99 protein-coding genes (2 of these 99 running past the window's edge) are annotated in these 115,343 nt (G+C 69.3%); 40 read left to right on the top strand and 59 right to left on the bottom strand.

The window, feature by feature from the left end; translation table 11 throughout:
* Positions 1 to 816, bottom strand: partial view of a DNA polymerase Y family protein gene (locus tag EL493_RS08560; protein WP_019045191.1) — the 5' portion only. Its footprint begins 756 nt before the window's first position; only the first 816 of its 1,572 coding nucleotides appear in the window; the start codon lies at positions 814 to 816; the stop codon falls past the left edge of the window.
* Positions 817 to 838: 22 nt separating this feature from the next.
* A complete protein-coding gene (locus EL493_RS08555) occupies positions 839 to 1,588 on the bottom strand; it encodes a hypothetical protein (RefSeq protein ID WP_022567289.1) in 750 nt (249 codons plus the stop codon).
* A 211-nt stretch (positions 1,589 to 1,799) separates the two neighbouring features.
* Between EL493_RS08555 and EL493_RS08550 the strand changes: the two genes are divergently transcribed.
* Positions 1,800 to 2,936, top strand: coding sequence for a serine/threonine-protein kinase (locus tag EL493_RS08550; protein WP_019045189.1), 1,137 nt, complete (start codon positions 1,800 to 1,802; stop codon positions 2,934 to 2,936).
* Positions 2,937 to 3,052: 116 nt separating this feature from the next.
* On the opposite strand, the gene EL493_RS08545 is transcribed toward EL493_RS08550, so the two are convergent.
* Both EL493_RS08545 and EL493_RS08540 read right to left on the bottom strand, forming a co-directional pair.
* On the bottom strand, positions 3,053 to 3,694 hold the full coding sequence (locus tag EL493_RS08545) for a response regulator (protein WP_022567290.1): 642 nt from the start codon (positions 3,692 to 3,694) through the stop codon (positions 3,053 to 3,055).
* Between the two features lie 88 nt (positions 3,695 to 3,782).
* Positions 3,783 to 5,300, bottom strand: coding sequence for an ATP-binding protein (locus EL493_RS08540; RefSeq protein ID WP_019045187.1), 1,518 nt, complete (start codon positions 5,298 to 5,300; stop codon positions 3,783 to 3,785).
* A gap of 727 nt (positions 5,301 to 6,027) precedes the next feature.
* Here EL493_RS08540 and EL493_RS08535 point away from each other — a divergent pair.
* The 5 genes from EL493_RS08535 to EL493_RS08520 all read left to right on the top strand — a co-directional run bounded on the left by EL493_RS08535 (position 6,028) and on the right by EL493_RS08520 (position 12,364).
* Positions 6,028 to 6,366 carry an MspA family porin gene (locus EL493_RS08535; protein WP_019045186.1) on the top strand — a complete coding sequence of 113 codons (339 nt, stop codon included), beginning with the start codon at positions 6,028 to 6,030 and terminating at the stop codon, positions 6,364 to 6,366.
* Between the two features lie 83 nt (positions 6,367 to 6,449).
* On the top strand, positions 6,450 to 9,986 hold the full coding sequence (locus EL493_RS08530; protein WP_022567292.1) for an AAA family ATPase: 3,537 nt from the start codon (positions 6,450 to 6,452) through the stop codon (positions 9,984 to 9,986).
* On the top strand, positions 9,934 to 10,284 hold the full coding sequence (locus EL493_RS32235) for a hypothetical protein (protein ID WP_019045185.1): 351 nt from the start codon (positions 9,934 to 9,936) through the stop codon (positions 10,282 to 10,284). Before EL493_RS08530 ends, EL493_RS32235 begins: the two co-directional genes overlap by 53 nt.
* Before the next feature lie 72 nt (positions 10,285 to 10,356).
* Positions 10,357 to 12,165 (top strand): PspC domain-containing protein, encoded by a 1,809-nt coding sequence (locus EL493_RS08525; protein WP_198040788.1) that lies wholly within the window; start codon positions 10,357 to 10,359, stop codon positions 12,163 to 12,165.
* Entirely contained in the window at positions 12,158 to 12,364 is a 207-nt protein-coding gene (locus EL493_RS08520; protein WP_019045183.1) for a hypothetical protein, read from the top strand. The genes EL493_RS08525 and EL493_RS08520 overlap by 8 nt, the downstream gene beginning before the upstream one ends.
* Before the next feature lie 76 nt (positions 12,365 to 12,440).
* On the opposite strand, the gene guaA is transcribed toward EL493_RS08520, so the two are convergent.
* Positions 12,441 to 14,018 carry a glutamine-hydrolyzing GMP synthase gene (guaA, locus tag EL493_RS08515; protein WP_019045182.1) on the bottom strand — a complete coding sequence of 526 codons (1,578 nt, stop codon included), beginning with the start codon at positions 14,016 to 14,018 and terminating at the stop codon, positions 12,441 to 12,443.
* Positions 14,019 to 14,122: 104 nt separating this feature from the next.
* Between guaA and EL493_RS08510 the strand changes: the two genes are divergently transcribed.
* The gene (locus tag EL493_RS08510; RefSeq protein ID WP_036834829.1) at positions 14,123 to 14,923 is read left to right on the top strand and encodes an alpha/beta fold hydrolase; all 801 of its coding nucleotides are present in this window, start codon (positions 14,123 to 14,125) and stop codon (positions 14,921 to 14,923) included.
* On the opposite strand, the gene EL493_RS08505 is transcribed toward EL493_RS08510, so the two are convergent.
* Both EL493_RS08505 and guaB read right to left on the bottom strand, forming a co-directional pair.
* Positions 14,920 to 16,074 carry a GuaB3 family IMP dehydrogenase-related protein gene (locus EL493_RS08505; RefSeq protein ID WP_022567294.1) on the bottom strand — a complete coding sequence of 385 codons (1,155 nt, stop codon included), beginning with the start codon at positions 16,072 to 16,074 and terminating at the stop codon, positions 14,920 to 14,922. The two genes, EL493_RS08510 and EL493_RS08505, sit on opposite strands and share 4 nt — an antisense overlap.
* 110 nt (positions 16,075 to 16,184) lie before the next feature.
* A complete protein-coding gene (guaB, locus tag EL493_RS08500) occupies positions 16,185 to 17,729 on the bottom strand; it encodes an IMP dehydrogenase (protein ID WP_022567295.1) in 1,545 nt (514 codons plus the stop codon).
* A 217-nt stretch (positions 17,730 to 17,946) separates the two neighbouring features.
* On the opposite strand from guaB, the gene EL493_RS08495 reads away from it, so the two are divergent.
* Positions 17,947 to 18,360 carry a DUF5319 domain-containing protein gene (locus EL493_RS08495; RefSeq protein ID WP_022567296.1) on the top strand — a complete coding sequence of 138 codons (414 nt, stop codon included), beginning with the start codon at positions 17,947 to 17,949 and terminating at the stop codon, positions 18,358 to 18,360.
* A 120-nt stretch (positions 18,361 to 18,480) separates the two neighbouring features.
* Here the strand turns inward: EL493_RS08495 and EL493_RS08490 are convergent, their stop codons facing one another.
* The 3 genes from EL493_RS08490 to EL493_RS08480 form a co-directional block, all read right to left on the bottom strand.
* Entirely contained in the window at positions 18,481 to 19,476 is a 996-nt protein-coding gene (locus EL493_RS08490; protein ID WP_019045176.1) for an anti-sigma-D factor RsdA, read from the bottom strand.
* Between the two features lie 109 nt (positions 19,477 to 19,585).
* On the bottom strand, positions 19,586 to 20,164 hold the full coding sequence (locus EL493_RS08485) for a sigma-70 family RNA polymerase sigma factor (protein ID WP_019045175.1): 579 nt from the start codon (positions 20,162 to 20,164) through the stop codon (positions 19,586 to 19,588).
* A 157-nt stretch (positions 20,165 to 20,321) separates the two neighbouring features.
* Positions 20,322 to 21,065 carry a hypothetical protein gene (locus EL493_RS08480; RefSeq protein WP_019045174.1) on the bottom strand — a complete coding sequence of 248 codons (744 nt, stop codon included), beginning with the start codon at positions 21,063 to 21,065 and terminating at the stop codon, positions 20,322 to 20,324.
* A gap of 713 nt (positions 21,066 to 21,778) precedes the next feature.
* Between EL493_RS08480 and EL493_RS08475 the strand changes: the two genes are divergently transcribed.
* The 3 genes from EL493_RS08475 to EL493_RS08465 all read left to right on the top strand — a co-directional run bounded on the left by EL493_RS08475 (position 21,779) and on the right by EL493_RS08465 (position 23,068).
* On the top strand, positions 21,779 to 22,072 hold the full coding sequence (locus EL493_RS08475) for a WhiB family transcriptional regulator (protein WP_022567299.1): 294 nt from the start codon (positions 21,779 to 21,781) through the stop codon (positions 22,070 to 22,072).
* A gap of 125 nt (positions 22,073 to 22,197) precedes the next feature.
* Positions 22,198 to 22,815: a sigma-70 family RNA polymerase sigma factor gene (locus tag EL493_RS08470; protein ID WP_232017280.1), complete on the top strand. Its 618-nt coding sequence runs from the start codon at positions 22,198 to 22,200 to the stop codon at positions 22,813 to 22,815.
* 1 nt (position 22,816) lies between these two features.
* Positions 22,817 to 23,068, top strand: a complete 252-nt coding sequence (locus EL493_RS08465; RefSeq protein ID WP_019045171.1) for an RskA family anti-sigma factor — start codon at positions 22,817 to 22,819, stop codon at positions 23,066 to 23,068.
* A 60-nt stretch (positions 23,069 to 23,128) separates the two neighbouring features.
* On the opposite strand, the gene groL is transcribed toward EL493_RS08465, so the two are convergent.
* Together groL and groES are read right to left on the bottom strand one after the other, a co-directional pair.
* Positions 23,129 to 24,739, bottom strand: a complete 1,611-nt coding sequence (gene groL, locus EL493_RS08460; RefSeq protein ID WP_019045170.1) for a chaperonin GroEL — start codon at positions 24,737 to 24,739, stop codon at positions 23,129 to 23,131.
* 83 nt (positions 24,740 to 24,822) lie between these two features.
* Positions 24,823 to 25,122, bottom strand: coding sequence for a co-chaperone GroES (gene groES / locus EL493_RS08455; RefSeq protein WP_019045169.1), 300 nt, complete (start codon positions 25,120 to 25,122; stop codon positions 24,823 to 24,825).
* A gap of 362 nt (positions 25,123 to 25,484) precedes the next feature.
* Between groES and EL493_RS08450 the strand changes: the two genes are divergently transcribed.
* Positions 25,485 to 26,987 carry an Hsp70 family protein gene (locus tag EL493_RS08450; RefSeq protein ID WP_019045168.1) on the top strand — a complete coding sequence of 501 codons (1,503 nt, stop codon included), beginning with the start codon at positions 25,485 to 25,487 and terminating at the stop codon, positions 26,985 to 26,987.
* 134 nt (positions 26,988 to 27,121) lie between these two features.
* On the opposite strand, the gene tsaD is transcribed toward EL493_RS08450, so the two are convergent.
* The 7 genes from tsaD to EL493_RS08415 all read right to left on the bottom strand — a co-directional run bounded on the left by tsaD (position 27,122) and on the right by EL493_RS08415 (position 33,594).
* Entirely contained in the window at positions 27,122 to 28,168 is a 1,047-nt protein-coding gene (tsaD, locus tag EL493_RS08445; RefSeq protein WP_022567300.1) for a tRNA (adenosine(37)-N6)-threonylcarbamoyltransferase complex transferase subunit TsaD, read from the bottom strand.
* Positions 28,165 to 28,659 (bottom strand): ribosomal protein S18-alanine N-acetyltransferase, encoded by a 495-nt coding sequence (gene rimI / locus EL493_RS08440; RefSeq protein WP_030200400.1) that lies wholly within the window; start codon positions 28,657 to 28,659, stop codon positions 28,165 to 28,167. The genes tsaD and rimI overlap by 4 nt, the downstream gene beginning before the upstream one ends.
* Positions 28,660 to 28,688: 29 nt before the next feature.
* On the bottom strand, positions 28,689 to 29,381 hold the full coding sequence (gene tsaB / locus EL493_RS08435; protein WP_030200403.1) for a tRNA (adenosine(37)-N6)-threonylcarbamoyltransferase complex dimerization subunit type 1 TsaB: 693 nt from the start codon (positions 29,379 to 29,381) through the stop codon (positions 28,689 to 28,691).
* 65 nt (positions 29,382 to 29,446) lie between these two features.
* Positions 29,447 to 29,902 carry a tRNA (adenosine(37)-N6)-threonylcarbamoyltransferase complex ATPase subunit type 1 TsaE gene (gene tsaE, locus EL493_RS08430; protein WP_019045164.1) on the bottom strand — a complete coding sequence of 152 codons (456 nt, stop codon included), beginning with the start codon at positions 29,900 to 29,902 and terminating at the stop codon, positions 29,447 to 29,449.
* Positions 29,895 to 30,971 carry an alpha/beta fold hydrolase gene (locus EL493_RS08425; protein WP_022567302.1) on the bottom strand — a complete coding sequence of 359 codons (1,077 nt, stop codon included), beginning with the start codon at positions 30,969 to 30,971 and terminating at the stop codon, positions 29,895 to 29,897. Before EL493_RS08425 ends, tsaE begins: the two co-directional genes overlap by 8 nt.
* A complete protein-coding gene (gene alr / locus EL493_RS08420) occupies positions 30,968 to 32,146 on the bottom strand; it encodes an alanine racemase (protein WP_030200405.1) in 1,179 nt (392 codons plus the stop codon). Before alr ends, EL493_RS08425 begins: the two co-directional genes overlap by 4 nt.
* Positions 32,147 to 32,154: 8 nt before the next feature.
* Entirely contained in the window at positions 32,155 to 33,594 is a 1,440-nt protein-coding gene (locus tag EL493_RS08415; RefSeq protein WP_022567303.1) for an NAD(P)H-hydrate dehydratase, read from the bottom strand.
* A gap of 69 nt (positions 33,595 to 33,663) precedes the next feature.
* Between EL493_RS08415 and EL493_RS08410 the strand changes: the two genes are divergently transcribed.
* Positions 33,664 to 34,089 carry a plastocyanin/azurin family copper-binding protein gene (locus EL493_RS08410; protein ID WP_019045160.1) on the top strand — a complete coding sequence of 142 codons (426 nt, stop codon included), beginning with the start codon at positions 33,664 to 33,666 and terminating at the stop codon, positions 34,087 to 34,089.
* 36 nt (positions 34,090 to 34,125) lie between these two features.
* Here the strand turns inward: EL493_RS08410 and glmS are convergent, their stop codons facing one another.
* Positions 34,126 to 36,006, bottom strand: coding sequence for a glutamine--fructose-6-phosphate transaminase (isomerizing) (gene glmS / locus EL493_RS08405; protein ID WP_019045159.1), 1,881 nt, complete (start codon positions 36,004 to 36,006; stop codon positions 34,126 to 34,128).
* A gap of 120 nt (positions 36,007 to 36,126) precedes the next feature.
* On the opposite strand from glmS, the gene EL493_RS08400 reads away from it, so the two are divergent.
* Together EL493_RS08400 and EL493_RS08395 are read left to right on the top strand one after the other, a co-directional pair.
* Positions 36,127 to 36,984: an alpha/beta hydrolase gene (locus EL493_RS08400; protein ID WP_019045158.1), complete on the top strand. Its 858-nt coding sequence runs from the start codon at positions 36,127 to 36,129 to the stop codon at positions 36,982 to 36,984.
* A gap of 78 nt (positions 36,985 to 37,062) precedes the next feature.
* Positions 37,063 to 38,676, top strand: a complete 1,614-nt coding sequence (locus EL493_RS08395; protein WP_022567305.1) for a serine/threonine-protein kinase — start codon at positions 37,063 to 37,065, stop codon at positions 38,674 to 38,676.
* A gap of 39 nt (positions 38,677 to 38,715) precedes the next feature.
* Here the strand turns inward: EL493_RS08395 and EL493_RS08390 are convergent, their stop codons facing one another.
* The 6 genes from EL493_RS08390 to EL493_RS08365 form a co-directional block, all read right to left on the bottom strand.
* Positions 38,716 to 40,350 (bottom strand): serine/threonine-protein kinase, encoded by a 1,635-nt coding sequence (locus tag EL493_RS08390; protein ID WP_019045157.1) that lies wholly within the window; start codon positions 40,348 to 40,350, stop codon positions 38,716 to 38,718.
* Positions 40,351 to 40,425: 75 nt separating this feature from the next.
* A complete protein-coding gene (locus tag EL493_RS08385) occupies positions 40,426 to 40,848 on the bottom strand; it encodes a hypothetical protein (RefSeq protein ID WP_019045156.1) in 423 nt (140 codons plus the stop codon).
* 41 nt (positions 40,849 to 40,889) lie between these two features.
* Complete coding sequence (locus EL493_RS08380; protein WP_022567306.1) at positions 40,890 to 42,695, bottom strand: hypothetical protein; 1,806 nt, start codon at positions 42,693 to 42,695, stop codon at positions 40,890 to 40,892.
* A gap of 9 nt (positions 42,696 to 42,704) precedes the next feature.
* Positions 42,705 to 43,037 carry a hypothetical protein gene (locus EL493_RS08375; protein WP_019045154.1) on the bottom strand — a complete coding sequence of 111 codons (333 nt, stop codon included), beginning with the start codon at positions 43,035 to 43,037 and terminating at the stop codon, positions 42,705 to 42,707.
* Positions 43,038 to 43,130: 93 nt separating this feature from the next.
* Complete coding sequence (locus EL493_RS08370) at positions 43,131 to 43,439, bottom strand: DUF6802 family protein (protein ID WP_019045153.1); 309 nt, start codon at positions 43,437 to 43,439, stop codon at positions 43,131 to 43,133.
* 93 nt (positions 43,440 to 43,532) lie between these two features.
* Positions 43,533 to 43,724 (bottom strand): PspC domain-containing protein, encoded by a 192-nt coding sequence (locus tag EL493_RS08365; RefSeq protein WP_019045152.1) that lies wholly within the window; start codon positions 43,722 to 43,724, stop codon positions 43,533 to 43,535.
* 146 nt (positions 43,725 to 43,870) lie between these two features.
* Between EL493_RS08365 and EL493_RS08360 the strand changes: the two genes are divergently transcribed.
* Positions 43,871 to 45,511, top strand: coding sequence for an ABC-F family ATP-binding cassette domain-containing protein (locus tag EL493_RS08360; RefSeq protein WP_030200412.1), 1,641 nt, complete (start codon positions 43,871 to 43,873; stop codon positions 45,509 to 45,511).
* Positions 45,512 to 45,514: 3 nt separating this feature from the next.
* Positions 45,515 to 45,940, top strand: coding sequence for a hypothetical protein (locus EL493_RS08355; protein ID WP_019045150.1), 426 nt, complete (start codon positions 45,515 to 45,517; stop codon positions 45,938 to 45,940).
* Here EL493_RS08355 and EL493_RS08350 read toward each other — a convergent pair whose 3' ends face one another.
* The 6 genes from EL493_RS08350 to EL493_RS08325 all read right to left on the bottom strand — a co-directional run bounded on the left by EL493_RS08350 (position 45,941) and on the right by EL493_RS08325 (position 53,098).
* Complete coding sequence (locus tag EL493_RS08350) at positions 45,941 to 46,312, bottom strand: hypothetical protein (RefSeq protein WP_019045149.1); 372 nt, start codon at positions 46,310 to 46,312, stop codon at positions 45,941 to 45,943.
* A gap of 133 nt (positions 46,313 to 46,445) precedes the next feature.
* On the bottom strand, positions 46,446 to 47,783 hold the full coding sequence (glmM, locus tag EL493_RS08345) for a phosphoglucosamine mutase (protein ID WP_019045148.1): 1,338 nt from the start codon (positions 47,781 to 47,783) through the stop codon (positions 46,446 to 46,448).
* A 165-nt stretch (positions 47,784 to 47,948) separates the two neighbouring features.
* Positions 47,949 to 48,461, bottom strand: a complete 513-nt coding sequence (gene rpsI / locus EL493_RS08340; RefSeq protein WP_019045147.1) for a 30S ribosomal protein S9 — start codon at positions 48,459 to 48,461, stop codon at positions 47,949 to 47,951.
* On the bottom strand, positions 48,458 to 48,901 hold the full coding sequence (gene rplM, locus EL493_RS08335; protein WP_022567307.1) for a 50S ribosomal protein L13: 444 nt from the start codon (positions 48,899 to 48,901) through the stop codon (positions 48,458 to 48,460). Before rplM ends, rpsI begins: the two co-directional genes overlap by 4 nt.
* 179 nt (positions 48,902 to 49,080) lie before the next feature.
* A complete protein-coding gene (locus EL493_RS08330; protein WP_022567308.1) occupies positions 49,081 to 50,409 on the bottom strand; it encodes a hypothetical protein in 1,329 nt (442 codons plus the stop codon).
* 148 nt (positions 50,410 to 50,557) lie between these two features.
* Positions 50,558 to 53,098, bottom strand: coding sequence for an FHA domain-containing protein (locus EL493_RS08325; RefSeq protein WP_030200418.1), 2,541 nt, complete (start codon positions 53,096 to 53,098; stop codon positions 50,558 to 50,560).
* Between the two features lie 107 nt (positions 53,099 to 53,205).
* On the opposite strand from EL493_RS08325, the gene EL493_RS08320 reads away from it, so the two are divergent.
* Positions 53,206 to 54,651 (top strand): neutral zinc metallopeptidase, encoded by a 1,446-nt coding sequence (locus EL493_RS08320; RefSeq protein WP_030200420.1) that lies wholly within the window; start codon positions 53,206 to 53,208, stop codon positions 54,649 to 54,651.
* On the opposite strand, the gene EL493_RS08315 is transcribed toward EL493_RS08320, so the two are convergent.
* The gene (locus EL493_RS08315; protein WP_022567309.1) at positions 54,648 to 55,955 is read right to left on the bottom strand and encodes an FHA domain-containing protein; all 1,308 of its coding nucleotides are present in this window, start codon (positions 55,953 to 55,955) and stop codon (positions 54,648 to 54,650) included. The two genes, EL493_RS08320 and EL493_RS08315, sit on opposite strands and share 4 nt — an antisense overlap.
* A 168-nt stretch (positions 55,956 to 56,123) precedes the next feature.
* Between EL493_RS08315 and EL493_RS08310 the strand changes: the two genes are divergently transcribed.
* The 12 genes from EL493_RS08310 (at position 56,124) to EL493_RS08255 (ending at position 71,968) form a co-directional block, all read left to right on the top strand.
* On the top strand, positions 56,124 to 57,329 hold the full coding sequence (locus EL493_RS08310) for a DUF7373 family lipoprotein (RefSeq protein WP_019045140.1): 1,206 nt from the start codon (positions 56,124 to 56,126) through the stop codon (positions 57,327 to 57,329).
* A 90-nt stretch (positions 57,330 to 57,419) separates the two neighbouring features.
* Positions 57,420 to 58,610 carry a DUF7373 family lipoprotein gene (locus EL493_RS08305; RefSeq protein ID WP_019045139.1) on the top strand — a complete coding sequence of 397 codons (1,191 nt, stop codon included), beginning with the start codon at positions 57,420 to 57,422 and terminating at the stop codon, positions 58,608 to 58,610.
* Complete coding sequence (locus EL493_RS08300; RefSeq protein WP_019045138.1) at positions 58,607 to 59,848, top strand: DUF7373 family lipoprotein; 1,242 nt, start codon at positions 58,607 to 58,609, stop codon at positions 59,846 to 59,848. Before EL493_RS08305 ends, EL493_RS08300 begins: the two co-directional genes overlap by 4 nt.
* A 72-nt stretch (positions 59,849 to 59,920) precedes the next feature.
* A complete protein-coding gene (locus tag EL493_RS08295) occupies positions 59,921 to 61,441 on the top strand; it encodes a serine/threonine-protein kinase (protein WP_019045137.1) in 1,521 nt (506 codons plus the stop codon).
* Positions 61,442 to 61,634: 193 nt separating this feature from the next.
* Positions 61,635 to 62,816, top strand: a complete 1,182-nt coding sequence (locus EL493_RS08290) for a DUF7373 family lipoprotein (protein WP_019045136.1) — start codon at positions 61,635 to 61,637, stop codon at positions 62,814 to 62,816.
* A gap of 11 nt (positions 62,817 to 62,827) precedes the next feature.
* Positions 62,828 to 64,051, top strand: a complete 1,224-nt coding sequence (locus EL493_RS08285; RefSeq protein WP_019045135.1) for a DUF7373 family lipoprotein — start codon at positions 62,828 to 62,830, stop codon at positions 64,049 to 64,051.
* Positions 64,052 to 64,057: 6 nt separating this feature from the next.
* The gene (locus EL493_RS08280) at positions 64,058 to 65,272 is read left to right on the top strand and encodes a DUF7373 family lipoprotein (protein WP_019045134.1); all 1,215 of its coding nucleotides are present in this window, start codon (positions 64,058 to 64,060) and stop codon (positions 65,270 to 65,272) included.
* Between the two features lie 91 nt (positions 65,273 to 65,363).
* On the top strand, positions 65,364 to 66,989 hold the full coding sequence (locus EL493_RS08275) for a serine/threonine protein kinase (protein WP_022567313.1): 1,626 nt from the start codon (positions 65,364 to 65,366) through the stop codon (positions 66,987 to 66,989).
* 79 nt (positions 66,990 to 67,068) lie between these two features.
* On the top strand, positions 67,069 to 68,283 hold the full coding sequence (locus EL493_RS08270; RefSeq protein ID WP_022567314.1) for a DUF7373 family lipoprotein: 1,215 nt from the start codon (positions 67,069 to 67,071) through the stop codon (positions 68,281 to 68,283).
* 29 nt (positions 68,284 to 68,312) lie between these two features.
* Positions 68,313 to 69,467, top strand: a complete 1,155-nt coding sequence (locus EL493_RS08265; protein WP_126405627.1) for a DUF7373 family lipoprotein — start codon at positions 68,313 to 68,315, stop codon at positions 69,465 to 69,467.
* Between the two features lie 187 nt (positions 69,468 to 69,654).
* Entirely contained in the window at positions 69,655 to 70,770 is a 1,116-nt protein-coding gene (locus EL493_RS08260; protein WP_126405625.1) for a DUF7373 family lipoprotein, read from the top strand.
* Positions 70,771 to 70,777: 7 nt separating this feature from the next.
* Entirely contained in the window at positions 70,778 to 71,968 is a 1,191-nt protein-coding gene (locus EL493_RS08255) for a DUF7373 family lipoprotein (protein WP_022567317.1), read from the top strand.
* A gap of 67 nt (positions 71,969 to 72,035) precedes the next feature.
* On the opposite strand, the gene EL493_RS08250 is transcribed toward EL493_RS08255, so the two are convergent.
* From EL493_RS08250 to EL493_RS08235, 4 genes are all read right to left on the bottom strand, one after another.
* Complete coding sequence (locus EL493_RS08250) at positions 72,036 to 72,350, bottom strand: WXG100 family type VII secretion target (protein ID WP_019045132.1); 315 nt, start codon at positions 72,348 to 72,350, stop codon at positions 72,036 to 72,038.
* A 39-nt stretch (positions 72,351 to 72,389) separates the two neighbouring features.
* Entirely contained in the window at positions 72,390 to 72,707 is a 318-nt protein-coding gene (locus EL493_RS08245; RefSeq protein ID WP_022567318.1) for a WXG100 family type VII secretion target, read from the bottom strand.
* Positions 72,708 to 72,814: 107 nt separating this feature from the next.
* Positions 72,815 to 74,293: a type VII secretion-associated protein gene (locus EL493_RS08240; protein ID WP_019045130.1), complete on the bottom strand. Its 1,479-nt coding sequence runs from the start codon at positions 74,291 to 74,293 to the stop codon at positions 72,815 to 72,817.
* Positions 74,275 to 78,309 (bottom strand): type VII secretion protein EccC, encoded by a 4,035-nt coding sequence (locus tag EL493_RS08235; RefSeq protein ID WP_019045129.1) that lies wholly within the window; start codon positions 78,307 to 78,309, stop codon positions 74,275 to 74,277. Before EL493_RS08235 ends, EL493_RS08240 begins: the two co-directional genes overlap by 19 nt.
* Before the next feature lie 185 nt (positions 78,310 to 78,494).
* On the opposite strand from EL493_RS08235, the gene eccD (EL493_RS08230) reads away from it, so the two are divergent.
* The 3 genes from eccD (EL493_RS08230) to EL493_RS08220 are packed head-to-tail and all read left to right on the top strand — an operon-like array spanning position 78,495 to position 82,177.
* The gene (gene eccD / locus EL493_RS08230; protein WP_022567319.1) at positions 78,495 to 79,961 is read left to right on the top strand and encodes a type VII secretion integral membrane protein EccD; all 1,467 of its coding nucleotides are present in this window, start codon (positions 78,495 to 78,497) and stop codon (positions 79,959 to 79,961) included.
* A 29-nt stretch (positions 79,962 to 79,990) separates the two neighbouring features.
* Positions 79,991 to 81,370, top strand: coding sequence for a type VII secretion-associated serine protease mycosin (mycP, locus tag EL493_RS08225; RefSeq protein ID WP_019045127.1), 1,380 nt, complete (start codon positions 79,991 to 79,993; stop codon positions 81,368 to 81,370).
* A 33-nt stretch (positions 81,371 to 81,403) separates the two neighbouring features.
* Complete coding sequence (locus tag EL493_RS08220; protein ID WP_019045126.1) at positions 81,404 to 82,177, top strand: potassium channel family protein; 774 nt, start codon at positions 81,404 to 81,406, stop codon at positions 82,175 to 82,177.
* On the opposite strand, the gene eccB (EL493_RS08215) is transcribed toward EL493_RS08220, so the two are convergent.
* The gene (gene eccB / locus EL493_RS08215; protein WP_022567320.1) at positions 82,174 to 83,664 is read right to left on the bottom strand and encodes a type VII secretion protein EccB; all 1,491 of its coding nucleotides are present in this window, start codon (positions 83,662 to 83,664) and stop codon (positions 82,174 to 82,176) included. The two genes, EL493_RS08220 and eccB (EL493_RS08215), sit on opposite strands and share 4 nt — an antisense overlap.
* Before the next feature lie 83 nt (positions 83,665 to 83,747).
* On the opposite strand from eccB (EL493_RS08215), the gene eccE reads away from it, so the two are divergent.
* Positions 83,748 to 85,391, top strand: a complete 1,644-nt coding sequence (gene eccE, locus EL493_RS08210) for a type VII secretion protein EccE (protein ID WP_019045124.1) — start codon at positions 83,748 to 83,750, stop codon at positions 85,389 to 85,391.
* A 4-nt stretch (positions 85,392 to 85,395) separates the two neighbouring features.
* Here the strand turns inward: eccE and EL493_RS08205 are convergent, their stop codons facing one another.
* A complete protein-coding gene (locus EL493_RS08205) occupies positions 85,396 to 85,956 on the bottom strand; it encodes an NADPH-dependent FMN reductase (RefSeq protein WP_019045123.1) in 561 nt (186 codons plus the stop codon).
* A gap of 120 nt (positions 85,957 to 86,076) precedes the next feature.
* Here EL493_RS08205 and EL493_RS08200 point away from each other — a divergent pair, with 120 nt between their 5' ends.
* Positions 86,077 to 87,063 carry a GAF domain-containing protein gene (locus EL493_RS08200; protein ID WP_019045122.1) on the top strand — a complete coding sequence of 329 codons (987 nt, stop codon included), beginning with the start codon at positions 86,077 to 86,079 and terminating at the stop codon, positions 87,061 to 87,063.
* On the opposite strand, the gene EL493_RS08195 is transcribed toward EL493_RS08200, so the two are convergent.
* Positions 87,064 to 87,873, bottom strand: coding sequence for an S-methyl-5'-thioadenosine phosphorylase (locus EL493_RS08195; RefSeq protein ID WP_019045121.1), 810 nt, complete (start codon positions 87,871 to 87,873; stop codon positions 87,064 to 87,066).
* A gap of 145 nt (positions 87,874 to 88,018) precedes the next feature.
* Between EL493_RS08195 and EL493_RS08190 the strand changes: the two genes are divergently transcribed.
* Positions 88,019 to 88,363, top strand: coding sequence for a metal-sensitive transcriptional regulator (locus tag EL493_RS08190; RefSeq protein ID WP_019045120.1), 345 nt, complete (start codon positions 88,019 to 88,021; stop codon positions 88,361 to 88,363).
* A 50-nt stretch (positions 88,364 to 88,413) separates the two neighbouring features.
* Here EL493_RS08190 and EL493_RS08185 read toward each other — a convergent pair whose 3' ends face one another.
* From EL493_RS08185 to infA, 14 genes are all read right to left on the bottom strand, one after another.
* Positions 88,414 to 89,295 carry a nitrilase-related carbon-nitrogen hydrolase gene (locus tag EL493_RS08185; RefSeq protein ID WP_170211471.1) on the bottom strand — a complete coding sequence of 294 codons (882 nt, stop codon included), beginning with the start codon at positions 89,293 to 89,295 and terminating at the stop codon, positions 88,414 to 88,416.
* Between the two features lie 407 nt (positions 89,296 to 89,702).
* Positions 89,703 to 90,668, bottom strand: a complete 966-nt coding sequence (locus tag EL493_RS08180) for a helix-turn-helix domain-containing protein (protein ID WP_019045119.1) — start codon at positions 90,666 to 90,668, stop codon at positions 89,703 to 89,705.
* An 88-nt stretch (positions 90,669 to 90,756) separates the two neighbouring features.
* Entirely contained in the window at positions 90,757 to 91,761 is a 1,005-nt protein-coding gene (locus EL493_RS08175; RefSeq protein ID WP_019045118.1) for an AraC-like ligand-binding domain-containing protein, read from the bottom strand.
* 251 nt (positions 91,762 to 92,012) lie between these two features.
* Positions 92,013 to 92,990: an AraC-like ligand-binding domain-containing protein gene (locus EL493_RS33500; RefSeq protein ID WP_019045117.1), complete on the bottom strand. Its 978-nt coding sequence runs from the start codon at positions 92,988 to 92,990 to the stop codon at positions 92,013 to 92,015.
* 91 nt (positions 92,991 to 93,081) lie between these two features.
* On the bottom strand, positions 93,082 to 93,849 hold the full coding sequence (locus EL493_RS08165) for a cupin domain-containing protein (RefSeq protein WP_019045116.1): 768 nt from the start codon (positions 93,847 to 93,849) through the stop codon (positions 93,082 to 93,084).
* A 113-nt stretch (positions 93,850 to 93,962) separates the two neighbouring features.
* The gene (locus tag EL493_RS08160) at positions 93,963 to 95,186 is read right to left on the bottom strand and encodes a hypothetical protein (protein ID WP_126405623.1); all 1,224 of its coding nucleotides are present in this window, start codon (positions 95,184 to 95,186) and stop codon (positions 93,963 to 93,965) included.
* A gap of 77 nt (positions 95,187 to 95,263) precedes the next feature.
* On the bottom strand, positions 95,264 to 96,109 hold the full coding sequence (truA, locus tag EL493_RS08155; RefSeq protein WP_019045114.1) for a tRNA pseudouridine(38-40) synthase TruA: 846 nt from the start codon (positions 96,107 to 96,109) through the stop codon (positions 95,264 to 95,266).
* Between the two features lie 79 nt (positions 96,110 to 96,188).
* A complete protein-coding gene (gene rplQ / locus EL493_RS08150) occupies positions 96,189 to 96,701 on the bottom strand; it encodes a 50S ribosomal protein L17 (RefSeq protein ID WP_019045113.1) in 513 nt (170 codons plus the stop codon).
* 44 nt (positions 96,702 to 96,745) lie between these two features.
* Positions 96,746 to 97,804, bottom strand: coding sequence for a DNA-directed RNA polymerase subunit alpha (locus EL493_RS08145; protein ID WP_022567324.1), 1,059 nt, complete (start codon positions 97,802 to 97,804; stop codon positions 96,746 to 96,748).
* Between the two features lie 91 nt (positions 97,805 to 97,895).
* Positions 97,896 to 98,501: a 30S ribosomal protein S4 gene (gene rpsD, locus EL493_RS08140; protein ID WP_019045111.1), complete on the bottom strand. Its 606-nt coding sequence runs from the start codon at positions 98,499 to 98,501 to the stop codon at positions 97,896 to 97,898.
* Between the two features lie 22 nt (positions 98,502 to 98,523).
* A complete protein-coding gene (rpsK, locus tag EL493_RS08135; RefSeq protein WP_019045110.1) occupies positions 98,524 to 98,937 on the bottom strand; it encodes a 30S ribosomal protein S11 in 414 nt (137 codons plus the stop codon).
* A gap of 9 nt (positions 98,938 to 98,946) precedes the next feature.
* Positions 98,947 to 99,318, bottom strand: coding sequence for a 30S ribosomal protein S13 (gene rpsM / locus EL493_RS08130; RefSeq protein WP_019045109.1), 372 nt, complete (start codon positions 99,316 to 99,318; stop codon positions 98,947 to 98,949).
* 179 nt (positions 99,319 to 99,497) lie between these two features.
* A complete protein-coding gene (gene rpmJ, locus EL493_RS08125) occupies positions 99,498 to 99,611 on the bottom strand; it encodes a 50S ribosomal protein L36 (RefSeq protein ID WP_011207363.1) in 114 nt (37 codons plus the stop codon).
* A gap of 148 nt (positions 99,612 to 99,759) precedes the next feature.
* Positions 99,760 to 99,981, bottom strand: a complete 222-nt coding sequence (infA, locus tag EL493_RS08120) for a translation initiation factor IF-1 (protein ID WP_003418601.1) — start codon at positions 99,979 to 99,981, stop codon at positions 99,760 to 99,762.
* Positions 99,982 to 100,249: 268 nt separating this feature from the next.
* Between infA and EL493_RS33850 the strand changes: the two genes are divergently transcribed.
* The gene (locus EL493_RS33850; RefSeq protein WP_019045108.1) at positions 100,250 to 104,002 is read left to right on the top strand and encodes a MinD/ParA family ATP-binding protein; all 3,753 of its coding nucleotides are present in this window, start codon (positions 100,250 to 100,252) and stop codon (positions 104,000 to 104,002) included.
* 9 nt (positions 104,003 to 104,011) lie between these two features.
* Here the strand turns inward: EL493_RS33850 and EL493_RS08110 are convergent, their stop codons facing one another.
* Entirely contained in the window at positions 104,012 to 104,401 is a 390-nt protein-coding gene (locus EL493_RS08110; protein WP_198040793.1) for a DUF4254 domain-containing protein, read from the bottom strand.
* A gap of 281 nt (positions 104,402 to 104,682) precedes the next feature.
* Between EL493_RS08110 and EL493_RS08105 the strand changes: the two genes are divergently transcribed.
* Complete coding sequence (locus tag EL493_RS08105) at positions 104,683 to 105,495, top strand: GntR family transcriptional regulator (protein ID WP_019045106.1); 813 nt, start codon at positions 104,683 to 104,685, stop codon at positions 105,493 to 105,495.
* Complete coding sequence (locus EL493_RS08100; RefSeq protein WP_019045105.1) at positions 105,492 to 106,094, top strand: GNAT family N-acetyltransferase; 603 nt, start codon at positions 105,492 to 105,494, stop codon at positions 106,092 to 106,094. Before EL493_RS08105 ends, EL493_RS08100 begins: the two co-directional genes overlap by 4 nt.
* A 4-nt stretch (positions 106,095 to 106,098) precedes the next feature.
* Here the strand turns inward: EL493_RS08100 and EL493_RS08095 are convergent, their stop codons facing one another.
* Genes EL493_RS08095 through eccD (EL493_RS08085) form a run of 3 tightly spaced genes read right to left on the bottom strand, consistent with a single transcriptional unit; the run spans position 106,099 to position 112,992 of the window.
* On the bottom strand, positions 106,099 to 110,163 hold the full coding sequence (locus EL493_RS08095; RefSeq protein ID WP_019045104.1) for a type VII secretion protein EccC: 4,065 nt from the start codon (positions 110,161 to 110,163) through the stop codon (positions 106,099 to 106,101).
* Between the two features lie 7 nt (positions 110,164 to 110,170).
* Positions 110,171 to 111,580 (bottom strand): type VII secretion-associated serine protease mycosin, encoded by a 1,410-nt coding sequence (mycP, locus tag EL493_RS08090; RefSeq protein WP_019045103.1) that lies wholly within the window; start codon positions 111,578 to 111,580, stop codon positions 110,171 to 110,173.
* Complete coding sequence (gene eccD / locus EL493_RS08085) at positions 111,577 to 112,992, bottom strand: type VII secretion integral membrane protein EccD (RefSeq protein WP_019045102.1); 1,416 nt, start codon at positions 112,990 to 112,992, stop codon at positions 111,577 to 111,579. Before eccD (EL493_RS08085) ends, mycP (EL493_RS08090) begins: the two co-directional genes overlap by 4 nt.
* Positions 112,993 to 113,194: 202 nt before the next feature.
* Here eccD (EL493_RS08085) and eccA point away from each other — a divergent pair, with 202 nt between their 5' ends.
* Positions 113,195 to 115,036: a type VII secretion AAA-ATPase EccA gene (gene eccA / locus EL493_RS08080; RefSeq protein WP_019045101.1), complete on the top strand. Its 1,842-nt coding sequence runs from the start codon at positions 113,195 to 113,197 to the stop codon at positions 115,034 to 115,036.
* Positions 115,037 to 115,091: 55 nt separating this feature from the next.
* Here the strand turns inward: eccA and eccB (EL493_RS08075) are convergent, their stop codons facing one another.
* A protein-coding gene (gene eccB / locus EL493_RS08075; protein WP_019045100.1) for a type VII secretion protein EccB crosses the window boundary here: on the bottom strand, positions 115,092 to 115,343 show its 3' end. Its footprint extends 1,254 nt past the window's final position; the window shows 252 of its 1,506 coding nt (coding positions 1,255-1,506); the start codon falls outside the window, past its right edge — the gene reads right to left on this strand; it ends in the stop codon at positions 115,092 to 115,094.

The following is a 115,343-nucleotide window of genomic DNA, read 5'->3' as shown; positions in this document are numbered from 1 at the left end:
GGTGTGCAGGCGGGTCGCGAGGGCGCGGCCGGCGAACGCGGCGGCGTCGACCCGGTCGATCGGTGGGTCGCAGTCGAGCTCCACGGTCAGGTCCGGCGGGAGCTGCCGCGCCGAGGGCGGGCGTTCGGGGAGCGCGCGGGCCAGGCGATGGGCCTCGATCGCGTCGGCGCCGAAGCGGGAACCGACCTCGGCGGGCGCGAGCCGGGCGAAGTCGCCGACCCGGCGTAAGCCCAAGCGGTGCAACAGGTCCACCAGGTCGGCACGTTCCGGCGGGGCGAGCGCGGGTTCGACGGCCAGCTCGGCCACCGGCAGCGGCGCGAGGAAGCGCGCGCCCTCGCCCACCGGCACGAACACCGAACGGCGCGCGGCGAGCACCGCGGTCGACATGGCGTCGGCGATGCCGATCTGCGCCTCGGCGCCCGCCACGGCGACGGCGTCGATGAGCTGCACGGCCGCGGCGTCCTCGGACCCGAAGAACCTGGTGGCACCCCGCGCACTCAGCACCAGCAGACCAGGGCGCAGCACCTCGACGCCGGGCACCGTCGCGTCGACGGCACCGGCGACCGGTTCGAACAGCCGGGCATCGCGCTCCGGATCAGCCTGGGCGACAACCAGTTCGGGGCACCTGGACTGCGCCTCCCGGCGCGTCACCCCGACCCGCACGCCCTCGATCCGCGCGATCGCCGAACACGACACCACCCGATTCCCGTGCAGCACCGCCACCGGACGATCCGCGGGCACCCCCGCCCCCGCGGCGGCGGCCACCGCGGGCCAGTCGGGACACAGCAGCGCCAGGACCCGCTCTGCCCGCGTCATCGTGGTTCCCGGGACCGACCGGTCACGACACGGCCTCCGCGAGGTCGGTCACCGCACGGGCCTCGGCTTCGCGCGCCCGCCATTCGGTGCGACCGGCCTTGGCGCACAGGTCTATCCGGCCCTGCCGTGTCGGGCCCGCCTTGGCACTGACACGCACGTCCAGGCAGACCGAGCGCAGGCGACCGCGACCGGCGTCGAGACCGCGATAGCCGGTGACCCGGGTGTCCAGGCGCAGCGACGGATTGGTCCAGGTCCCGCCCGCGACGACCAGGGTCGCGCCCCGATTGCGGGCGCGGGCGGCGAGCACCCGGCAGCGGGCGGGGGCGACGGCCACACCGTCGAGCCCGAGCACGACCAGATCGAGGCCGTCGAGCAGGACGGCGGCCACCTCGGCCGGATCAGGGCCGGGGTCGGCGATCACCGCCAGCCGGGACAGCTGGGCACCCATTTCGGCGGCCGCCAGCAAACCCAGCCGGGGCAGCCCGACGACCGCGGCGTGCCCGCCCTCGCCGGTCACCGCCGCGAGCAGACCCGACAGCAGCGAGTGCGCGCCGGTATAGGCCACCACCGCGCCCTTGGGCAGTCCGCCCTCGGGCAAAAGCTCGGCGAGCGGGGCGGGCACGGGCAGCAGATCGCGACGTAACCGCTGTTCACGCGGTGTGTGCGTGGTGGCGGACTCGCCGCGTCCCGGCACCGCGGCGATCCGCCTGCGCAGGTCGTCGACCACGCGCGCACGAGCCGCCACCTCGGGTGACAACGCATCCGAACCCATCAACACCACCTACTTCCACGATGGACTCGCGAGCGGGGGGCCGCCCAGCGCCGGAACGGCAGCACCGTTTCAGCTATCGATCGTATTCGAATATACGTTCGATCGCGACCAGGGTGACACCCACCCCCGTCTCGTGTCCACAGCGGGCCCCCTTATACCCGCGCGGCGTGATACCGGCCAGTCATCGGCATATTCGACTACCCTCGCACCCGTGACCGAACGTGCTCGCCCCCATATCGGCCCCGACTACCTCGTCGCGGGTCGTTACCGCCTGCAGTCGAAACTGGGCGGCGGTGGCATGGGCGCGGTCTGGCTCGCGACGGACCGGCTGCTGAACCGTGAGGTCGCCATCAAGCAGGTGCTCTCCACGGCCGGGCTGAGCGAGGCGGAGGCCGAGCGCATCCGCAGCAGCATCGTGCACGAGGGCCGGGTGGCGGCCAAGCTGTCGCACGAGCACGCGATCGCCGTCTACGACGTGGTGATCGAGGCGGGCGAACCCTGGCTCGTCATGGAGTACTTACCCTCGCGCAGCGTGGCCAAGGCGCTGACGCTGTTCGACACGCTGCCCGCGGTCGAGGTCGCCCAGATCGGCGCGCAGGTGGCCGACGCGCTCGCCGCCGCGCACGCCGCGGGCATCGTGCACCGCGACATCAAGCCGGGCAACATCCTCGTCGCCGATCGCGGTCCCGATCTCGGCAAGGCCAAGCTCAGCGACTTCGGCATCTCCCGCGGCGCGGGCGACACCCACGGCGACGATCCGGAAGGCACCATCACCGGCACCCCCGCCTACCTGCCGCCCGAGGTCGCCCGCGGCGCCAGGCCCACCGAGGCCAGCGACGTGTTCTCCCTCGGCGCCACCCTCTACACCGCGCTGGAGGGGCAGCCGCCGTTCGGTTTCGACGACGACGAGAACGACGTCGTCACCCGGGCCGCGATGGGCCGGATCATCCCGCCCAGCCGCAGCGGCATCCTCACCCAGCCGCTGCTGCACATGCTCGAGCCCGCCCCGCAGCGCCGCCCGACCATGGCCCAGGCGCGCGACGAGATCCTCACCGCCGCCTTCGGGCCCGGCACCGCCGCCTACATCCTCGGCGTGCCGCTGCGCACCGAGGACGGCACCATCCCGTCCTGGGCGGCCCGCAATTCCGCCAGCGGCCTGCGCAGCCCGCACTCGGCCCCGCTGCCCCGCCCGCAGCGCGCTCCCCTGGCCGCCCCGCCCGCGCAGCATCAGCAGCAGCGCACCGGCAGCTTCGTGGACAACCTGCCCAACGGCGCCCCGCTGGCCATCGGCGCTGGTGTGCTGATCGGCTTGGTCATCCTGATCGCGCTCATCATCGCGGTGATGTAGACCTATCCCAGCCCGCACGCCCCGACCTCGAGGAGGGTCCGCCACGCAGTGGCGGTTCGCGGCCGGGACACAAGGGGCCGCGAACTCGAGCGCGCCAGCGCTCCAACAAACACCGCTCACTCGATCCGGCGGCGGTGGGCCCAGCGGGTCAGCGCGTTGCGGTTGGACTGCTGGGTCTTGCGGAGCACGTTGGAGGCGTGGGTCTCCACGGTTTTCACCGAGATGAACAGGGTTTCGGCGATCTCGCGGTAGGTGTAGCCGCGGGCGAGCAGGCGCAGCACCTCGAGTTCGCGCGGGGTGAGCGAGTCCAGTTCCGGATCGAGCGGCGGTTCCGGCACCGGGGAGCGGCCGGTGAACGAGTCCAGCACGAAACCGGCCAGCCGGGGGCTGAACACCGCGTCACCACCGGCGACCCGGCGGATGCCGTCGGCCAGTTCGGCACCGGAGATGGTCTTGGTGACATACCCGCGCGCGCCCGCCCTGATCACCGCGATCACGTCCTCGGCGGCGTCGGACACGCTCAGCGCCAGGCACACCGGGCCCTCGGCGATGCCGGTGAGCACCGCGACCCCGCCGCCGTCGGGCATGTGCACGTCCAGCAGCACCACATCCGGCTTCGCCGCGTCGATCCCGGCCACCGCCTCGGCCACCCCGCCCGCCTCGCCGACGACCTCCATGTCGGCCTCGCGGCTCAGCTCGGCGCGCACGCCGGAGCGGAACACCGCATGATCGTCGACCAGGAACACCCGAACACTCACTGACAGCTCTCCTCGTTCAACCGGCGTGCACTCATCGGTACCACAGAGTCGCGCCCCACCGTCGAGTCCGGCGGGGGGCGGCGGTCGCTCAGTGGTCGTCCCGCGGCGGGGATTCCGGCACGTCGACGTGGTCGGGTTCCGCGGGCGCCTGCTCCTCGGCGGCCTCGGGCTCGACGCTGCCGGAGTCGGTCCGCGGCATCACGATGCGCACCTCGGTGCCGCGGCCGAGGGTCGAGTCGATCTCGGCGGTGCCGCCACGACGTTCCACCCTGGCACGGATCGACTTGGCGACACCGCGCCGGTCGGCGGGCACCGCGGACACGTCGAAACCGGCGCCGCGGTCGCGGACGAAGATGCTCACCTGATGCGGTTCGGTCTCGGCGAACAGGTCGATCTCGGGCACGCCCGCATGTTTGGCCGCGTTCACCAGCGCCTCCCGGCTGGCACCGAGCAGGGCGGTGAAGTGCTCCTTGGGCAGCCCCGAGCCGGTCTCACCGGGGTCCATCGCGACATCGCCGACGGTGACCGGGGTGACCTTCACCCCGTGCTGATCCTCCACCTCACCCGCGATGGTGCGCAGCGCGGCGGCCAGGCTGGCGTGCGCGGGGGTGGCGTCGTCGAACAGCCACTTGCGCAGTTCGCGTTCCTGGCTGCGGGCCAGGCGCAGCACCTCCTGCGGGTCCTCGGCCTGCCGCTGGATCAGCGCGAGGGTCTGCAGCACCGAATCGTGCAGGTGCGAGGCGATCTCCTCGCGTTCCTCGTTGCGGATGCGGGCGCCGCGTTCGGCATTGAGCGCGCGGACCATGCGCAGCCACAGCGGCACCGTCAGCAGGCCCGCGCCGATCAGCGTGACCGCGACCGCGATCAGGGCCGAGCCGAGCGAGCTCAGATCGATCCTGGCCAGCACGACCACGCCGAGGCCGACCACGATCAACGTCGCCCCGCCCACGATCCGCGACCAGGTGACCACCGACGGCCGCGCGGGCAGCCCGAACAGCGCCCGCGGACCCGGCGCGGCGACGTCGTACTCCCGCCACACCAGCGCGGCGCCGACCGCGACCACCACGATCGGCGCGATCACCCGCGCCGCGGTCCCCTCGAACAGCCACGACACCGTCACCGCGAGACCCAGGCCGAGCAGCGCCAGGCCGATCGCCTGCCTGCGCTCGTCCCCGGTGGGCTTGGCCGCGTCGCCGCCGCCGGGGGTGAAGATCCACAGCAGCCCGTAGGCCACCACGCCCGCGCCGACCAGCGCCGACAGCAGCACGAACGCCATCCGCACCTTGAACACGTCGACGCCGAGATGATCGGCCAGCCCGCCCGCGACACCACCGACCACCCGGCCACCGGTCCGCCGGACCAGTCGCGGAGTCTGCGGCGCCGGGCTGCCCGCCGGTTCGGGACCGGGCACCGGGAGCACGCCCGGCAGGTAGCCGCGCGGGACGCCGTAGCCCTGCGCGTAGTCGGCGTAGGGGCCCGGCGCGGAACGGTATTGCTGCTGCTGGAAGTAGGGCTGCGGAGTGCCGTATACGGCCTGGCCCGTGCCGAGCGCCCGTGCGACGAACCGGGGCTGACCCTTCGGCCGTCTCCGTCCACCCGGGTTCATCGCGGCGCCCGGTCCGCTGTTGTAGACGGGTCCGGTGTAGCGGGGCGCGCCGGCGGGGGGCGGAACGGAGTAGTACCCCGGGGTTCCACCGTGGACCGACGAGCCGCCGTTCGGCCGAGTGCCGGGAGGCAGATAGCCCGGCCCGGCCGGGCCTCGTCCGTTCTGCGGCGCAGCGCCCGAATGGCCCGGTGCGGCGACGGGTGCGCCTCGACCCGGTTCTGTCGCCCCGGATCCGGTCGCGACGGGCATCTGCCGGATCGGCGCGGCCCGGCCGTCGCCGGATGCGACCCGACCTTGCTCCGCCGGCACGGATCCGGTCGACATGATCGGCCTCGTGACGTCGTTTCCCGGGGCGACGCCGTGCCCGTGCGGGACCGGTCCCTGGGCGGCGCGGGCGGGAACAGACGGATCCATCCTTCGATACTGGCACGGGTGAGCGGGTGCCGACATCAGGAAAGTCCCTGATGTCACCCCTGATGTCCGCGATCCGCCGCCGACCTGTGCGAAGACCTGTCCGGTCCGGACGGAAATCACCTTCTACCAGGTCAGATGTCCCGTACCGCCGGAAGCAAGGCGCGCGGCCGGCGGCACCGGACCGGAAACCCCGTCACAGCATTCTCACCTGCGATCTTCAGCCGATTCGCAGCTCGGCGGCGGGCCGGGGCACAGTCCGGCTTCCTACCGTGATGTCGGGCCGGAACACCCGGCCGGAATTCGGGGAGGAACGTTGCACATCATCACCACCGTGCTGGGCGCCACCGCCCTCGCGCTGACCACCACCGGTATCGCCGCGGCGACCCCGATGGCCCCGCACGAGAGCACCTACCACGGCCCCGCCGGCTTCGAGCTGACCCTGGGCCACACCGACCAGTCCTACCGGCAGGTGCCCGCCCTCAACGCCATGCCGACCAACCGGGAGGTCTTCCTCGACAACACCGCGTACGTGACGGCCCCGGCCGGGGCGACCGGCGGGCCGCTCAACATCTACTCGTGGGCAACGGTCACCGCGACCACCCCGCAGGTGAGCGCGACCAACTCGGTCTTCGGCGACACCATGTTCCTCTGACCGTGTCGGGACCCGGCCCCGCGCCGGGTCCCGATGGACCAAATGTCATTCCCCACGGTCGTTTTCGTCGAACGGGGGGTTCCTTGACCAACAGTGATCCGGAGAGTTCTTCGCCACGCGCACTTTTCGCGCAGCGGTTCGCCGAACTCTATGCCGCGGCGGGAAATCCGACCCTGCGCCGGGTGGCCTCGGCCACCGAGCGGCGCATGCGCAACACCCAGGCGGGCACCCCGTCGGCACAGCGGATCAGCGACTGGAAAGCCGGACGCAACGTGCCAGCCCGTTTCGAATCGCTCCTGCCGGTGATTCTGACCCTCGTCGACCTGGCCAGGAAGGCCCAGCGCGAACTGCCGCGCGCCCTGGCCGACCCCCACGAATGGCGCCGCCTCTGGCAGGAGTCGGTGACCTGGACCGCCACCGCGGGCGAGGGCGACACCTGCCCGTTCCCCGGCCTGCGCGCCTTCCGCGCCGACGAGCGCGCGCTGTTCTTCGGCCGGGAGCGGGCCACCGCCGACTTCGTCGACCTGGTTCGCGGCAGCACCGGCATCGTGGTGCTGATCGGCGCGTCGGGCGCGGGGAAGTCGTCGCTGCTGGCCGCGGGCCTGCGACCGGCGCTGGACCTGCCCTCGGCCACCATGACACCCGGCGCGACACCGTCGGCCGCCCTCGCCGCCGTCGACACCGCCGACCTGCGGGTCCTGGTGGTCGACCAGTTCGAGGAACTGTTCACCCTCTGCCGCGACGAGACCGAACGCGCCGGCTTCCTCACCGCCCTTGCCGCCCTGACCACCCGCCCCGCAGACCCCATCACCGTCGTCCTGGCCCTGCGGGCCGACTTCTACGAACCCTGCCTGCACCACCCGGTCCTGCGGGAGAGCTTGCAGCACAACGGCTATCTGCTCGGCCCGATGACGATGGACGAGGTGTCGCGCGCCGTCACCGGCCCCGCGGCCGCCGCCGGGCTCACCCTCGAACAGGGCCTGGAAGAACTGGTCCGCACCGAACTGCACGGCCTCGGCGGCCACACCGGCGCCGACGGCTACGACCCCGGCGCGCTGCCACTGCTCTCGCACGTGATGGCCGCGACCTGGCAGCAGCGGGAAGGCCGCAAACTCACCGTCGCCGGGTATCGCAAGGCGGGCGGGGTGGCGGGCTCGGTCGCCGAGACCGCCGAACTGGCCTGGACCGAACTCACCCCCGCCCAGCAGCACGCCGCCCAGGAAATGCTCGGCGCGCTGGTCACCGTCGGCGAGGACGCCCGCGACACCCGCCGCACCGTCCCCCGCGCCGACCTGCTCACCCGCGGCGGTGACCCCGACGCCGCGGCCGAGGCGCTGGAGGTCCTCGCCGCCGCCCGGCTCATCGCCCTGGACGCGGACTCGGTCCAGTTCTCCCACGAAATCGTCCTCACCGCCTGGCCCCGCCTGCGCGGCTGGATCGACACCGACCGCGTCGGCCACCTGGTCCGCCAGCGCCTGGAATCCGACGCCGCCGAATGGGAGACGACCGCCCGCGACTCCGCCCTCCTCTACCGCGGCACCCGCCTCGACAGCGCCACCGCCCACACCCGCGACACCGCCAGCCCCCGCGCCCGCGCCTTCCTCGCCGCCTCCGGCCGATCGGCGCGCCGGGGCAGGAGATGGCGAATCGGCGCCGCCGCGATCGTCCTGGCCCTGCTGGCGACCGGTGTGGTGGCGTTCGATCGCGGCAGACTGGCCGATCAGCGGACCGCGGATCGCGACTACACCGAGCTGGTGGCCGCCGCGCAGCGCACCCGCGCGACCGACCCGACCCTGTCGGCGCAGATGCTCCTCGCCGCGTACCGGATGCGTCCCGACGACGCGACCCGCACCCAGCTGCTGAACAGCCAGGACCTGCCGCTCGCCGTCACCGTGCCGGCGCACACGCGCGGCATCCGCAGCCTCGCCGCTCGCCATTCGGACAACCTGCTCGCCGCGTCCGACTACGCGGGCGAGGCCGCCTTCTGGAACATCGACGATCCCACCCGGCCGCGACGCCTCGACGTGGATCCCGGATTCCGGGCCGACCAGCTGATCTTCGTTCCCGGCGGCTCCGACGCGGTCACGGAGGGCGCGGGCGGAATCCAGCTCTGGGACCTCGCCGACCCGCGATCCCCGCGCGTGCTGCACACCTTCGACACCCTTCGTGGACGCTCCATCGCGGTCGACCCGACCGGCAAGCTGCTGGCCGAGGCCGACGCCGGGCGCTTCACGCTCTGGGACATCAGCGATCGGACCCGGCCGACGCGCGCGTTCACCACGCCACTGCCCGGCGATCACCACCGCATCGAATTCGCGCCGGCGAGCCCGACTCTCGCGCTGAGCACGACGACCTTCGCCCCGGGCCAAGTCGACACCGTCCAGCTGTGGGACATCCGGGTGCCGTCCGCCGCACGCGAGATCGGGACGCCGATCACCTCCATCGGCAGCGAGCGCATCCAGGACTTCGCCTTCAGCCCGGACGGCACCCGGATGGCGGTGGCCACCTACGGTGTGCGAGAGAACGCCAACGCGGCCACCAGCCGGGTCACGCTGTGGCAGGTCACCGACCCGCTGCGCCTGCGCGCCTACGGGGCGCCGATCCGGATCGACAACGAGGTGACGAGCTCGCTCGCCTTCCGGGAGGACGGGAACCTGCTCGCCGTCGGCTCCGACGAGTCGGGCCAGCTGTGGAATGTCGCCGACCCCACGCAGCCGGTGCGGACCGGGCCCTCGCTGTCGGTCTCCCCGACCGCGTGCCCGCAGGCCACGCGCGCGATCTGCCGTGGCGGCCCGATATCGATGGTGTTCCTGCCGGGCGCGCCGATCCTGTTCGGCGCCGGTGACGACGGGCACGTCCGCAGCTGGTCGTTGCCGCCGTCGACGGCCGACGCGGTCTCCGGTGTCGCGTCGGTGCCGGTCTTCGACCGGGCCGGCGACCGCATGACCATGCTGACGGTGAGCGGCCACCTGGTCGTCTGGGATACCACCGATGCCCGCCGCCCGCGCCGGGTCGCCGATATCCCCGGCAGCCCGAAGTGGCGAGCGCCCGAGCTGAGTCCCGACGGCCGCACCCTGTCCGTCCACGACGCGAGCACGGCCCAGCGCCGGGTCTTCGACCTCACCGACCCGCGCTCGCCACGCCCGCTGACCAGCTGGCCGACCACCGGCGGCCAGGGTTCGCCGGTCGAAGGCGGCCGGATGCTGGACATCGGCGAGAAATCGGCCCAGCTGTGGGACGTCGCCGACCGCGCCGCGCCCGCTGGGACCGCCGATACCCGCGCGCATCGGCACCTTCATCGCCGGCGACCTCAGTCCCGACGGCACCCGAGCCCACGTGACGATGCTCGACCAACGCGACTGGATGCCGCTCTACGTTCGCCAGATCTGGGCGTTGGACGACCCACAGCACCCCCGGTTGGTCACCGAAACCGACATCGATGTCACCGCCGTCTACCAGCCGATGAGGTTTCTGTCCGACAACAAGACCCTCGTCGGTCCCCGGTTCGATCACTTCGGCCTGTGGGACACCTCGACTTCCGACACCGTCTCCCCGCTGGTCGACGCGGTGCGCACCGAGATCGGGCCGCTGCAGTCCGTATCGGCCACCACGGACCGTGACACCCTGGCGCTGTCCGGCGCCGACGGCACCACCGGTTTGTGGGACATCGGTTCCCCGCGCACCCCGCGCCGTCTCGGCGGCGCGATCGGTCCCGCCGACGGCGGCGGGCGGCAGGTGGCCCTGCACCCGCGCGGCCGGCATCTCGTCCTGGTCACCGACTACGGGCAGGTCGGGGTGTGGGATCTCGACGTCGAGGCGGTCGCCGCGCGCATCTGCGCTAGCACCGGCGGGGCGCTCACCCACGCCGTCTGGCGCGGTCAGCTGCCGCACGTCCCGTATCGCCCACCCTGCGCCTGACCGGGGAACCCGGGCAAACCTCAGGGTTCACCCCGATGTGCGAAACAGCTGGTCGGGCACACCATGGAGGACATGAGCAGAACGAGCTTCGGTGACCAGATCCAGCAGATGTGGCATACGCGGCCCGTCCGGCTGCCGCGGCAGGGGCCGATCGCCGGTGTCGCGGCCGGGTTCGGATTGCGGTACGGGGTCGACCCGGTGCTGTTGCGGGTGGCGTTCGTGGTGTCGACGATCTTCGGTGGCGCGGGCATCGTGCTGTATCTGCTGGCCTGGCTGATCCTGAGTTCCGCGGGGAACGAGGTGTCGGCGGCCGAGGCGCTGACCGAGCACGCGCGCGGCACGCACTCGCAGACCAAGACGATCGTGCTGATCGTGGCGCTGGCCATCGCGGTCTCGGCGATGGGGCCGATCGGGCTCGGGCTCGGCGGGTCCGGGGTGATCAGCATGGGTCTGATGCTCGCGGGCTGGTGGATGCTCTACATCCGGCATCCGGAGCTGCCCGCCGGGTTCGACACCTACCGCGCGGCGCCGCTCGGCGCCACCGGCTACCCGGCCGCCGGATATCCGACCGGCGTCCCGGTCCGCGGCTACCCGTACACCCCCGATGTGCCCCCGACCGGGATGTACACGCCCTACACCAAACTGCCCGACGCCTACGTCCCCGATCCGGCGACGACGGTGCTCCCGCGCGAGGAAACCCGCGTGGCCGGAGCGGAATCCACTCCCCTGCTGCGCGTCGACGCGACCGAAACGGTGGTCCTGCACAAGGATTCCACCGGTGCGGTCGCGGCCGCCGAGGTGACGGCGGAGATCGAGGCCGTGGAAACGGTCCCGGCGGAACACGATTCCCGCACCACGCTCGAATCCCCTTCCTCCGCAACAGCCGAGCCGACGTCGAATGTCGACAGCACGTCGACCGACCAGCCCACGCCGGCTGACGCCGATGCCTCCCCGACCGACCAGGCGGCCCCGGCCGAAACCGACGCCACCTCGAGCGAGGCCGCCCCGGCCGGCGTCGACTCCACCTCGACAGAGCCCGCCCCGGTGTCGATCGCGAAACCCGCCGTGATCACCGACGCCCGGGACGACGGCGAGCCGGCCGTCGCCCTCGACAAGCGCGACACCGACCCGCCGCACGCCACCACCGTCCTGCCCAGGGACTTCCCCGGCGCGCCCACCCCGGGCTACCCCCGGATCAGCGCCCAGATCCCGCCCGGCGTCGACCCGCTCAGCATCGCCCCGCTGGCCTGGGAACTCCCCGAGGCCGCGCCCCGCTACGCCGTCGCCGCGCCCCCGCCGCCGAAGCGGCCGCGCTCCCGGCTCACGCCCATCACCATCGGGCTCGCGATCCTCGCCGCCGCCGCGGCGGGCGCGGTCGCCGCGTCCGGGGCGGAGTGGATGACCCCGGCACGGATCGCCGCCTTCGCGCTGGCCGTGGTGGGCCTGGGGCTCATCGCCGGCGCGTTCCTGCGCCGGGGGTACGGGCTGCTCGTGCTCACCGCGCCGCTGGCCGGCTTCGTGCTGCTGGCCTCGCTGATCGGCCCGATCGACTTCGAGCACAACGGTGCCGTCGGCGAGCGGGTGTGGGCACCGGCGACCGTGCAGGATCTCCAGCCGCGGTACGCGCTCGACATCGGTTCGGGAACGCTGGATCTGCGCGGCCTGGACCTGACCGAATCGCGCAGCGTAGAACTGGCCGTGAACATCGGTGACGCGCGGGTGTTCGTGCCCGAGGACATGACCGTGCGCACGACCTGTGACGTCCGGGTCGCCGACGACACCTGCGTCGAAGGCGTGACCGGCCCGAATACCCCCGGTGCCCCGATCCTCGACCTGAAGATCAAGATGCACCTCGGCGATGTGAAGGTGACCCGTGGCTGATCAGACCGAAACCGAGACCCGGCGCCGACCGGCTTTTTCCCTGCTCTGCACGGGCCTGATCGCCCTGGCACTGAGCGTGTGGGCCCTGCTCGGCGCACCGACACCCGACAACGGCATCCTGCCGATCGGCTGGGGTGTGGTGATCGCGGCGATCGTCGTGGGCCTGCTGCTCACCTTCGCCCCCGGCCGCAAGCGCTGAACCCACCCATCGAGATACGACAATGGCCCGTCACCGTGACGGGCCATTGTCGTGGAAGGAGCGGTGTCGCGCTACCTCACTCCCATTCGATGGTGCCCGGCGGCTTGCTCGTCACATCGAGCACCACGCGGTTGACGTCTTTCACCTCGTTGGTGATCCGGGTGGAGATGCGCTCCAGCACGTCGTAGGGCAGGCGGGTCCAGTCCGCGGTCATCGCGTCCTCGCTGGACACCGGGCGCAGCACGATCGGGTGACCGTAGGTGCGGCCGTCGCCCTGCACACCGACCGAACGCACGTCGGCCAGCAGCACCACCGGGCACTGCCAGATCTGCTTGTCCAGGTCGGCGGCGGTGAGTTCCTCGCGGGCGATGGCGTCGGCCTGGCGCAGCAGCGCGAGCCGGTCGCCGGTCACCTCGCCGACGATGCGGATCGCCAGGCCGGGGCCGGGGAACGGCTGCCGGGCGACGATCTCCTCGGGCAGGCCGAGCTCGCGGCCGACCGCGCGGACCTCGTCCTTGAACAGCAGCCGCAGCGGCTCGACCAGATCGAACTCGAGGTCGTCGGGCAGGCCGCCGACATTGTGGTGGCTCTTGATGTTCGCGGTGCCGGTGCCGCCACCGGACTCGACGACATCGGGGTACAGGGTGCCCTGCACCAGGAACTCGACCTTCGGCGCCGTGCCGTCGCCACCCTGCTCGGCGACGATGCCCGCGACCGCGTCCTCGAAGGAACGGATGAACTCGCGGCCGATGATCTTGCGCTTCTCCTCCGGGTCGGACACGCCCTTCAGCTCGCCGAGGAACTTGTCCACCGCGTCGACGGTCACCAGCTTGGCGCCGGTCGCGGCGACGAAGTCCTGCTGGACCTGCTCGCGCTCGCCCGCCCGCAGCAGACCGTGGTCGACGAACACACAGGTGAGCCGGTCCCCGATCGCGCGCTGCACCAGCGCGGCGGCGACGGCGGAGTCGACACCGCCGGACAGACCGCAGATCGCGTGGCCGTCACCGATCTGCTCGCGCACGCTCTCGATCAGCGCCCCGGCGATATTGGCCGGGGTCCACTGCGGCGGAATGCCTGCCAGCTCGTGCAGGAAGCGGCTCAGCACCTGCTGGCCGTGCGGGGAGTGCAGCACCTCGGGGTGGTACTGGACGCCGGCCAGCTTGCGCGCCCGATCCTCGAACGCGGCGACGGGGGCGCCCGCGGTGGTGCCGGTGACCTCGAAGCCCTCGGGCGCGTCGGTCACGGCGTCGCCGTGGCTCATCCACACCGGCTGGATGGTCGGCAGGCCGCCGTGCAGCACACCGCCGTCGATGTTGAGCTCGGTGCGGCCGTACTCGCGGGTGCCGGTGTGGGCGACCGTGCCGCCCAGCGCCTGCGCCATCGCCTGGAAGCCGTAGCAGATACCGAAGACCGGCACGTTCAGGTCGAACAGCCGCGCGTCCAGCTGCGGCGCGCCCTCGGCGTACACGCTGGACGGGCCGCCGGACAGGATCACGGCCAGTGGCTGCTTCTCGGCGATCTCCTCCACCGTCATGGTGTGTGGAATCACCTCGGAGAACACCCGCGACTCGCGCACCCGACGGGCGATCAGCTGGGCGTATTGGGCGCCGAAGTCGACGACGAGGACGGGTCTCTGAGTTTCTGCCACCGCCACAGTTTAGTGAGGGCGCACGACGAGCAAGCACCGGGCATCGGTGCTCGCACACGCGTTGGGAGAACATTGCGCAATACCGGGCCGACCTGGCTATCCTCGTGCACGTGCCATTCGCCCGCGCGATCGATGCCGACATCTACTACGAGGACAGCGGTGGCACGGGGCCGGTGGTGTTGCTGGCCCACGAATTCTTCATGGACCGCACCATGTTCGCCGCGCAGCAGGCGGCGCTGGCACCCGAATTCCGGATCGTCGCGTGGGACGCGCGCGGGCACGGCCGCACCAAGGATCAGCGGCTGCCGTTCACCTTCTGGACCGCGGCCCGCGACGCGCTGACGGTGCTGGACACCATCGGCGCCGAACGCGCCGTCGTCGGCGGCACCGCGCAGGGCGGCTTCACCGCGTTGCGCACCGCGCTGGTGGCGCCGGAGCGGGTCGCCGCGCTCATCCTGATCAGCACCGAGGCGCACGGACCCACCCGCGAGCAGTCCACCGCGACCCAGCGCTTCCTCGACGAATGGCACGACCGTGGCTCCCGCGCGGAAGCCGCGGACCGGCTGGCGGACTGGCTGATCGGCGACGACGACTCACACCGTGACGTCTGGACCCGGCGCTGGGTCGACGACGCCCACCACGGCCTCGACGCGGCCGTCGGCTGCCTGCTCGGCCGCGACTCGGTGCTGGACCGGTTGCGCGAGATCACCTGTCCCGCGCTGATCATCCACGCCACCCACAGCGGCATCGCCGGCGATCGCGCCCGCACGCTGGCCGACGGGCTCACCGCCTCCAGCTACCTGGAGATCGATGGCGCCCGTCTGGCCGTCACGATGACCCACCCGGAACCGGTCAACGCGGCGATCGCGCGGTTCCTGCGCGAGCGGGTCTCCCTCGCGCACGTGCGTTAGCGGACGCTGAGCCCGACCTTCTGGAATTCCTTGAGGTCGGAGTAGCCGGCCTTGGCCATCGAGCGGCGCAGGCCGCCGACCAGGTTCAGCGAGCCGAACGGGTCGTCGGACGGGCCGTAGAGCACGCGCTCGAGGCTCGGGCGGGTGACGGTGCCGTCGGCGCCGTCCAGCCAGGACTCGTCGACCGGCAGGAACGAGCCGCGCGGCACCGAGGGGTGCGCGGTGGCCGAGGGCCAGTACCAGCCGCGACCGGGCGCCTCGGCCGAAACCGACAGCGGCACACCGAGCATCACGGCGTCGGCGCCGCAGGCGATGGCCTTGGCGAGCTGGCCGGAGGTGGCCACGTCACCGTCGGCGATGACATGCACGTAGCGGCCGCCGGTCTCGTCGAGGTAGTCGCGACGGGCCGCGGCCGCGTCGGCGATGGCGGTGGCCATCGGCACGCCGATGCCGAGCACCTCGCCGGTGGTGGTGGCGCCCGGGTAGGAGCCGTAGCCCACGATGACGCCCGCGGCGCCGGTGCGCATCAGGTGCAGCGCGGTGCGGTGGTCGCTCACGCCACCGGCCACGACCGGCACGTCCAGCTCGGCGATGAAGGTCTTGAGGTTCAGCGGCTCACCGTCACCGACGTGCTCGGCCGAGATGATGGTGCCCTGCACGACCAGCAGGTCGACACCGGCCTGCACCAGCGCCGGGGTGAGCGCCCGCGCGTTCTGCGGGCTGACCCGGACCGCGGTGGTCACGCCCGCCGCGCGCACCTGCGCGACGGCCGCGGCCAGCAGGTCGGGCTGCATCGGCGCGGCGTGTAACTCCTGCAGCAGGGAGATCGCGCGCTCGTAACCCCCCTTGTCGACGAGGTCGATCAGCTGGTCGATCTTGTCCTGCACATCGGCGTGCCGCGCCCACAGGCCCTCGCCGTTGATCACCCCGAGGCCGCCGAGGCGACCCAGCTCGATCGCGAACTCGGGCGAGACCAGCGCGTCGGTGGGGTGCGAGAGCACCGGGACCTCGAACCGGTAGGCATCGAGCTGCCAGGCCAGCGAGACCTGCTTCGACGAGCGCGTCCGCCGCGAGGGGACGATGTCGACGTCGTCGAGCTCATAGGTCCGCCGGGCGACCCGGCCCATCCCGATTTCCACCATGTCACGCACAGTTGCTCCCTGTGTCCGGGCGCGCGTGTGCGCGCGTTGTCGCGGCCGTAACGACCGCATGGCTGTGCGCCGGGAGCGTACCTCCCGGCGCACAAACGCATCTATTGTACTCAGCCGCGCCCGGTGTAGTTCGGGGCCTCGACGGTCATGGTGATGTCGTGCGGGTGGCTCTCCTTGAGGCCCGCCGCGGTGATCTGCACGAACTGAGCGCCCTGCAGATGCTCGATGTTCTGCGAACCGGTGTAGCCCATGGCCGCGCGCAGGCCGCCGACGAGCTGGTGGATCACCTGGTTGACCGGGCCGCGGAACGGCACCCGGCCCTCGATGCCCTCGGGGACCAGCTTGTCCTCGGCGAGCACGTCGTCCTGGAAGTAGCGGTCCTTGGAGTAGGACTTGGCCTGGCCGCGACCCTGCATGGCACCGAGCGAGCCCATGCCGCGGTAGGCCTTGAACTGCTTGCCGTTGACCAGCACCAGATCGCCGGGCGACTCGGCGGTGCCGGCGAGCAGCGAGCCGAGCATCACGGTCGAGGCGCCGGCGGCGATGGCTTTGGCGACGTCACCGGAGTACTGCACGCCACCGTCGGCGATCACCGGCACACCGGCCGGCTTGCACGCGGCCACGGCCTCGAGGATCGCGGTGATCTGCGGCGCGCCGACACCGGCGACCACGCGGGTGGTGCAGATCGAGCCGGGCCCGACACCCACCTTGACAGCGTCGACGCCCGCCTCGACGAGCGCGGCCGCGCCCGCCCGGGTGGCGACGTTGCCGCCGACGATCTGGATGCGGTCGCCCACCTCGGCCTTGACCTTGGACACCATCTGCAGCACCTGCGACTGGTGGCCGTGCGCGGTGTCGACGATCAGCACGTCGACCTGGGCGTCGGCCAGCGTCATCGCGCGCGACCAGGAATCCTGGCCGACACCGATCGCGGCGCCGACCAGCAGGCGGCCGTCGCGGTCCTTGGTGGCGTTGGGGTACTGATCGGTCTTGACGAAGTCCTTGACCGTGATCAGGCCGCGCAGCCTGCCGTTGCCGTCGACGATCGGCAGCTTCTCGATCTTGTGGCGGCGCAGCAGACCCAGCGCGGCCTCGGCGGTGACGCCCTCCTGCGCGGTGATCAGCGGCGCCCGGGTCATCACCTCGTCGACGCGGCGGTCCTGGTCGACCTCGAAGCGCATGTCGCGGTTGGTGATGATGCCGACCAGCGCACCGGTCTCGTCCACCACGGGCAGGCCGGAGATGCGGAAGCGGGCGCACATGGCGTCCACCTCGGCGAGGGTGTCGGTGGGACGACAGGTGACCGGGTCGGTCACCATGCCCGCCTCGGACCGCTTCACGGTCTCCACCTGGGCGGCCTGATCGGCGGCCGACAGATTGCGGTGCAGCACGCCCATGCCGCCCGCGCGCGCCATGGCGATCGCCATGCGGGCCTCGGTGACGGTGTCCATGGCCGAGCTCACCAGCGGCGTGCGCAGGGTGATCTCCCGGGTGAGCCTGCTCGAGGTCTCGACGGAACTGGGGATGAGATCCGAGGCGGCAGGCAGCAACAGCACGTCGTCGAACGTGAGGCCCAGCATGGCGATCTTGTTCGGATCGTCGCCACCCGTAGGAGGGCGCACCGCGATTCGTTCGCCCGACACGGGATTACTCATTCGGATCGACCCCTCCTGGTCGTCGGTAGCAACGTACGCCGAAAGCTGCGATGCGACGGTGCTGAGCGGAAATGATGGATGGTCGATGAGAACAAGCTCGCCGACGCCTGCATTCCATGGTATCCGGCGGGCGATCGCGGCTGTGAAGTGAGCCCTGTGGCAAACTTGCCCGGTCCATCGCTGGCGCAGACCCACCAGGACTGCGTACCGTGGGGATGTGCGTGACCATCTACCACCTGGCCTGCCGCCGGATCCCTTCGCCGGAGACCCCTCCGACCCGTCTGCCGCGCTCGATGCCATCGAGCCCGGTGAGCCGCTGGATCCTCATGAGCGCCTCGCGGTCGAGGAAGATCTCGCCGACCTCGCGGTGTACGAAGCCCTGCTGGCCCATCGCGGCATCCGCGGGCTCGTCGTCAGCTGCGAGGACTGTCGGCAAGATCACTACCACGACTGGGACATGCTGCGGGCGAATCTGCTCCAGCTACTCGTCGACGGCACCGTCCGTCCGCACGAGCCCGCCTACGACCCGACGCCGGAGGCGTACGTCACCTGGGACTACTGCCGCGGCTACGCGGACGCGTCGATGAACGAGGCGTTCCACGGCGACGGATTCGACGGCTTCGACAACTGAGCCGCGAGGCCCACGCGCTCTCCCACCTTGGTCACGCATGCGTGGGAGAGGGCACACCCCGGCCCGCAGACAACGAGAAAGGCCCCGAACCTCAGTGGTTCGGGGCCTTTTCCGTGCAGCTCAGGACGACGGGACCGCGGGCGGCGCGGGCAGGATCGTCATGGCGGGCGGGGTCTGCAGCGTCGGCGGCAGTGTCGGCGGTGCGGTCTGCTGCGACGTCGGGACCACCGTCGGCACGGTGACCGGCGGTGGTTCGGCGATGGTGGTCTGCGGCGTGGTCGGGTCGACCGTCACCGGCGGCGGAGTCGTCGGCACCGGGGTGACCGGCGGCTCGGCCGGATCGGTGGTCGGCGGCACCAGCGGCTTGGTCTCCGGACCCGGCGTCTGCATGATCACCGGCGGCTCGGACGGGTCGGTGGCTCCGGTGCCGGGACCGGCCGGGGACACCGGCGAGGTGCTGCCCGGGTTGGTGGCCGACGGCGAAGCGGGCGACGGCGAGTTCGGCTTGGTCTCGGCGGGCACGGACGGCGTCGGGGTCGGCAGCTGCGCGGCGATCTCCGGGGCCACCTTCACCAGCTGATCTCGCAGCAGGTTCCAGCGCGCGACCAGATCGTCGCGCTTGCCCTGGTCGTTGACCTGGCTGGCGGTGGCCGAAGCCTGTTCCAGCCGGGCACGCGCCTGCTCCGGGTTGCCCGACGCGATCAGGTTCTGCGCGGCGACCAGATCGTCGTCGGCACGTTGCACGACGGTCGACTGGGCCTGCTCACTGAACACGACTTCCTTGACCCGCCAGAGCGGATCGCCGGGAGCGGCGCTGTAGGAGAACGCCGTGATACCGCCGAAGACCACGGCCAGTGCCGCAGCCGCTCCGAGAATGGGGCGTACCAGCCGCAGACGTCCGCGCGAAGATGCTCCGACTCGAACCTGCCGCGCGCCGATCTCCTGATTGACCGCCGCGAACACGGTGTCCAGATCAGGCCCGGCCGGCATCGGCTCGGCCAGCAGGTCTGCTCGCCAATCCGCGAGCAGCGACGCCAGCTGGAACTCCTCGGGGCTGTCGGTACGAACCGGGCCGTCGCTCGCGATCGCGTCGATCAGCGCATCGTCGCTGCGCACCGCCGCAATGTCGACCGGGCCGGAGTCACCGGCATCCTCGGCGGCTGAGGGACCGCTGTCGTGCGACCCACGCCAAACCTTCCGGTCGCCCCGACCGCGCTCGCCATCCCTAGCCATACATTTCACCTGCCCTCGCCACTTGTGACTTCAGTTTTGCGAGTGCCCTGTGCTGGGCCACTCGAATCGCCCCCGCCGTGCTGCCCACAGCGGTCGCGGTTTCTTCTGCTGACAGACCCATGACCAAGCGCAGGATCAGGATTTCCCGATGTTTCTCGGGGAGCGTCGCCAGCAGAGTGTTCATCTGCCTGCTCGTCTCCGAGTCGAGAGCTCGCTGCTCCGGTCCCTGGTCGGTGGATATGACATCTGGTACTTCGGCCATCGCCTCCGCCTTGTTACGGGCGGCGTTGCGATGGGCGTCGGCGACCTTGTGCGAAGCGATTCCGTACACGAAGGCCATGAAGGGCCGACCCTGATCCTGATAGCGGGGCAGGGCGGTCATCACAGCCAAACAGACCTCTTGCGCAACGTCGTCCGCGGAGAGCTGCCCGCGCTCCGCGGCACCGATCCGGGCCCGGCAGTAGCGGACTACCAACGGACGGATCAGTTCCAGTACCTGAGCTAAAGCAGTCCTGTCGCCCTGCGCAGCCGCAGCGACGGCGAGGTCCAACTCTTCGCCCATATGCGTCATCGTCAGAGATTTTCCTGGCGTTACGAGTGGCGCGGTCGTATGTGACCGAGCTTCCACCGAAGCGGCGGAACGGAACTAACAATAGCGACCCGCAGTTCGCTCGCCAGCGGCCCTGGTCGCTTCTATGCGAGCTCTCAGGAAGATCATCCGCGGCGCGTCAGAACGCGGGCGGCGCGAAATCCCCGCCCCATGCCCGGATCTGGGCGGCATGATCTGCGGCTTCGGCCGCGGCGGCCCGCGCCGGACCCGGTTCGCAGACCCCGGAGCGCAACATCGCGGCCGCCCAGCGCAGGGGCAGCAGGCCGTGTTCGCGGCAGTCCGCGTCGACCGCGGCGGCCAGTTCCGCCGAGCGCGCGGCGTCGCCGGTGGCGGCCGTGGCGGCGGCGAGCAGCAGCGCCGATTTCACCCGGTGCCGCGCCGAGGGCAGCGCCCCGGCCAGCGCGACGGCCCGTTCGGCGTCGCGCAGCGCCGGCTCGGCCAAACCACCGGCCAGCGCGGTCTCGGCGCGCACCCAGTGCCACCGGACCGCGCATCGCGGTGGAGCCGCGCTCAGCAGCGGTTCCACCCGGCCGAGCAGCCTGCGCGCCAGGGCGAGCCTGCCGGTGCCGAGGGCGTCGGCGGCCAGCCCGGTATACGCGTCGGCCAGCGCCTCGGCCCTGGCGCCGCCGGTGGCGGCGAGCGCGAGGGTGGCCGCGCGGCCGTCGAACGACGCGGCGGCCGCGTGCCCACCGAGCTGGCGCAGCAGCGAGCCGGTCGTACTCTCCGTGCGGGAACGCAGCGCCGGATCGGTGCGGGTGCGGGCGAGCAGGCGCAGATCGGCGCGGGCGGCGGCGTAGCGGCCCTGCGCACCCAGCGCGACGGCCCGATACCAGCGGTCGAGGGGGGTCGCGGGTTCCGGCAACTCCGTAGCGGCTGTCCCCGGGGTGGGTCCGAAAGCTGTCGAAACGAGTATTTCGGAACCGATATCCGCGGGTGAAGCCGTTGTCTGCACGACGAGACTGTAGCCGCCGCCGGTCACCGCCCGTTCCCGTGATATGCCCCGGACCGCGCCGAACAGCTACCGATCAGCTTTTCCTCCGGCGGCCGATGTTGCCATCAGGTAAATCTCCGCCCGCCACCGCCACTACCGCAAAGTTTCGAATTCACATGCGTTTCGCGCAATTAACCTCTGCGCCCCGTTTCCGCCATCTCCACACAGTCGCCCGCGGGATGCCGTTGTGACCTGGAACACCCGGAGCTGGAGGGGGCCACCGGCCCGAACCCGCCTCCGAGCAGCGCGACCTGGGAAAACGTCGAGTGACACAGGCGCCGCGCAGCGACCGTTCCATAGCCAACCGAACAGTATGGACGGAGCGGGCGTGAATTGTAAACAGTGCGCAGGTTAAATTTCAGCGTTGCAGATTTGCGGTACCAATGCGCCGAACTATTGACGGAAATTCCCGCCTGCACCTAACGTAGCTCATCGCCGGGGTCGGCGCCGCGCGAAATTGCAGCGACCACCTACGGCACTGTCAGGCACCGTCGAGCCGGCCACCTCCGCGCGAGGTGGCGCGAAGACCTGCCGTACCACGTCGCTCGACAACGCTGACGAGCTCGCACCACAAGGAGTTCACCATGCCCATGCCCACTCACCTCCCCGGCCCGAACGCCGATGTCTGGGATTGGCAGATGCGCGGTTCGTGCCGCGGCCAGGACTCCGCCGTCTTCTTCCACCCCGACGGCGAGCGTGGCCGTGCCCGCACCGCGCGCGAGATGCGCGCCAAGGAGATCTGCCGGGCCTGCCCGGTGCTGATGCAGTGCCGCACCCACGCCCTGAAGGTCAGTGAGCCCTACGGCATCTGGGGCGGGATGTCGGAGACCGAACGCGAGATGCACGCGCGCCGCAACCGGCGCCGCATGGCCGTCTAGGTACCTCGGCAAATCAAATCCCATCCGCCCGGCGTGGCGTGCCGAATCTCTAGCAAACAGCTGGCACGCGAACAAGGCACCCCCGGGCGAAGGGAGGTCATAGCCGCGGGCTAGATTCGTGACCGATGACACAGAATGGGTTCCGAAGCGAAGCCTTCCCACCGAGCGTGGATTCTGCGGTTACCGCACGCGCGGCCGAAGGAGTCGAGCTAGCTGCACTGCTGGAACGATGCGGTTCGTCCGACCAGCAGGCCTTTGCCGAACTGTACGACCGGACGTCTGCGCGCGTCTTCGGCCTGATCCTGCGGGTCCTCCACGACCCGGGGTACGCGGAGGAGACCACACAAGAGGTCTATCTCCAGATTTGGCGCACCGCAACGAGTTTCGACCCCGCCAAGGGGTCGGCGGTGACCTGGCTGATGACGTTGGCGCACCGACGGGCGGTCGACCGGGTTCGTGCCGAGCAAGCCCATACCCAGCGCGAAGTCGCCTACGGGATACGGGTTCTCGGCAACGAATTCGACGAGGTCACGGAGGAGGTGGAACGCAGACTCGAACAGCAGGCCGTCCAGCGCGGGCTCTCGACATTGACCGAGACCCAACGCGAGGCGATCTCGCTCGCCTACTACGGCGGGCGAACCTACGCGGAGGTAGCTCAGCACCTCGGCATAGGGTTACCGACCGTTAAGTCCCGGATTCGGGACGGATTGACACGACTGAAGAAAAGTTTGGGGGTGACGTGAGATGAACGAAGCCCAGATCGATCTCGCGCACACCGTCGCGCTCGGATTGATCGACGACGAAGACCATCACGCGATCCAGACCATCATCGATACCGAAGACCCGGTGCTCTGTACCGAGTTCCTGCGAGAACTACGCGCCTCCCGCGAAGTCCTCGCCGCACTCGGTGCGAGTTCACCGACCCCACCTCCCCCCTCCCTGCGTGCGCGCCTGCTGGCCGCGATCGACGCCGAAGAGCCCCCGGTAGCCAGCTAGCGCGGAAACGAAAGGCCCCCGAACCGCAGTGCGGTCCAGGGGCCTTCGTCGACTTCAGCGTCAGTGCGCGTGACCGTGGTGCCCGTGGTCGTCGGTCTCCTCGACCGGCTTGTCCACGATGGCGCTCTCGGTGGTCAGGATCATCCGCGCGACCGAGGCGGCGTTCACCACGGCGGAGCGGGTCACCTTGACCGGGTCCACGACACCGTCGGTGAGCAGATCACCGTAGGTCAGGGTGGCGGCGTTGAAGCCCTCCTTGCCCTCGGCGACCTTGCTGACGACGACAGCGCCGTCGACACCGGCGTTGGTGGCGATCCAGAACAGCGGCGCCTCGAGGCCGCGACGGACCACCTCGACACCGATGGCCTGGTCACCGGACAGCGAGTCGCGCAGCTCGACCAGCGCGGTCGCGGCCTGCACGACCGCGGTGCCGCCGCCGGGCACGATGCCCTCCTCGACCGCGGCCTTGGCCGCCGCGACCGCGTCGTCGACGCGGTACTTGCGCTCCTTGAGCGCGGTCTCGGTGGCCGCGCCGACGCGGATCACCGCGACGCCACCGGCCAGCTTCGCCAGCCGCTCCTCGAGCTTCTCGCGATCCCAGTCCGAGTCGGTGGCCTCGATCTCGCGACGCAGCTGCGCGCTGCGGGCGGCCACGTCGTCGGCGGTGCCTGCACCGTCGATGATGACGGTCTCGTCCTTGGTGACGACGATGCGCCGGGCCTGGCCCAGCTGCTCGACGGTCGCGTCGCGCAGGGTGATGCCGAGATCGGGGTTGATCACGGTGCCACCGGTGACGACGGCCAGGTCGTCGAGGAACGCCTTGCGGCGGTCACCGAAGAACGGCGCCTTGACCGCGACGGCCTTGAGCGTCTTGCGGATCGAGTTGACCACCAGGGTGGAGAGGGCCTCGCCCTCGATGTCCTCGGCGATGATCAGCACGGCCTTGCCGGACTCGGCGATCTTCTCCAGCACCGGCAGCAGGTCGGGCAGCGAGCTGATCTTGTCGCGGTGCAGCAGGACGTAGGCGTCCTCCAGCACGGCCTGCTGGGTGTCGGCATCGGTCACGAAGTAGGGCGAGAGGTAGCCCTTGTCGAACTGCACGCCCTCGGTGACGACCAGTTCGGTCTGCGTGGTCGAGGACTCCTCGACGGTGACGACGCCGTCCTTGCCGACGGTGGTCAGCGCCTTGCCGACCATCTCGCCGATCTCCTCGTCCCGCGAGGACACGGTGGCGACCTGGGCGATGGCGGTCGCGCCGGAGACCGGGGTGGCCGCGGCGAGCAGCACCTCCGACACCTTGTCGGCGGCGAGCGCGATGCCCTGGCCGAGGGAGATCGGGTTGGCGCCCGCGGCGACGTTCTTCAGGCCGGCCCGCACGAAGGCCTGGGCCAGCACGGTCGCGGTGGTGGTGCCGTCGCCGGCGACGTCGTTGGTCTTGGTGGCGACGCTCTTGACGAGCTGCGCGCCGAGGTTCTCGAAGGGGTCGTCGAGATCGATGTCACGCGCGATGGTGACACCGTCGTTGGTCACGGTCGGGCCACCGAAGGCCTTCGCCAGCACGACGTGGCGGCCACGGGGACCGAGGGTCACCTTGACGGCGTCGGCGAGCTTGTCGACACCGCGTTCCAGAGCCCGGCGAGCCTTCTCGTCGAACTCGATCTGCTTTGCCATAGAGGTTTCAGCTCCTGTGTGAGAACGCAATCCGCCCCGGGTCGCGAGACGACGCCGGGGCGGAACGCGTATGCGGCGTTGGCCTACTTGGTGACGACGGCCAGGATGTCGCGCGCCGAGAGGATGAGGTACTCCCCACCCTGGTACTTGATCTCGGTGCCGCCGTACTTGCTGTAGATGACGACGTCGCCTTCCTTGACGTCGACGGGGATGCGGTCACCCTTCTCGGTGATCCGGCCCTCGCCGACGGCGATGACGGTGCCCTCCTGCGGCTTCTCCTTGGCCGTGTCCGGGATGACCAGGCCGGAGGCCGTCGTCGTCTCGGCCTCGTTGGCCTGGACGAGGATCTTGTCCTCGAGCGGCTTGATGTTCACGCTCGCCACGTTGAGCCCTCCACTTTCGGGGAAATTCGGTCGTCCGGAACTGTTGTCCCGGACCGGGTTTCGGTCAGCTTGCGACTCTGCGCGACAGCCCCGTCGTCGCGGGTGCCGGGACCCGAAGCCCAGTAGTCGACTGGCACAAGCACAGCTACACAGTGCCGACTAGCACTCTATACGCGAGAGTGCCAGCGCTCAAGGCCGGGTTCTGCCAATGTCGCGATTTCGACACGCCCACACTCGCCAGTGATCTTCACTTCCCCCGCCAAAATCTGTAACGTTCGCATAACAGGCTGTGAAAGGATATGTATAGCGTTCCGTTCGAGATGGTCGGCATCACAGAACCATCCGCTCGAAGGGAGGTGAACATGCGAACATCCCTCGGCATCTCCGCCGGTAACGAGGTGGTGTGCTCAGCGCTGGTCGCCACCGGTCCCGCCGGTGAGCAGAACTTCGACTACCGGGTCGTGTCCGCCGACGCGGCGCACTCCGACCTCGGCGATCTCGTGTCGTCCTCGATCGAGTTGATGACCACCCAGCTGCCCGTCACCCAGGGCGCCATGGCGGGCGAACCGCTGGGCCGCTACGCCGGCGCGCACCGCAGGGCCGAGTCGACCCGTTCGCGTCCACCGACCAGCGTGGCCGTCGCCTACCGGAACAAGGAACAGGCCCAGGCCATCCGCGCCGCCTGCGCGCACCACCGCGATCTGCGGCTGGTGCCAGAGGGCACGGCGGCGATGACCTACTTACGCGACACCGGCCTGCTCGACCGCTACGCCACCGTCGCCGTCGTCGACCTCGGCGCCACCGGACTCACCGTCACCGTCGTCGACCACGCCGACGGCGCCGTCCTGCACACCGAGCGCACCCCTACCCTCAGCGGCAACGCCATCGACGAGCTGATCTACCACCACCTCGTCGACCTGCACTACGCCCGGCGCGGCACCAGGCCCAACCGCAGTACCCTCACCAACCGGGGCAGGGCGGCCAAGGAGCACCTGTCGATCGCACCGGCGGTCACCATCGACCATGTGGCCGGTCAGCCGCTCAAGCTCACCCGGTCCGATTTCGAGGAGCTCATCGGCGGGCTCTTACGCAATATCGCGCTGTTCACCGCGTCGGTGTTCACCCGCGCGCCGAAGTATCCGGAGGCGGTCGCGGTGATCGGCGGCTGCGCCAACATCCCGGCTGTCGTCGACACGCTGCACGACCGCCTGGACGTGCCGGTGCTCACCGTGCCCGATCCGGAGGCCGTCATCGCCAAGGGCGCGGCGCTGGTGGCCGACGCGGCGGCGCCGTCGGCCCTGCAGGTCGCCGCGCTGGGCGACGCGCCGAGCGGCACCTTCACCAAGGTGGCCGGCACCCTGGCGGGCGCGGTGGTAGTCGTCGGCCTGGTGATCGGCTACGGCGTGCAGGCGATCTCGCCCGACACCCCCGACGTCTCCCCCGCGGGCACCAGCAGCACCGTGCGTCAGCCCGCGTTACCGGTGGTCCCGCAGCAGGGACCGACACCGCAGAACAGCGAGAGCACCGACCGCACCGGCGTCACCAACAGCCCGCCCACCACCGAGGCCACCACGCCCGCCCCGTCGACAACGCCGTCCACCACGCCTCCGGCCACCACGCCGAGCCAGGTCGCGCCGCCCTCGTCGACCGCGCCCACCCTGCGCCCCGATCCGAACCTGCCGCAGATCCCCTACCCCGAGTCCCCCCTCGGCCCGATCGACAGCGGTTCCTCGGGCGGTCGCCAGCAGCGCCCGTCCACCCCCAACACCTCCCCGAGCCAGCAGCGCCCGGCCCAGAGCCTGCTGCCCATCCCGCCCGCGGCGAGTACGACGCCCAGCGAAGCGCCGCTCCAGCTCATCGATTAGCCCGTTCCCGGCGAAGAATCCGCCCGGCGCCGAGCCACGCCCCGGCAGCGAGTCCGGGCCCACGCGAAGAACGCGCCGGCGCCCGACGCGGGTCCACGCACACCGCTTCGGCAGCCCGGGTTCGGGCAGAACCCTCAGCCGTGCAGGGCGCTCACCGACACCGGCAGGCCCGGATCGGTCGCCACCGTCAGTGCCGCGGGCTGCGCGCCCGCCGCGATCACGTGCGCGCCCAGCGCCGCGATCATCACCCCGTTGTCGGTACACAGTCGGGGCTTGGGCACCCGCAGGGTCAGTCCCGCTGCCGCGCAGCGCTCTTCGGCCAGCGAGCGGATGCGCGAGTTCGCGGTGGCGCCGCCGCCGAGCACGATGGTGTCCACCCCCACGTCGGTCGCCGCCCGCACGGCCTTCATGGTCAGCACGTCGGCGACGGCTTCCTGGAAGGACGCCGCGATATCGGGGATCGGCAGCTGCTCAGGCGCGATGCCCTGCCGCTGCGCGGCCTCGACATAGCGGGCGACAGCCGTCTTGAGGCCGGAGAAGGAGAAGTCGTAGCGGGCGTCGCGCGGGCCGGTCATGCCGCGCGGGAACGCGATCGCGTTCGGGTCGCCGTCGCGGGCGGCCGCGTCGAGGTAGGGCCCGCCCGGGTAGCCGAGGCCGAGCAGCCGGGCGACCTTGTCGAAGGCCTCCCCCGCGGCGTCGTCGACGGTGCTGCCGAGTTCGGTGATCGGCGCGCCCAGCTCGGTGACCTGCAGCAGATGCGTGTGCCCGCCCGAGACCAGCAGCGCCACCGCGGGCGGCAGCGGCCCGTGCTCGAGGGTGTCGACCGCGACGTGCCCGCCGAGGTGGTTGAGCGCGTAGAACGGCACGTCCCAGGCGGCGGCGTAGGCCTTGGCCGCGGCCACCCCCACCAGCAGCGCACCGGCCAGGCCGGGCCCGATGGTGACGGCCAGCGCGTCGGGCTTGCTGATCCCCGCGGCGGCCAGCGCCCGGCGCATGGCGGGCACGATCGCCTCGAGATGCGCCCGCGAGGCGATCTCGGGCACCACGCCGCCGAAGCGCGCGTGCTGGTCGACGCTGGAGGCCACCTCGTCGGCGAGCAGTTCGAGCGATCCGTCCGGGTTGCGCCGGACGATGCCGACTCCCGTTTCGTCGCACGAGCTTTCGATGCCCATGACGATCACGACAGCACCTCGTCCTGCCTGCCGCGCGCCGCCCATTCGTCGGCCGCGGCGGTGAGTTCGGGGCGCCGCATGGTGTACGCGTCGGCGCCGCTCGGGTGGTAGTAGTTCTTGCGCAGCCCGATGATGTGGAAGCCGTGCTTGGCGTACAGCGCGATGGCGGGCGCGTTGTCGGTGCGCACCTCCAGGAACACCGGCCCGCCGCGTTCGCCCGCGGTCGCCAGCAGTGCCTCCAGCAGCAGCGTGCCGATGCCGCCGCGATGACAGTCCGGGTCGACGCCGATGGTGTGCACCTCGGCCTCGGGATGAGCGGCGTCACCGAGCAACGCGATCCCGGCGTAACCGACCATGACGCCCGCGGCGTCGCGGGCGGTGATGTAGCGGTTGTGCGGCCCGGCCAGCTCGGACCGGAACGACACCGCCTGCCACGGGTCGTCCTCGGGGAACAGCAGATGCTCGAGCTCGACGCAGCGATCGATGTCGTGCACGGTCATCGGCTGGATCCGGTAGTCGGACACGGCGCTCACGCCCCGGTCCGGTCGAGCGTGCGGAAACTGTTCTCCACGGCGTCGGGCCTGCGCAGATACAGCGGCACCAGGGCCTCGGGCGCGGTGCCCGCCAGCAGCTCGGCGGCGGCGACCGTCACCAGGCCGGCGGGCGAGGGCGACTCGCTCGGCAGCACCGGCAGATCGAAGAAGTCCACGTGCGCGGCCGACCCGGCGATCGCCACGGCCTCGCCCAGCGGCACGTCGCCCGGCTTGCACACCTCGGGACCCGCCGTACGCACCCCGTGTAGATAGCGCGCCCAGTACACCTCGCGCCTGCGCGCGTCGGTGACCACCAGCAGCTCGCCCACGTCACGCTGCTCGCTCGCGGCATCCACGGCGATGGCGTCGAGGCTGCACACACCGTGCACCGGCAGGCCCAGCGCGTCGCCGAAGGCGGCGGCGGTGGCCATCCCCACCCGGAGCCCGGTGAACGGGCCCGGCCCGATCCCCACGACGAGCGCGTCCAGCTCGTCGCGGCGGACACCGGCTTCGGTGAGGCATTCCAGGATCTGCGGGGTGAGCACCTCGGCGTGGGCGCGCGCGTCGACCTTCACGCGGGCAGCGAGCGTCGCCACGGCGGGCCGGGAGTCCGCGTCGGCGGCAGGTGACAGATGCACCAATCCCGCTGTAACGGCGGGTGTCGCGGTGTCGACTGCTAGTACGAGCATGATTGTCTCAACAATACCGGGTGGTATCGGCGCCCGGCGCGTAGTGGTGCCCGGCGATCCCGGCGTTATCCGATCCACTCCCAGTTGGCCGTGCGCACATCGGATTCCGGTTCCCTGGCCAGCTGCACCCGCAGGTGACGTTCGGCGAGGTGCTCCACGACACCCTTGCCCCACTCGACCACGACGACGGCGTGGTGCAGGTCGGTGTCGAGGTCGAGCGCGTCGAGTTCGTCGAGGTCGCCCGCGAGGCGATAGGCGTCGACGTGCACCATCGGCACGCCCGCGGTGCCGTCGGCGCGCTGCCCGGCCCGGTGCGCCCGCGCGATGATGAAGGTCGGCGAGCTGACCCGCCCCTCGACACCGAGCCCGGCAGCGATTCCCCTGGTCAACGCGGTTTTCCCGGCGCCGAGCGGACCGTCGAGGACCACCAGGTCGCCCGCGCGCAGGGTCTGGGCCAGTTCCCGGCCGAAGGCTTCGGTGTCCTCGACCGTGGCCAGGACCCGGTGCTGTGCGTCAGCCACCGACGGCCTCCCCACCGCGGGTGTCGCCGAAGCCGGCCAGCGCCAGCAGCCGGTCGAGTGCGTCGAGCGTCACGTCCGGGTATTGCAGGTGCGGCATGTGCGCCGCCCCACCCAGACGCACGAGTTCGCTACCGGGCAGCGCCTCGGCCAGCACCCGCGAGTTGGCGAAGGGGATCACCATGTCGTGCGCCCCGCCCAGGATCAGCACGGGCAGCCCGGCCAGCACCGGCAGCGCGGCCGACTCGTCGTGCAGCTCAATCGCTTTCAGGAACTTCTCGATCGTGACGACCGGGGTGCGGTCGATCATCATGGTGGTGAACCGCGACAGGGTCGGGCTCACCGGCCCGTGGAACGAGCTGACGTGCAGCATCGGTGTCACCAGCTGCTTGCTCGCGGTCCGGCTCAGCTGGACGAAGGCCGGCGCGGTCCGCACCGCCAGCCGGAAACCCTCCATCGCCGGATGACGCAGCAGCTGCGGCAGTCCGGTGGCGGTCACCTCCGCGGCCGCCGTGCTGAACAGGCCGACGCCGATCACCCGCGTCGCGAAGAGTTCGGGGAACTGGGCCGCCGCGGCGAGCACCGCCATCCCGCCCAGCGAATGTCCGACCAGGACCACCGGGCCGGTCGGCGCGCACTCGCGCACCACGGCCGCGACATCGTGACCGAGCTGGCCGATGGTGCAGCTCTCGGTGGCGGGCACGCCGGAGCGGCCGTGTCCGCGCTGGTCGAAGAAGACCATCCGCACCCGCTCGCCGTACCGCAGGGCGAGATCGCGGCGCTGGAAGTGGAAGGACTCCATGCTGTTGCAGAAGCCGTGCACGAAGACGATGGTCACCTCGGCGCTCGCGTCGCCGTAGGTGCGGGTGGCCAGCGACACACCGTCGTCGGCGCGCACCTCCCCCGGCTCGTCCTCGTCGATGAGGGCGAAGTTCTCGTCGCGGTACTCGTCGCGTTCGGCGGGCCAGCGCACCCGGGCGCCGATCCGGCGCAGCGTGTGCGCGACGGCGAGCGCGCCGAGCAGACCGGCGGTGGCCAGGCCGCCGCGCAGGAGCACCGTGCCGCGCGTCATCGGCCGGTCCCCACGTACCGGCGCACCGCGCGCCCGCGCGGCGAGCACACGATCTCGTAGTCGATGGTGTCCAGGGCCCTGGCCCAGTCGAGCGGGTGCGGATGTCCGGCGCCGCCGCCGAACAGCACCGCCCGGTCACCGGCGCGCACGCCACCCGGATTCTCGCCGAGGTCGACCATGAACTGATCCATGCACACCCGCCCGACATTACGGTGCCTGCCGCCGCCCAGCCACACCTCGAAACGCCCACTCAGCGAGCGGAATACGCCGTCGGCGTAACCGGCCGGGATCAGCGCGACGGTGGTGTCGCGCGGCGCGATCCAGCGATGCCCGTAGGACACGCCCTCGCCCGCGGCGACCCGTTTCACCAGCGTGACCTCGGCCTGCAGGGTCATGGCGGGCCGCAGCCCGTAGTCGCCGAGCTCGGGAATCGGCGACAGCCCGTACACGGCGATGCCCGGCCGGACCAGGTCGAAATGCAGGTCGGGGCGGGTGAGGGTGGCCGCGGAGTTGGCCAGGTGCGCCTGCTCGGGTTCGAGCCCGTGCTCCTTGGCCAGGGCGATCGCCTCGACGAAGCGTTCACGCTGCCGGTCCAGCATCGGATGGTCGGGTTCGTCGGCGTGCGCGAGGTGGGAGAAGATCGCCCGGAAGCGGGCGGCCTGCTCGTCGACGAGCGCGCGCAGAGCCTGCAGGACCTGCGGATACTCGGTCACCGACACCCCGTTGCGGTTCAGGCCGGTGTCGACCTTGAGTGAGATCGTCGCGGTGCGGCCCGCGCGACGGGCGCCCTGCTCGACGGCCCGCAGCTGGGCGAGCGAGGACACCCCGATCTCGATGTCGGCCGCGACCGCGGCGGCGTAGTCGGCGTCGATGGTGTTGAGCCAGCACAGGATCGGCGCGGTGATCCCGGCCGCGCGCAGGACCAGCGCCTCGGCGACCGTGGTGACGCCCAGCTCGGCGGCGCCCGCCGCCAGCGCCGTCCGCGCGACCTCGACCGCGCCGTGGTTGTAGCCATCCGCCTTGACCACCGCCATCACCGCGGCGCCCTGGGCGTATTCCCGCAGGACGCGCACGTTGTGGGCAATGGCATCCAAGTCGATGACCGTCTCCACTTGCGCATTCACAGCGTCGATCCTGCCAGGAGCCGGGCGCTCCGCCGCAGCTGGGGCGAGCATGTCGCGGCTCAGCTCGACGCGAGCTCCCGGAGCACCCGGACCGCGGGCCGGATGTGGTCGAGCAGCGGCGTGGCCGAGATCGGGGCCGCGGCGGGTTGCCCGGCGTAGGCGGCCAGGTTGGCGGCGAGGGCGTGGACGCGGGCGGCGGCGGCGGCCGACCAGGCGGGCGGGCGACCGGCCGCGAGCAGCGACCCGAGGATGCCGGACAGGACGTCGCCCGCGCCCGCGGTCGCGGCCCAGGAGCCGCCCGCGTCGTTCACCAGCGTCGGTTCTCCCGGCGCGGCGACGATCGTCGCGCGACCTTTCAGCAGCACCGTCACCCCCCAGTCCGCGGCGAGCGCCCGGACCGCCGCCACCCGATCCGGCTCGGGCGACGAGCCGGTGAGCCGGGCGAACTCCCCGGCGTGCGGGGTGAGGACGGTCGGCGCGGTGCGACCACGGACCAGATCGGGTTCGGCGGCGAGCAGCGTGAGCCCGTCGGCGTCGACGAGGACGGGCAGCTCGGTGGCCAGCACCTGCGCCAGCCGGTCCCGCGCGGCCGCGTCCGTGCCCGCCCCCGGTCCGAACACCCACGCCTGGACCCGGCCCGCCCCGGAGATCGTGTGACTGGCGACCACTTCGGGGAACTTCGCCAGCACCTCGGCGTCCTCGCCGACATAGCGGACCAGACCCGAGGTCGCCGCCACCGCCGCGCCGGTACTCAACACCCCGGCGCCGGGATACTTCGCGCTGCCCGCGCAGATCCCGACCACGCCCTGGCTGTACTTGTCGTCCGCGGCTCCCGGCACCGGCCAGCCCGCCCCGACCGCCGCCGGATCGAGCTGCGCGAGATCGGGTTCGGGCAGCTGTAAACCGATCGGCACCAGCACGATTCGCCCGCAGTTCGGCTGCGCGAGCGCGTGCACCGGCTTGTACGCGCCGAACGCGACCGTCACCTCCGCGCGCACCGCGGGCCCGTCGATCGCACCGGTATCCGGATCGACACCACTGGGCAGATCGGCGGCGATGATCGGAACATCCAGCGCGGCAACCAGTTCCGCCGCCGCCGGACGCAACGGCCCACGTCCCGAGATCCCCACGATGCCGTCGATCGCCAGATCCACCGCGCCGAGCCGCTCCACCACCCGGCCACCCGCGCCGCGCAAGGCCGCGAGCCCTTCCCGGTGCGCGCGTTCGGGATTCAGCAACACCGCCCGCACCGCGACGCCCCGCCGCGCCAGCATCGATCCGGCCCACAGCGCGTCGCCACCGTTGTCCCCCGAGCCGACCAGCAGACCCACCGTCCGCCCGGCGACACCGCCCGTCCCGGAACGCAATTCGCCCGCCACCACCGTGGCCAGGCCGTGCGCGGCCCGCCGCATCGGCATCCCGGCGGGCACCCGGGTGAACAGTTCGGCCTCGGCCGCGCGCACCTGGTCGGCGGTGAAGTAGCCACGCCGATCCGTCATCGTCGCCTCCCGGCCGCCCGCGCGGCCCACGACAGGTCCGCGATCGTTCGCAGACTACGCTCCACAACCATGTCGATGGTTCGTCACCGCGCCGCATCCACCCGGGTTGTCGCCGGATTCGTCGTGGCCGCCACCCTGCTGGTCGCCGGCTGTTCCGGCGACTCGGGCAGCGCCGCCTCCACCACCACCCGCAAGCCGCGTCCGGTCTCCACCACGACCACGCCGACCGAGCACAAGCCGACCAACCTCACCGTCGAGGTCACCGGCATGAAGTACGCGCCCGCCGACGCCACCGTCAAGGTCGGCGAGACCGTCACCTGGAAGTTCTCCGACAAGGCCCCGCACAACGTGCAGGGCATCGGCGACAAGGCGATGGGCATCAACAGCCCCATCATCGACAAGGGCGAGTGGTCCTACACCTTCACCCAGCCCGGCACCTACCGCTACCTGTGCAGCCTGCACCCCGACATGCGCGGCACCATCACGGTCCAGTGAGCGCGTCGGCCGGCCACCGGGCCGGCCGACCAGGCCCTATTCGACCGTGACCGACTTGGCCAGGTTGCGCGGCTTGTCCACGTCGTAGCCGCGGGCCTGCGCCACCTCGGCGGCGAAGATCTGCAACGGCACCGTCGACAGCAGCGGCTGGTAGAGCGTCGGCGCCGCCGGGATCTCGATCAGGTCGTCGGCGAACGGGCGCACGGTGTCGTCGCCCTCCTCCGCGATCACGATCGTGCGCGCGCCGCGCGCCTGGATCTCGCGGATATTGCTGAGCAGCTTCGAGTGCAGCACCGGTCGGCCCTTCGGCGACGGCATCACCACGATCACCGGCAGCCCGTCCTCGATCAGCGCGATCGGGCCGTGCTTGAGCTCCCCGGCCGCGAAGCCCTCGGCGTGCATGTACGCCAGTTCCTTGAGCTTGAGCGCGCCCTCCAGCGCCACCGGGTAGCCCACGTGGCGGCCCAGGAACAGCACCGTCGGCACGTGCGCGAGCTCGCGCGCGATGGCCCGCACCTGCGAACCGGTCTCCAGCACCCGCGCGATCAGCTTCGGCATGGCCTCGAGCTCGGCGAACTCGCGCGCCACCTCGTCGGGGTACTTCACGCCGCGCGCCTGCGCCAGCGCCAGGCCGACCAGGTAGTTGGCCGCCACCTGGGCGAGGAACGCCTTGGTCGAGGCGACGCCGATCTCCGGGCCGGTCCTGGTGTAGATCACCGCGTCGGACTCGCGCGGGATCTGCGCGCCGTTGGTGTTGCAGATCGCGAGCACGCGCGCCTTCTGCTCCTTGGCGTGGCGCACCGCTTCGAGCGTGTCGGCGGTCTCGCCGGACTGCGAGATGGCCACCACCAGCGTCGACCGGTCCAGCACCGGGTCGCGGTAGCGGAACTCGCTGGCCAGCTCCACCTCCACCGGCACCCGGGTCCAGTGCTCGATCGCGTACTTGGCCAGCAGGCCCGCGTGGTAGGAGCTGCCACACGCCACGACGAACACCTTGTCGAACTCGCGCAGTTCCTGGTCGGCGAGGCGCTGTTCGTCCAGGACGATCCGGCCGCCGTTCTCGTCGACGACGAAATGCCCGATCAGGGTGTCGGCGACGGCGGTCGGCTGCTCCTCGATCTCCTTGAGCATGAAGTAGTCGTGGCCGCCCTTCTCGGCGGCGGCGAGGTCCCAGTCGATGGTGAACGGCCTGCTGACCACACCCTCGGTGTTGCCGTCGAAGTCGGTGACGACATAGCTGTCGGCGGTGATCACCACGGCCTGGTTCTGCCCGAGCTCGACCGCCTCGCGGGTGTGCTCGATGAACGCGGTGACATCGGAGGCGATGAACATCTCGCCCTGGCCGACGCCGACGACCAGCGGCGTCGACTGCCGCGCCGCGACGATCGTGCCCGGGTGGTCGGCATGGGTGAACACCAGTGTGAACGCGCCCTCGAGGCGGCGCAGCACGGCCAGCGCGCTCGCGGTGAAGTCGCCCGCGGTGGGCCCTTCGGCGTAGGCGCGGGCCACCAGATGCACCGCGACCTCGGTGTCGGTGTCGCTGAGCAGCTCCACCCCGGCGTTCTCCAGCTCCCGGCGCAGCGGCGCGAAGTTCTCGATGATCCCGTTGTGGACCACGGCCAGCTTGCCGGAGGCGTCGCGATGCGGGTGTGCGTTGCGGTCGGTCGGCGCGCCGTGCGTCGCCCACCGGGTGTGGCCCATGCCACTCGTGCCCGCGAACCGCTCGGCACCGGCCTCGGCCAGCTCGGCCTCCAGATTGGCCAGCTTTCCTGCCTTGCGTTCGATCGCGATCGACCCGTTTCCGTCGAGGATCGCGACGCCCGCGGAGTCGTATCCGCGATACTCCATGCGTCGCAACGCGTCGACGACAATGCCGAGCGCGTCCCGGTACCCGACGTAGCCCACGATTCCGCACATGGTGGTCCAGCCTAGCGATACACCCCGGTTCTCGCCGTGCCGGTGTCGGCCGTGCGGGCCGGACCGAGTTCCCCACCTGGGGCTCTTCCGCGCGCGGGGTGATCGGATACTCTTCTCCCCGTGTCGGTGTCGGTGAAGTCGCTCCTCAGCACCCTGTCCACGCGTGGTCCCCACCGGGTGTTGCGCGGAAATCTGGGCATCGCGGGCCAGCCGGGCGTGGTGTTCACGCCCGAATCCGGGCTCGGCCTGCCCGCTGTCGCGTTCGCGCACGGCTGGCTGACCAGCGCCGACAACTACAAGAGCCTGCTCGAGCACGTCGCCTCGTGGGGTTTCGTGGTCGCCGCGCCCGACACCGAACGCGGCCCGATCCCGTCGCACCTGGACCTGGCCACCGACCTGCTCACCACGCTCGACATCGTCGGCAAGGTCCGTCTCGGTGACGGCACCATCAGCGTGCACCCCGACCGCATCGCCCTCGCCGGCCACGGCATGGGCGCCGGCGCCGCCGTCATCGCCGCCGCCCAGCGCCGGGTCGCCGCCGTCGCCGCGCTGTTCCCCTCGCCCACCGCCCCCACCGCGGAGAACATCGCCCCCGACCTCGACACGCCCGGCCTGATCCTGGCCGGCGCCGCCGATATCGACTCGGTCAACTCCAACGCCCGCGCCCTCGCCGCCGCCTGGGCGGGCCCCTCCATCCTGCGCACCATCGACGGCGCCTCCCACAACGGCATCGTCGAAGGCCGCCGCCTCTTCGCCGCCCTCGGCGCGGGCCGCTACGAACACAAAACCGAGAAGGCCACCCGAGCCCTCCTCACCGGCTACCTCCTCGCCACCCTCCTCGGCGACAAGACCTACGCCCCCTTCGCCGACCCCGAAGCCGCCCTCCCCCACACCACCCTCATCGACCCGAACGCCGTAGTCGAAGAGGAATCCCCCAAACTCTCCCTCGGCACCGTCGCCAAACTCATCCGCCGATAACGCGAAACCGTGGACACCAGGGGGATCTCGGAAACCTTCGCCGGGTATGGGATAGAACGAATTCTGGGCCGAGGCGGAATGGGCACCGTGTACCTCGCCCGGCATCCGCGACTGCCGCGCCAGGTAGCGCTCAAGGTGCTCAATGCGGACCTACTGGGCGACAATGAAATTCGGCTGCGTTTCGAACGCGAAGCCGATCTCGTGGCGCAACTCGATCACCCGAATATCGTGGCCGTGCAGGATCGCGGTGTCGAAGGGCCGAATCTGTGGATCGCCATGCAGTACGTGCCCGGCTCCGACGCCGGAACCATCGGAATGGTCGAGCCCGCACGAGCGATCCGCATCATCACCGAGATCGCCGCGGCACTGGACTTCGCGCACGGTCGCGGCGTCCTGCATCGCGATGTGAAGCCGGCCAATATCCTGGTGTCCCGCCCTGATCCGCATCTTCCCGAGCGGGTGCTGCTGGCGGACTTCGGCATCGCCCGGCTCCGCAACGACGTGAACGGCCTCACCCAAACCGGCACCTTCACCGCCACGCTGGCCTACGCGTCTCCCGAACAACTCTCCGGCCGCATGCTCGACCACCGCAGCGACCAATATTCGCTGGCCTGCACGCTGTTCGCGCTCCTCACCGGTACGACCCCGTTCGCCGCCACGAATCCGGCCGTGGTGATCGGCTCGCACCTGACCGCGCCCCCACCCCGCGTTTCCGAACGACGTCCAGGACTGCCGCCCGAACTCGACCGCGTCCTCCAACGCGCCCTGGCGAAAGACCCGAATCAACGATTCGCTTCTTGCACCGAGTTGGCGCAAGCGGCCGCACAGGCATGGAGCAACCGCGTCGCCGCGCCGATCAGCCGTTCAGCACCCGCCGGGGCACCACGGACGAATCTCCACCCCGGTGCCACACCACCGCGAAACAGACCCCCGCACGCGGTACCCACGCAGGCACCGCAACGCCCGGCTTCGACAGGCCAGGGCCCGCAGCTGTTCGCACTGTGGTGCGCGTTCTTCGCTCTCGCACTGAACGCCCATGGACTGGACTACTGGATCGCTTGGTACTCCGAGACCATAGTGGGACCAGCCCTCTCGCTGGCCGTGCTGGTCCCCTTGCTGTCGGCGTCCAGGTGGGGCCACCTCATCGGTTCCCGCACGATATTCGTCGCCGGTCTGACGATCTGCGCTGTCGGGAGCCCGCTGGCCCTGGCGATGGGACGCGAATCCTTCTCGCGATCCGCGATCAGCGCTGTGGTGGTGATCGCAGCTGCCGCGACCATGGGCAACGCCTTGGCGGTCCTCTTCAGCACGCGCGTGCCGAAGCCCCCCGACGGTCGCGCGGCAGCCGTCCTCGCCGCGGCGCCCCTCGCGCTGACCGGCGCAGTCGAGCTGATCTACATCACCACGGGTGACGGATGGTGGAGCCTCTGGTCGAATCTCTACCTCCTGCAACTCACGATCCCGCCACTCGCATTGCTCGCGCTGATCCTGTTGATCGCACAGACTCCCGGGCCTCGCACCGGACCGCAGCAGGCGCCGGTGACATGGACCCTGGCAGGCGGCGCCGCCGCCCTCACCGCCGCCGCGCCGATCATGTCCATGCAGAACGAGCAGGCGCTGTTCATGTGGATGTCCCTGTCACTGGCCGTCATCTTCGTCGCACTCGTGATTCGCCTGATGATGCGGCCGTGATTCGCCTGGCCGGCCGCCGCCGACCGCGAGTTGTTCGCATCAACCGCACAGCGGAGCGCTCGACCACCAGTGCGTCATGACGGCATCGAATGTCCATTTCTCCGTAGTCGCCCCCAGCGCGACCTTCACCTCCACGTCGATCCGGTATCGCGAGCGAACGGGGTCGTCCGGAAATGTCGTGAGAACCGGAGTCGTGAAGACGTCGGGCCTCGGCTCGGTGGGCGACACTCTCGGAACAATGAGCAAGACAGCTGGGTCGGCCCGGCAGGCACTGTGCGGCCGCCGTGTGGTTCCCGAAGGGTTCGAGAACCGTTTGTCGATCTGATTCTGCACGTTCGCCGCGGAACCGAAATCCTTGACGACGAATGTCGGCCCCTCTGCGGACGTACACGTCACTTCGACGTCACCCTCCGAGAATCCCCCGCTGCGTGCGCAGTTCGCACCCCCGAAACCGTTCTTGGATGTGCCACCGATCGTCCCGACGAGATCGGGAAACACGTCGCTCATTTCCTTATAGCGCTGCGCGTTGGCGGCTTCGGCCGCAGCCACGGTGGCCGAATATGGTGACGGTGTCGACGTATCCCGATTCGCGAGGACAACGCCTCCGGCCACCACTATCACCATGGCCACAGTGACCGCCGGTACAGCGAGGGCTCGACGACGCCACCACACCCGCGGAGTCTCGACCCGACCTGGAACCAGCTGCCGTTCAGGCTTCGTCTCCACACGCTCGGGCACGGTGTCGACGTCCGCCCGCTCGGGTTCCCCCTTCGGCACCGGCCGTGGCGCGAGTATCGTCGGCGCGACTCGGCTGCCGGACGGCGGTTGACCAGCGGAGCCGCCGGCATCGGCCTGATCGAACACCCGCCTCAGCGCCGCCGCGAACTCACCGCAGGAACCGAACCTCGCCGCCGGATCCTTGGCCATGGCTGTGGCGAGCACCGCGTCGATGTCCGCGGGAAGATCCGGGCGCGCACGCACAGCGGAAGGCGGCGGTGCCGACATGTGCGACTGGATCACCGCGACCGGGTTCGACGCCTCGAACGGCGACGCACCCGTCACCATCGCGTAGAACGTACAAGCCAGCGAATACTGATCGCAGCGCGCGTCCAGTGGCATCGCGGAAAGCTGTTCCGGTGCGGCGAAAGCCAAAGTGGCCGTGAAGGACCCGGTCTGGGTCAACGGATTCTGGTCGAAATGCAGCTTGGCGATACCGAAGTCCGCCAGCATCACGCGCTCGGCGCTGCCGTACTCGGCCCGCCCGAGCAGGATGTTCCCCGGCTTGATATCCCGGTGGAGCACACCGCGAGCATGCGCGTAGTCGAGCGCCTGCGCGACCTCCGAAATCACCCGCACCGCACGAGCGGCATCGAAGCTCCCGATCGCTCCGGCATCGGTGCCGTCGACATATTGCATCGCGATCCACGGACGCCGATTCTCCACACCACGGTCGTACACCGCGACGATATTGGGATGGTCCAGCCGAGCCGCGAGCTCGGCCTCCCGCTGAAACCGAGCCCTGGCCTGCTCATCGCCATACATGTTCTCGTCCAGCAGCTTCAGCGCCACCGAACGCGGCAGTCGCGGATGCCGGGCCAGGTACACCATGCCCATCCCGCCCCGCCCGAGCACCCGCTCGAGCTCGTACCCGGCAATGAACCCGTACTCGCCCACCCTGCCCCCTGTCCACCCGACCCGATCGAGCACCCGCCACGCTGTCCAGCGCTCAGGGTGCCCGATCGCGACGGGTCAGTCCAACCAGGTCGAACGACGGTAGTACTCGGACTCGGAGTCGTAGTCACCGTCGGAGGGCGCCACCGTGGACCTGGCCTCCCTGGCAGCTTTGGCCCGCGCCACGGCAGCGCGAATCTCTGCCTGCCGCTGCTGTTCGGGAGTCATATTCGGGTCCGGAACGAAGGGCTGGGGTGCCGAGACCTGCCGCGGAACCTGCGGTGCCAGGTCCTCCTGGACCGGTTGTGGCTCAGGTCGATCCGGCTCGACGCGCGGCGTTTCGGATTCGGTCAACGCGCGTAGTTGCTCGGCGGCTTCGACGGCGAGCTGGTCAGCGCGTAACGAGGTTCGGCGATTGATGTCGTCGATCTCGTCCATGAGCATGGCCGAGCGGCGGCGCGTCTCGTCCGCGATCTGTTCGATCTCTGCCGCGTAGTCCACGATCGCTCATTCTCCCGATGTCGAGGGCGATCCGCCAATCCTCACAGCGGGCCCGCCTCGGCGAGGACAGCGCCGCTGCCACCAGGATCTGTCACCGGCACATCAATGCTGGGAAGATGTTCGCCATCGGTCTCCTGCCGAGCCGAGCGGGGCCCGACGGGGACGCCACCCGCCACCGAGCCCGAAGACGGTTCGCCCGAACCGATCTCACTCGTGACCGGAGCATTGGTGAGGTCAGGGGTATCGGAGCTGGTCGCGTCGGGACCGCTGGTCACGCCGCCATCACCGACACCCGCCTCACCTTCGCCGGTACCGGACTGCGGCGTGCCCGAACCGAGTACGCCCTGCTCGTCTTCACCGGCCGCGGTGTCGGCCGTCGAATCGTCGGTCGTGCTCGAATCCTGGGTGAGTACCGGATTTCCGTTCTCGTCCAGAGACAAGCGGTATTCGGTGGTGCCGCCGTTCGCATCGGTCGTGGTCAGCGAAAGGCCGTTCTCGCCGGCTTCGAAGCTCAGCTTGGTGTCCCCGATCTGGAACGAGGCCTCCTGCTCGCCGGACAACAGGCTGCTCGCCTGTTCGGTCATCTGCTCGATGCCGTCGCTGATCGACGTACCCACCGTTTCGATCGCCGAGGTGAGGGTGGTACCCAAGTCTCCGGTCAGCGCTTCCGAGAGGGTGGTGCCGAGCTCACTGATGGTCGAAGTCAGGGTGCTCAGCGCATCGCTGGTATCCGAATCGTCGTCTGTCGTGTCGTCTGTCGTGGTGTCGGTGTCGGTGGCGGTTTCTGTGTCCTTGGTATCCGTCGTCGTCTTCACCGTCGAACCGGTGGTCGTCGTGTCACCTGTCTGGGTGCCGGCAGCCGTTGTCTGACCCCCGGTCGACGTCGTCTGGTCACCTGTCTGAGTGCCTGCGGCGGTCGTCTGGCCGCCGTTCGTCTTCGACTGGTCCCCGGTCAGCGTCGACGGATCGCCCTGGGGCTGCTGCTTGTTCTCGGCAGGTGCGGTGCCGGTGCCGGACACCAAGGGATAGCCGCGGGAAACAATGCCTGCCGCAGCTGTCTCGACGGCGGTGAACAGGTTTTCGATGCCGATCTTCGTCGTGGTGCACTGATCGGTGAAGGCCTGCACCTTGTCGTTGTAGTCGGGCATGAAGACCAACGACAGCCACTTCTTACAGATCGCCTCGACCGCGTCCTTGTATTCCTCTGTGGTTGAGCCACTGATACCGACGGTGGAGTCCGGCACGTCCGCCTCTCCCGCCGCATTGCGGTGCCCGGTCATCGTGGCCACATCAGGGTTCAGTATGTGCGACGTGCTTCCGGTCTTGGCCGCCTTGATCACCCTGTCGATGGCAGTTGGGTCCAACCCGCCGACCGTCGGCACCGCCTTTTGTTTGCCCCCGACGTACTTTTGCGCCGAACCGTCCATCAGTTTGAGGACCGTGTCGGCCTTGCCCTGGACGAGCCCGGGGATCTGCGCCGCGGCGGCGGACAGCGCTGCTTCGAATGCCCGAACATCGTCGCGGTCCTCTGCGGCCATCGTCGCGATCTTGCCGAGTTGTTCCGCGGCGGCCACGGCCGCGGCGCCCTGCCAGCCCGTCTGGATCGATTGGGCAGCCGACTGCTGAGCGGTGATCTTGGTATCGGCAGTCGTCAAGAACTGGCGCAGCGCATTCGCAGCGGCCTCGAGCTTGGCGATGTTCATATCGCGCTCGTTGTCGTAGGGCCGCACAAAGGTGTAGAAGTCGAAGGTTCCGCCGAACGCATCGACGTATCGGGGTCCGAGCTGCTCGAAGTACTGCAGGCCGGGTGCGCCGTCGTCGAGGATGTCGTTAATGGGTCTGGCCATCGTCACACCTCACTTCGCGGGGGCCGGGGCGACACCGTTGAGGTCGCTGGCGTGCGCCAGGTCGACCTCGGTGTACTCGATGGATGCCGTGCCGATCGCATCCGCAAGCGCCCCGGACGCTGTCGTCCAGACCTTGACCCAACCGACCGCCCGTGCCAGCGCATCGTCGATCTTCTGTCCGCTGCCGGTATACGCCCGCCCCGCGTCCGCCGCGACCCACTCGAGAGTGTCGACCTGTTTCGCAGCGTTGCGTGTGGTCGTGACGGTGTCGTCCAGGGTGGAACTGGTCGCATCCATCGCCTGCTTGTTCACGACGAGTCCGCCGGAAGCCTTGCCGCTCATTCCCCCGCCTCTCACATTTCTGGACACGCACGATCGCGCTTATCAACTTCGACGCGCGAACACCCTCGCCGGTTCCCGCACCGGCGAGGAAATCTACTTCTCCAGGTTCCCCTGGTCGGTCCGCCGCCACTCCGACGTGCCGTCGGGATGTCGGTGGTACTCCCAGGCCGCGTAGTCGCCGTCGGCTTCGACGACGGTGACGTGGTCGGCGAAGCCGTCGTGGTCGTAGTCGGACCAGATGCTGGTGCCCAGCGGGTCGCTGTCGGTGATGGAGTCGACCACTCCGTCGCCGTCCAGGTCCTGGGACGGGTGATGGAGTTCGACGGGGCCGAGGCCACCGAGGGACGAGTGGGCGTCGATGTCGGGTAGGCCGAGGCCGGGGATGTCGCCCGAGGTGACCATGGGACTCCTCCTCAAACGGAAAACTCGCGGATGACGGCGCGGCGGGGGTGCCACCATCCTGTCATCCGCGAGCCGGTCACGGGGCGGTCGGGCCTACTTCTTCGGCATGATCAGCCACAGCACGAGGTAGAGCAGGAACTGGGGGCCGGGCAGCAGGCAGGAGACGACGAAGACCAGGCGGACGATGTTGGCGTTCCAGCCGAAGTACTCCGCGATGCCTCCGCAGACGCCGGCGATCCATTTGTCGCTGGTCGAACGGGTGAAGCGGCGGGCGGGGGCGGTCATTGTGTGCTGCCTTCCTGCTGAAGTGGTGATGACTCCACTGTGCCGAGCGGGGGTCGGCGCCCGCATCGGTCGGCAGACCCATCCGCACCCTGATTTCCGCCGCACCCGATCTCAGGGTTGCACCCCGAGGCGGGCAGACTTAGGCGGTGAGCACGACATTGCAAGCCACCGGCCTGTCGGCCGGGCATGCCGAACGGACCCTGTTCGAGGACCTCGACTTCACCCTCGCGCCCGGTGATGTGATCGGCCTGGTCGGGGTGAACGGCGCGGGCAAGTCGACGCTGCTGCGGATGCTGGCCGACCGGGCGCCGGGCGATGGCACGATCTCGCTGAGCCCGCCGGACGCGACGGTCGGCTATCTGGCGCAGGAACCGGAACGGATCGCGGGCGAGACGGTCCTGCAGTTCCTGTCGCGCCGGACCGGGGTCGCCGAGGCGCAGCGGGTGATGGACGAGGCGGCGGAACGACTCGGTGACGGCGGGGACGACGACTACTCGCCCGCGCTCGAACACTGGCTCGCCCTGGGCGGCGCCGATCTGGATCAGCGAGCCGAGGAGGTGGCGGCCGAACTCGGCCTCACCGACGGGCTGCCCTCCGGCCTGGACACCCCGATGACGGGGCTGTCCGGCGGGCAGGCCGCGCGGGCGGGGCTGGCCTCGGTGTTGTTGTCGCGCTTCGACATCCTGCTGCTCGACGAACCGACCAACGACCTGGATCTGGACGGCCTGGACCGGCTGGAACGATTCGTCACCGGGGTGCGGGTGCCGCTGATGGTGATCAGCCACGACCGGGAGTTCCTGGCGCGCACCGTGAATCAGGTGCTGGAGCTGGATCTGGCACAGCAGCAGGTGGGCCTCTACGACGGCGGTTACGAGGCGTATCTGGCCGAACGCGAGATCGCCCGCAGGCACGCGCGCGAGGCCTACGACGAATTCGCCGACACCAAGGCGGGTTTGGAGGCGCGGGCGCAGATGCAGCGCAACTGGCTCGAGCACGGCGTGCGCAACGCGCGCCGCAAGGGCAAGAACGACTCGGACAAGATGGGCCGCAAGACGCGCGCCGAATCCACCGAGAAACAGGCGGCCAAGGCGCGCCAGACCCAGCGCCGGATCGAACGGCTCGAGGTGGTGGAGGAACCGCGCAAGGAGTGGGAACTGCGCATGACGATCGCGCCCGCGCCTCGCAGCGGCGCGGTCGTGGCGACGGCGGCGAACGCGGTGGTGCGCCGCGGCGAGTTCACCCTGGGCCCGATCACCACGCAGATCGACTGGGCCGACCGGATCGTGCTCACCGGCGCCAACGGGTCGGGCAAGTCGACGCTGCTGGGCCTGCTGCTGGGCAAGATCGTCCCCGATTCCGGTTCGGCCGCACTGGGTTCCGGCGTCGAGATCGGCGAGGTCGACCAGGCGCGCGGGCTGTTCCGCGGCCCGGAGACGCTGGCGGACACCTTCGGCGCGGCGATGCCCGGCTGGCCCGACGCCGACGTGCGGACCCTGCTGGCCAAGTTCGGGCTGCGCGGACCGCACGTCACCCGGCCCTGCGACACGCTGTCCCCCGGCGAACGCACCCGCGCCGCCCTGGCGCTGCTGCAGGCGCGCGGAGTGAACCTGCTGGTCCTCGACGAGCCGACCAACCATCTCGACCTGCCCGCCATCGAGCAGCTCGAGCAGGCGGTCGAATCCTTCACCGGCACCTTGATTCTGGTGACGCACGATCGCCGGATGCTGGATTCTGTCCGGGCGACCCGCCGCTGGCACATGGCCGGCGGGACGCTCACCGAGGAGTAGACCATGGAGTTCACGCTGGGGATCGACACCCGCGTCACGCTGCTCGTCACCGGGCTGATCTTCCTGAGCGCGCTGCTGCTCGGGGTGTGGAAGTACCACGGGATCCGCACCTCGGGCGCGGCGCACGTCTACGTCGACATCGCGCACCGCGCGGCGCTGCTGTATTCGTTCGCCGGCGTGCTGCTCGCGGTGTTCACCGAGCTCAGTGCCTGGCCCACGGCCGTGAACCTCGGCGCGGACCTGGTGATCCTGGCGTTCTTCGTCGGCGCGATCGCCAGCTACGTGCTGCACGGGTGGCGCCGTGACACCGACAATCAGTTCGCCGGGACCATCCCCGGCGCGCTGCGGCTGTCGATGTACGGGCTGATCGCGGGCGAGGTCGGCGGGTTCGCGGTGCTGTTCAGCGGGTTCGTGGCCGGTCAGTTCTGATCAGAGCGACCGCACCACCGCCGGGGCGGGCGCGCCGAACAGGTCGACATCGGAACCCAGTTTCGCGCCGACCAGTCCGGCGACGCCGGTGGCGCACAGGATGATCAGCACCACGATCGCCGAGCGCGAGCGCGGCACTCGCGGCATCGGGAACGAGTACCCGGACGACGGCTCGGCCGTCTCGAAGGGTTCCACCGGCTGGCCGTAGCCCTCGTCCCGGATCGGGACCGTGTGCGAATAGCCCTGCGGCACATCCCGGCAGCCGGGCCTGCCGCACGCACCGCCGCAGCGGTGGTACGGGTCGGCCGCGGCGTAGTCGACCGGGTAGCGGTCCTGCTCGTGGTAGTTCCGGGCAGGCAGCGGCGGCACCATGGGACGGCCCCCTTCGAATCGTGCTGCGCGCCAAACTATCCGGTGCGCCGAGCAGCACACGCGCCACCGGCACACAGGTCCATACGGCGTATGCCGATAGTAGATGGGCCGCGGGCGGCCCGCCAGGTGTGCGCTAGACCGCGGCGACCCGCTTGGCCAGATCGTCGGCCAGCTGCCGCGCCTGCGCCGGATCGGTGGCCTCCACCATCACCCGGACCAGTTGCTCGGTTCCGCTGGGCCGCAACAGGACCCGGCCGGAATCGCCCAGGATCCGCTCGGCCTCGGCCACCGCGTCGCGCACCTCGGGGGCGAGGGCGACGGCGGCCTTGTCGCTGACCGGCACGTTCACCAGCACCTGCGGGACGGTGCTCATCACCCCGGCCAGCTCGCCCAGCGGACGCCCGGTCTGGGCCATCCGCGCCATCAGCCGCAGGCCGGTGAGCACGCCGTCGCCGGTGGTGCCGTAGCGCGGGAACACCACATGCCCGGACTGCTCGCCGCCGAGGCTGTAGCCCCCGCGGCGCAGTTCCTCGAGCACGTAGCGGTCGCCCACGGCCGCGGTGAGCACGCTGATCCCGGCCGCGCGCATGGCGATGTGCAGGCCCAGGTTGCTCATCACGGTGGCGACCAGGGTGTCGCCGACCAGCTCGCCCGCCTCGCGCATGGCCAGCGCCAGCACGGCCATGATCGCGTCGCCGTCGACGGTCTCGCCCGCGGCGTCCACCGCCAGGCAGCGGTCGGCGTCACCGTCGAGGGCGATGCCCAGGTCGGCGCCGTGTTCGAGGACGGCGGCGCGGACCGCGTCGAGATGGGTGGAGCCGCAGCCGTCGTTGATGTTGAGGCCGTCGGGTTCGGCGTTGATCGCGATCACCGTCGCGCCCGCCTCCCGGTACACCTGCGGTGCCACCTCGGCCGCCGCGCCGTGCGCGCAGTCGACGACGACGGTCAGCCCGGACAGATCCTGGCCGGTCGATTCGAGCAGGTGCTCGACATAGCGTTCGTGCGTGCCCTCGACGGTGTAGTCGCCGCGCACGCGGCCGATGCCAGCGCCAGTGGGGCGCACCGTGACGCCCTCGGTGATCAGGGCTTCGATCCGCTGTTCCACGGCGTCGTCGAGCTTGTGCCCGCCCGCCGCGAAGATCTTGATGCCGTTGTCGGGCATGGGATTGTGCGAGGCGGAGATCATCACGCCGAAGCACGCGTCGTAGAGGCCGGTCAGGTACGCGACCGCCGGGGTGGGCAGCACGCCCACCGAGAGCACGTCGACGCCCACCGAGGTCAGACCCGCCGTCACCGCGGCTTCGAGCATCTCGCCGCTGGCTCGCGGATCACGGCCGACAACCGCGACCGCCCGCTTCTTGCCGCGCGAGAGCACCTGCGCCGCCGCCGCCGCGACCCGCATCGCCAGTTCCGGGCTCAGCGAGTCGTTGGCGAGCCCGCGAACACCGTCAGTACCGAACAGCCGTCCCATAAAACCCTCTGCTGGTAGTAGGTCCCCCGCATACAGCACGAGAGCAGGCGACCAGCGGTGCTGGAAGCCTGCTCTCGCACATGTGCTCCGCCGACCTGGCTCATCCCCACTCTCGCGGGGAGCATACCCAGCGTATGCGCAAGACCGAGGCCGGCAGGGCGTAAATCAGCGCTTCGAGTACTGAGGCGCCTTACGGGCCTTCTTCAGACCGTACTTCTTACGCTCGGTGGCACGCGGGTCACGAGTCAGGAAGCCGGCGCGCTTGAGCGCGGGGCGATCCTCGGGGGTGACCTCGATCAGCGCGCGGGCGATGGCCAGACGCAGAGCGCCCGCCTGACCCGACGGGCCGCCACCGACCAGGCGAGCGTAGATGTCGAAGCTCTCGACACGCTCGACGGTGACCAGCGGGGACTTCACGAGCTGCTGGTGCACCTTGTTCGGGAAGTAGTCCTCGATGGTGCGGCCGTTGAGCACGAAGTTGCCCGAGCCGGGAACCAGGCGCACGCGGACGACGGCTTCCTTACGGCGGCCGACGGTCTGCACCGGGCGATCGATCACGATCGGGGCGTAGGCGGTCTCCTCGACGTACTCGGCCTCGTAGCCGTCGCCGTCTTCGACAACCTCGACGGTCTCGTCGACCACGTCGTAGTCTTCGTTGAACTCTTCAGGAGCGGTCACTGGGCCACCTGCTTGATCTCGAACGGAACCGGCTGCTGCGCGGCGTGGGGGTGGTTCGGGCCTGCGTAGACCTTCAGCTTGCCCGCGATCGCGTTACCCAGCTTGTTCTTCGGGATCATGCCCTTGACGGCCTTCTCCACGAGACGATCGGGACGGGTCGCCAACACCTCGCCGACAGTGCGCGACTTGAGGCCGCCCGGGTGTCCGCTGTGGTGGTGGATGAGCTTGTCCTGCTTCTTGTTGCCGGAGATGGCAACCTTGTCCGCGTTGATGATGATGACGAAGTCGCCACCATCGACGTGCGGTGCGTAGGTCGGCTTGCCCTTGCCGCGCAGCAGGCCAGCGGCCTGCACGGCGAGACGGCCGAGGACTACGTCAGTGGCGTCGATGACGTACCACTTACGGGTCACGTCACCCGCCTTGGGGCTGTACGTAGGCACAGTCGTTCCCTGTCTGTCGTCGGTGTTGCCGGCCACGGGTGTGGTTCGAGATCGTCCCGGCGGCCGGTGGAGACCCGGGACATCGAAGGAAACGCCGATCCGCGAACGGTCCGACGTTCCACACGCCAGCGAGCCACGATACCAGCCACGCATGACGCACCCACAATCGGGCGTCGCGGCTAGATCACCACCGGGGGCCCGGGGTCGGTCGCCCCGGCGGGACCGGGGATCAGGTACCGCAGGGTGTCGATGCCAGGGGTGACGCAGCCGTTGTCCTGGACCAGACCGCCGCCGCGAGCGCTGGCGATGCCCTCCGGCGGGATCGTGTTCGCGTACGGGGTGAACGCGCACGAGACGTGCTCGCCCTCGGCCGCCACCGCGGGCGCGGCGGCGCCGGTGTGCCAGGCCGTCGCGGCCAGCGCGACCGCGCCCACCACGGCCGGTGCGCCGAAGAAGCCCTTCTTCACCTTGCCGAGCAACTTGCCGCGGCCGTCGTCGGCCGGTTCCTGCAGCGCGTGCCGACCGCCCGGTTGCGCGGGCGGGCCCGCGACGAAACCGGCGGGACTCGGCGGCTGACCCGGCTGCGGCGCAGCGGGCGGCGCACCCCAGCCCACCTGGGCGGCATAGCCCTGGCCGGGGTGCTGGGTCTCGGGGTAGTCGTCCTCGTCGAGCGGCTCGGTGACCAGCAGATGCGCCGCGCCGAGCACCAGCGCGTGCATCGGATGATCGGCCACCTGCAACCGCTGGCCCAGGTGGTTCTGGAACGCCAGCCGCAGCGCGTCGTTGAAGCAGACGTTGCCCGCCAGCAGCACCGTCGAGGTGTCGGCGCCGATCGAGCGGGCCGCCGCCATGGCCTCGATCACCACGTTGTCGGCCGAGCGGGCATCGCGCAGCGCCTCGGCGCTGACCGCCACCTCGACCGATTCGGTGGGCTGTTCGTCGTCACCGTGCACCGCGACGACCAGCAGCGTGCGGCCGTCGGAGTACACGCCGGTGGCGCCGATACCGGTGCGATGCCGGTCGCCGGGCGGGGAGACCAGCCCGAGCGCGCGCACATAACCCGACAGCGCGACGCTCTCCGGCAGCGGTTCGACGACCACGTCGAGCTGTTCGACCAGTGCGGCGTAGGTCTCGACCTTCTCGTCGGGCCAGCTGTCCGGATACGGCAGTGCCACCAGCTGCGGCTTGCCACGCAGGTACTTGCCGACCGCGGCCAGCGGGTTGTACAGCCGGGCCCGGAAGACCAGTTCGGCGGGCCAGGTGGCGCCGGCGATCACGATCTGCGGATGCCCGAGGATGTCGCGCACGTCGGCGATCGCCATGCCCAGGTCGGGGCGCTGCCGGTCGACGCCCGCGGTGTGCAGCCTGCCCGCCGCGTCGGCGAGCAGGTAGGCGGGCGGGGTGTAGGTGCCCTCCACCTGAACCGGGCGGATCGGGGTATCACCGCCGCCCGCGGCCACGGACACCACATCCCACCCCAGATGCAGGGCGCCAACTCGAACGGTCACAGGCTCAAGTGTGCCGTGTCGAGGACCGACACGCGCAGCATGCCCGCCGATCCGCTCCTGACCTGCCGATCCCTCATGCTGTGCGCATCCGGCACGCTCGGGCGGCCCGCGTGGTCACGCTGCGCTACCTCCTCCGGCCGCTGACCGATCATGCCTGCGACTTCTTCAGGCGCAGGCGGCTCCAGGTGATGACCGCCAGGATCGAGGTGATGATGATCAGCAGCACGATGTCGGCGATCCAGATCCCCGGCTTGTGCTCCCACAGCGCGTCCTCCTGCGCGCCGATGACCAACTCGCGCAGATCCACAGTCGCCGCACCGGCGGCGTAACCCCAGCGCGACGGGAACAGGTACGACACCTGCTCCAGGCCGACGCGGTCGGTCACCGGGATCAGGCCACCGGCCATCACCAGCTGCACCATGATCATCACCACGAGCATCGGCATGACCTGCTCGTTGGACTTGGCCAGGCTCGACATCAGCAGACCGAACACCACACAGCAGACCGCGGTCATCGCGATGTCGAGGTAGAGCTCGAGGCTGCCGCTCGGGAACAGCGCGCCCTCCTGCGGTGCCTTCTTGCCGATCAGCGTGATGCCGACCAGCACCGCCGACTGCAGGAACGCGGTCACGCTGAACACCACGATCTTGGCCATCAGATAGGCCGACGGCAGCAGGCCCACCGCGCGCTCGCGGTAGAAGATCGAGCGCTCGCCGACCAGGTCACGCACGGTCAGCGTGGCGCCCATGAAGCAGGCGCCCAGGATGAGCACGACCAGCAGCTGCTGGGCCTCACCACCGCTGGAGCGGGCGAATGACCCGTCGGGCTGCGCGATCAGCGGGCCCTCGGTGAAGCCGTCGCTACCCGGCACCACCAGCGACAGCGCGCCGAGGATGAACGGCAGCACCACCAGGAAGGTGAGATAGCCGCGGTCGGCGAAGATCAGCCGCAGCTGCCGTCGCGCCAGCGTGCTGAACTGCCGCATGCCGCTCGACTGCGGCGGCGCGCCCGCGTTCCCACGCTGCATCGGCTGCGGTGGCGGCGGCGGTGGCACATACGCCTGCCGGGACCGGTAGGCCGCGAAGGCCTGGTCGGGATTCGCGGCGACCTTGGCGAAGATCTCGGCCCAGTCGCTGGTGCCGAGCGCGGCGCCGACGCCACCCGGATGACCGGCGAAGGCGGTCTTGCCGCCGGGCGCGAGCAGCACCACCTGGTCGCACATGTCCAGGCACGCCACCGAGTGGGTCACCACGATCACCACGCGGCCCGCGTCGGCCAGCTCGCGCAGCATCTGCATGACCTGGCGGTCCAGCGCCGGGTCCAGACCCGAGGTGGGCTCGTCCAGGATCAGCAGCGACGGGCCGGTGAGCAGTTCCATCGCCACCGAGGCACGCTTGCGCTGACCGCCGGAGAGCCGGTCGACGCGGGTGTCGGCGTGCTGGGTGAGCGAGAGCTCCTTCAGCACACCGTCGATCACCTGCTGCCGGTCGGCCTTGGTGGTGTCCGGCGGCAGGCGCAGCTCGGCGGCGAAGCCGAGCGCCTGGCGGACGGTGAGCTGGCGGTGCAGCACGTCGTCCTGCGGGACCATGCCGATACGGGAGCGCAGCGCCTCGTACTCGGCGTGCAGGTTGCGGCCCTCGAAGGTAACCACACCGCCGGAGGGCTGGGTGTTGCCCGCGATCAGTTTCGACAGCGTCGACTTGCCCGCGCCCGAGGGGCCGATCAGCGCGGTCAGCGTGCCGCGACCCGCCTGCATGTTGACGTCGACGAGCAGCTGCTTGTTGCCTTCGACGGTGAACCCGACCCCGTGCACCGACAGCCCGAGCTCGGCCACCGGCTTCTGCCGATGGGCCAGCGCGCCCTGCGCGACGACGAAGTCGATATTGCCGATGGTGACGATGTCACGCTCGCGCAGCACGGTGCGCTGCTGCCGGTGACCGTTGACGAAGGTGCCGTTGGCCGACCCGAGGTCCTCGATGACCAGGCCCTCCGGCGAGGACACCAGCCGCGCGTGCTGACGGGAGGCCAGCGGATCGTTGACCACGATCTGGTTGTCGGAGGTACGGCCGATGCTCAGGCCGCCGGGCGGGATGCGGTCACCGCGCGCCACCGGTTCGGTGGAGGCCGACTTGCGGACCGGCGGCAGCATCGAGGAGTCGGCGCGCCGGGTCATGTTGATGTTGTCCTGCGGCGCCATCGGCTGCGATGGCAACTGCGAGGTGGGCACGTACTGCGGCTGCGGTGGCTGTTGCGGCACGTGCGGGGTGGGTCTGGACTGCGGTGGGAAGGGCTGCTGCGGACGTTGTGGTGGACGCGGCTGTTGCTGTTGCGGCTGCGAGGGTGACGCGAGCATCGTGGCGGCGTGCCGCGACGACGGCGCCGCGGGCACCAGATGCAGCAGCGGCCCACTGATGGCGTCCCCCAGACGCACCTGTGTGGGCCGATCGATCGAAACCGGCTGGTTCAGCCGGCGCGCGTCCACGAAAACGCCGTTGGTACTGCCGTTGTCGGCCAGTACCCAGGCGCCGTTCTGGAAGCGCAGAGTGGCGTGCACGCGCGAGACCAGCGGACTGTCCACGAACAGCGTCACCTCGGGCGCGCGACCCATGGTGATCTGCTGACTCGCTTCGAAGACTCGTTCGGTTCCATCATGGCGCACGGTGATGGTCTGCGCCCCCGGTGAAGACATGGAGCGGATACTATGCCATCGCCCGGACATCGGCGGTGCCCCCGAGACGGCCGCAGGCCCGATCCGGCGCCCGACCTGCACATGTATCCGGCCGACCAGGGGGACCGATGTCGAAAGGCCAAGTGTTCGTTGCGATCACCGCTGTGCTATGCGCACTGCTGTGTGTGGGGTGCACCAGGGCGATCGACGGCCACGGTGTCTCGATCTACGACGACCCGTTCCAGGTGGCCGGGCTGCCCACCACCGGCGGCCCGAACGGCCCGCGTCCCGGCGTCCCCGATTCGGAGCTGACCGCCGCCAACGGTGACGGCGGCGAGGTCGACGCGCTGGCCCTCAACGCCATCGACGACATCCAGGCGTACTGGCAGGCCGCGTTCGCCACCGAGTTCCGCGGCGAGACCTTCGAGCCGGTGGAGAAGCTGGTCTCGTGGAACGCCCGCGCCGCGCGCAACCAGGCGATCGAGTTCTGCAAGGAGACCACCTACCACCTGGTCAACGCCGCCTACTGCCGCAGCGACAACTCCATCGGCTGGGACCGCGCGATGCTGCTGCCCACCATGACCGAGACGTTCGGGAAGATGTCGGTGGTCATGGTGCTGGCGCACGAGTACGGCCACGCCATCCAGACCATGGCCAAGCTGGTCACCAAGAAGACGCCGGTGCTGGTCAAGGAACAGCAGGCCGACTGCTTCGCCGGGGCGTTCATGCGGCACGTCGCCGAGGGCAAATCGAAGCACTTCACCATCAACACCTCCGACGGCCTGAATTCGGTACTGGCCGCGACCGTTTCGATCCGCGACTCCGATCCCGACGATCCGGAGAGCGTGCACGGATCGGCGTTCGAGCGGGTCACCGCCGTGCAGATCGGGTTCACCGACGGCCCGCGCGGCTGCAAGGGCATCGACGACGAGGAGATCGACCAGCGCCGCGGCAACCTGCCGCAGAGCTTCTCCGGTGATCAGGGCCGCGGCGAGTACCCGATCTCCAAGGAGAACCTGGTGGAGCTGAGCAAGGCACTGCAGGCGATCCTGCCGGTGCAGCAGGCCCCCACCTACGAGTACTCCGGCGCCAAGATCGACTGCAAGGACGGCGCGGCCACCGAGCCGGTGTCCTACTGCCCGGCGAAGAACGTCATCGCCACCGACGTGCCCGCGCTGGCCGAACGCGGATCGGTCGACACCGACGACGACGGTCCGCTGCCGGTGAAGGTCAGCGGCGACTACAACGGCTACGTCGTATTCATCTCCCGCTACACCCTGGCCGTGCAGCGCAGCCACGGACAGGCGCTGACCGGCGCGAAGACCGGCCTGCGCGCGGCCTGCCTGTCCGGGGTGGTCACCGGCAAGCTGGCCCAGCCGGGCCGCCCGCCCGCCCAGGGCGACATCCAGCTGTCCGCGGGCGATCTGGACGAGGCCGTCTCCGGCCTGCTCACCGACGGCCTGGCGGCCAGCGACACCGAGGGCAACACGGTGCCGAGCGGATTCTCCCGCGTCGACGCCTTCCGCGCGGGCGTCCTCAACGGCGAGACCACCTGCCTGTCGCGGTATTCCTAGCCGAACGGCGGCGGCGCCGCGGGTTCGTAGCGGAGCACGCGGTTGCCGATCATCACCTCGGTGCCGGGGATCAGCACCATCGGCTGGTTCGGGGTGAGCCGGATCCAGTCGCGGTAGCCGGGCAGCCGGGAGCGGGTGCCGTTGGTGGAGCCGCGGTCGAGCAGCTGCACGTCCCAATTCACCAGGTGCACTTCGGCATGCGCGCGCGACATGCCGCCGGAGGTGTCGTCCACGCGCAGCGGGATGAGCCCGCGCTGGGCCGCCTCGGAGTTCTCGGGGTCGCGGCCGATCACGGCGTCGGCGGCGAGCAGATAGGTCATGCCGTCGTCGAGGACGAGCATGCCCAGCGGCGGGCGCACCACTTCGCTCAGCGCCTGGGTCTGGTCGACCGGCATGCCGCACACCGTGCAGAACGCCGACCGCGGATCGCTGGGATGCGCACGCGCGCACTTGAATCCCATCACCTTCACGGTGAGCACCGTCGATCGCGCGGTCGCCTCCAGGCGACGCTGCAGGTCGGGGTCGGGTTCGGGCGCCGGATTGGTGCCCGCGTGCCGGGTCTCGGCGGTGTGCGGGTCGGCGGGCGGCGGGGCGACCGCGGCGTGCGCGGGCCCGGTGGCGCTGGTCGCCGCGTCCATCAGCGAGGTCGCCGGCTGCATGCCGGTGGCGGGCGGCTCGGCCGGGCGCGAATCCCCCTGCGCCGGACGCGGTTCCCGATCGATGCGGGCGGTGGGCGGCGGCGGGCGGAGGCTGTCACCGGCGGGTTCGGCGGTGCGCACCCGCGAGCGCACCCCGTTGGACCACACGACCGCACCGCCCGCCTGGGCGATGCCCTCGACCAGCCAGCCGATGCCGCGATCCGGCGGCAGATCGGGAATCCGGCCCTTGGCGTCGTCGACGAACAGCGCGACGGCCTTGGCGGGCTCGGAGGCCACCCGGTCGACGGTGAAAGCCGCGTCGCTGCCGCGGTAGTACTCGGTGCCGCCGTCGCCGGCCAGCACCGCCGTCACCGCACCGTGCAGGAAGATCGCGACGCCGCCGTTGTCGGCCGCGGAGAGCACGCCGAAATCGATCGGCGTGCCCGGTGAGATCTGTTCGGCGTACTTCATCAGCCAGCGGGTGGCCTGTCGCGCCACCTGCGCGCCGGGGCCGGTCGGCTCCTCCTCGGCGGCGGCGCGCACCAGCTCGGCCAGCGACTCGAGGGCGACCGCCGCGGTGTCGTCGGGTCCGAGCCTGCCGTGTCCGCGATGCGCGACGACGATCACCGCGCCCGCGACCCGCGCGACCGCATGACTTCCGTGCACGACTTCGACCTGCCGATCCCTCACAGGTATCGGCCTCCACCGGAACCGCGCAGCAGGGTCGTCGCCATGCAGTCCAGACTATGGCAAAGCCCCGCGCTTCGGTCCCCCTGGGCGTCGATACTCCGGTAACTTCACTGGTACAGCGGGAGGAAACTCGAGGGGCCAGTGATGAGCAATTCGACCACGATCCGGATCGCGTCGGCACTGTGTTGCGCCGCGCTGGCAGCCGCTCTCACCGGGTGCGCGGTCGACGGCAGCCCGGTGGCCGCCGAACCCGATGTGCGCAAGCTGGAGACGGGCACCTACGCCGTGGACCGCCACCGCTACACCGACACCGCGGGCGAGGCGGGCGCGCTCGTCGAAGGCACGCGCATGTCCGCGGCGGTGGTGCCCGCGGTGAAGATCGATCCGTCGCTGTCGCACGGACGCGGCGGCACCGTGGTACCCGACGTGGCCGGCGCGCTCGACTTCGTCGCCCATGTCTCCAAACCCGTTCTGGAGAACCGGAAATTCGTCACCGGCTACGCCGCGCTCGGTTCCGACCAGGCCGATCCGGCGGGCGAGAATCGACCCGCCGCCGACGCGACGGCGGTCACCACCGCGGTGTTCCGCTTCCCCGATGCCACCGCGGCCACCCTCGCGGCGCGCGAACTCGAGGACGTCGACCTGGCGGTCTCCCCGGAGAACCGCAAGCTCGCCTCCACCAAATACCCGGAGGCGTACGTGCATTGGCGGCCGAACGTGCCGACCATCGGCGCGTTCCTGGCGCACGAGCAGTTCGTGATCTCGCTGTTCATCCAGCGTCCGCGCGCCGACTCGGCCGATCTCACCGCCTGGGTCGACAAGACCCTGGCCGCCGAACTCACCCAGCTCCGCACGTTCGCGCCCACCCCGGTCGAGAAACTCGACGACCTGCCGGTGGACCCGGAAGGCCTGCTCGCCAGGGCCGTGGTCGCCGACCGCGCCGAGATGGAACCGAACCAGCACGCCTTCGCGGTCTACAGCCCGAGCCACCTGGTGAACAACGCCGACGACCAGACCGCCCGCCAGCGCCTGATCGAATCGTCGGGTGCCGAGTCCATCGCCCTCGTCGACGGCGGCTCGGTCACCCGCGTGCGCGACCTGGCAGGCGCCCAGGCCCTGATGACCGGCCTCATCGACTCCGCGGGCCACTACGACGCCCTGCCCGCTCCCACCGACATCCCCGGCGCCAAATGCCTGCGGCTCAACAGCAAGGGCGACAAGGACGAGGAATACAAATACCGCTGCTACGTGCCGTACAAGCGGTATCTGGGCATTGTGAGTTCCGATCAGGAACCCGAGGTCCGGCAGAAGATATCCGCTCAGTACGCCCTGCTGGCCAACAGTTTGTGAGCCGACGAGCCCACCCTTTCCCGACCCGGGTGTCGTAGGATTCCGCCGACCATCGATTCGGGGAGGGTGATCGTCGTGCGGACCCGGGGAATGTCCCGAGCGGCGTGCGCCGTACTGGCCGCGGCCTTGCTCACGACCGCGACGGCCTGCGGCACCGGCGCCGACACCACCACGTCGGCCATTGATCCGCCCGTCGACCTGGCCACGCTCGACGTCGGCAGCTACGCCACCCAGCCGCGTCAGGTCGGCGCCGTGGCCAGTATGGATCAGGCCCGCTTCATCGAGGCCGAGCGCCTCGGCGACTTCGTGCCAGCGCCTGCCGACATTGATCCGCGCTTCGTGCACACCAATCCGTCGATCGCCTCGGTGTTCATCGACGCGGAGGCCTCGCTCGGCAAGATCATGGCCGTCGACCGGTTCACCGAGATCGCCCCGGATTTCATCGGCGGTTTCGTGAGTTCGGCCGAGACCGCGCCGCACAACAAGGGCATCGACATGGTCAACGCCGTGATGATCTTCCCCGACGAGCAGAAGGCCGCCACCGCCGCGATCGAACTGGAGAAACTCGATTTCGGCTACGCGCCGAACAATCGCCCGATCGAGATTCCCGGTTATCCGGCGGCGAAAGCGCATTGGCAGCCCGATCAGCAGTCGATCGGATCCTGGTTCGCCACCGGGCATCTCGTCATCTACACCTGGTTCTACGACTACCTGAAGATCTATCTGGAGAAGGTCGACCAGCAGGCGCTGGTGGAACTGACCCGCAAGAGCCTCGACACCATCGTCGCCTCGGTCGCGAAGTTCACCCCCACCCCCACCGACAAACTGCTGACTCTGCAGCGCGACCGCGACGGCATGCTCGGCCGCACCTCGCCCCGTCCCCGCGAGGACTCCTGGATCAACCCGCCCGGCGTCTACGCGGGCCGCACCGCCCGCCACTTCACCTCCGATCCGGAGAGCGCGGCGGCGATGATCGAGGCCAACGGCGTCGACCTGTTCGCCAGCGACGGCTCCGATGTCTACCGTGCGCGCGACGTCGCGGCCGCGCAGGCGGTGCGCGACGAGCTCGGCGGCCTGACCCGCAAGTTCACCGCCGCCGAAGCGCCGCAGAACCTGCCCTTCGCCCGGTGCAAGGAGTACATCGGCCGGGAACGGCTGGCCGTGCGCTTCTACTGCGCGGTGTCCTACGACCGCTACGCCGCCTATGTCTGGTCCAATCAGCTCCTCGACGCCCAACAGCGCATCTCCGCGCAGTACGCCCTGCTGGTGAACGCGAAATGACCATGCCGAAACGCACCGTGCCCCTGCTGCTCGCCGCCGTCCTGACCGCCGTCCTCACCGCCTGCGGTGCGACCGTGCCCGGCGCCGGCGTGCCCGGCGAGATCGATGTCCGCGCGCTCGATGTGGGCCCCTACCCCACCGAGCCGCCCAACGCCCACGACGACGATCCCGTCCCCGCCTTCTACGAGATGTACAAACTGGCGGGCATGCGCATCGCCGACTACGCGATCACGGCCTACGACATCGACCCGCAGATGATCTACGGCAACCGCGCCGACGTGGACAACGCCCGGTTGATGCCCGCCGAGCTCGGCGACGCGACCGCGATCACGGCCGTCGCCGAGAAGCACAAGATGCTCTACGGCTTCCATTCCAGCGGCGCGGCCAAGGACACCAGCGTCAGCACCAGCGGCGGGTGGCCGTCCAAGAAGGGCGACAACCGGCTCACCGCCACCACGATGATCTTCCAGTTCCCCGACGCCGACCGGGCCACCGCCGCCGCCAAGGACTTCCACGACGCCGACTTCGCCCGCCAGGAGGGCCGCAACCAGCCGGTGTCGCTGCCGAAATACCCCGCGGCCCACTCCCAGTGGCGTCCGGACTCGCCGTTCCTGCGTACGGTGCTCGCCCACGGGCCGTACGTGATCTCGTTCCTGCTCTCGGTCGCGACCCCGGACCTGCCCGCGCTGACCACCCTCGCCGAGACCGCCCTCACCAAGCAGATCGAGGCGCTGGGCCGGACCACCCCGCTCACCGACGAGCAGGTCATGACCCAGCCCTGGGACCCCGACCACCTGCTGATGCGCACCCTCAACCCCGACAAGCTCACCAGCCCCGAGGGCTCCTACTTCCTGGTCACCGGCAAGCACGGCATCCTGCATTACGCGGGCGGCCCGCTCCCCGACCATCGCCTCTACATCGACCAGCAGCTCACCAGGATGAACGCCGAGCAGGTCGCGATCTCCTGGGGCTCGATCGGCATCCGGACCGCCGACCCCCAGTCGGCCGCGCGCGCCGTCACCGACAAGATCTTCCCCTGGCCGACCAAGGCCGAGGCGGCCCCGCCACCCAATCTCCCCGCCGCGACCTGCGCGGAGAACAAGCCGCTGGAAGCCAAGAAACGCTTCAGCTGCCTGGTCGCCTACAAGCAGTACGTCGGCATCGTCGGCAGCGAACAGCTCCTCGACGCCCAGCAACGCGCGGCGGCGCAGTACGCCGTCTTCGCCAACAGCCGTTGACATGAACTCCGCCGCGGCGGTCACTATGCTCCCGCCGAGGCGAGGCAGTTACGAGTCAGGAGATCGTGAGAGATGGCGATGAGCCCGGGCACCATCGTCGGTGGCTACCGAATCATCCGCAAGCTGGGCGCGGGCGGCATGGGTTCGGTGTACCTGGCCGCGCACCCGAGCCTGCCGCGCACCGACGCACTGAAGATCCTCAGCTCCGAACTCAGCCGTGACCCCGAGTTCCGCGCCCGGTTCGAGCGCGAAGCCAATCTCGCCGCCGGACTGGACCACCCGAACATCGTCTCGGTCTACAACCGCGGCGAGGAGAACGGCCAGCTGTGGATCGCCATGCAGTTCGTCGAAGGCACCGACGCCGCCGCCGAACTCGCCCGCGACCCGCACGCGATGACCCCGCTGCGGGCCCTGCGCATCACCACCGAGGTCGGCAAGGGCCTGGACTTCGCCCACCACCGCGGCCTGCTGCACCGCGACGTGAAACCCGCGAATTTCCTGCTCTCCGACACCTACGGCGACGACGAGCGGGTACTGCTCACCGACTTCGGCGTCGCCAAGTCGGCCGACGACGCCTCCGAACTCACCCAGACCGGCAGCTTCCTGGCCACCATCGCCTACGCCCCGCCCGAACAGCTCTCCGGCGGCCACCTCGACCACCGCGCCGACATCTACAGCCTGGCCTGCGCCTTCTTCAAACTCCTCACCGGCCGCAACCCCTACCCCGCGACCCAGCCCGCCCTGGTGATGATGGGCCACCTGCACGAGCCGCCGCCGCGCCCCACCGAGGTGCGCCCCGGCCTGCCGCCCGCCCTCGACCAGGTCTTCGCCCGCGCCATGGCGAAGAACCCCAACGAACGCTTCACCACCTGCCGCGCGTTCACCGACGCGGCGGCCGCGGCCCTGATCCCCGGCTCGAACCCGACCGGCCACCACACCTCGCCGACCTACCCGATCCAGACGCCTCCGCAGTGGGCGCAGCAGGCACCGGCACCGGCACCGAGTCCGGTTGCCGCACCGAGGAATTCGAAGAACAAGTTGCTGCTGGCCGGTGGCGCCCTGGTCGCCGTCGTCGCCGTCGCGGCGGGCATCGGCATCTGGGCTTCCAGCGGCGACGGCACCCCGCCGCCGAGCCCCACCACCAGCCAGGTCGCGCTGAGCCCCCTCGAACAGGCCCGCAAGGACAACCCCGCCTTCGCGGGCAAGTCCATCCTGCTCGTCGACGTGGACGCCGACAGCAAGGTCGCCACCTACCTCGGCGGCACCCTCCCGATCAAGTTCTTCGAAGACCTGGGTTTCGTCTACAACTTCAACTACACCAAGTCCGGCGAGGAACCCTCCCCCCGCCCGGTCACCAGCTCCACCCAGCAGCTCGACGTCGCCGACGACAGCTACATCCTCGCCGTCCGCAGCGACCCCAAGGCCGGCGGCGGCGGCCTGCTCGGCCTCCCCTTCCAGATCACCGGCTCCCGCGCCACCGTCATCCCCATCGACGATCCCATCACCGTCACCTCCCTGCGCACCTGGACCGCCGCCTCCGAACAAACCCTGCTCTCCCGCCTCCTCCCCACCCTGAAGAGCCGGATCAAGTAGACGGTGATCCGCGCGGGCGCCCGTGCGTCTGGCGTGGTTGCGCACGGTGTCGGTGCGCTACTATGCCCGCGGACCAGATCCCGGGGTGGGGTGGGCTGCGACGTCACGGTGTCGCTCCATGTTCGGATCGGATAGGCAGTTGGAGGGGGAGAGCGTGCGGCTCATCCGTGGTGCATCGATTACGCGCTCAGCGGTGTTGGCGGCGGTCGCCGTGTTCGCGGTCGGGTGTGGCTCGCAGGTCTCGGGCAGCGCGGCCCGGATCGAACCGGACACGGCGAATCTCGATTACGGCAACTACCAGACCCAGCCACGCACGGTCGGCAACGCCAAGAGCCTGAATCAAGGCCGCGCGTACGAAGCCCAGCGTCTCGGCGACTATGTGGCGCTGCCGTTCGAGATCGACCCGGCCTACGTCTACGACAACCGCAAGGAATCGCTGGTCCAGCCCACCCAGATCGTGCTGAATCGCAAGGGTCTGGGCCGGCTCATCATCAACGACACCTTCGACGAGGTCGCCGAGGACCTGGTCGCGGGCTGGCTGAACTCCTGGGCCACCGAGCCGACCGGCGGCAACCCCCGCCGCAGCCTCAACCTCTCGGTCCTGATCTTCCCCGACGCGAAGACCGCCGAGACGGTCGCGCCGATCCTCGAGAACGACGACTTCACCTACAACACCGACAACGAGAAGGTGTCGATCACCAAGTACCCGAAGACCTACGCGCACTGGCGTCCGTCGGTCTCCTCGATCGGGTCCTGGACGGTCCACGACCGCTACGTGATCTTCATGAAGCTCGACGACGAGACCAAGGCGCCCGACCTGCCCTCGCTGCAGGCGCAGGTCGAGCGCGCGCTCGAGGTGCAGATTCCGCTGTTGGACAAGTTCGTGCCGACCCCGTCGGACCAGATCGAACGGGTGCCGCTGGACCCGATCGGGCTGGTCGGGCGGACGCTGCCGTCGGATCCGTCGGCGCCGGTGCGGGCCCAGCCCGACGGATATTTCACCGGTCGCGGCGCGCTGAGTTTGTTCGCCGACCCCGATGCCGAACTGCTGGGCACCTTCGCCGAGCACGACATCGACCTGATCTCCTTCGGCGACACGGTCGTCTTCCGCTCCGCCACCGAGGCCGGGGCGAAGAGCCAATTCGGCGCATGGAAGGCACCGGACAAGGACAGCAAGGACGCGCAGGCTCCTGCGGGCCTCGGCGACGCGGCAGTGTGCCGAGCCAACACCTACGAGTCGGGCGGCGAAGTGCGGACCTCCGACTACATCTGCTATCTGCAGGTCGACCGGTACGCCGTCCAGATTCGCAACAAGAACTTGCAGGATCTGCACCAGCAGGTTGCCGCGCAGTACGTTCTGCTCACGCGCCGATGAGGATTTCCACGATGAAGAACACCGCTCGGCTGGCTGGGCTGCTCACCGTCCTGATCATCGGCTCCGGTTGCGCCGCACCCATTTCCGGCCAGGCCAAACCTGGCATGGCTCCGGTCGACCTGGCCACCCTCAAGACCGGTGCGGCCGTCACCGAGCCGACCACTTTCGAACTGAAGTACTCCGACACGGCGAAAACGGTCAGACTGATCGAGGGCAGGCGGCTGCTCGATGTCTTGATCCAGTCCATCGATGTCGACCCCGAACTGTCGAAGCGGGGAACCACCAGGGTGTTCGCCGACGGCGCGGACATGTCGAAGGACGACGGCCTGCCCGAGATGTTCAAGGCGGCGGTGGACGACAACCACTTCATCGCCGGTGTCACCGCATCGCGGACCAACGGCAGCGTGCGTGACACGAGGGGCATGCACCTGAGCGTGCTGCACTTCGCGACCGCGCAGGACAGCAAGAACGCCGCGGCGGCGATGTACCAGCTGAGCACGACCGGCGAACGACCGCGCCAGCCGGTCGCGATTTCGGGCTACCCCGAGGCGAACGGCTCGAGCGGTGACGGCTCCGCGGTCAGTTCCTTCCAGGCGCACGGGCCGTTCGTGGTCGTCGTCAGCATGTCGCAGGAGACACCTGATTCCGCGGGCTTGGCCTCCAAGATCAAGAAGACCCTCGACCTGCAGCTTCCCGCCCTCGACAAATACCGGGTGATCGCGCCTGACGACCTGCTCGATCTGCCACTCGACCCCGACGGGATCATGCGGCGGGCAACGGGCAAGTCCCCGTCCGGCGATCCGTACGGGATGAGCTACCACGAGGAAGACTTCGGCACCTTCGAGCCGTCGGGAATTCTGCATTTCGAACGCAACCCCGCCGAAGCCCGTAAGGCTTTCGAGGAGGCCGGTGTCGACCTGATCGGCCGCCGCTACAGCACGGTGTACCGGACCCGCGACGTCGAGTCCGCGTTCAAGCTGCAGACCGTCCTCGCCAAGCGAGGCAAGAGCGACACCGAGCTCGCCCCACCGCCTGGCATCGCCGACGCCCAATGTGTGCGGCTGGAGGAATCGGACCCGAACCGTGGCTACAACGGCATCTGCGTCCTCGTGTATGACCGCTACGTCGCTGTCGTCATGTCGCTGGCCACCGTGTCGCGCGCGTCGCTGCAGGTCGACCCGATCCTGCAGGAACGAACCGCCGCGCAGTACGCGATCTTGAAGAAGAGCGAGTAAACGATCATGCGAAAACTCCGTCTGGGCAGCGCGATACTGACACTCGGTCTCGCGTTGAGCGCGTGTGGTGGTGGTTCGGAAGCCGCCGAGTCGACGGCGCCGCAGGTCGACGTGGCGAAACTGGACTCCGGCAACAACCCGACCACACCGGTAGACCTGGAATCGACCCGGACCCCGACGTCCGGCGCCTTGCGCGAGGCGATCCGGATCGGCGCCGCGACGCCCGTCGCCTTCCAGTTCGATCCGCGTTTCGTCTACGCGACCGGATACAAGGGCGGCCGCCACCTCACCGAGGCTGACCCGCCCTACTTCAGCGGGTCCGGTATCGAATCCAAGGATTTCAACACCGCGATCCCGGGCATAGTCGCCGGGTGGGAGAGTTCGGCCGACCGCCGCGCCGAACTCTCGGCCGGCCGCAGCGTGGAGACGATCACGCTCCGCTTCTCCACTGCCGACCAGGCCAAATTCGCGGCCACCGAGCTGTCCAACCGCAGCCCCGGTACCGCTCGCCAGATCCCCGGCTACTCCGACGCGCTGGCCAAGGTGGAAGTCAAGTCCGAACCGCTGCCTTCCCAGAACGTCCGCGCCTGGCTGACCCGCGGTGACCTGCTGCTGTCCATTCGGATCTCCGACCCGATCGGCCTGCCGTACGACGCCGACGCCGACGCGACGGTCGCGCAACGCTTCTTCGACAAGCAGATCGAGATGCTCCGCTCGTACACGCCGACTCCGTTGAAGGAGATCGCCGAACTGCCACTCGACACCGAAAGCCTGCTCAGTCACACGTTGCCGACCGAGGCGTCGAAACGCCCGAACAAGGGCACGAGCAGCTCGGCTGTCTATCCGCTCCAGGCCGTCCTGCACCTCGAGGAAAAGCCCGCGGACATCGCCACCGCGTACGCCGACGCCGGCATCGACTATGTGGCTTTCGACACCGGCTCGATCTACCGCGCCCGCGATGCCGCCGCTGCCCTCCGGTTCCGGGCGGCGCTGGACAAAGACCCGGAGGGCAACCCGGACTACATGAAGGTCGAGAGCCCGCCGAATCTCCCAGTTGTCAACTGCTACAACGCCACACCCAAGGTGAAGTACGCATCCGACGCACCGCCGGTCTGCCACGGTGTCATCGGCCGCTACGCCTTCGGCGTATCCGGCACGAACCTGCAGGACGTGTACCAACGGGCAGCCGCCCAATACAAGCTGCTCGTCGGGTTCAGCTGACGATCACGAGCGCTGTCAGGCACGGCAGCACCTGCTACATTGCCCTGTTGGGACGTGCACTGCGGGGCGCGCGAAGGATGAGGAGACGCGAATGGCCTTGCGGCCCGGCGCAATTGTTGGTGGCTACCGAGTGATCAAGGTGCTCGGTGCCGGTGGCATGGGCACCGTCTACCTCGCGCAGAACCCGAGCCTGCCCCGCCGCGACGCCCTCAAGGTGCTCAGCGGCGACCTGTCGACCGACCCCGAGTTCCGCGGGCGTTTCGAACGCGAGGCCAACCTCGCCGCCGGCCTGGACCATCCCAATATCGTCGCGGTGTACAACCGCGGCGACGAGGACGGCCAGCTGTGGATCGCCATGCAGTACGTCGACGGCACCGACGCCTCCGCCGAGGTCGCCAAGGGCCCCGCGGCCATGCCGCCGCACCGCGCGCTGCGCATCATCGGCGAGGTCGGCAAGGGTCTCGACTACGCCCACCGCCGTGGCCTGCTGCACCGCGACATCAAGCCGGCCAACTTCATGATCGCCGCCGCCGAGGACGACGACGAGGAACGCGTCCTGCTCACCGACTTCGGCGTCGCCAAGTCCTCCGACGACGGCCAGGACCTCACCGCGACCGGCAACTTCATGGCCACCGTCGCCTACGCACCGCCCGAGCAGTTGATGGGCACCAAGCTCGACCACCGCGCCGACATCTACAGCCTCGGCTGCTCCCTCTATAAGCTCCTCACCGGCCAGAACCCGTACCCCGCCACCGTGCCGGCCATGGTCATGATGGGCCACCTGCACGAACCCCCACCGCGCGCCACCGCCGTCCGCCCCGACCTCCCACCCGCGATCGACCACGTCATCGCCAAGGTCATGGCCAAGGACCCGGCCCACCGCTACAACACCTGCCGCGAATTCATCCAGGACGCCCACGCCGCCCTCTTCGGCGCCCCCATGCAGGCCCCCGCCTCCCAGGGCTTCCTCACCACCCCCCGCACCCCTATCGCCGGCGGCCCACCCACCGCCGCCACCGATGTCGTCACCCCCCACTGGGGCACCGACCCGAGCCGCGCCGTCGCCAGTCCCCAGTGGGGCACCGACCCCAGCCGCGCCATCGTCGGCCAGCCCTACCAGGGCGGCGTCCCCGAAAGCGACATCCTCACCGCCCGCAACCCGAAGCCCCACCGCCCCAAACGCACCCGCAAGCTCCTCCTCTCCGGCTTGGCCGCAGTAGTCGTCACAGCCTTGATCGCCACCGGCATCTTCGCCCTGACCCGACCGGACACACCCACCGGCGGCGGCGACCCGATGGCCCAGGCCCGCAGCCAGAATCCCGAGTTCAGCGGAAAAACCATCACCGCCTACAACTTCGGCAACAACACACTCTCGGTCGTCCTCAACCCGAGCGATCAATGGAAGTTCCTGCGCGACCTGGACTTCGACTACAACCCTGACTTCAAGGCGGTGGGCGACGAAAAGTCGCCGCGGGCACTGTCGGTGGGCGACTACAACGTCAAAAACAGCACCGACGTTGTCGTCGTACTCCGCACCGACAGTCAGGCCGGAAACGGCGGCTTCCGTGGCCTCCCATACTCGATGACCAGCGGCAAAGGAAAAGTAGTCGTCATCGACGACCCAGCCACGGTCCAGGCCTTCCAGGTCTGGAGCGATCAATCACAAAGAATCCTCATCGACAAAATGATCCCGGCAATCGCGAAGGCCATCGGCTGACAACCGTTGGAAACGATTGCCATAGACACGGTCGGCGACCGTAACAAGAGGATTCGAGCAGACACCACGGGGGAATCAAATGCAGAAGCGCCTTGCCGCGTTCCTCACCGTAGCCACATTTGCGGTTGTGGGCTGCGGAGGAACCGTCTCAGGAACACCGCAACCCGGTGCAACGCCTATCGACCTCGATCACCTACGTCCGGGACCATTCAAGAACGAGCCAACTCCATTCGAGATCCAGTGGAGTATGGAAATGCCGAGGTCGATTCGGCTCATCGAGTCTCGCAAAATGCTAAACCACCTTGTTCACCCTTTTGATGTGGACCCAAGTTTGGCCAGCCCCGGCGAGACGAAGGTATTCGCCGACGCATTCGCCATGTCGTCGAAAAATGGACTCGGCGACGAATATTTGACACCGATCCGCAATAACGCAAAATTCATCGGCGGGGTATCGACTTCCCAATCCAATTCGAGCGTTCGGTCGGCCAAGGATCTCGCGATCGCCGTGCTGCACTTCTCGACGGAAGCCGAGGCAACCAGGATCGCCGATGAATTCCATCGAATAACATTGGGCACAACATCCCGACAGGCGATCGAGATATCAGGCCTCCTCAGCGCCCGCGCATCCGTCGAGTCCGAAAGAACTTTGGATTATTTCGAACCTTACGGCCGCTATGTGATTTGGACAAGGGTTAAGCTTCCGAGCCCCGACCTCCGGGGCGCAACCGAAATGGTGGCGAAAACTGTCGGCATGCAGAAAGAGTCACTGGACCGGTTCAAGCCGACACCCTTGGACGATGTCCTCGACACACCACTCGACCCGGAGAATATAATGCGTCGCGCAGCGGCGCGATCTGATCGCGATGGCGCGGGGATCAGCAGCTACGAAGAAGATTTCGGACCGTTTCAACCTTCGGGAATTCTTCATTTCGAGCGACACCCCGTCGAAGCCCGCAAGAAATTCGAGGAGACTGGTGTCGATTTGATTGGCCGCCGAGCGAGCACCGTATACAGGACCCGAGATCTCGCCTCAGCCTTTCAACTACAGACGTTCCTCGCAACCCCTGGCCGGAACGACTTCATACTGAAATCACCGCCGGGACTCGCCGACTCACAATGCATAAAGATCGACGCAACGGACGCTAGTCGAAAATACGATGCACTGTGCGCGGTCGTCTACGACCGCTACGTCGCTGTGGTCACTGCGAACGCCATCAGTGGCGGCGAGATCGAAGGTGGCCTAATCGAACGGGCAGCTGCACAATATGCGATCTTGAAGAAGTGTGACAAATAATGCCGAGGACGATATTCACTGTTCCGCTTGTGCTGACCGTCCTCTTGGCTAGCGCATGCGGAAGCCAGGGTACGCAATCCAGCATCGATATTGATCGACTCGACACCGGAAACTTCGCCACAAGCCCGATCGACATCGAGACTTTACGGACCCCCACGTCCGGTGTCGTGCGTGAAGCAATTCGGATCGGAGAAGCAACACCGCTGGCAATGGAGTACGATGCACGCTTCGGCTACGCACCGATTCAGCCGGCCCGCAGCAACAGGGTGACACTTGAAGAACCACCGTATTTCAATGGAACCGGTATCGAGAGCAAGCAGTTCGCGGTCGAGGTACCGGGCTTGGTTGCGGGTTGGCGGATGTATGCAAACCGGCGCGATGAACTCGGCCAGGGTCGTTCGATCGAAACATTCACACTTCGATTCAAAGATTCCCACCTCGCTAAAAACGCCGCAGAAAAACTGATGCTTCGCAGCGAAGGCGAGGTATTCGATGGATTCGAAGACCATCCCGGGGTGCTCGCAAAAATTACCCAGACGGACTCACTAGGCGTTACCACACTACGCGCCTTTCACGCAGTCAACGACATGCTTGTCGCCATCCTGATATCCGATCCAGTCAGTCGACCGTTCGACCCGATCGAGAACACACAGATTGTACAAAGATATCTTGACCGGCAGCTGGCACTGTTGAAAGAATTTACCGCAACTCCGATTGCAGATCTGGACAAACTTCCGCTTGATACCGAGGGTCTGCTCGCCAAGACTCTACGTAGAGACCCGCCTAGGCCGGGTGCTGCAGTATACCCAGCACACGCCGCCCTAGGGCTGGCCGAGCGTCCCGCTGCATTATCTGCAGCATTTGCCGATTCGGGTGTTGATTACGTCGCGATCAGTGGTGCAACCATATACCGCGCACGCGACGAGGCAGCCGCGGCGCGCTTGATAGTCGCCCTGGAAAAGGGCGCCTTCAATGCACGGGGGCTCGTCGACGCCGCAGGGCCAGAAAACCTCCCGGTGGCACATTGCTATGAGCTGGACCCGAACCTCGAGATGACTGGTGTCAACAGCCCCCGATGCATTGCCCCAGTCGGCCGATATGCCATTTCGGTCGTTGGCGCAAACCTCCAGGAGGTTCGTCAGCGGATTTCTGCACAGTACAAGTTGCTCGCGATTACAGGCTAGCCACTCCTGGAACCGATAAACAAAGATCAATGGGTACGGGGCGAGCGCGGAGACCATGCCGGCCTCTGGCCCGCAGCGCAGCCGAGTAGCGTGGTGGAGGAGTATTATGCGAAAGCGACTCTCGATTGTATTGACCGCAACCGCGATCGCTGCGGTAAGTTGCGGTTCCCAGGTCGACGGTTTGCCGATGCCGACAGAAACACCGGTCGATTTGACAAAACTAAGCCTCGGCAGTTATTCGCCGGAACCGTATCGCTACGAACTGAGCATAGTCGCAAAAGCCAAGGACGTACGCGATCTCGAGGCGAAGCGCATGCTGAACTATTTGACCTCGGCCACCGATATCGACCCGGAGACCAATACTCTCGCCGCGGTCGAGACGTATACCGACCCGGATGGGCCGTTCGCGACACCCGCACTCCCGGAGAGCCTCCGGGAACCGATCACGAGCAACAGCCTCCTGGCCGGGGCATACGTGGCAAGGACCGATGGTGATCCACGAAGTCCTCGACGGCTCATCTTGTCTGTGCTCCGATTCTCTACAGTAGACAAGGCCAACAGCGCTTCTACCGGAATTGCACAAGCGCTTCGCAAGGAAGACGCTCATTCGATATCTGTCGATGGTAGGCCTGATGTCTCGGCGTTTTCCACGAATTGGTCATCCGGCACTGCGGTCGTCCAGCGAGGGGTATACACCGTCCTTATCAGTTATGGCCGAGCAGATCCTGACCAGCAAGCGATTACAGCCAACTTGAGCAAGGCCGTGAACCTTCAACTCACTAAACTGGAAGGACTGCGACCAACGCCATGGGAAGACGTCCTCGACACACCGGTCGACCCAGACCAGATCATGCGTCGTGCGCTGGGTTCGGAGAATCCGAAGTTCCCGTTCGCCATAGAGCCCGACTTCGGAGCGTTCAGTCCTGACGGCCATCTGCACTACGAAAGAAACAGCGCACTGCTCCAACGGGCGTACGCTGAAAGTCGGACCGATCTTATCGGCCGACGATTCGGAATCGTCTATCGCACCAAGGACGTAGCTGGATCCTTTCATCTACAATCCGCATTGGCAACATTGGGCAAACGGGACCAGGAACTCCCAGCCCCTCCGCTCTTGGCGGATGCACGGTGCGTCCAACTCTATGAGCCGGACCCGGTAAGAAAATACGACCTGATGTGCGCGATTATCCGAGGAAGGTATGTCGGAGTAGTTACCGCAAACACAAAACTGAGTGGCCAAGTAGACCCCGTGCTCTACGAGCGAGCCGCTGCGCAATACGCTATTTTGTCGAAGTTCGAATGAGGAAACAATGCGACTTGAATCCCGGTTAGCCGTTGCGCTTCTGACTCTGGCGATCACTTCCGGATGCGGATCCGCGGGCGGCAGCCAAGAATCGGCCATTGACACAAGTTTGCTCGAAACCGGAAACTATCAGTCCGTCCCGCGCAACCCGAACGAATCGAAACCGGACCAGAGCGGCCTCGCCATCGAGGCAAGTCGCCTCGGCGCGGCCATGCCGATACCGTACGACATCGATTCGAGTTACGGATTCCAGTCGCAAAGCAACTCTCAAGTTCGTGTGACGCCGACGATTCCCATGTCCCTCGCCCGTGTAGACAAAGAAGAATTCGGCCACTTCACCAGTGGACTACGTGTCGGTTGGAGCACTTCGGGCCACCGCAGACTGAACTCGACAGTGGGCAGGCAAGCATTCCTATACAATTTCTTGTTCGAAACACCAGTCGAAGCCGAATCTGCCATGAACAGAATCATCGATGAACAGCAGCGAATACCATCGCAATACGACAGCGCTGTCGGGATTCCCAGCTTTCCGAAAGCAAGGACCAATTGGAGTGTTACCACCCTTGATTCTTGGATGGCACATGGGGCGATGATTCTCGGCGTTCGTGTGGTCGACCTGCTGGGCGGACCGCCTAACCCTGATCCCTCCGTGGAGTTCGCTGCCAAGGCCTACTCAACAATGATCGACATGGTGGCCCAGTACACTCCGACGCCGGCCGTAGAGTTGCCCGAGCTGCCGATAGACATAGACCAGATGTTGAGCCGAACACTCCCTGGCGAACCGGACGATCAGATCGGTGGTATACCCGACGGCGCCGTGGAGCCTGTCCAAGCCGCGATTGCACGAGAGCACCGACCCGGGACAACAAAGCCAGCCTTGGCCGCCGCAGGGGTAGATCTAGTATCCACTGAGGCTCATACCACTGTGTATCGGGCGAAGGACTCAGCATCCGCCACCCAGCTTATGCATGCACTACTGGAGCCCAACGGGGACTATCGGAATCCTGTCGACAGCCCACGCCATCTTCCGATCGCGAAGTGCTACGAACGTAAGGACGATAAGGGGCCGCCCCAGGTCGATCGACCAGTCTGTTTTGTTGTCTTCGATAGATACCTAGCGCAGGTACACGGCTCGAAAATACAGGATCTCCACCAAAAGACGGCGGCACAGTACAAGTTACTCGCAGCGGGTCGATAAACACACCAACTAGAAAGGGGCCCGGACGTATCCGGGCCCCTTCAGATTGTGAGAATCGATTCGACGCTCACATACCTGCGCCGTTGAAAAGCATCTTGGCCATGGCCTTGTCAGTGGACTCCATGTGCTCACCACCCGACACGACCTTGGCACCGATGGCCTGAAGGTCCTCGTTCAGCGCGACGGACTGCTTGGACCACTGGGTCTGCAGAATTGCAAACGCGCCGGAACCTTCACCTTCGTCGAAGCTGTTCATGATGAAGTCCTGAAACAGGTTCTCGAACTCCTGCAAGGCATTCGCAATCTCCGTCGCCTCGCGCTGCAGACCGGTACCCGCAGCGTGAACCTCGGAAAAGTCGTACCTGATGTCACCGTAGTCCATGGAATTTCCTCTCTATACGAATTAGGTAGTCGAAATTGGCTAGATGTTGAGGGTCGCGGTCGCACCCATCATCGCCTGTGCAGACAGCGCTTCCTGGTTGTCGATCTCAGTCGCGACGTTGCCGACGTTCCTGGCGTTCGTCATCAGCGCTTCATTGAGCTCACGGGCAGACTTCAGATATTCGACCATGACATTCTGGAAGGCACCACCGGCCGCACCCACCATCGACCTACCATCTTCGACGGTCGTAGCGCGTCCCTGCGAGGCCTTGATCAGACTGTCGATCTCTTCGTACTTCTTCTGCATGGTCACGTTGGCGAACGTAGCGATCTCTTCGGGCTTTGCGTGGAATGGCATTTCAGCTCCTTGTTGTGATCCCAGCCCGCCCTGCGCGAACTGATCCCGTCATCTGGTTAGACGCACGATGTGCTTCGTCGGTTCCATCGGATTCGAGGCCCCCGCGGTCACGCCGTAGTGGAAACCGACCGAACCACGGCGTCGCATTCAGCATCGATACCTCCCCCCTCTCTCACCCCGGTCTGGCAGCCGACACTCACCTGGACGTCGTCATAGAACAGAACCTGCCACAGGACTACGGAGCCATCGCCGGGAGATTCCCTGTATGTAGCCCCCGGTCGGCCCGATACTGTCAGATCGCGCTCAAATCCCCCAAACCTGCCCGGCGGCGCCGAGTCGATCCTCGCAGCAAGGTCCGCAACAAGTTCACCATATCCGAACCCCGGAGACGTAGTGTTGTATGTCACAGTAATCCGGGCGGGGATGGCTGTCTTCGGAACGATCGTGGTCCGCTCCGACGTCGCGCCGTCGGCGACCCGCCAGCCGGGCGGAACAGTGAAGCCTACGCGGCCCATCGTGTGCCGTGTAGGTGTATTTACGGGCTGTGTGGGAGACAGTGCGAGCGGTGACGGGGTCGCTGAGGTCGTCGTCGAGATGGCGACCGGGCCGGCCGAGGTGCTTCCGGCTGAAGTCGCCGCGTCGGCGCCACTACTTCTGGTTGCGATCACCGCGGCCGTGCCCGCAGCGAGGACGGCTATCGCTACCGCCGCCGCGGCAGCGATCTTGGCCGGCCCCATTCGCGGGGGCGGGGTGGTCGCGGCGGCCCGCTCCCTCAGGGTTCCAACCCATTCGGCGTTCTGCGCCGGTATCGGACGGGAGCTGTGGTCGGCGAGCTTGGACTGCGGCAACAGCAGAGCTGTGTAGGCCATCGGTTGGACGAGCGGTGTCGGCAGCGTGGTCCAGGTCGCGGCGGTGTATCCGCGCAGGCGCTCCAGCAGGGCTTCTTCGTGCGGGCCGATGACGACGACAGTTGTCGGCCTGACGCCGGCGGACACCAGGCTGATCATCTCGATCGTGGTGTCCAGGGCGGCGTCGTTCCACTCGCCCGCGCCCAGTGTTGGTTCCGATTCGCAGGCTGCGATTTCGATCTGATCGCGGGATCGGTCGACGGCGGTGACTGTGATGTCGAGCGGTTCGATCTCGACGACGATGATGCGTTCCGACGTGGCAAGGGACTGCCGCAGTTTGGCCACGCGGACGGCGAGTGATTCGAGAACGACCGAGCCCGAATACCTGCCGAACGATCGACTGAGTACCTCTTGCTGGGCACCCGTCCACGCACTGGGGTGGGCCACACCGACTGCCGCGCCAGGGATTGTCGGGGCCAAGCCGACGAGCACCTTGTCCACGATCGCGTCCGAGGCGGCCGCTGCCGGGATCGGTGCCGGTTCGAAACCGATCCATGCCGAATCCAGGGTCAGGGCGTACACCGACGGTTGTGTCGGTCCGACCGGGGCACCGACCACGATCCCGTCGGGGACGGGCATGACCGTGGGGACGACATCCGCGTGCCGGGCCGCGGTGCGCGCCAGGATGCGCGCCCCGCTGACCACGACGTCGATGTCGGTCACAAAGCCGGTGACCATGCCAACTGCACCAGGTCGACGGCGTTTCGGGTGACCAGGGTGCCGCGGCCCGGGGGCATCGCGCTGGGTCGGACATTGCCGAAGAGCTGGCCTTCGTCGCGGTTTCCACTCATCACCAGACCGATACAGCCGACGTCACGCATCCGGGACAGCACCGGCTCGTACAGCGCGCGAGAGGCGCCACCGGAGCGGCGGGCGATGATCAGATGGAACCCGATGTCCTTGGCGTGCGGGATGAACTCGACCAGCGGCGACAGCGGGTTGCCCGTCCCGGTGACGACAAGGTCGTAGTCGTCGATGATCAGGTACAGCTCCGGGCCCGTCCACCAGGAACGGGCTCGCAGCTCCTGCTGCGTGATGTTCGCACCGGGCATCCGCGACTTCAAGATGCCGGCGACCTGCTGGACGAACGGAGTCAGGATCTCCGACGCGGGCGCGTAGCCCGCCAGGTGGTCGCCTTCGACTGTGCCGAGCAGCGTACGGCGGTAGTCGCCCAGGATGATCTTCGCCTGTTTCGGTGTGTTCGACTCGACGATGCCCTGACAGATTCCGCGCAGCAGCGCCGTCTTACCGCACTCACTCTCACCGAACGCCAAGAAGTGCGGCGTATCGGCAAGGTTGAGGAGGACGGGTGCCAGCTCGGACTCGTTGACACCGACAGGCACCTGCAAGTTGGGCCGCGACCGATCGATCTCGGCGGGCCAGTTGCGCATCGCGCGCAGCAACTCGTCGCGCTCCAGCAGGTCCGGCAGTGTTCGGGTGCCTGGAGCCGGGCGGCCGGGGGTGCGCTGAGCGAGCAGCTCGACCGCATGCGCGACACCGGCACTGAGATCCAGCGGATCGGAGCTGCCGTCGACTCTGGGCAGTGCCATCAGCATGTGCAGCGCGTCCGGGGTGATACCGCGACCGGGGCGACCCTGCGGGACCAGAGTCGCGAACTTGCGGCCGATATCGGAGTCCATGGGGTCACCGAGACGCAGTTCGATTCGGGTGCCGATCTGGTCCTTGAGCGCGGGGCGCGCCTCCATCCAGCGGGACAGCGCGATGACGACGTGCACGCCGTACGAAAGACCCTGCAGGGCAAGGTTGGTGATCGGTTGTTCCAGGGCGTCGTAATCCTGGCGGATGGTTCCGAATCCATCGATGACCAGGAACGCGTCGCCGTAGGGATCGGCGTGGGCACCGGCCGCGGCGGGGCTGCTGTTCGGGTCCATGGCGCGCAGGCGGCGGAATTCGACCATGGATTCGATGCCGAGCTGGTGGAAGCGCTTCTCGCGCTGGCGGACCAGGTTGGTCATCTCGGCGACGGTGCGGCGGACCTTGTCGGGGTCGAGGCGGCTGGCGACGGAACCGACGTGCGGGAGGCCCGCGAGGCTGGACAGGGTGCCGCCACCGAAGTCGAGGCAGTAGAACTGCACCTGCTCGGCCGTGTGCGACATCGACATGGCCATCACCAGCGAGCGCAGCGCGGTCGACTTGCCGGACTGGGGGCCACCGACGATCGCGACGTGGCCGCGGGAGCCGGACAGGTCGACCATCATCGGGTCGCGGCGCTGGTCGTACGGGCGGTCGACGATGCCGATGGGCGCGCGCAAGGTGGCCTGCGCGGAGTACTCGCCGGTGAGGATCGAGCGCGGGATGAGCTGGTCGAGGGTGGGCGCCTCGTCCAGCGGGGGCAGCCAGATCTCGTGGGCGGCGCGGCCGTGGCCGTTGATCCGGGCCACGAGCATGTTCAGGTTGGAGACCTGCTCGCCGTCCTCGCTGGGGGTTTCCGGTTCGAACGTCGACTCCACCGGGACCGGGACGCGGTCCGAGGTGCGGAAGGCGACGTGGTTGGCGCTGAACGGGCGGGCGTTGACGTCGATCTCGCCGCCGACGATGCCCGCGCTGGTGACCTCGCGCTGGGAGCCGCCGCCGACGTAGGCGCCGGAGACGTAGGAGGCCTGGAAGCGCTGGATCTCGCCGGAGTCGGCCTTGAGGTAGCCGCCACCAGGTGAGTTGGGCAGGTTGTAGGCGTCGGGGACGCCGAGGACCTGGCGGGACTCGTTGGCGGAGAAAGTCTTCAGGCCGATGCGGTAGGACAGGTGGGATTCCAGGCCCTTGAGCTTGCCCTCTTCCAGGCGCTGGGAGGCGAGCAGCAGGTGGACGTGCAGCGAGCGGCCGAGGCGGCCGATCATCACGAACAGTTCCGCGAAATCGGGGTGCTGGGTGAGGAGTTCGGAGAACTCGTCGAGCACGACGAACAGGGCGGGCAGCGGGTCGAGGTCGGCGCCGGCGGCGCGGGCCTTCTCGTATTCGGAGACGTTGGCGAAGTTGCCCGCCTGACGCAGGACTTCCTGGCGGCGGTTCATCTCGCCGGCCAGGGCGTCCTTCATACGGTCGACGAGGTCGGCTTCCTCTTCCAGGTTGGTGATGACCGCGGCGACGTGCGGGACGCCGTCGAGGCCGAGGAAGGTGGCGCCACCCTTGAAGTCGACCAGGACCAGGTTGAGCTGGTCGGGCGAGTGGGTGGCGAGCAGGCTGAGCACCAGGGTGCGCAGGAATTCCGACTTACCGGAACCGGTGGCGCCGATGCACAGGCCGTGCGGGCCCATGCCGTTCTCGGCGGCTTCCTTGATGTCGAGTTCCACCGGGTTGCCGTCGGCGCCGACGCCGAACGGGACGCGCAGGCGCTCGCGGCCGTAGCGGGGGCGCCAGGCGCTGGCGGGGTTGAAGTTGCCGATGTCGCCGAGGCCCATCAGCTGCGCCCAGGTGGAGATGGTCTCGGTGTCGTCGGTCTCGACGTCGCTGCTGCGCTGGGTGGCGGCGCGGTAGGGGGCGAGGCGGCGGGCGGCCTGCTGGGCCTGTTCGGCGCTGACCCGGTCGATGGTGGCGAAGCGTTCCTGGTTGCCGGTGGCGCCGCGGCCGAGGCACTCGCCGTCTTCCACGACCATCTTGATGCCGCGCGAAACCGCGAGGCGCGGTGCGTAATTGCACAGGTCGATGATGGTGACGCCCTCGTAGCCGGACTCGCGCAGCTGGTCGTCCTCGGCCTCGAGCAGACCGCCGTCGACGACGATCACCACGTGCACCAGGTTCGGGTTGTTCGGCTGGTTGCGCGAGTAGCGCACACGGTTGCCGAGCAGCGGGTGCAGGCTGCTCAGTGCCTCGCGGATGGAGCCGTAGAACATGCGCTGGGTGCCGATGCCGTCGGACACCTCGGGGTGCTGGGTGTGCGGGAGCCACTTGGTCCACTCCCACTCGCGCGCGGTGTCCGGGCCGCAGACCACGGCGACGAGCACCTGGTCGGGCGCCTGGAACATGCACAGCTGCAACAACATCGCGCGGGTCATGTCGCGGGCCTGGGCGCGGTCGCCGTCGAGGGCGATGGTGCCGAAGCCCTTGACCGCGATGGCGGTGGGCAGGTCGGGGACGGTGGAGTGGGCGCGGACGAAGCGGCGCAGCGAGACCGCGGCGATCGGCTCGAGCTCCTCGACCGGGCCGGTCTCGGGGGCGACCAGGCGGGTGGCCAGGCGCTGACCGCCGAGCCCGATGCGGGCGTGGCAGAAGTCCTTGTCGCCGGAGCGGCGTTCCCACATGCGGCTGGTGCCGGCGAGCATCCAGATCAGGCCGGGCTCGGGGTGGCTCCACTCGACGGCGGCGCGCTGCTGGGTGGCGGTCTCGTCGACGTCCTTGCGGACCTGGTCGAGGTAGCGCAGGTAGTCCTTGCGGTCCTCGTTGGCCTCGGCTGCCTTGGCCCCTTTACCGCTGCCCTGGCCGAACATGGTGGCCATCGACATGATCATCATCAGCGGGAACATCATCGACATCGGGTTGCGGAGCATGCCGCTGCCCTGCGTGAACATCAGCGCCATCATGCCGACCATGCCGACAACCATGACGACGGGCATGAGCTTCATCAGCAGGTTGCCCGGGGTGATGCGCGGGATTTCGGGCGGCGGCTGCAGGGTGACCTCGCCACCAGGCGTGCGCGGCATCTCGCGCCGGGCACGGCGCTGGAACCGGACTGTGCTCATGGTCGAAGACTCCCCCTGCTTGACTACTCGCCGACTGTCCTCGCGACGGGCTCAGTGTAGAGGTCGCGGCCGACATGTCGTATGGTTCGTCAGGCATTCTGCTGTCCGAACAGTGAGTTCCGCAAACTGTCGATCGCCCGAGCGGTCCAGCGGAAACACGAGGTAGAGACGGAGTTGGGGGAGTTTTGACGCACGCGCGACTCGATCATCTGGAGGAGGACTCCGCGCGCGGCATCGTTCGCGCACCGGACCTTGCCCGGGTGACGATCCTGGCCAAGCACACGCAGGTCGACATGGCGATTCCGGTCGATGTGCCGGTCGCTCTCGTCATCCCGAGCGTGGTCGACATGGTCGCTCAGCACAGCCGGTCGAACGATTTCGACAACGACGGCGAACGCTACGAGCCGGCCGAGTGGGTCCTCGCGCGCATCGGCCATCCCCCGTTCTCGAATTCGCTCAGCCTCGGCGAGCACGGCGTGCGCGACGGCGAGCTGCTGATGCTGGAGAGCGCCTCGCACACCGCGCCGACGCCGCTGTTCGACGACATCATGTACAACGTCGCGATCGCCGACGCGGAGCATTACCGCAGTTGGACACCGAAGACGGCGCGCATCACCGGGTCGGTGCTGGCCGCGATCACCATGCTGGTCGGCTGCTTCGGCCTGCTCGCCGCGCCCGCGGCGCTGCCGTTCTGGGTGACCGGGTCGCTGGCGCTGCTGGTCGCGATCCTCTGTGTCGTCGCGGGCACCGTGCTCAGCCGGATGTACGGCGACACCTCCGCCGCGCTGGTCATCGGTGGCTGCGCGCTGCCCGCCGCGTTCACCGGCGGCATGCTGCTGGTCCCCGATCATTACGGCTGGGCCCATCTGCTGTTCGGCTTCGCGCTGCTCGGCGCCACCGCGGTACTCGCCTGGCGGGTCACCGGCGTGGGTCTGGCGCTGTTCATCGGCACGGCCGCGATCTCGGTGTTCGCCGTGCCGGCCGCCCTCGTGGGGCTGCTCACCGATCAGCCGGTCAAGGCGATCGGCGCGGTCGTCGCCGCCGCCGGTCTGACGGGTCTGTCACTGGCGCCGCGGGTTTCGATGCTGCTGGCCAAGCTGCCGTTGCCGCCGGTGCCCTCGCCGGGTACCCCGATCGATCCGACCGAGGACGATCCGGACGACCACCGCGCGCTGCCCACCCTGGACGCGCTGCGGGGCCGGTCGGAGCGGGCGCGCAACTACCTCGCCGGGCTCGTCGCGGCGACCACCCTGGTCACCGTCGTCGGTGCGCTGCTCTCGGTCGACGCCGGGTCCGACGATCCCTACTGGCCCGGCATCGCGCTGGCGCTGGTGTGCTCGGTGGTGCTGATGTTCCGCAGCCGCACCTACGCGGGCGCCGAGCAGGCGGTCGTGCTGATCGCCGGTGGCGCGTCCATCGTGCTGCTGATGCTGATCGGCATCGCCGTCGAGATGAACCAGCCGCTGGTCGTTTTCGGCACCGCGCTGGTGATCCTGGTCGCGGCGCTGGTGATCGGCCTGATCGTGCCGAACCAGTCGGCCACCCCGCCGATGCGCCGGGCCGCCGAGCTGCTCGAGTACGCGTTCGTCGCCGCGGTGCTGCCGCTGGTGTTCTGGGTCGCCGAGCTCTACGCGCTGGTTCGCGGACTGTGAGGCTCGGGCTTCGGCTGACGGCCGTTGCCGTGGCCATCGGGATCAACGCCGGAATCGGGCTGACGGGAACGGCGCACGCCGATCGCCCGCCCGCGATCAATCCCGGGCTCCTGCCCGCGGGTGACCCGGCCGTGCCCGCGGAGAAGACCGAGCACGCCAGCGGCGTGAACGGCATGTGCTACCGGACCCAGGCCAGCACCTCGACGGTGATTCCGTCGAGTCAGCGGTCGCTGGATCTGGAGCGGGCCTGGCAGTTCGCCAAGGGCGCCGGTCAGCTCGTCGCGGTGATCGACACCGGGGTGTCGCAGCACCCGCGGCTGCCGGATCTGTGGGCGGGCGGTGACTACGTCGCGGCCGGTGGGGACGGGACCGAGGACTGCGACGTACACGGCACCGTCGTCGCCGGGATCATCGGCGCCACCCAGGTTCCCGGGCAGGGGTTCGCCGGTGTCGCGCCGGAGGCCAGGATCCTGAGCATCCGGCAGACCAGCGCGCTGTACCAGCAGGAGGGCGCGGGGCGGAACAAGTCGCCCGAGGACCGGCCCGACGGCTACGGCAAGGTGTCCTCGCTGGCCGCGGCGATCCGCCGGGCCGCCGACTTCGGCGCCCGCGTCATCAATATCTCGCTGGTCGCCTGCAACAGCAGTTCGCCCAAGGACGAGGTGGCCTTCGGCGCGCTCGGCGCCGCCGTGCAGTACGCGGCCGTGGAGAAGGACGTCGTCATCGTCACCTCGGCGGGCAACACCGACGACAACTGCAAGAACGGCAATCCCGGTCCCGACCCGCTGAAACCCGCCGAGGATCTCTGGGACACCATCCGTACCTACGTCAATCCGGCCTGGTACGACGACTACGTGCTGTCGGTGGGCTCGATCAACGACAACGGCGCGCCCTCGAAGTTCTCCGTGCCGGGTCCGTGGGTCGGCATCGCGGCGCCCGGCGAGGGCATCACCTCGCTCGACGCCCGAACCACCGGCATCTCCGACGGGAAGTACGACAACCAGGGCAAGTACATGGCCTACAGCGGCACCAGTTTCGCCTCGCCGTATGTGGCCGGGGTGGCGGCGCTGGTGCGCGAGCGGTTCCCAAATCTCAGTGCCAAGCAGGTCATTCAGCGGCTGCAGGCGACGGCGCACGCGCCGGCCGAGGGCTGGAATCCGTACATCGGCTACGGCGCGGTGGACCCGGTGGCCGCGCTGACCAACGAGGTGCCGAGGGAACTGCCGCCCAAGAAGGCATCGCCGGCGCGCAGCGTGCAGCTCGCGGTGCCCGCCGCCGCGCCCGCGCCGGATCACGACGCCCGCAATGTCGCGCTGATCGGAACCGGGCTGCTCGCGGTGATCCTCGTCCTCGGTGTGCTCGCGTCGTTCCCGCTGCGGCGGAAGTTCGGCGCCAACTCCGACGACTGAATCGATCGACATAGAACGCGGTACGGTCCTCCCGTGCGCAGTTCGCATGACCGATCGACCGATGCAGCCGTCGCCCTGACCCGCAGGCAGCGGTGGGAGAGCACGACCAACGTCCCGATGATGACGCTGGCCGTGCTGTTCCTGGTGCTCTACGCCTGGCGGGTGCTCGACACCGATGTCTCACCGCGGCTCGACCGCACACTGCTGATGGCCGACATCGCCATCTGGGCGGTGTTCGCGGTCGACTTCGGGGTGCGGCTGTGGTTGTCGACCAACCGGCTGCGGTTCGTCCGCAAACACCCGCTCGACCTGCTCGTGGTGCTCGTGCCGCCGTTCCGGCCGCTGCGGCTGGTCCGGGCCGCGTTGCTGCTGCTGGACACGGTGAACCGGGCGACGAAGGCGCGGACCCGCCTGGTCACCTTCGTCGCGAGCAGTTCGCTGCTGATCCTGGTGCTGTCGAGCCTGGCCTTCTTCGACGCCGAGTACGGCGCGCCGGACAGCAAGATCAAGACCTTCGGTGACGCGCTGTGGTGGTCGGCGGTTTCGGTGACCACCGTCGGCTACGGCGACGTCTACCCGGTGACCACCGAGGGCCGCCTGGTGTCGCTGGTCTTGATGACGCTCGGCATCGGGCTGATCTCCTTCGCCATCGGCACCATGACGAGCTGGGTCGTCGAACAGCTCAAGACCGTCGACGACGCCGCCGACCGGGCCGAGCGCACGCTGGCCGAACTCGTCGAGGAAGTCCGCGCGCTGCGCACCGAGGTGGCCGAGTTGCGCGAGCGGTCCGGGACGCCGCCGGGCTAGTTGGCCGAGGGCGCGACCGTCGCGACCGGGGTCTTGGCCGGCGACGGGTCGGGTGCGACGCCGTCGTGCGCGACCATGGCGTCTTCCCGGCCGAGGCTCGGGCCACCGGCCAGCAGGCCGACGATCGGCCACGGCGCGGGTTCGGCCTTGACGCTCTCCAGGCCGAGCGCCTTCACCGCGTCGGAGTTCTTGATGCCGAAGCGAACTCCGGTGTCGGCGATGTAGAAGAGGCTGTCCTTGCGCCTGCTGTCGGGCTCGATGCCGGTGGTCTGCACGTAGGCGCCCGAGGCGGGCGGGATGTAGACCGAGTCGACATTGGACTTGGAACCGTCTGCCTGGGCCAGCGTCACCAGCTTGGCCTTGTCCGGGATCGGCAGCGCGATGCCGGTGAGCACGGACAGTTCGGCGCGCGCGGTGGCGTCGGCGTTGTCGGTGGCGCCCGCGATCGGCTTCCAGGTGAGGCAGCTGACCGGCTGGTCCTTCTCGGTCACCAGGGTGGGCTTGTCCTTGGGGTAGTTCTCCACCTTCAGCGCCCGCGACACGTTCGCGTAGGTGTGTTCGGTGGACTGGATCGTGGTGCCGGACATCGTCGTGTTGACCGCGTTCCGGATGATCTGCGCGGTCAGCGCGGAGACCGGCTGCAGGCCGTCCTGGAGCACCACGAAGTTCTGGTTCGGCTCGTTGAAGACCTGGACGACGTCACCGATCTTGTGGTTGCTGACGTTGTACGGCGGAACTCCACCCGGGTTGTCGATGACGGGGGTCACGATCGGCAGCACCTCGGGAATCGCGTTGAGCAGACCCTCGCCGATCGGCCGCGGAGTGGCGTCACCGATGCCGAGCGCCCTGGTGACGGCGGGATCGTCCATCTTGACCCGCGCGCGCTTGCCCTCGTACACGAGGTAGACCGCGTCCTTGCCCTTCACCAGCAGCGCCTTGTTGCCCGCCATCTCGGTGGCCTTGGTGCCGAGTTCGAGCGAACCGGCGAGCACCGAGGTGGTGAGATCCGCGCTGCCGTCGGCCTTGAGCTGGTCGCAGACCGTCCACTGCCTGCCCTTGCCGTCTTTGTCGTAGAGCAGCGACGAGGGCGCGCCGGGGATGCCGATGAGCTGGCCGCGCGGCTTCTTGCCCAGTTCGGATTCCTTGACGATCGCCGCCTCGGACGCCTCACCGGCCGCGAGCCGGGCCGAAGCCAGGTTCAGCGCGGGATGCACCACGTCGTCGATCACCACGTAGACCCCGCCGGATTCCTTGCCGATCAGGATCTTGCTGTCGCCGATCTTGTCCTGCGGCTTGAGCAGCGCGAGCACGCCGCAACCGGCCAGCACCAGGATGCCGAGTACCAAACCCACTGCGTAGGCACGTGATTGGGCGCGCATCGGGTCGTGCAGCATTCGCACGTCGCGCCGCACCAGGGCGTGCTCCATCCGCCGCACCAGGAAGCGGTAGCCGCTGACCTGCCAGCGTGTGGTGGGTTTTGAAGGCATGGTTCCTCCCCCGAACAGTGCTCTCGTCCGGGCAACACAGTACAGTTCCCGGCAGCACTTGTTCACATTCGGGGGAGGAACCAATGGCCGAGTACACCGGTGCTGGTCCGCGTCCACTGTTCGGTCGCGTCTCGATGCCACACCTGCTCATCGCCCAGGTACTCGGCCTGACCGTCGGCCTGATCGCGCTCGTGTGCGGCCTCGGTCCCTTCCCCGCGCTCGGTATCGCCGTGGTCGTCGGTGTGGTGCCGCTGATCCCGGTCGGCAAGCGCACGCTGCTCGACTGGCTGGGCACCGTCCGCGACTACATGGGCAAGCGCGAATACACCCTGGGCGACACCGTGGACTTCCGTGACACCGACGGCCGTTCGCTCGGCCTGTACTGGGACGGCAGCCGGGTGGTCACCGTCGTGGAGGTGCTGCCGCCCAAGGGCGGGCTGACCAGGATCGCCCGCACCACCGTGCACGCCTCGCACCTGCTCCCCCTGCCGGAGCTGGCCGCCTGCCTCAACCAGCACGACATCCTGCTCAGCGGCATCGACATCATCAGCCACGGCCACCGCAGCCGCTCCGGCACGCCGGCGGGCGCGATCTACGAGTCGCTGCTCGGCCCGCTGCCCGCCACCGCGCACCGCACGGTCTGGCTCGCGATCAGCTATGACGCGGTGCGCTGCCCCGACGCGACGGCCCGCCGCGGCGGCGGCACCGACGGCGCCTCCCGCGCGGTCACCATCGCCACCCAGCGGATCATGCGCACGCTCGAGGACGCCGACTGCAGCGCCCGTATTCTCACCGCGCCCGAGATCCGCAAGGCCGTCCAGCAGATCACCACCGGCCTCGACCCGCGCACGCTGACCCAGCGGTGGAAGTTCGCCGAGATCGGCAACACCGTCAATATCGGCAGCGCGGTGGACCCGAAGCAGCTCGGCTCCGACCTGCTCGCCCAGCTGTGGGTGGCGCCCTCACGCGGCACCACGGTCGCGGTGCGGCTGCGGCCGGGCAGCGACGCCGACTCGGTGAGTGTCGGCGCCGCATGGCGATTGACCGCTCGCGAGCTGCCGGAGAAGACCGCGTCCAAGGGCATGGTGTCGATGAACGGCAGGCATCGCGACGCGCTGCTCGCGCACCTGCCGATCGCGGTGCCGGGTCTCGACGACACCATCCCCACCAGCGAGTACCCGATCGATGTCATCGGCGCGCTGCACCTGCCCTCGGCGGGCTGCGGTCAGCTGCTCGGCTCCGACGACGAGGGCAACGGTGTCGCGGCCAGGATCATCGGCGCCGGTATCTCCTCGGTCTACGTGGCCGGTGAGCTGTATCTGGCCCAGCAGCTGGTGTTCCGCGCGCTCGCGGTGGGCGAGCGGGTGCTGGTACGCACCGACCGGGCGCACGCCTGGGAGCAGCTGGTGAACACCGTCGGCAACCCGGAGCGGCTGACCCTCGCGGTCGAAACCCACCAGTCCGACGCGGGTTTCACCGCCACGGTGGTCGACGGTGTGCTCGCGCCCGCGCCGCACGCCGGCGTCACCACCATCTACCTGACCGGTGATCCGAACGGCTGGCCCGCCTCCCGGCCCGACCTGGAGATCTTCCAGCCGAACGCGATCGGCAACCGGGTGGTGCTGCGCACCGGCACGACCAGGGTGAACCTGACCCTGGTGTCGATCCCGCGCGAGGCGACCTACATCGGTCAGCCGCGCGGTCAGCGGTCGATGGCGCCGGCCTGACCGGTCAGCCGGGGTAGGGGTCGGCCGCCCGCGCGGCCCGCAAAGTCCGTCCCCACCAGGCCAATTGGCCGAGCATGCGCGCGCTCGCGTCGATCGCGGCGCGGTCGTCGGTCGCGCCGGTGGCGTCGAAGCGGCGCTTGGCCTGGGCGAAACTCACCGACTCGCGCACCGAGACCATGTGCAGCTCGGCGACCACCTGGCGTAGCTGTTCCACGGCGCGCAGACCGCCGGAGAGCCCGCCGTAGGAGACGAAACCGATCGGCTTGGCCCGCCATTCGTGCTTGGCACTGTCGAGCGCGGTCTTCAGCGAGGCCGGATAGCCGTGGTTGTACTCGGAGGTGACGACGGCGAACGCGTCGGCGGCGGCCAGCCTGGCCCGGAACGCGTCGACCTCGGGCGTCTCGGTGAGGTCGGCGGGCAGCGCGAGATCGCGCAGATCGAGGACGCCGACCTCGAATTCGGGCCGTTCCGCGAGCACGCCGCGGAACCAGTCGGCCACCACGGGCGCGAACCGTTCCGGACGGGTACTGGCGATGACGACCTCCAACCGCAGCGGTGTGTCCATACCCGCAGCTTATCGATGCCGTGAGCGCCCCGGCACCGGCGGCGCCGGGCGGATCGGGCACGATGGGCGCTGTCGTTCGTTCGGAGTCGGCAGGTGTGACGAGATCGAAGGGGGCAGCACGTGATCATCGGGCGGTGGCAGCTCGTGGAGACACTCGGCGCACCGGATACGTGGTCGATGCTGACGGCGGGTACGACGCCGCGGGAGTGGGCCTCGTATCAGCGTGCGATCCCGCCGGCCCTGCAACCCCTGATCGCCGCGGCGCACGATACGGGCGTTCCCGTCGACCGGGTGCTGCCGAAGTCCCGGAAGCCCTGGTCGGAGCTGCGTTTGCGCGCGGAGCCGGTGGTGTGGCCCGGGGCTGGCACCCACGGGGTGAAGGTGTGGGTGGGCGAGCAGGCACCTGCCGAAGCGCTCGGGGTAGCGCCCTTTCAGATCGACGCGACCGCCCGGGTGATCCGCACCAGGCCCGCCGGGCTCGGTCCGCACTTCGGTTCCGCGCCGGTCGAATACACCGGCGCCGAACCGTTCCAGCGCATCGAGCGCTTCGACCGGGCACTGGAATTCGTTGCCACGCTGAGTCGTTCGGATCCGGGCAGCCGCTGGTCCGGCATCGCCACCGTGCATTCCGCGGCGGGACCGCGGTCGCTGCTGATCGCCGCCCGCAACGGGCTGGGGACGGACCGATGCTCGTGGCGCGGGGTGAGCGTGGACGTCACCGACAGTGTTGTCCCGCAGCTCAAGTCCTTCGAGGCGGCCACGCTGGAACTGCTGCGCGGGTCGCAGCCGGGCCTGTACCTGTGCATCCTCGACACCGCCCAGGTGCGGCAGGTCCGCTGGGTCACCGAGCCGGTGCCGGGGCTGCGCTGGCGCGGCGTCGACGAGCGGCTGATCCCCCATCCCGAGGACCGTCACCGGATCGCCGCCGCGCGGGCGCAGATCCTGGCTGGCGCGGCGCACGTCGGGATGCCGGGGCTGCGGCTGGCCGCCGAGTCGGGCGGCTGGCTGCTCGCCGATGTGGAGGTGTCGCCGCTGCCCGCGGGCGGCGGCACCGCGGGACCCGCGTTCGTGCTGGCTCAGCTGCAGGTCACCGCGCCGCCGGCCTGATCAGGGCAGTTCGAAGGGCAGCGAGACGCCGGCGTGCACCCGGCAGCGATCGCAGGTGTCCTCGCCGTCGACCGCGGCGACGGCGCGGCGCAGCAGTTCCTTGAACGGGCCGAGGTTCTTCTTGAACTCGGCGAAGACGTCCACCGCGTGCACGCCGTCGCCTTCCTCGAGACCGGCGTCCAGGTCGGTGATGAGCGCGACCGCGGCGTAGCACATCTCGAGTTCGCGAGCGAGCACGGCTTCGGGGTGACCGGTCATGTTCACCAGGTCCCAGCCCTGCCCGGCGAACCAGCGGCTCTCGGCCCTGGTCGAGAAGCGCGGGCCCTGCACGACGACCATCGTGCCGGAGTCCTCGACGCGCAGATCGTCACCGGCCGACTTCACCGCGGCGCTGCGCAGGTCGTCGCAGTAGGGGTCGGCGAAGGAGACGTGGATGCCGCCGCCGTCGAAGTAGGTCTGCGGGCGCCCGGAGGTCCGGTCGACGAGCTGGTCCGGCACCGCGACGGTGCCCGGCCCCCAGTCGGCGCGCAGGCTGCCGACGGCACACGGCGCGAACACCCGGCGCACGCCGAGCGAGCGCAGCGCCCACAGGTTGGCCTGGTAGGGCAGGGTGTGCGGCGCGAACTCGTGCTGTTTGCCGTGCCGGGGCAGGAACGCGACGGCGCGACCGTCGACCTCACCGATGGCGACGGGAGCGCTCGGCGCGCCGTACGGTGTGTCGACCTCGACGTGCACCGCGTCGTTGTCGAAGAAGTCATAGAAACCGCTGCCGCCGATGACGGCGAGGGCGGGCCGGGGAAGCGAACTCATACCGGTGATTCTCCCGTCCGAGCTGGTCCGGCGCAGCACCGGGACCTCGCGGCGGGGCCCATCTGACAATTCCGGCCGGAAACTGTACCCTAGGGGGGTATCAGCTCGGCAATCCCGGGCACCCCGTCAGGCGAGGAGACCTCCGGTGACCGCACCCACCCCCGACACCGCGACCGGCACCGAGCACGCGGGCCACGACGGCCACGCGGGCCACGGCTACATCACCGCCAAGGACGACTACCTCAAGCGGCTGCGCCGCATCGAGGGTCAGGCGCGCGGCCTGCAGCGGATGGTCGAGGAAGAGAAGTACTGCATCGACATCCTCACCCAGGTCTCCGCGATGACCAAAGCACTGCAGGCCGTCGCCATGGGCCTGCTCGAGGATCACATCAGCCACTGCGTCGTCGACGCGGCCGTGGCGGGCGGACCGGAGGCGGAGGCCAAGATCAAGGAGGCGACGGACGCGATCGCCCGGCTGGTGCGGTCCTGAGCGGCCGGCTCGGCCCGCGGTGATCGCGGGCCGGTCGCCGGCGGCCGCCCTCAGGCGCCGGCCAGCTCCGCGCGCACCGGCTCGCGTCGTGCCACCCGCCCGCTGGGGACCCGGAACGTGTCAGCGTGGACGACCGGTGCCGGACGCACCGCGCGGGTGATGTCGAGGTCGGCGAACAGCAGGCCCTCTTCGCCCTCGACCAGGGGCGGCGCCAGCTCCAGACCGCCGGGGCCGAAGATCCGGGAGACCCCACCGCCGCCGCGCAGCAGCCTACGGTCGGGCAGGCGCGCGTCGACCACCTCCCAGCCCGCCACCGGCACCACCGCGACGGGCGCGATCACGTAGGCCGAATTGTCCATGGCGTAGCGCACGCTGGCGGCCGTGTTGAGTTCCGGACCCCACTCCTTGCCCTCTCCGTAGTAGACAGTGAAGCCGGACCAGGCGGCGATGTGGATCTGCTCGCGCTCCTCCTGCATACGGGCGCGCAGGGCGGGTCGCAGGTGATCGGCGCCGCCGAGGACGCCGATCCGGCCGTGCTCGGTGTCGCGCACCAGCAGGCGGTCGTCACCGGCGCTGAAGACGGTGCGTTCCAGCCCGGTCGGCTCGCCTTTGCGGGCGACCGTGATCTCGCCGCTCACGTCGATCAGCGCCTGCGACATGAACACCTCGCGCCCGGACCGCTCGGCGAATCCGATGGAGACGTGAATGCCCTTGCGTCGTGCGGCATAGGCGATGGCGCGCAGTTCCGGACCGTCGGCGGCCAGCGAGTTCGACAGGTAACGCGCCAGGAATTCCTCGCCCCAGTCGACCGAGTTCAGCCACATCCACCAGGGAAATCCGGGCAGAAAAGTCTCGGGGAACGCGATCAGATGCGCACCGCCCTCGGCGGCCTCGTCGATCAGCTCGATTGTCTGCTCGACTCCGGCGGACAAGTTCAACCACTTCGGCTCGGCTTGCACCGCAGCCACGCGTACCCGACGACCAACCATCGTGACCCCTTGTCGCTCAATCCCTGAAAGGTGTTCGATTCACTCTCTCGCAGATGGCGACCACATAAACTGTCATAGCGTGCCACTCGACTGACCGTCCGTGCCAAACCGGCGGCACACCCGGATACCGGCCCTGGTTTCCGGTCGAATGACGCGGCAACTCGGCGGTTCCCCGATGAAGCCCCGGAGCTGGGCCGATGGCGTACGACGTCGAGTCTTGTCCGCAGCTAAGCATTACATAGAGCCGAGCGCTATGGGGGCGAGGCCGGATATCGGCCCGAAGTTACCTATTACCCGTATTCGCAGGCGTCGGACAAACATCCGCGAATGCCACTTTACGACTGCGCGGGTCAGAGCCCGGAGCACATCGCGTAACCGGCGCGGTATTCGCCCGGCGCCATCCCGAATTCGGCCTGGAACACCCGATAGAAGTGCCGTTCGGCGGCGAATCCGGCGGCCGCGGCGACTTCTTCGATCGGGCGCGTCCGGCCGTCGCGCAACAGTTCACAGGCGTGCTCGAGCCGCATTCGCAGCAGCCGCCGAGCGGGGCTCTCGCCGCCTTCGAACAGCCGGTAGAGGGTGCGGCGGGAAATGGCGAAGCGGCTGGCCACCGTATCGACGGTGAGGTCGGCGTCGGCGAATCGCCTGCGCATGAACGCCAGCACCCGAGCCCGGGTGAGTTCGGCCGCCGACGACCCACCCGGCACCGACCCGGCGGCCAGTTGCAGCGCCGAGGCCACCATCCCGACGCCGTGCCGAGCGAGCTCGACCGCGACCGCCGGATCGTCCTGCTGCACCCGCGCCAGGCCGCGCAGATAGGCACCGACGGCGGCGGCCGGATGGTCCGGCGCGAGCGCGATCGCCGTCGGCATCTCGGCCAGCCGGACGCCGACCGCCTCGAGCGCGCCGATCGGCACCTGGACGACGACCTTGTCGAACTCCTCGTCGATCTCCCAGCGGTAGGGCTCGGCGCTGTCGTAGAACACCATGCTGCCCGCGCGCACGTGTGCGACCCGGCCGTCCTGGTGCATCACCCCGCGCCCGCCCTGGTAGATGCTGGCCAGGATGTACCGATCTGTCGCGTCGCCGATCAGCCGGGGCGTGCGCCGCACGGTCTGCGCGCCCGCCTGCACCGAGGTGACGAGCAGGTCGTCGAACTCGGTGGCGACGATCCGGCCGCGAAAGCCCTCGGCCGTGTGCGGCGAGACCGCGAGCGGGATGTAGGTCCGGCTCATCACCGCTTCCCACTGTTCGACCACATGCCGGGGCGACAGGTCGGGGGTGGACCGTACGGCCACCGTCGTCCGTCGATTCATGCCCCGGCCACTCCCTTCATCGAACCCCGCGTCGGCGTGCGCACAGTGTGCCATACAAATACGGACATTTCGCCCAGCGATTCTGGGGTCACGCTGTGTAGCGGCCGACCTCGCCCCGCGCGCCGGGATGCGCGGTGACCAGCCGGTATTCACCCGGCGTCATGCCGGTCTCCAGCCGGAACGCCCGGAAGAAATGACGCTCGGAGGCGAAGCCGGAGGCCGTGGCGATCGAGGCGGTGGAACGGCCGGTGTCGCGCACCAGCAGCAGCTGGGCGCACTCCACCCGCATCCGCCGCAGCACCGCGCTCAGGCCGTCGCCCGGCTCGTCGAAGAGGCGGTACAGGCTGCGGCGCGAGACCAGGCACGCGCGGGCGATCTCGTCGACGGTCAGGTTCGGATCGGTACACCGGGCACGCATGAACGACAGCACCTGCTCGCGCGACAACGCCTGCGCCGACTGCCCGGTCGGCAGCGCGCCGCCGGCGAGGGTCACCGCCGACGCCAGCAGCTTCACACCGTTGTCGGCCAGGACCGTCGCCTGCTCGGGCGCGACCTGCTGGATTCGGGCCAGGTCGCGGAAGAACCCGGCCACCACGCCGCCCGGGCTCTCGGCGGACACCGTCACCGCCGTCGGCATCACCGCGCGGTCGGTCGGCACGTATTCACGCAGCAGGTGCAGCGGCACCCGGGCCACCACCTGCGACCAGGAACCGTCGATGTCCCAGTGATAGGGCCGGGTGGTGTCGTAGAAGACCATGTCGCCCGGACGGAGCACCGCGATCCGGCCGTCCTGGTGCAGCCTGCCGAAACCCTCGGTGAGAATGCTGACGAACAGGAACTCGCCGTCGGTCCGCGCGATACCGCTGCGGGTGCGGCGGATGCGCTGGCCGCTGGCGCCGACGGTCGACAATTCGAAGCCGGGCATCGACCCGCGCACGATCCGCCCGTGGAACGCCTCACCGCGTTCCGGGTCCACCGACAACGGCACATAGCTTTCCGACAGCAATGACTCCCACTGCGCGAATGCCTCGCCCCCGCGCAATTCCGGGCTGTCGTTCAGTTTCAGCTCGACGAGCGGCTCCGACGGTGCCACGCCAACCACCCCGCTTTCCTGAGATCGACCAGCAAACCTCGGGCGTGACAACGAATCACCCGTCGCCCGGTGCCTGAGCCTGCCAGATTCGCCGATGCGTCGCCACCAGATGCTTCAGAATGGAAAAGTATGCGTTCATCAAATATTCAACCGACCCCGGCGTTTACAGCGGATTCGGGCAATCGACCAGGTGTGGACCCCGGTCCACTTGTGATGCTTATCACCGGTCGATCCGGCCTGTCGTGTCGCGCTCACGGCACCCCCACCCGATGCCGGGCAACCATCCGGTATTCACCCGGAGTCATGCCGGTCGCGGTGCGGAAAACGCGATAGAACTGCCGCTCGGTGGCGAAGCCGGACGCCGAGGCGACGCCGGCGATGGAACCGATCTCCCCCGCTTCCAGCAACATTCGCGCACGCTCGACGCGCAACCCGCGCAGCAGCGTGCCGAGCCCGCCGTCGGCACCGTCGAGAATCCGGTAGAGCGTGCGGCGCGAGACCCGGCACGCCTGGGCGATCCGGTCGACCGTCAGCCCCGGATCGGTGAAATTCGCCCGCAGATAGTCCAGCACCTGCTGACTGCTCAGCGCCTGCGCCTGCGCCGCGTCGGGACGCTCCCCCGCCGCGATCACCGCGGCCGCGCCGAGCAGGTCGATCCCGCTGCCCGCCAGAACGGCCGCCGCGTGCGGATCGGTGCGGTGCAGCGCGGCGACCCGCTGGAAGAACCGGGCCAGGGTGGCGCCGACCCCGCCCGACCCGATGACCATGCCCGCGGGCAGCGCCTCGGCGCGGATACCGAGGAAGTCGACGACCCGCTGGCGCGGCACCCGGATGGTCAGGTCCTCGATCGCCTCGTCCGAACGCCAGTGAATCGGTTGCGCGGTGTCGTAGAAGATCATCGATCCCGGCGTGAGAACTACACGATGACCTGCGTGTTCCACCTCGGCCCCGCCGCCGAGCACGACGCTGCCGAGCACGTGCAACTCCTCGGCCCTGGCGATGTGCCGCTTGGTGCGGCGCAACTCGTGCCCCTGCACCCGGACCGTCCCGACGGCCACGTCACCGAAGTCGGCCGACCTGATCCGGCCGTGGAACTCGCCCGGCACGGTCGGTGCGATCGAGACCTCGGTGATGGCTCCGCCGACCAGTTCCTCCCAGTAGCCGAACGCGTCCGGGGACGAGTTCTGTTCCGTGGAACAGATCTCGGGAAATCCCTCGAACGCCTGCATTGCCCGATCGTTGCACCGTCGTCGCGGTTTGGCCGGGAAATTTGGCGAACATCACTGTTCGCGCAGCTAACGACCGTTCTCCGAACGGAATTCACCCGATGTCATTCCGGTTGCCACGAGCCCCACAGCACAACCACCGCGGCGAACGGGCAGCGCCCGCCGCGACAGCTGACACCCGCGCGATGTCGTCCACCGTCAGCGCCGGATCACCGCACCGCTGCCGCATGAAGGCCAGAACCCGTTGGCGCGCCAGCGCTTTCGCCCCTATCTCGCCCGGCAGCTGCCCGGCCGCCAAAGCCAGCGCGGAAGCGACGAGCGGGATGCTGTGCCCCGCCAGCTCGGCTGCCTGCCCGGGGTGGGTGTGGTGCAGGGTGGTCACGTTGCGGAGGTATTCGGTGACCAACGACGGTGCCGAACCAGCCCCGAGGGTGATCGCCGCCGGGGTGAGCGGCTCGGTCCAGCCGCCGCGCTCGGCGAGCAGCGGGATCGGCACCTGCACCACGATCTGCGCGTGCTCGCCGTCGGATTCCCACCAGTTGGGCCGCCTGCTGTCGACGAACACCATCTCGCCCGGCCGGAGTTCGGCCAGCCGGTCGTCCTGCTGGATGCGGCCCGAGCCCGCGAGGCAGATGCCCACGTACAGCATCTCGACACTGGAGCGCGCGATCAGCCGCTCGGTGCGCAGTACGCGCTGGCCGCTGGTCCGCAGGGTGGTGAATTCGATTCCGTCGAGCGAGCCCCGGGTGATGCTGCCGTGGAAAGCCGCTGTCCCCGGCAGGGGTTCGACGGCCACCGGCACGTACGCGTTCGACATCACCGCTTCCCACTTGTCGAACGAATCGGCCGACTCCCCGGGCATCACGCACCCCGCCCTCTCCACACCACCTGGCAACCGTCCCGCGCGGCACCATGCAGCACCCTATCCGCCCGGCACGCGGCCCTCCATGCGGCGCAGGGCGAACGTGGGTCACGTCATATTCGCTGGTCAGACGATCGTGGTCGGCCGAGGACGTCGAGGATGAGCAGGGCGACGGCCGCGCCGGCGGCGATCAGGATCCCCACCCGGACTGTCGGGTAGTCCCAGAACACGAACACCGCGGCGGCCGCGATCAGCACCGTGTAGCGCAGCCAGCCGATATTGGCGGCGACGAAGCGCGACACCGGACCGCGCTCGCCCCGGCGCACCCGGTCGAGCAGCCGGTCGGCGCCGGCGCGCACCCGGACAGCGGGTTTCGACGGGCCTGCCAGGAAGGCGGCGAACGCCACGAGCGCGGCGAGCACCGCCAGCACCCGCATGCTCGTGCGCAGCGGTTCGGCCAGCGTGTCGAAGACCACGCGGGCCGCATCGACGGACGTCTCCCGGACCGGAAGATGGTCCAGATATACCGCGCGCGCCACCACCAGCGCCACCGCGAGAACGACCATCGATACCAGCACACTCACCGCGACGGAGAGAATCGCGCGCCGTCGTCGCGTTCGTTCGGCCACCAACACGGCCCCGATCGCACAGCCCAGCGCGGCGACCCCGAGCACGATCGCCAGCCGATCCAGCAAGCGCACCACGCGCTGCGCCTTGGCCAGGTCGTCGGACTCGATCAGGACGAATTCCGAACGCAGCCCGGTCAACCGGTCGGCCATGGCGAAACCGCGATTCTCCAGCCGGGTCGCGACCTCGGTCAGCATCGGCTCCAGGGAGAGCGTGACGACACCGTCGGTGCCGATCCGCACCGCGCCCTCGTCCTTCCCGGTCATCGCCGCGACCAGGGCGCGATGCGCCTGGCGATTGGCCGCGGTCCACAGCCGCGGGAACGCCTCGCTGTGCACGAGCGCGTTCGACGCGTCCCGGACCAGATCTTCGGTCTCGTCCGCCACCAGGGCGGGCAGACTGCGCAGAATGGCCTGCACGGCGGGGCGACGGTTCTCGCGCTCGACCGACTCGAGCAGTTCGGTGGCGGCGGATTCGACATCGAGACGGCCCATGACCGCCCTGGTCAGCGCGTCGGCGACGGCGCTCTGCACGGCCGGATCCTCGGCCAGCGGTGCCATCGTGTCGACGTAGTGATCGGTGTCGAGCAGCTCGGCGCGCACATACCCGGCGACGACGGCCAGCAGGGTGAGCAGGCCGGTGGCGCACACCAGCAAGGCGACGGCTATCCGTCGTCCGAGACCGACCCGACCACCAGAATCGTCTGTCACCTGCCCGGCTCTCTCGCTGACATCGAGCCTGGCCATCGTATCCCCGCGATGTCACGATCCGGGCAACCCGGCAGCGGCTATTCGCCGCAGCAACCACCCGTCGCGGGCAGTGTCCTGGTCTCCCGGGTCTGGGCGTTGCGGGCGGCGAGGTCGGCGTCGGCCGGGTAGTCGACGGCGACCAGGCTCAGGCCGTGGGCGGGCGCGACCGTCACCGAGCTCGACCGCTCCGATTCGGTCAGCAGGCTCGCCACCCACTCCGGGGTCCGGCGGCCCTCACCGACGGCGAGGATCGCCCCGACCAGGCTGCGCACCATCGACCAGCAGAAGGCGTCGGCGCTCACGTAGGCGTCGAGCCGGTCACCGGCTCGCTCCCAGTCGAACCGCTGCAGCTCGCGCACGGTGGTGGCGCCTTCGCGCCTGCGGCAGAACGCGGCGAAGTCGTGCAGGCCGAGCAGGGTGTGCGACGCGGCGCGCATGGCGTCGAGGTCCAGACCGGGCTTGGCGGCGACGCGGCTGCGAGCCTCGAGCGGCTCGGCGCCGAAGCGCGCGGTGGTCAGCCGGTAGACGTAGTGCCTGCGGATCGCGGAGAAGCGAGCGTCGAAATCGGCGGGCGCGGGCGCGATCTCGGTGATGCGCACGTCCTTGGGCAGGAAACGGGCCATCCGGTACAGCAGCTTGTCGGCGTCGAGTTCACCGCCGGTGTCGAAGTGCGCGACCTGTCCCTCGGCGTGCACGCCGGCGTCGGTGCGCCCGGCGACGGTGAGCTGGATCGGCTCCCGGAACACCTTCGACAGCGACTCCTCCAGCGTGCCCTGCACCGTGCGCAGCCCCGGCTGCCGGGCCCAGCCGGTGAAATCGGTGCCGTCGTAACTGATTCCGAGCCGCACCCGGATCGGCGCGCGCTGCTCGCCGGTGTCGTCCATCGCATCCTCCGTAGTCACTGACAAAAGCACCGAGCCCGCCACCCACGCGGGGTGACGGGCTCGGCCGGAAGCCTGGGAATCAGGCGTCCTTCTTGTCCTCGGTGGCCTCGTCGGCGGCCGGGGCGTCGGCCACGGTCTCCTCGACGACGGTCTCCTCGGCCTCGGCGGCCGGGGCGGCCTCGGCCTTCTGCGACGCGGCGACGCGACGGGCCCGGTCGGCCTCGTTGGTCACGGTCTTCTCGCGGACGAGCTCGATGACGGCCATCGGCGCGTTGTCACCCTTGCGCGGCAGCGCCTTGGTGATGCGGGTGTAGCCACCCTCGCGACCCTCGAACGAGGGGCCGATCTCCGCGAACAGCGCGTGCACGATGTCCTTGTTGCGGATGACCTTCATGACCTCGCGACGGTCGGCCAGGGTGCCGCCCTTCGCCTTGGTGATGAGCTTCTCGGCGTAGGGGCGAACCGCCTTGGCCTTCGACTCGGTGGTCGTGATACGACCGTGCTCGAAAAGCGCCGTGGCCAGGTTGGCGAAGATCGCCTTCTGGTGCGACGCCGACCCGCCGAAGCGAGCACCCTTCTTGGGCTTAGGCATTGGATTCTCCTTGGGAAAGGTCTACCGGGGTGCCCCCCGATGACCTAGAGCTGTTCGGTCTCGGCGTAGTCCTGCTCGCCGCCGTCGGTGTCACTGAAAGTGCCGGAATCGCTCCAGGTGCCGGTGCTCGCGTCGTAACCCACCACGGAGGACGGGTCGAACGAAGCGGGCGAGTCCTTCAGCGAGAGGCCGAGCGCGTGCAGCTTGACCTTGACCTCGTCGATGGACTTCTGGCCGAAGTTGCGGATGTCCAGCAGGTCCGACTCGGTGCGGGCCACGAGCTCGCCCACCGTGTGCACACCCTCGCGCTTGAGGCAGTTGTAGGACCGGACGGTGAGGTCCAGATCCTCGATCGGCAGACCGAAGGAGGCGATGTGGTCCGCCTCGGCCGGGCTGGGGCCGATCTCGATGCCCTCGGCTTCGACGTTGAGCTCACGGGCCAGGCCGAAGAGCTCGACCAGGGTCTTACCGGCCGAAGCCAGCGCGTCCCGCGCCGTGATGGAGTTCTTGGTCTCCACGTCGAGGATGAGACGGTCGAAGTCGGTGCGCTGCTCGACACGGGTGGCCTCGACCTTGTAGGTCACCTTGAGCACCGGGGAGTAGATCGAATCCACCGGGATCCGGCCGATTTCCGCACCGGTCGCCTTGTTCTGCACGGCGGGCACGTAACCGCGGCCCCGCTCGACGACGAGCTCGATCTCGAGCTTGCCCTTGTCGTTCAGGGTGGCGATGTGCATGTCCGGGTTGTGCACGACGACGCCGGCGGGCGGCACGATGTCACCAGCGGTGACGGTGCCGGGGCCCTGCTTACGCACGTACATGGTGACCGGCTCGTCCTCTTCGGAGGACACGACCAGACCCTTGAGGTTCAGGATGATGTCGGTGACGTCTTCCTTCACACCGGGAACGGTGGTGAACTCGTGCAGGACACCGTCGATGCGGATGCTCGTGACCGCGGCCCCCGGGATGGAGGACAGCAGGGTACGACGCAGCGAGTTGCCGAGGGTGTAACCGAAGCCCGGCTCGAGGGGTTCGATGGTGAACTTCGAGCGGTTCTCCGCCACAACCTCTTCGGTCAGTGTCGGACGCTGGGAAATCAGCATGAGGATCTACTTCCTGTTCAGGGCATCCGCTATTTGATGCCTCGTCAGTGAGTGCGGGGGTCGCGATGAGCGCGACCCCCACCAAAAGCGCTTACTTCGAGTAGTACTCGACGATGAGCTGTTCCTGCAGCGGCACATCGATCTGCGCGCGCTCGGGCAGCTGGTGCACCAGGATGCGCAGACGGCCGGGGACGACCTGCAGCCAACCCGGGACCGGACGGTCGCCGACGGTCTCGCGCGCCACCTGGAACGGCAGCGTCGGCAGCGACTTCTCCTTGACATCGATGATGTCGTACTGGGAGACCTGGTAGCTCGGGACGTTCACCTTGACGCCGTTGACCACGAAGTGGCCGTGGCTGACGAGCTGACGAGCCTGACGACGGGTGCGCGCCAGACCGGCGCGGTACACGACGTTGTCCAGACGCGACTCGAGCAGACGCAGCAGGTTGTCGCCGGTCTTACCCTTGAGGCGGTTGGCCTCTTCGTAGTAGCGACGGAACTGCTTCTCCATGACGCCGTAGGAGAAGCGAGCCTTCTGCTTCTCCTGCAGCTGCATCAGGTACTCGGATTCCTTGATCCGCGCGCGGCCGTGCTGGCCGGGCGGGTAAGGACGACGCTCGAACGCCTGGTCGCCTCCGACGAGGTCGACGCGCAGACGACGCGACTTGCGGGTGATGGGGCCTGTATAACGTGCCATTTTTTAGCTGTTTCCTTTCCCGCTAGACGCGACGACGCTTGGGCGGCCGGCAGCCGTTGTGGGGCTGGGGGGTGACGTCGGAGATCGAGCCGACCTCGAGGCCCGCGGCCTGCAGCGATCGGATCGCGGTCTCGCGGCCCGAACCCGGGCCCTTCACGAACACGTCGACCTTCTTGACGCCGTTCTCCTGCGCCTTGCGGGCAGCGTTCTCGGCGGCGAGCTGCGCGGCGAAGGGGGTGCTCTTACGCGAACCCTTGAAGCCGACGTGGCCCGACGACGCCCACGAGATCACGTTGCCCTCGGGGTCGGTGATCGAGACGATGGTGTTGTTGAACGTGCTCTTGATGTGCGCGTGGCCGTGCGGGATGTTCTTCTTATCCCGGCGACGCGACTTCTGAGTCTTCTTCGGGCCAGCGGCCCGGCTCTTCGGAGGCATACGCTATCCCTACTTCTTCTTGCCGGCGACGGTCTTCTTCGGACCCTTGCGCGTACGCGCGTTGGTCTTGGTGCGCTGACCACGAACGGGCAGGCCACGACGGTGGCGGATGCCCTGGTAGCAGCCGATCTCGATCTTGCGGCGAATATCGGCCTGGACCTCGCGGCGCAGGTCACCTTCGACCTTGAACTCCGACGCCTCGATGTAGTCGCGGAGCTTGGTCAGGTCGTCGTCGCTGAGATCCTTCGAGCGCAGGTCCGGGCTGACGCCGGTCTGAGCCAGGATCTCGGTGGCGCGGGTGCGCCCGATTCCGAAAATGTAGGTCAACGCGATCTCCATGCGCTTTTCGCGCGGGAGATCGACGCCCATCAGACGTGCCATGTGGCAGGTTCCTTAATGGTTGCGGAGGTCTGCTCCCTGTCCGTCCCCCCGTCTTTGCAGTGGGGGCACCGGCCTCCGTACCGGTGGTTGGCGCGCACAGCCTGCGTGCGTGCTGGAGCTGGGAGTTCTTCTTTTCGGTCAGTCCGATCAGACGATCGGTGCCCGGCGGTGCTGCTGGATCAGCCCTGACGCTGCTTGTGGCGCAGGTTGTCGCAGATCACCATGACTCGCCCGTGACGGCGGATCACCTTGCACTTCTCGCAGATCTTCTTGACGCTCGGCTGAACCTTCACGTCCGTCCAATCTTTTGTTGGTCCACAACGGTCTGTGAACACAGTTTTTCCCCAGCCGACGACTGGGGAAGTCTTGTAGCGCGCTCCGGCCGGGGCCGGAACACCAGGCGACGCCGCGTGCCCTCAGGCTCGCGGCGTCGAGCGGGTCTCACTTGTAGCGGTAGACAATCCGGCCGCGGGAGAGGTCGTACGGCGACAGCTCGACGACCACGCGGTCCTCCGGAAGGATGCGAATGTAGTGCTGCCGCATCTTTCCGCTGATGTGCGCGAGAACCTTGTGACCGTTCTCGAGCTCGATCCGGAACATCGCATTGGGCAGCGGCTCGACAACTCGACCCTCGACCTCGATGGCCCCGTCTTTCTTCGCCATATCCTCCGCGATCCCGGTTATGCTTCTAACCTGAGTTGGATTGCCTCGTAGCTGCTCGCTGGCACGCGAGCAGTCGGCGCATGGGTGCACCGCCGCTCAAGCTTACCGGTCCGGCACTCCAGAGGCAAAAACGCCCCGGACCGCACACCGGTCCGGCGGTCCCGTCCGCCCGGACCGCCCACCGCCACGCCGGGGTTGTCGCGTAAACTCACCGGCGTCCAGATGTGGGTCGAGGAGATCGGGGGACCCTGGTGAGCGAGGCGCACCGGTGAGCCGCAACAACGACAGCCTCCCCATGTTGCCGCCGTGGCTGTCGGAGAGCGAAGTCACACAGAGCGGTTACGAGGCACCGGTCGAGAACCTGCCCCAGGACGACGTGATCGACGAGGCGCCCAAGCGCCGTCGCTTCATGGGCCTGGGCAGCAACGACGACAAGAAGGACAAGCGCGGGCGCCGCCGCAAGGGCGAGCCCGAGGCTGCCCAGGCGCCCGAGCCCGCACCGCAGCGTCCCGCCGAGCCGCCGCGTCCGCCCGCCGAGCCGCAGGCCCCCGCCTGGCAGGCCGAACACAATCCGCTGGTCCCCGATTCGTCGAGCCCGCCGCCGTGGCCGCACGAACAGGCCACCACGACCTACGGCCCCAACGGCGCGGGCGGCTACATCTCCGCCGACCCGTCGACCTACCAGGACCCCACCCGCACCCCGGCCGCGTCGAATCCGTCGGCCTTCCAGCCCGGACCCGGGCAGGGAGCACCCACCGGTGAGCAGTCCGGATTCGGTCCCGCCAGCGGTGGGCAGTCCGGATTCGGTCCCGCCAGCGGTGCGCCGATCGGCGCGGGCTCCCCCGACGGCCGAACCGGTACAGCGCCCGTCGGCCCGACCGGCACCGGCACCACCGGATCCACGCCCACCGGCCCGACCGGCACCGGGCCCGTCGACCGTCCGCTCGGCCCCGGCCCGACCGGAAATTCGCTCGGTGCGGGCTCCGGCGGGCCACTCGAACCCGGCCCCACGGGCAATCCCCCCGCCGCGGGCCACGTCGGTCCGGCCATTACCGGCCCCGCCGGTGGCCCGCAGGGACCTGGCCCGGTGGGCTACGCCAACGGCGCAGGCCCGGTCGGCACGGGATCCTTCGATGGCCCGCTGGGCCCCGGTTCTGCGGGTAATCCGCTCGGCGCCGGCCCGGTCGGCGATCCGTCGTTCCCGGCGACCGACTACGCCGATCCGAGTGCTCATCGCCCGAACGGTCCGAGCGCGGGCGCCGACGCGCCGTCCTCCGGCCCGGCTCTGCCGACCCGGACGCCGGCTCCCCCGTCGACCGGCTTCACCCCGCTGGGCCCCAACCAGCGTCAGCGCCCCGACCTCCCGCCGCCACCGCCGCTCCCGGACCCGCCCGCACGCACCCGTCCGACGGAGGCGCCGCCACGGCTCACCGCTCCCGGCGACCCGGCTGTCGGCACCGACCCGCTCCGCGGGCCGATCACCCCGTCGACCGGAGCGACATCGCGGGACGCGGCCCACCCTGCCGAGGCCTTGCCGACCCCGCCTGCCGTGGCCTCGCCGACCTCGCCTGCCGAGGCCTTGTCGACTCCGCCCGCCGAGGCCTTGTCGACTCCGCCCGCCGAGGCCTTGTCGACTCCGCCCGCCGAGGCCTTGCCGACCCCGCCCGCCGAGGCCTTGCCGACCCCGCCCGCCGCGGGCTCGCCGACCCCGCCTGCCGAGGCTTTGTCGACCCCGCCTCCGGTCCCCCCTTCGCCTGCCGATGCGCTGTCTCCGGCAATCGACCCGATCGCCTCGGGACCCGAGACTGCCGGCCCGACTGCCCGCGACCGGGCGGGCCGCGGCCGCCACAGCCTCGATCAGCCCGGCAACGCCGCGGACACCCCATCCGTCGCCGAACGCCCGCGGACCACCTCGGGCATCGGCGCGCAGCCCGACGACGGCACCGCGACCAGTGACGCCGCCCGTTCGCCGCACGGCGCGGACCGTAGCTCGGTACCCGCCGGTGACAACGCGGGAGCAACCTTCCCGGCGCAGCCGGATGCGGCCCCGGCACCCCACGGCATTCCGAACCGCCCGGTCGATGACGCCGCGCCGACCGGCACCACAATCCCGCCGACCGGCACCGCGATCCCCCGGCAGAGCACCAGCGCCACGCCTCCGAGCGATCCGACCACCCGGTTCCGATCAGCGTCGGACGGCAGCCCTGTCACCGCTGACAGCCTCCCGAGTGCGCCCTCGCAGCCGTCGGTCGACGGGACTGTCGGCGGCATCGGTCCGCACGCTCAGACGACCGTGTACACACCGCAGACGAGCGCTCCCGCCGATCCGCCGCGCGGCGGAGAACTTCCGGCGAACCCGAACGCGGGCACCACCGGGACCTCGCCCGCGCCCCAGTCCTCGTCCACCGCAGGCGAATTCACCTCGCAGGCCGGTAGCTCCGCGTACACCGCGGGTACGGCTCCGCAGCGGGCGCCCGAGTCGGAGTCGGCGCCGTATGTCGCGCAGACGCCGAGGTTCTCGGAGACGCAGTACAGCTCTATGCCCGGGGACCCTTCGCCGCAGAGCCGGTCCGCGCCGGACGCGCGGACGGAGATGTTCCGTGGCGACGATCCGCGCGTGCAGGCGGCGCGGCATCAGGCGCCCAGCGGCGAGTACGCGCTGCCGTCCTGGCAGGGCGGCGCGGGTCAGGTCGGGCCGCAATCCGGTTCCGGTTCGGGCGAATTCGCGCAGCCGCAGGCCCCGCAGTACCAGCCGGCCGATCCGACGCGGCAGTACCGGCCCGACGGTTCGCCCGCCCAGCCGGACGGGCAGCAGCTCCCGCCCGACAACGCGGCCACCCAGCAGTACCGGCCGGATGGGGCGCCCCAGCACCAGCCGCCGGCGGGGTACCAGGGTCCCGAAAGCGGCGCCGGACAGCAGTTCCCACAGCCCACCGGATACCAGGGCCCCGAGGGACAGCAGTTCCAGCAGCCGGGCTACCAGAACCCCGCCCAGTTCCAGGGCGGCCCCACCGTGCAGCCGTATCAGCAGCAGCCCGGTCAGGGCTGGGGTCAGCAGCCGGGCTGGGGCGCCAATCCGCAGCAGCAGCACTTCCAGCCGCCGTCACTGGACAATGTGCCGGTCAAGCGCGTCAAGAAGGCGCCGGGCAGCGGCTGGCGTAAAGCGGTGCACCATGTTTCGGGTGGTGCGATCAACCCGGGCATGTCCGCCGAGGAACGGCGGCTGCAGGAGCTGGTCGCGCGGATCCGGCAGCCCGTGCGCGGTGACTACCGCATCGCGGTGCTCTCGCTCAAGGGCGGCGTCGGCAAGACGACCACCACCACCGGCCTCGGCTCGATCTTCGCGTCGATCCGCGGTGACCGGGTGATCGCGGTGGACGCCAATCCCGACTTCGGCACCCTGTCGCAACGGGTGGCGCTGCAGACCCGCTCGACCGTGCGCGATCTGCTGCTCGACCCGTCGATCGAGCGGTACTCCGATGTCCGCAGGCACACCTCGCAGAGTTCGTCGAGGCTGGAAGTGCTTGCCAGCGAACGGGATCCGGCCGCGTCGGAGTCGTTCAACGACGAGGAGTACCGGGCCGTGGCCCGGATCCTGCAGCGGTTCTACAACATCATCCTCACCGACTGCGGCACCGGCCTGATGCACTCGGCGATGAGCGGCGTGCTCGATCTGGCGCATTCGCTCGTGCTGATCTCGTCGGCGGCCATCGACGGCGCCCGCAGCGCCGCGGCGACGCTGGACTGGCTGTCACTGCACGGGCACGATCACCTGGTCCGCAACGCGGTCGTGGTGATCAACCTGCCGCGCGAGGGTTCCCCGAATGTCGGTGTGCAGCAGCTGCGGGAGTACTTCCTGTCGCGGTGCCGTGCCGTGCACATCATCCCGTTCGACGAGCACCTGTCCGAGGGCGCCGAGATCGATCTGCACCGCCTGCACAAGACGACCAAGCGGGCCTACGTGGAGCTGGCGGCTACGGTCGCCGACGAGTTCGGCGTCGACCACCACCGCTTCGGCTGAGCCGGGAGCTCACCACTCCGGCAGCCTGCGACGACCGGCGAGCACATCGCGAACCAGGTCGTCGTAGGCGTCGGCCAGTTCGGCCAGGTGGTGCCAGGCGCAGTGCAGCATCTCGTCGTGCGCGGCCATGGTCATCAGGGCGTGGTGCGCGCGCACCGAGGATTCGGCCAGCCGGTCGATGACGGCGCCGATCGTCTCGGTGTGCAGGGTGGCGCCCAGCCGGTGCTGCGGCACACCGCGGTGCACCCAGTCGTCGATCGCCAGCACGAGTTCCGCACGGCGACAGTCGATCTCGCGCATGACCACGGGATCGGTGTCGACGAAACCGCCCCGCCCGACGATGCGCTTCTCGTGCAGGACGGCCAGGTCACGCGCGAACCACAGCAGCGGTCCCCCCACCACCCGATGCCCGCGACACGCCCGGACGAGAAGATCGGAGAGCGGCAGTAGACCGGGGGTCGCCGGCGGCCCGGCGGGATCGACACACCGCAATGTGTCGGGGAAAGCCATTACGACCGTAGAACTCTCCGCACCAGCCACGTTGCCTCGCCGTCGTCGCCGCACAGCACCGGATCAGGACGTTCATTACAATAAACCTCGCAAGCTTCCTGTCAAGCATTACTCGGCCGTAGGTAACCCAGACGAGTACACTTCGTTACCTGCACGACCTACCGAGGAGCATGATGGCGGACGGTCCGACCTACCTCCGGATCGCAGACCTCCTCCGCGAGGAGATCCGCGCGGGCACGTGGAAACCGGGCGACCGGCTGCCCAGCCATTCCGAGCTGGCCGAGCAGATGCAGGTCTCGATCACCACCTCGCGCAACGCGATCCAGGTGCTCGTCGCCGAAAACCTCGTCTACACAGCTACTTCCCGCGGCACCATCGTGCGAAACCAGGAAGTGCTGGAATCCGTGGTCACCGACCATATCCGCCGCGATCGGCCGCGCTCGGCGCACGACATCTTCGAGGAGATCGCGCGCGCGGCCAACCGGGAGCCGTCCAAGGAATTCAGTACGCGGATGGAGCCCGCCGACGACCAGGTCGCGCACTGGCTCGGCGTCCCCCGCGACTCCTGGGTGCTCGCCCGCACCGTGGTCCAGTACCTGGACCACGAACCGTGGTCGTGGGAGGTGAGTTTCTACCCACGCGACCTGGCCGAAGCCGCAGGCATCGATTCACCGCACGACATCCCCGAGGGCACCACCCGCCGCCTGGCCGATCGCGGCTACGGCGAGACCGCCCAGCGCGACACCCTGGCCGCCCGCCCCGCCACCGCCGAGGAGGCGGCGGTGCTCGGCGTCGCCACCGGCACCGTCCTGCTCGATCACCTGCGCATCGGCGCCAACCACGAACGGGTCACCCGGGCGACCCGGCATCGTTCCCTGGCCGGCCGCAACCGGCTGGCCTACCAACTCGGCGACGCGACGGGCTCCGCCGTCATCGCCCGGACCCTCGGCATCGCACCCGGGCCCGCCGTCCCGATGCCATGACGGTGGGGATGCGCCCGGCCGCCCTCGGCGACCTGCCGCTGATCTGCCGACTGCGCGTCCAGCGCACCGCCTGGCTCACCGCCCGCGGGTCCGATCAGTGGACGGTCGCGGGCCGGGGCAGGCCGATCGAGATCTTCGCGGGCGCGGTCGGCCGGGCCTTGGACGCGGGCGAGACCTGGATCGCCGAGGTCGACGGCGAGCCGGCGGGCACCATCACCGTCAACCAGCGGGCCGACCCCGGCCTCTGGACACCGTGGGAGCTGGCCGAGGCGGTGATCGTGCATTTCATGATCGTCGACCTGCGGTTCGCGGGTCGTCAGGTGGGACACCGGATGCTCGCGCACGCCGCCCGGCTGGCCGATCAGAAGCGCCGCGACTGGGTCCGGCTCGACGCCTGGACCGCGAACCGCCAGCTCCACGACTATTACCGCCGCGCCGGATTCACCCTCGCCCGCATCGCCGACACCCGGGCGACGGGCCCGTCCTGCGCCCTGTTCGAGCGCCGCACCGACAGCTGGTGCGGCCCGCCGCTGGCCCGGCGGGCGGCACACCACCGGCCCGGTCCGGCACCGCAGCCGATCGGTTGGCTACCCGGCTGAGGAGCTACACCGGCGGCAGGTCGGCGATGTGCACCAGCTCGATGCCCTGGCTGCGCGAGACCAGCGTGCCGCGACCGGGCGGCATCTTGCTCGGCCGGACATCGCCGACCAGCTTGCCCTCGTCGCGGGAGCCGCTCATGATCAGGGTCTGGACCGAGAGGTTCTTCATCGCACCGAGGATCGGGTCGTACAGCGCGCGCGAGGCGCCACCGATGCGGCGGGTGACCACCAGGTGCAGGCCGATGTCGCGGGCCTGCGGCAGGTACTCGAGCAGCGGGGCGAACGGGTTGGTCGAACCGGTGACGACCATGTCGTAGTCGTCGACGACCACGTAGATCTCCGGACCCGACCACCAGCTGCGGTCGCGCAGCTGCTGCTGGGTGATGTCGGATCCGGGGATCCGCTTGGCCAGGTAGGCGGCGACCTCCTGGATCATCGGCCCACAGGTCTGCGACGAGGTGGAGTAACCGGCCAGCTGATCGCCTTCGAGCACGCCCAGCATGGTGCGCCGGTAGTCGATCAGGATCACCCGCGCCTCCGACGCCGTGGACTGTTCGGCGATGCTCATCACGATGTTGCGCAGCAGGGTGGTCTTGCCGCATTCCACGTCGGCGAAGGCCATGAAGTGCGGCTCGACCCCGAAATCCAGGACCAGTGGCTGCAATTCGGACTCGCCGAGACCCACGACCACCTTGGTGCGGTCGAAGGTGACGCCCTGCTCGCGCGCGGTGGCGAGGACCTGTTCGCGCGGGAAACTCAGCGGCAGCATGCGCACTTCCGGCGCGCGCCTGCCCGGGTAGAGGCCGATCAGTTCCTCGCGCGCCCTGGTGACGCCGTCGGCGACGGTCGACGGGTCGGAGTCGGAATCCAGGCGCGGCAACGCGATCAGCATGTGCAGCTGGTCGGGGGTGAGACCGCGACCGGGCCTGCCGACCGGAACCTGGTGCGCGGTGCGGCGATTCATCTCCGAGTCGCCCGGGTCGCCGAGGCGCAGTTCGAGCCTGGTGCCGATCTGGTCCTTGACCACCGGACGGATCTCGGCCCAGCGCGACGCGCCGATCATCAGGTGCACGCCGAACGACAGACCCTGCGTCGCGATGGCGTTGATCTGCGGTTCCAGCAGATCGAATTCCTCGCGGATGGCGCTCCAGCCGTCGATCACCAGGAACACGTCGCCGAACTGGTCGGCGGCCAGTGGGTCGTTGGGCGCCGCGGTGGTGCCGTTGATCTGCCTGGCTTCCAGCGCCGAGAACTTGCGCCTGCGGAATTCCGACATCGACTCGATGCCCAGCTCGGCGAATCGTTCCTCGCGCTGGCGCATCAGCGTGGTGAGCTCGGCGATGGTGCGGCGCACCCGATCTCCGTCGAGCCGGCCCGCGACCGAGCCGACGTGCGGGACACCGACCAGGCCCGCCATACTGCCGCCACCGAAATCCAGGCAGTAGAACTGCACCTGTTCGGGCGTGTGGGTGGCCGCCGCCGCCATGATGATCGTGCGCAGCGTGGTGGACTTGCCCGACTGCGGGCCGCCGACCACGGCGACATTGCCCTGCGCGCCGGCCAGATTGATGGTGAGCACGTCACGCCGCTGCTCGTAGGGCTTGTCGATGACGCCGATCGGCATCCACAGCTGACCGTGCCGGTTCACCGGCGAACGCCAGTCCGGGTCGGGCAGCAGCATGTCGGCGGTCGGCGACTCCTCCAGCGGCGGCAGCCAGACCTCGTGGGCCGGGCGGCCGTGGCCGGTCAGCCGCTTCACCACCACGTCGAGCAGCGAGTCGGGGATGCCCTCCTCGACGACCGGGGCGCTCGGCGGGGGCGGCGGCAGTTCGAGCCTACCGCGCAGTACCGGGTCCTCGTCGGCCTCGACCGGTTCGGCTTCGGCGGCCTCGACCGGCGCCGCGGTGAACACCACCGGCCGCTGACCGCCGACCGGCGCGCCGTCGTCGTCGACGACGGTGCCGACCGGCGCCACATACGATCCGGAGACATAGCTCGCGTTGAACCGGAGCGGTTCGGACGCATCGCTTTTCAGGTAGCCCGCACCCGGCACGCTCGGCAGGTGATAGGCGTCGGTGATGCCCAGGACCGCGCGCGATTCGTTGGCCGAGAACGTGCGCAGACCGATCCGGTAGGACAGGTGCGATTCCAGGCCGCGCAGCTTGTTCTCCTCGAGTCGCTGCGAGGCCAGCAGCAGATGCACGTGCAGCGAGCGGCCGAGGCGACCGATCATCACGAACAGTTCGGCGAAGTCCGGCTTCTGCGACAGCAATTCGGAGAACTCGTCGACGACCACGAACAGCGCGGGCAGCGGATCGAGCGGAACGCCCGCGGCCCTGGCTTTTTCGTAGTCGTTGACATTGGCGTAGTTGCCCGCCGACCGCAACAGCTCCTGCCTGCGGTTCATCTCGCCCGCCAGCGCGTCCTTCATGCGGTCGACGAGGGAGAGTTCGTCTTCCAGGTTGGTGATGACGGCCGCGACGTGCGGCAGCGAGTCAAGGCCGAGGAAGGTCGCGCCACCCTTGAAGTCGACGAGCACCAGGTTGAGCGCGTCCGGTGAATGGGTGGTGACCAGCGAAAGCACCAGGGTGCGCAGGAATTCGGACTTGCCCGAACCGGTGGCGCCGATGCACAGGCCGTGCGGGCCCATGCCGTTCTCGGCGGATTCCTTGATGTCGATCTCGACCGGCGTGCCGTCGGGGGTGATGCCGATCGGCACCCGCAGCCGTTCGCGGGCGGTGCGCGGGCGCCACACCCGGGCCGGGTCGATCTGCGCGGCGTCGGGAATGCGCAGCAGGGCCATCAGGCCGGGGTCGCTGGTCGTCCCCTCCCCCAGGCTGACGATCTGCGCGGCCGTGGCCAGCCGGTACCTGGCCAGCGCGCGGGCGAAGGCCTCCGCCTCGGCGACACTGACCTCGTCGGCGGTGGCGAAGCGTTCCACCCCGGCGGCGCTGCGGGCCGACACGGCACCGTCGCCGACCACGAGTTGCAGGCCGCGCCGGGCCGCGAGCCCGTTCTCCGGGGCGGTCAGGTCGAGCACGGTCACCGAGTCGAGCCCGGATTCGCTGATGATGCGTTCGTTGCCGCTGATGTAGCCGTCGTCGATCACCACGACCACGTGGAGCCGGCCCTGCGTCGGCTGCGGGTTGCGCATGAACCGGCCGCGTTCCATCAGCTCGGTCTGCAAGGCGGATTCGAGTTCGCCGAGCGAGGTGTACATCATCCGGGCCGAGCCGAGCCCGTCGCGCACCGACGGATGCTGCACGTGCGGCAGCCATTTCGCCCAGGCCCAGTGCGCATCCGGGTCGGCGCAGACGATGGCGACAACCAGGTTGTCCGGGCCGTGGAAGGTGGTCAGCTCCATCAGCATGGCGCGTACCAGTTCGCGGCCCTCGTCGAGGTCGCCGCCGATGTTGATGGCCGGGAAGGCGCGCAGCGAGACCGCGGTGGGCAGCGCGTGCACCACCGAATGGGTGCGCACGAATCGGCGCAGCGCCACGGTCGACACCGGCTCGAGGTCTTCCAGCGGACCGGTCTCCGGCCGGGCCAGCTTGGTGGCCAGGCGATGGCTGCCGACGCCGACGCGCACATGCCCGAAATCGGGGTCGTTGGGCCTGCGCTCCCACATCCGCCTGCTGCCGATCAGCGAGGGCAGGTCGGCCGGTTCCGGATGACTCCAGCCGAGCGTCTCGAGCTGCTTGGTGCCGGTGTTGCGGACGTCCTTGCGGACCTGGTCGAGGTAGCGGAAGTAGTCCTTGCGTTCCTCGTTGAGTTCGACCGCGCGTTTGGGGCCACCGCCGCGCATGCCCGCCATCATGCCGACCATCGACATGAGCATCATCATCGGGAACATCATCATCATCGGATTGGCCAGCAGATTGCGGCCCATCGAGACCATCATCGCGATCATGCCGACGACCGCGACCACCATGATCACCGGCATCAGCTTCATCATCAGCGGCGACGGGATGGCGCGCTGGATCTCCGGCGGCGGGGTGAGCGCGACTTCACCACCCGGCGCGCGCGGCGGCGCGATCCGGGGGCGACGGACGAAACCTTCGGTGGCCATCGATCCTCTACTCGTCGAATTCCTGATTGAGGTCGGCGCCGCGCCTGCGGAACGGGAAGGCGAACGCGGCGCCGATGCCCAGCGCGGCCAGCAGGGTCAGCGACCCGATGATCGCGATCCGGCGCGGTCGCGGATCCGGTTCCGGCGCCGCGTAGGGCGTCGCGATCGCGTGGCCGACATCGGCGCCGGTGCTCGGCGGCGCGGCGGCCAGCGGCGCGGTGAGCGCGGCCAGCGGATCGATCAGGCCCGCGCCGATGGCGTCGTCGCGGCCGCGGCCCGGCGCGTGCGCGGTGCGGGTGATCCGTTCGATCACCTGCTGGGCGCTCAGCTCGGGGAAGCGGGACCGGATCAGCGCGGCCAGGCCGGCCACATACGGTGCGGCGAAACTGGTTCCGTCGACGGGCTGCACACCGTCCATGGTCTGGACACCGTCGACCAGGCCGGCACCGCCCGGCTTGCTGTCGAGCGAGACGATATTGCGCCCGATCGCGGCCGCCCCGATCCACGGGCCGCGCAGCGACAGCGCCGACGGCTTACCGTCGGCGTCGACCGAGCCCACCGACAGCACGTACGGGGCGAACCACGCCGGGGAGGCCACCGTGGTGACCGAACTCCAGCCGGACCCCTCGTTCTGGTTCTCGCACGGTCCGCCCTGCTCCACATTGCCCGCGGCCGCGACGACCACCACATTGCGTTCGTAGGCGTACTTCACGGCCGCGCCGAGCGCGCCGTCGGAGGTGTTGGAACCGGCCGCGGTGCAGGCGACTTCGGAGATGTTGATGACGGTCGCGCCCATGTCGACCGCGCGGACCACCGCGCCGGCCAGGGTGAGCACGCTGCCGTACCCGTCGCTGCGCAGCGCGCCCTGCGATTTGTCCGCGCCGCGGTCCTTGGCCTCGTAGGCGAGGCTGAGCTGGCGGATGGTGAGGATCTCGGCCTCGGGGGCGACACCGACGAAGGCGTCCTCGGGCGAGGGCCGGGCGGCGATGATGCCCGCGACCAGGGTGCCGTGCCCGTCGCAGTCGACGGTGCCGTCGGAATCGCTCACGTAGTCCCCGCCCGCCTGCAACGCGGGCAGTCGCGGATGCCGGTTGACGCCGGTATCGATCACCGCCACCTTCTGCCCGGCGCCCCGGCTGAACTGCCAGGCCGAGGGCAGATCGAGCACCCGCTGCGCCATCGGCGGCTCGCTGGGCGGGCTGCCGCGCAGCACCGGTTCGGCGCACAGTTCGCGCTGCTCGGTCGGTTCCAGTGGGGCGGGCCTGCCGCTGAGCGCCGTCGCCGCGTCGAGCGCGCCGGCATCGATGCGCGGTGGTGCGATGGCGCCCGCGGGCGCGGGGAAACCCGCGACGGCGCCGAGCACGGTCGCCGCGCAGGTCAGCCGCAGGACCGCGCGCCGCAGGGGTGCGCGGGTCATATGTTGCGAGCGGTCGAGTACACGTCCATGACCCACAGCGCGAGCGGGATCATGGTGATGATCAGCAGGTACTCGAAGATCTCGATCATGCGCCTGGTCACCGGGGTCACCTCGACGTGCGGGCCGATCACGCCGAAGCCGACCACACTGCCCGCCGTCACCAACAACAGTGCCACCGCGGCGAATTCGAGTGAGTCGTGGCCGAGGCCGAGACCGGCCAGCAGGGCGATCATGACGAGCGCGCCGGTGGTGATCAAGGTGGCCGCCTGCACCAGGTCGGCGTAGGAGCGGCCACGCAGGCACAGCACGATCGCGGCGACCGCGGCGAGGGCGACGCCGCCGGAGTGGAACGGGCCGAACGGATCCGCCGCGCCGACGGCGCCGATCAGCGCGGCCACGGCGCACGCCACGATGAGACCGGTCTGGATCTGGTTGGCGACGCGGGCGCGCTCACCGAGGCCGGCCGCCGAGGGCAGCGCGATCGCGCCGACCGCACCGATGCCCTCGATGGTCGGGCGCTGTTCGTGATCGGCGGGGTCGATCGCCCCGCCCGCGGTGGGCACCGGCGGAATCGGCAGCCGGGCCGTCACGGCCGCCAGCCGGGCTACCGACGACAGCAGGATCACCGCCGCCACGAGCACACCGGCGAACAGCTTGGCCAGTCCGGGATGCCACAGCAGATAGACCGTGCCCGCCACCGCACCGAACACACTCAGGGTGATCGCGGCGGCGAACAGACCCGCTCCGAGACCGGTGATCCGGTACCCGGCCACCGCGGCGACCAGCAGCACGACGCTGCCCAGCAATACCTGCCCGGCGCCGAGTTGTCCCGGCACGAGCAGCGCGCCGCCGCCGAACAACAGCAGCAGCGCGTCCAGCGAAAGCCAGTTGGCGGTCAGCGGATCGGCGAACTTGCGGGCCGCGATACCGGCCGCCGCCGACGCGGCGATTCCGGTGCCGAGCAGTGCGAACGCGGGGAACAGCGGATCGCTGTCGGCCCGCGAGACCGCGAGCAGACCGAGCGCGGCGAGGATCGCGATCGTCGCGATCACCAGGCCCGCCCAGCGCGCCGCCGCACCGGACCACCCGCGGAACTCGCCTGCGGTGAGCCGGGATACGGCGTCGATGACGTCGTCGAAGAGCGCGGGCGATTCCTTGCGCGTCACCGGGCTCAGCACCAGCAGCTCGCCGTCGTAGACCTCGGCCTCGGTGAGGGTGCGGCTGGGCGCGAGCGGGTCCTGCCCGAGCCGGGCCAGGGTCCAATGCTGAGCTCGCACCGGGGCGGAGTCCTCGTCGCCGTCCGGCAGGCGCGGATCCCGCGAACGGATCAGGGCCACCAGATCGCCGATGAATCCGGCGATCGGTACCGTGGCGGGCAGACCGATGTCGAGCTGCGTATCACCCCCGATCACTGAAACTCGGCATAGTTCGGGCTCATTGCCTAACAACGTCGACACCAGTGATGAACTCTCAGTCGTAGCTGACTACTTCCGTTGCGACCACACGGCAGCGTTACCTAATCTAACGGACAGGGCAAACCGGCGCGATCGAAGTCCCGCCGCCGGATTGAACAGCAGCTGTCCACCAGACGAAGATTTCGGGGTCCGACACCACATGCCAGACATTCGCCAGGCTCAGCGCGCCTTCGACGCGGGGGTCCTCTCGCTCGGTCTGTCCATCGACGGTCAGGAGTCCGCGCGCGACGAAGAGTACGCGAAGCTGGCCTTCCAGCGCGCGACGGAATGGGATTCGTCCATGTGCGACGCGTGGCTCGGCCGCGCCGCCGCGGGCGAGCTGACCAAAGAGGTCCTGTTCAATCTGCATCGCACCAGCCTGGATTCGCTCGGTCGCGAGCAGCGCAGGCTCGGCCTCGCGCCCCGGGCGATGGCCGGCCGCTTCCTGCCCGGGCTCTACATCGACTACCCGCTGGCCGGGCTCACCGAGATCTGGCTCGCCTGGGCAGCGCAGCTGATCGCCGACAAGGACTACGACCAGGCCGAGCAGGTGCTCGACGAGCTGGCGCGACTGCGCGCCACCCGCCCCGACGACCCGGACAAGCAGATCGACGACCGGATCAGCGCCTACATCCGCGGCATCATGCACTACAACACCCAGCGCTGGCCCGACGTGATGACCGTGCTGGCCGGCTCGGCGGACTGGAAGGACCCGTATCTGGCCACCGGCGCGAACGTGATGGTCGGGACGGCCTGCGCGCAGCTCGGCCTGTTCGGCGAGGCGGTGCGGCGGATGGAACAGGCCGAGGCCGGCCCGATTCCGTCGGCCAAGTTCACCGCCATGTACAACCGCGGCCTGTGCCTGCGGGAATCGGGCAACGAGGCCGAGGCCCAGAAACTCTTCGAGCAGGTCTACTCCCAGCTGCCCGATTTCACCGCCAACACCAATGCCATGCGCGACCGCACCTTCCGGATCGTGGTCACCAGCCGCGAGGTGATCGACGCCCGCACCGACAAGTGGGATCCCAACTCGGCGCCCTCGCTGGCGGCGATGAACGAGGCCGCCGCCGAGGACCGCGCGAAAACCGTGCTGGCCGAGGCGCGCGCGCAGTTGGACAAGCAGGTCGGCCTGGCGTCGGTGAAGAACCAGGTCGCCAAGTTGCAGTCCTCGGCGCAGCTGGCCAAGATCCGCGCGGGCAAGGGGCTGTCGAGTCAGTCCCGTGGCCAGCACCTGGCCTTCACCGGCCCGCCCGGTACCGGTAAGACCACCATCGCGCGGGTGGTCGCCAAGATCTACTGCGGTGTCGGGCTGCTCAAGACCGACAAGGTGGTCGAGGCCAAGCGTGTCGACTTCGTGAGCCAGAACCTCGGCGGCACCGCCATCAAGACCGAGAAGCTGATCGATAGCGCCATGGACGGCGTGCTGTTCATCGACGAGGCGTACACGCTGATCCAGACCGGCCTGTCCGGTGGTGACGCGTTCGGCCGCGAGGCGGTGGACACGCTGCTGGCGCGGATGGAGAACGACCGCGACCGGCTCGTGGTGATCATCGCGGGCTACGACGGCGAGATCGACCGGCTGCTCACCGCCAACGACGGTCTGGCCTCGCGCTTCTCCAAGCGGCTGCAGTTTCCCTCCTACACCGCCGAGGAACTGGGCCGGATCGGCGAGATCGTCGCGGGCGGACGCGATTCCCAGCTGTCGCCCGAAGCCCTGACCACGCTGATCGAGACCTGCCAGTACCTCTACGACCTGGAGAGCACCGATCAGAGCGGACAGCCGCGCCGCGGCGTCGACCTGGCGGGCAACGGCCGCTTCATCCGCAATGTCATCGAGGCGGCCGAGGAGGAACGCGAGTTCCGCCTGGCCAATACCGAGGGTCTCGACCTCGCCGAGGCCGACGACGACATCCTGATGCGGATCGAGGAGCCGGACATGCGCACCGCGCTCGCCGGGATCGTCGCCACCCTCAACGTGGGCCAGGTACCGAACCTCGCCTGAGCACGAACAACAGCGGGCCCGGCGTGTGTCACGCCGGGCCCGCTGGTCGTTCGGTCTACCTGGTCGCGGAGGGCAGCGAATCGTAGCTGGTCAGAGCGTCTTTGGTGGACAGGGTCGGACCGGGCACCAGCTGGCCGACGATCGACCACGGCGCCAGCCGCGGCTTGTCACCGAGCCCGAGGACCGCGGCCGTCGCGGCGTCCGGGATGCCGTAGCGAATCCCGTTGTCGGCCACGTAGAACAGGGATTCGCGCCGCAGGCTGCCTGGTTCGGCACCGGTGACCTGCACGAACTCGCCGGTGCTCGG

The sequence above is a fragment of the Nocardia asteroides genome, assembly GCF_900637185.1.
In the GTDB taxonomy this organism is placed as follows: Bacteria; Actinomycetota; Actinomycetes; order Mycobacteriales; family Mycobacteriaceae; genus Nocardia; species Nocardia asteroides.
This window is presented reverse-complemented; position numbering and strand designations above follow the sequence as displayed.

Coding starts and splice junctions, on each gene's coding strand:
- EL493_RS08555 (WP_022567289.1), bottom strand. CDS start 1,588: ATGGGTTCGGATGCGTTGTCACCCGAGGTGGCGGCTCGTGCGCGCGTG.
- EL493_RS08540 (WP_019045187.1), bottom strand. CDS start 5,300: ATGAACCCGGGTGGACGGAGACGGCCGAAGGGTCAGCCCCGGTTCGTC.
- EL493_RS08525 (WP_198040788.1), top strand. CDS start 10,357: ATGAGCAGAACGAGCTTCGGTGACCAGATCCAGCAGATGTGGCATACG.
- guaB (WP_022567295.1), bottom strand. CDS start 17,729: ATGAGTAATCCCGTGTCGGGCGAACGAATCGCGGTGCGCCCTCCTACG.
- EL493_RS08485 (WP_019045175.1), bottom strand. CDS start 20,164: ATGACGCATATGGGCGAAGAGTTGGACCTCGCCGTCGCTGCGGCTGCG.
- EL493_RS08475 (WP_022567299.1), top strand. CDS start 21,779: ATGCCCATGCCCACTCACCTCCCCGGCCCGAACGCCGATGTCTGGGAT.
- EL493_RS08470 (WP_232017280.1), top strand. CDS start 22,198: ATGACACAGAATGGGTTCCGAAGCGAAGCCTTCCCACCGAGCGTGGAT.
- EL493_RS08465 (WP_019045171.1), top strand. CDS start 22,817: ATGAACGAAGCCCAGATCGATCTCGCGCACACCGTCGCGCTCGGATTG.
- groL (WP_019045170.1), bottom strand. CDS start 24,739: ATGGCAAAGCAGATCGAGTTCGACGAGAAGGCTCGCCGGGCTCTGGAA.
- EL493_RS08450 (WP_019045168.1), top strand. CDS start 25,485: ATGCGAACATCCCTCGGCATCTCCGCCGGTAACGAGGTGGTGTGCTCA.
- rimI (WP_030200400.1), bottom strand. CDS start 28,659: ATGACCGTGCACGACATCGATCGCTGCGTCGAGCTCGAGCATCTGCTG.
- tsaB (WP_030200403.1), bottom strand. CDS start 29,381: ATGCTCGTACTAGCAGTCGACACCGCGACACCCGCCGTTACAGCGGGA.
- EL493_RS08425 (WP_022567302.1), bottom strand. CDS start 30,971: ATGACGCGCGGCACGGTGCTCCTGCGCGGCGGCCTGGCCACCGCCGGT.
- alr (WP_030200405.1), bottom strand. CDS start 32,146: ATGCTCGCCCCAGCTGCGGCGGAGCGCCCGGCTCCTGGCAGGATCGAC.
- EL493_RS08415 (WP_022567303.1), bottom strand. CDS start 33,594: ATGACGGATCGGCGTGGCTACTTCACCGCCGACCAGGTGCGCGCGGCC.
- EL493_RS08410 (WP_019045160.1), top strand. CDS start 33,664: ATGTCGATGGTTCGTCACCGCGCCGCATCCACCCGGGTTGTCGCCGGA.
- glmS (WP_019045159.1), bottom strand. CDS start 36,006: ATGTGCGGAATCGTGGGCTACGTCGGGTACCGGGACGCGCTCGGCATT.
- EL493_RS08395 (WP_022567305.1), top strand. CDS start 37,063: ATGGGCACCGTGTACCTCGCCCGGCATCCGCGACTGCCGCGCCAGGTA.
- EL493_RS08380 (WP_022567306.1), bottom strand. CDS start 42,695: ATGGCCAGACCCATTAACGACATCCTCGACGACGGCGCACCCGGCCTG.
- EL493_RS08375 (WP_019045154.1), bottom strand. CDS start 43,037: ATGAGCGGCAAGGCTTCCGGCGGACTCGTCGTGAACAAGCAGGCGATG.
- EL493_RS08370 (WP_019045153.1), bottom strand. CDS start 43,439: ATGGTCACCTCGGGCGACATCCCCGGCCTCGGCCTACCCGACATCGAC.
- EL493_RS08365 (WP_019045152.1), bottom strand. CDS start 43,724: ATGACCGCCCCCGCCCGCCGCTTCACCCGTTCGACCAGCGACAAATGG.
- EL493_RS08355 (WP_019045150.1), top strand. CDS start 45,515: ATGGAGTTCACGCTGGGGATCGACACCCGCGTCACGCTGCTCGTCACC.
- EL493_RS08350 (WP_019045149.1), bottom strand. CDS start 46,312: ATGGTGCCGCCGCTGCCTGCCCGGAACTACCACGAGCAGGACCGCTAC.
- glmM (WP_019045148.1), bottom strand. CDS start 47,783: ATGGGACGGCTGTTCGGTACTGACGGTGTTCGCGGGCTCGCCAACGAC.
- EL493_RS08325 (WP_030200418.1), bottom strand. CDS start 53,098: ATGTCTTCACCGGGGGCGCAGACCATCACCGTGCGCCATGATGGAACC.
- EL493_RS08320 (WP_030200420.1), top strand. CDS start 53,206: ATGTCGAAAGGCCAAGTGTTCGTTGCGATCACCGCTGTGCTATGCGCA.
- EL493_RS08310 (WP_019045140.1), top strand. CDS start 56,124: ATGAGCAATTCGACCACGATCCGGATCGCGTCGGCACTGTGTTGCGCC.
- EL493_RS08305 (WP_019045139.1), top strand. CDS start 57,420: ATGTCCCGAGCGGCGTGCGCCGTACTGGCCGCGGCCTTGCTCACGACC.
- EL493_RS08300 (WP_019045138.1), top strand. CDS start 58,607: ATGACCATGCCGAAACGCACCGTGCCCCTGCTGCTCGCCGCCGTCCTG.
- EL493_RS08295 (WP_019045137.1), top strand. CDS start 59,921: ATGGCGATGAGCCCGGGCACCATCGTCGGTGGCTACCGAATCATCCGC.
- EL493_RS08285 (WP_019045135.1), top strand. CDS start 62,828: ATGAAGAACACCGCTCGGCTGGCTGGGCTGCTCACCGTCCTGATCATC.
- EL493_RS08280 (WP_019045134.1), top strand. CDS start 64,058: ATGCGAAAACTCCGTCTGGGCAGCGCGATACTGACACTCGGTCTCGCG.
- EL493_RS08275 (WP_022567313.1), top strand. CDS start 65,364: ATGGCCTTGCGGCCCGGCGCAATTGTTGGTGGCTACCGAGTGATCAAG.
- EL493_RS08270 (WP_022567314.1), top strand. CDS start 67,069: ATGCAGAAGCGCCTTGCCGCGTTCCTCACCGTAGCCACATTTGCGGTT.
- EL493_RS08260 (WP_126405625.1), top strand. CDS start 69,655: ATGCCGACAGAAACACCGGTCGATTTGACAAAACTAAGCCTCGGCAGT.
- EL493_RS08255 (WP_022567317.1), top strand. CDS start 70,778: ATGCGACTTGAATCCCGGTTAGCCGTTGCGCTTCTGACTCTGGCGATC.
- EL493_RS08250 (WP_019045132.1), bottom strand. CDS start 72,350: ATGGACTACGGTGACATCAGGTACGACTTTTCCGAGGTTCACGCTGCG.
- EL493_RS08245 (WP_022567318.1), bottom strand. CDS start 72,707: ATGCCATTCCACGCAAAGCCCGAAGAGATCGCTACGTTCGCCAACGTG.
- EL493_RS08240 (WP_019045130.1), bottom strand. CDS start 74,293: ATGGTCACCGGCTTTGTGACCGACATCGACGTCGTGGTCAGCGGGGCG.
- EL493_RS08235 (WP_019045129.1), bottom strand. CDS start 78,309: ATGAGCACAGTCCGGTTCCAGCGCCGTGCCCGGCGCGAGATGCCGCGC.
- eccB (WP_022567320.1), bottom strand. CDS start 83,664: ATGCCTTCAAAACCCACCACACGCTGGCAGGTCAGCGGCTACCGCTTC.
- eccE (WP_019045124.1), top strand. CDS start 83,748: ATGGCCGAGTACACCGGTGCTGGTCCGCGTCCACTGTTCGGTCGCGTC.
- EL493_RS08205 (WP_019045123.1), bottom strand. CDS start 85,956: ATGGACACACCGCTGCGGTTGGAGGTCGTCATCGCCAGTACCCGTCCG.
- EL493_RS08195 (WP_019045121.1), bottom strand. CDS start 87,873: ATGAGTTCGCTTCCCCGGCCCGCCCTCGCCGTCATCGGCGGCAGCGGT.
- EL493_RS08180 (WP_019045119.1), bottom strand. CDS start 90,668: ATGAATCGACGGACGACGGTGGCCGTACGGTCCACCCCCGACCTGTCG.
- EL493_RS33500 (WP_019045117.1), bottom strand. CDS start 92,990: ATGCAGGCGTTCGAGGGATTTCCCGAGATCTGTTCCACGGAACAGAAC.
- EL493_RS08165 (WP_019045116.1), bottom strand. CDS start 93,849: ATGCCCGGGGAGTCGGCCGATTCGTTCGACAAGTGGGAAGCGGTGATG.
- truA (WP_019045114.1), bottom strand. CDS start 96,109: ATGGACGACACCGGCGAGCAGCGCGCGCCGATCCGGGTGCGGCTCGGA.
- rplQ (WP_019045113.1), bottom strand. CDS start 96,701: ATGCCTAAGCCCAAGAAGGGTGCTCGCTTCGGCGGGTCGGCGTCGCAC.
- EL493_RS08145 (WP_022567324.1), bottom strand. CDS start 97,804: ATGCTGATTTCCCAGCGTCCGACACTGACCGAAGAGGTTGTGGCGGAG.
- rpsD (WP_019045111.1), bottom strand. CDS start 98,501: ATGGCACGTTATACAGGCCCCATCACCCGCAAGTCGCGTCGTCTGCGC.
- rpsK (WP_019045110.1), bottom strand. CDS start 98,937: ATGCCTCCGAAGAGCCGGGCCGCTGGCCCGAAGAAGACTCAGAAGTCG.
- rpsM (WP_019045109.1), bottom strand. CDS start 99,318: ATGGCACGTCTGATGGGCGTCGATCTCCCGCGCGAAAAGCGCATGGAG.
- infA (WP_003418601.1), bottom strand. CDS start 99,981: ATGGCGAAGAAAGACGGGGCCATCGAGGTCGAGGGTCGAGTTGTCGAG.
- EL493_RS08105 (WP_019045106.1), top strand. CDS start 104,683: ATGATGGCGGACGGTCCGACCTACCTCCGGATCGCAGACCTCCTCCGC.
- EL493_RS08100 (WP_019045105.1), top strand. CDS start 105,492: ATGACGGTGGGGATGCGCCCGGCCGCCCTCGGCGACCTGCCGCTGATC.
- EL493_RS08095 (WP_019045104.1), bottom strand. CDS start 110,163: ATGGCCACCGAAGGTTTCGTCCGTCGCCCCCGGATCGCGCCGCCGCGC.
- mycP (WP_019045103.1), bottom strand. CDS start 111,580: ATGACCCGCGCACCCCTGCGGCGCGCGGTCCTGCGGCTGACCTGCGCG.
- eccA (WP_019045101.1), top strand. CDS start 113,195: ATGCCAGACATTCGCCAGGCTCAGCGCGCCTTCGACGCGGGGGTCCTC.